The 115,343-nt window shown below is 28.7% G+C and carries 96 protein-coding genes, 1 tRNA gene, 1 other RNA gene, 1 riboswitch and 1 other annotated feature (1 of these 100 running past the window's edge); of the genes, 19 read left to right on the top strand and 79 right to left on the bottom strand.

Annotation, left to right across the window (positions count from 1 at the left end; genetic code table 11):
- The 33 genes from spoIVA to yfmF form a co-directional block, all read right to left on the bottom strand.
- A protein-coding gene (spoIVA, locus tag Q3223_RS10170) for a stage IV sporulation protein A (RefSeq protein ID WP_054271204.1) crosses the window boundary here: on the bottom strand, positions 1–503 show its 5' end (the start). Its footprint begins 973 nt before the window's first position; the window shows 503 of its 1,476 coding nt (coding positions 1–503); its start codon is at positions 501–503; its stop codon lies off the left edge, out of view.
- A gap of 318 nt (positions 504–821) precedes the next feature.
- Positions 822–1,841, bottom strand: coding sequence for an NAD(P)H-dependent glycerol-3-phosphate dehydrogenase (locus Q3223_RS10165; protein ID WP_243192726.1), 1,020 nt, complete (start codon positions 1,839–1,841; stop codon positions 822–824).
- A 30-nt stretch (positions 1,842–1,871) separates the two neighbouring features.
- Positions 1,872–2,486, bottom strand: coding sequence for a glycerol-3-phosphate 1-O-acyltransferase PlsY (gene plsY, locus Q3223_RS10160; RefSeq protein WP_021385546.1), 615 nt, complete (start codon positions 2,484–2,486; stop codon positions 1,872–1,874).
- Positions 2,487–2,519: 33 nt separating this feature from the next.
- Positions 2,520–3,845 carry a ribosome biogenesis GTPase Der gene (der, locus tag Q3223_RS10155; protein WP_054271206.1) on the bottom strand — a complete coding sequence of 442 codons (1,326 nt, stop codon included), beginning with the start codon at positions 3,843–3,845 and terminating at the stop codon, positions 2,520–2,522.
- A 27-nt stretch (positions 3,846–3,872) separates the two neighbouring features.
- Positions 3,873–5,201: a DUF512 domain-containing protein gene (locus Q3223_RS10150; protein WP_054271207.1), complete on the bottom strand. Its 1,329-nt coding sequence runs from the start codon at positions 5,199–5,201 to the stop codon at positions 3,873–3,875.
- Positions 5,202–5,438: 237 nt separating this feature from the next.
- Complete coding sequence (locus Q3223_RS10145) at positions 5,439–5,639, bottom strand: capping complex subunit for YIEGIA (RefSeq protein ID WP_021385530.1); 201 nt, start codon at positions 5,637–5,639, stop codon at positions 5,439–5,441.
- A gap of 1 nt (position 5,640) precedes the next feature.
- Complete coding sequence (locus Q3223_RS10140) at positions 5,641–6,573, bottom strand: YIEGIA family protein (RefSeq protein WP_054271208.1); 933 nt, start codon at positions 6,571–6,573, stop codon at positions 5,641–5,643.
- A 44-nt stretch (positions 6,574–6,617) separates the two neighbouring features.
- The gene (locus tag Q3223_RS10135; protein ID WP_054271209.1) at positions 6,618–7,550 is read right to left on the bottom strand and encodes a YIEGIA family protein; all 933 of its coding nucleotides are present in this window, start codon (positions 7,548–7,550) and stop codon (positions 6,618–6,620) included.
- Positions 7,551–7,604: 54 nt separating this feature from the next.
- The gene (locus Q3223_RS10130) at positions 7,605–8,894 is read right to left on the bottom strand and encodes an ATP-binding protein (RefSeq protein ID WP_407811928.1); all 1,290 of its coding nucleotides are present in this window, start codon (positions 8,892–8,894) and stop codon (positions 7,605–7,607) included.
- A gap of 28 nt (positions 8,895–8,922) precedes the next feature.
- Entirely contained in the window at positions 8,923–9,615 is a 693-nt protein-coding gene (locus Q3223_RS10125) for a winged helix-turn-helix domain-containing protein (protein WP_003416112.1), read from the bottom strand.
- Between the two features lie 14 nt (positions 9,616–9,629).
- Complete coding sequence (gene pgeF / locus Q3223_RS10120) at positions 9,630–10,391, bottom strand: peptidoglycan editing factor PgeF (RefSeq protein WP_079739773.1); 762 nt, start codon at positions 10,389–10,391, stop codon at positions 9,630–9,632.
- Positions 10,388–10,849: a transcriptional regulator NrdR gene (gene nrdR / locus Q3223_RS10115; RefSeq protein WP_054271212.1), complete on the bottom strand. Its 462-nt coding sequence runs from the start codon at positions 10,847–10,849 to the stop codon at positions 10,388–10,390. The genes pgeF and nrdR overlap by 4 nt, the downstream gene beginning before the upstream one ends.
- 25 nt (positions 10,850–10,874) lie before the next feature.
- Positions 10,875–11,138: a YlmC/YmxH family sporulation protein gene (locus tag Q3223_RS10110; RefSeq protein WP_054271213.1), complete on the bottom strand. Its 264-nt coding sequence runs from the start codon at positions 11,136–11,138 to the stop codon at positions 10,875–10,877.
- A gap of 104 nt (positions 11,139–11,242) precedes the next feature.
- Complete coding sequence (gene sigG, locus Q3223_RS10105; protein ID WP_054271214.1) at positions 11,243–12,016, bottom strand: RNA polymerase sporulation sigma factor SigG; 774 nt, start codon at positions 12,014–12,016, stop codon at positions 11,243–11,245.
- A gap of 91 nt (positions 12,017–12,107) precedes the next feature.
- Positions 12,108–12,830: an RNA polymerase sporulation sigma factor SigE gene (sigE, locus tag Q3223_RS10100; RefSeq protein WP_054271215.1), complete on the bottom strand. Its 723-nt coding sequence runs from the start codon at positions 12,828–12,830 to the stop codon at positions 12,108–12,110.
- A 24-nt stretch (positions 12,831–12,854) separates the two neighbouring features.
- Positions 12,855–13,700, bottom strand: coding sequence for a sigma-E processing peptidase SpoIIGA (locus Q3223_RS10095; RefSeq protein ID WP_407811927.1), 846 nt, complete (start codon positions 13,698–13,700; stop codon positions 12,855–12,857).
- Between the two features lie 318 nt (positions 13,701–14,018).
- Positions 14,019–15,293 (bottom strand): sugar ABC transporter substrate-binding protein, encoded by a 1,275-nt coding sequence (locus Q3223_RS10090; protein WP_054271216.1) that lies wholly within the window; start codon positions 15,291–15,293, stop codon positions 14,019–14,021.
- Positions 15,294–15,566: 273 nt separating this feature from the next.
- A complete protein-coding gene (ftsZ, locus tag Q3223_RS10085) occupies positions 15,567–16,724 on the bottom strand; it encodes a cell division protein FtsZ (RefSeq protein WP_054271217.1) in 1,158 nt (385 codons plus the stop codon).
- A 188-nt stretch (positions 16,725–16,912) separates the two neighbouring features.
- Complete coding sequence (locus Q3223_RS10080) at positions 16,913–17,266, bottom strand: small basic family protein (protein ID WP_054271218.1); 354 nt, start codon at positions 17,264–17,266, stop codon at positions 16,913–16,915.
- Between the two features lie 98 nt (positions 17,267–17,364).
- Positions 17,365–18,039 carry a DUF881 domain-containing protein gene (locus tag Q3223_RS10075; RefSeq protein WP_407811926.1) on the bottom strand — a complete coding sequence of 225 codons (675 nt, stop codon included), beginning with the start codon at positions 18,037–18,039 and terminating at the stop codon, positions 17,365–17,367.
- A gap of 4 nt (positions 18,040–18,043) precedes the next feature.
- Complete coding sequence (locus tag Q3223_RS10070; protein WP_054271220.1) at positions 18,044–18,742, bottom strand: DUF881 domain-containing protein; 699 nt, start codon at positions 18,740–18,742, stop codon at positions 18,044–18,046.
- 22 nt (positions 18,743–18,764) lie between these two features.
- On the bottom strand, positions 18,765–19,505 hold the full coding sequence (locus Q3223_RS10065; RefSeq protein WP_054271221.1) for a cell division protein FtsQ/DivIB: 741 nt from the start codon (positions 19,503–19,505) through the stop codon (positions 18,765–18,767).
- A 269-nt stretch (positions 19,506–19,774) separates the two neighbouring features.
- Positions 19,775–21,001: an undecaprenyldiphospho-muramoylpentapeptide beta-N-acetylglucosaminyltransferase gene (gene murG, locus Q3223_RS10060; RefSeq protein ID WP_054271222.1), complete on the bottom strand. Its 1,227-nt coding sequence runs from the start codon at positions 20,999–21,001 to the stop codon at positions 19,775–19,777.
- Between the two features lie 17 nt (positions 21,002–21,018).
- Positions 21,019–22,149 (bottom strand): stage V sporulation protein E, encoded by a 1,131-nt coding sequence (gene spoVE / locus Q3223_RS10055; RefSeq protein WP_021385452.1) that lies wholly within the window; start codon positions 22,147–22,149, stop codon positions 21,019–21,021.
- A gap of 51 nt (positions 22,150–22,200) precedes the next feature.
- The gene (gene murD / locus Q3223_RS10050) at positions 22,201–23,556 is read right to left on the bottom strand and encodes a UDP-N-acetylmuramoyl-L-alanine--D-glutamate ligase (RefSeq protein WP_074178509.1); all 1,356 of its coding nucleotides are present in this window, start codon (positions 23,554–23,556) and stop codon (positions 22,201–22,203) included.
- Positions 23,557–23,576: 20 nt separating this feature from the next.
- Positions 23,577–24,542 (bottom strand): phospho-N-acetylmuramoyl-pentapeptide-transferase, encoded by a 966-nt coding sequence (gene mraY, locus Q3223_RS10045; protein WP_021385460.1) that lies wholly within the window; start codon positions 24,540–24,542, stop codon positions 23,577–23,579.
- 43 nt (positions 24,543–24,585) lie between these two features.
- Positions 24,586–25,959, bottom strand: coding sequence for a UDP-N-acetylmuramoyl-tripeptide--D-alanyl-D-alanine ligase (gene murF, locus Q3223_RS10040; protein WP_054271224.1), 1,374 nt, complete (start codon positions 25,957–25,959; stop codon positions 24,586–24,588).
- A gap of 167 nt (positions 25,960–26,126) precedes the next feature.
- On the bottom strand, positions 26,127–28,106 hold the full coding sequence (locus Q3223_RS10035) for a stage V sporulation protein D (RefSeq protein WP_054277280.1): 1,980 nt from the start codon (positions 28,104–28,106) through the stop codon (positions 26,127–26,129).
- A gap of 11 nt (positions 28,107–28,117) precedes the next feature.
- Positions 28,118–28,465, bottom strand: a complete 348-nt coding sequence (locus tag Q3223_RS10030; RefSeq protein ID WP_054271226.1) for a hypothetical protein — start codon at positions 28,463–28,465, stop codon at positions 28,118–28,120.
- A gap of 478 nt (positions 28,466–28,943) precedes the next feature.
- On the bottom strand, positions 28,944–29,879 hold the full coding sequence (rsmH, locus tag Q3223_RS10025) for a 16S rRNA (cytosine(1402)-N(4))-methyltransferase RsmH (protein WP_223152786.1): 936 nt from the start codon (positions 29,877–29,879) through the stop codon (positions 28,944–28,946).
- Between the two features lie 32 nt (positions 29,880–29,911).
- Positions 29,912–30,655, bottom strand: a complete 744-nt coding sequence (gene lgt, locus Q3223_RS10020; protein WP_219673175.1) for a prolipoprotein diacylglyceryl transferase — start codon at positions 30,653–30,655, stop codon at positions 29,912–29,914.
- A 369-nt stretch (positions 30,656–31,024) separates the two neighbouring features.
- Positions 31,025–32,311, bottom strand: coding sequence for an EF-P 5-aminopentanol modification-associated protein YfmH (yfmH, locus tag Q3223_RS10015; protein ID WP_407811925.1), 1,287 nt, complete (start codon positions 32,309–32,311; stop codon positions 31,025–31,027).
- A gap of 14 nt (positions 32,312–32,325) precedes the next feature.
- Positions 32,326–33,591 carry an EF-P 5-aminopentanol modification-associated protein YfmF gene (gene yfmF / locus Q3223_RS10010; protein ID WP_054271230.1) on the bottom strand — a complete coding sequence of 422 codons (1,266 nt, stop codon included), beginning with the start codon at positions 33,589–33,591 and terminating at the stop codon, positions 32,326–32,328.
- A 315-nt stretch (positions 33,592–33,906) separates the two neighbouring features.
- On the opposite strand from yfmF, the gene ychF reads away from it, so the two are divergent.
- Positions 33,907–35,004, top strand: coding sequence for a redox-regulated ATPase YchF (gene ychF, locus Q3223_RS10005; RefSeq protein WP_054271231.1), 1,098 nt, complete (start codon positions 33,907–33,909; stop codon positions 35,002–35,004).
- A 270-nt stretch (positions 35,005–35,274) separates the two neighbouring features.
- Here the strand turns inward: ychF and Q3223_RS10000 are convergent, their stop codons facing one another.
- From Q3223_RS10000 to Q3223_RS09990, 3 genes are all read right to left on the bottom strand, one after another.
- Complete coding sequence (locus Q3223_RS10000; RefSeq protein WP_407811924.1) at positions 35,275–36,312, bottom strand: N-acetyltransferase family protein; 1,038 nt, start codon at positions 36,310–36,312, stop codon at positions 35,275–35,277.
- A gap of 224 nt (positions 36,313–36,536) precedes the next feature.
- Complete coding sequence (locus Q3223_RS09995; RefSeq protein WP_167639630.1) at positions 36,537–38,816, bottom strand: EAL domain-containing protein; 2,280 nt, start codon at positions 38,814–38,816, stop codon at positions 36,537–36,539.
- Positions 38,817–39,090: 274 nt separating this feature from the next.
- Complete coding sequence (locus tag Q3223_RS09990) at positions 39,091–40,545, bottom strand: UDP-N-acetylmuramoyl-L-alanyl-D-glutamate--2,6-diaminopimelate ligase (RefSeq protein ID WP_407811923.1); 1,455 nt, start codon at positions 40,543–40,545, stop codon at positions 39,091–39,093.
- A gap of 163 nt (positions 40,546–40,708) precedes the next feature.
- Here Q3223_RS09990 and Q3223_RS09985 point away from each other — a divergent pair, with 163 nt between their 5' ends.
- On the top strand, positions 40,709–41,578 hold the full coding sequence (locus Q3223_RS09985; protein WP_407811922.1) for an AraC family transcriptional regulator: 870 nt from the start codon (positions 40,709–40,711) through the stop codon (positions 41,576–41,578).
- 109 nt (positions 41,579–41,687) lie between these two features.
- On the opposite strand, the gene ptsG is transcribed toward Q3223_RS09985, so the two are convergent.
- From ptsG to Q3223_RS09960, 5 genes are all read right to left on the bottom strand, one after another.
- Entirely contained in the window at positions 41,688–43,766 is a 2,079-nt protein-coding gene (gene ptsG, locus Q3223_RS09980) for a glucose-specific PTS transporter subunit IIBC (protein WP_407811920.1), read from the bottom strand.
- A 281-nt stretch (positions 43,767–44,047) separates the two neighbouring features.
- Positions 44,048–44,890: a BglG family transcription antiterminator LicT gene (gene licT, locus Q3223_RS09975; protein WP_054271235.1), complete on the bottom strand. Its 843-nt coding sequence runs from the start codon at positions 44,888–44,890 to the stop codon at positions 44,048–44,050.
- Positions 44,891–45,154: 264 nt separating this feature from the next.
- Positions 45,155–47,197, bottom strand: coding sequence for a cation:proton antiporter (locus Q3223_RS09970; protein ID WP_407811919.1), 2,043 nt, complete (start codon positions 47,195–47,197; stop codon positions 45,155–45,157).
- 147 nt (positions 47,198–47,344) lie between these two features.
- Positions 47,345–48,316, bottom strand: coding sequence for a dipeptide ABC transporter ATP-binding protein (locus Q3223_RS09965; RefSeq protein WP_167639633.1), 972 nt, complete (start codon positions 48,314–48,316; stop codon positions 47,345–47,347).
- On the bottom strand, positions 48,317–49,294 hold the full coding sequence (locus Q3223_RS09960; RefSeq protein ID WP_407811918.1) for an ABC transporter ATP-binding protein: 978 nt from the start codon (positions 49,292–49,294) through the stop codon (positions 48,317–48,319).
- A 218-nt stretch (positions 49,295–49,512) separates the two neighbouring features.
- On the opposite strand from Q3223_RS09960, the gene Q3223_RS09955 reads away from it, so the two are divergent.
- From Q3223_RS09955 to Q3223_RS09945, 3 genes are all read left to right on the top strand, one after another.
- Positions 49,513–51,081 (top strand): ABC transporter substrate-binding protein, encoded by a 1,569-nt coding sequence (locus Q3223_RS09955; protein ID WP_074178518.1) that lies wholly within the window; start codon positions 49,513–49,515, stop codon positions 51,079–51,081.
- 134 nt (positions 51,082–51,215) lie between these two features.
- A complete protein-coding gene (locus Q3223_RS09950) occupies positions 51,216–52,175 on the top strand; it encodes an ABC transporter permease (protein ID WP_407811917.1) in 960 nt (319 codons plus the stop codon).
- A 2-nt stretch (positions 52,176–52,177) separates the two neighbouring features.
- Entirely contained in the window at positions 52,178–52,990 is an 813-nt protein-coding gene (locus Q3223_RS09945; RefSeq protein ID WP_054277290.1) for an ABC transporter permease, read from the top strand.
- A gap of 206 nt (positions 52,991–53,196) precedes the next feature.
- Here the strand turns inward: Q3223_RS09945 and Q3223_RS09940 are convergent, their stop codons facing one another.
- Positions 53,197–54,111: a LysR substrate-binding domain-containing protein gene (locus tag Q3223_RS09940; RefSeq protein WP_407811916.1), complete on the bottom strand. Its 915-nt coding sequence runs from the start codon at positions 54,109–54,111 to the stop codon at positions 53,197–53,199.
- Between the two features lie 233 nt (positions 54,112–54,344).
- Between Q3223_RS09940 and Q3223_RS09935 the strand changes: the two genes are divergently transcribed.
- The 6 genes from Q3223_RS09935 (at position 54,345) to Q3223_RS09910 (ending at position 59,509) form a co-directional block, all read left to right on the top strand.
- Positions 54,345–54,647 carry a hypothetical protein gene (locus Q3223_RS09935; protein ID WP_079770234.1) on the top strand — a complete coding sequence of 101 codons (303 nt, stop codon included), beginning with the start codon at positions 54,345–54,347 and terminating at the stop codon, positions 54,645–54,647.
- 8 nt (positions 54,648–54,655) lie between these two features.
- A complete protein-coding gene (locus Q3223_RS09930) occupies positions 54,656–55,312 on the top strand; it encodes a CoA transferase subunit A (RefSeq protein ID WP_054271243.1) in 657 nt (218 codons plus the stop codon).
- Positions 55,312–55,977 carry a 3-oxoacid CoA-transferase subunit B gene (locus Q3223_RS09925; RefSeq protein WP_407811915.1) on the top strand — a complete coding sequence of 222 codons (666 nt, stop codon included), beginning with the start codon at positions 55,312–55,314 and terminating at the stop codon, positions 55,975–55,977. Before Q3223_RS09930 ends, Q3223_RS09925 begins: the two co-directional genes overlap by 1 nt.
- Positions 55,978–56,065: 88 nt before the next feature.
- A complete protein-coding gene (locus tag Q3223_RS09920; protein WP_074178521.1) occupies positions 56,066–56,842 on the top strand; it encodes a 3-hydroxybutyrate dehydrogenase in 777 nt (258 codons plus the stop codon).
- 63 nt (positions 56,843–56,905) lie between these two features.
- Positions 56,906–58,240 (top strand): GntP family permease, encoded by a 1,335-nt coding sequence (locus Q3223_RS09915; protein WP_407811914.1) that lies wholly within the window; start codon positions 56,906–56,908, stop codon positions 58,238–58,240.
- A gap of 408 nt (positions 58,241–58,648) precedes the next feature.
- Positions 58,649–59,509, top strand: a complete 861-nt coding sequence (locus Q3223_RS09910) for a CAP domain-containing protein (RefSeq protein ID WP_407811913.1) — start codon at positions 58,649–58,651, stop codon at positions 59,507–59,509.
- 243 nt (positions 59,510–59,752) lie between these two features.
- On the opposite strand, the gene Q3223_RS09905 is transcribed toward Q3223_RS09910, so the two are convergent.
- Entirely contained in the window at positions 59,753–59,851 is a 99-nt protein-coding gene (locus Q3223_RS09905; RefSeq protein ID WP_407811968.1) for a hypothetical protein, read from the bottom strand.
- A gap of 144 nt (positions 59,852–59,995) precedes the next feature.
- Here Q3223_RS09905 and Q3223_RS09900 point away from each other — a divergent pair, with 144 nt between their 5' ends.
- Positions 59,996–60,271: a methyltransferase family protein gene (locus Q3223_RS09900; RefSeq protein WP_407811912.1), complete on the top strand. Its 276-nt coding sequence runs from the start codon at positions 59,996–59,998 to the stop codon at positions 60,269–60,271.
- A gap of 177 nt (positions 60,272–60,448) precedes the next feature.
- Here the strand turns inward: Q3223_RS09900 and nifJ are convergent, their stop codons facing one another.
- The 5 genes from nifJ to Q3223_RS09875 all read right to left on the bottom strand — a co-directional run bounded on the left by nifJ (position 60,449) and on the right by Q3223_RS09875 (position 68,031).
- Positions 60,449–63,988 (bottom strand): pyruvate:ferredoxin (flavodoxin) oxidoreductase, encoded by a 3,540-nt coding sequence (nifJ, locus tag Q3223_RS09895; protein WP_231300960.1) that lies wholly within the window; start codon positions 63,986–63,988, stop codon positions 60,449–60,451.
- A gap of 517 nt (positions 63,989–64,505) precedes the next feature.
- On the bottom strand, positions 64,506–65,075 hold the full coding sequence (gene pduL / locus Q3223_RS09890; protein WP_021385571.1) for a phosphate propanoyltransferase: 570 nt from the start codon (positions 65,073–65,075) through the stop codon (positions 64,506–64,508).
- Positions 65,076–65,147: 72 nt separating this feature from the next.
- The gene (locus Q3223_RS09885) at positions 65,148–65,756 is read right to left on the bottom strand and encodes a flavodoxin family protein (protein ID WP_054271250.1); all 609 of its coding nucleotides are present in this window, start codon (positions 65,754–65,756) and stop codon (positions 65,148–65,150) included.
- 7 nt (positions 65,757–65,763) lie between these two features.
- Positions 65,764–67,527, bottom strand: a complete 1,764-nt coding sequence (locus Q3223_RS09880) for a GAF domain-containing SpoIIE family protein phosphatase (RefSeq protein WP_054271251.1) — start codon at positions 67,525–67,527, stop codon at positions 65,764–65,766.
- A gap of 42 nt (positions 67,528–67,569) precedes the next feature.
- Complete coding sequence (locus tag Q3223_RS09875; protein ID WP_054271252.1) at positions 67,570–68,031, bottom strand: hypothetical protein; 462 nt, start codon at positions 68,029–68,031, stop codon at positions 67,570–67,572.
- Between the two features lie 191 nt (positions 68,032–68,222).
- Between Q3223_RS09875 and Q3223_RS09870 the strand changes: the two genes are divergently transcribed.
- Positions 68,223–68,684, top strand: coding sequence for a hypothetical protein (locus Q3223_RS09870; RefSeq protein WP_054271253.1), 462 nt, complete (start codon positions 68,223–68,225; stop codon positions 68,682–68,684).
- 92 nt (positions 68,685–68,776) lie between these two features.
- Here the strand turns inward: Q3223_RS09870 and Q3223_RS09865 are convergent, their stop codons facing one another.
- From Q3223_RS09865 to hpt, 5 genes are all read right to left on the bottom strand, one after another.
- Entirely contained in the window at positions 68,777–68,947 is a 171-nt protein-coding gene (locus Q3223_RS09865) for a hypothetical protein (protein WP_003416012.1), read from the bottom strand.
- 189 nt (positions 68,948–69,136) lie between these two features.
- Positions 69,137–69,358, bottom strand: coding sequence for an alpha/beta-type small acid-soluble spore protein (locus Q3223_RS09860; protein WP_003416009.1), 222 nt, complete (start codon positions 69,356–69,358; stop codon positions 69,137–69,139).
- Positions 69,359–69,441: 83 nt separating this feature from the next.
- Positions 69,442–70,668: an NAD(P)/FAD-dependent oxidoreductase gene (locus tag Q3223_RS09855; protein WP_074178528.1), complete on the bottom strand. Its 1,227-nt coding sequence runs from the start codon at positions 70,666–70,668 to the stop codon at positions 69,442–69,444.
- A gap of 59 nt (positions 70,669–70,727) precedes the next feature.
- The gene (locus tag Q3223_RS09850; protein WP_054271255.1) at positions 70,728–71,660 is read right to left on the bottom strand and encodes a phosphatase PAP2 family protein; all 933 of its coding nucleotides are present in this window, start codon (positions 71,658–71,660) and stop codon (positions 70,728–70,730) included.
- Positions 71,661–71,749: 89 nt separating this feature from the next.
- Positions 71,750–72,277 carry a hypoxanthine phosphoribosyltransferase gene (gene hpt, locus Q3223_RS09845; RefSeq protein WP_044213776.1) on the bottom strand — a complete coding sequence of 176 codons (528 nt, stop codon included), beginning with the start codon at positions 72,275–72,277 and terminating at the stop codon, positions 71,750–71,752.
- Between the two features lie 228 nt (positions 72,278–72,505).
- Here hpt and Q3223_RS09840 point away from each other — a divergent pair, with 228 nt between their 5' ends.
- Positions 72,506–73,582 carry a histidinol-phosphate transaminase gene (locus Q3223_RS09840; protein WP_074178529.1) on the top strand — a complete coding sequence of 359 codons (1,077 nt, stop codon included), beginning with the start codon at positions 72,506–72,508 and terminating at the stop codon, positions 73,580–73,582.
- 84 nt (positions 73,583–73,666) lie between these two features.
- Here Q3223_RS09840 and Q3223_RS09835 read toward each other — a convergent pair whose 3' ends face one another.
- The 7 genes from Q3223_RS09835 to Q3223_RS09805 form a co-directional block, all read right to left on the bottom strand.
- Positions 73,667–74,875: a dicarboxylate/amino acid:cation symporter gene (locus Q3223_RS09835; RefSeq protein ID WP_407811911.1), complete on the bottom strand. Its 1,209-nt coding sequence runs from the start codon at positions 74,873–74,875 to the stop codon at positions 73,667–73,669.
- Between the two features lie 160 nt (positions 74,876–75,035).
- The gene (locus tag Q3223_RS09830; protein ID WP_074178531.1) at positions 75,036–75,425 is read right to left on the bottom strand and encodes a YkvA family protein; all 390 of its coding nucleotides are present in this window, start codon (positions 75,423–75,425) and stop codon (positions 75,036–75,038) included.
- 103 nt (positions 75,426–75,528) lie between these two features.
- On the bottom strand, positions 75,529–76,530 hold the full coding sequence (asnA, locus tag Q3223_RS09825) for an aspartate--ammonia ligase (RefSeq protein ID WP_054271259.1): 1,002 nt from the start codon (positions 76,528–76,530) through the stop codon (positions 75,529–75,531).
- Between the two features lie 58 nt (positions 76,531–76,588).
- Positions 76,589–76,844 (bottom strand) — a binding site (T-box leader).
- Between the two features lie 131 nt (positions 76,845–76,975).
- Positions 76,976–78,166, bottom strand: a complete 1,191-nt coding sequence (locus tag Q3223_RS09820; protein WP_074178532.1) for a MalY/PatB family protein — start codon at positions 78,164–78,166, stop codon at positions 76,976–76,978.
- A gap of 269 nt (positions 78,167–78,435) precedes the next feature.
- Positions 78,436–79,563, bottom strand: coding sequence for a M20 peptidase aminoacylase family protein (locus Q3223_RS09815; RefSeq protein WP_074178533.1), 1,128 nt, complete (start codon positions 79,561–79,563; stop codon positions 78,436–78,438).
- A gap of 62 nt (positions 79,564–79,625) precedes the next feature.
- Positions 79,626–80,111 (bottom strand): YjiG family protein, encoded by a 486-nt coding sequence (locus Q3223_RS09810; RefSeq protein ID WP_407811910.1) that lies wholly within the window; start codon positions 80,109–80,111, stop codon positions 79,626–79,628.
- A gap of 1 nt (position 80,112) precedes the next feature.
- On the bottom strand, positions 80,113–80,781 hold the full coding sequence (locus tag Q3223_RS09805) for a nucleoside recognition domain-containing protein (RefSeq protein WP_054271263.1): 669 nt from the start codon (positions 80,779–80,781) through the stop codon (positions 80,113–80,115).
- Positions 80,782–81,165: 384 nt separating this feature from the next.
- Here Q3223_RS09805 and Q3223_RS09800 point away from each other — a divergent pair, with 384 nt between their 5' ends.
- On the top strand, positions 81,166–83,190 hold the full coding sequence (locus Q3223_RS09800; RefSeq protein WP_074178534.1) for a sigma-54-dependent Fis family transcriptional regulator: 2,025 nt from the start codon (positions 81,166–81,168) through the stop codon (positions 83,188–83,190).
- Positions 83,191–83,341: 151 nt separating this feature from the next.
- Here Q3223_RS09800 and Q3223_RS09795 read toward each other — a convergent pair whose 3' ends face one another.
- From Q3223_RS09795 to Q3223_RS09785, 3 genes are all read right to left on the bottom strand, one after another.
- Positions 83,342–84,529: a DUF3798 domain-containing protein gene (locus tag Q3223_RS09795; protein WP_223152770.1), complete on the bottom strand. Its 1,188-nt coding sequence runs from the start codon at positions 84,527–84,529 to the stop codon at positions 83,342–83,344.
- Between the two features lie 202 nt (positions 84,530–84,731).
- Positions 84,732–86,003 (bottom strand): branched-chain amino acid transport system II carrier protein, encoded by a 1,272-nt coding sequence (brnQ, locus tag Q3223_RS09790; protein WP_054271293.1) that lies wholly within the window; start codon positions 86,001–86,003, stop codon positions 84,732–84,734.
- 140 nt (positions 86,004–86,143) lie between these two features.
- Positions 86,144–86,797, bottom strand: a complete 654-nt coding sequence (locus Q3223_RS09785) for a pentapeptide repeat-containing protein (RefSeq protein WP_223152769.1) — start codon at positions 86,795–86,797, stop codon at positions 86,144–86,146.
- 328 nt (positions 86,798–87,125) lie between these two features.
- Positions 87,126–87,227, top strand: a riboswitch (purine riboswitch).
- 72 nt (positions 87,228–87,299) lie between these two features.
- On the opposite strand from Q3223_RS09785, the gene Q3223_RS09780 reads away from it, so the two are divergent.
- On the top strand, positions 87,300–88,643 hold the full coding sequence (locus tag Q3223_RS09780; protein WP_054277311.1) for an NCS2 family permease: 1,344 nt from the start codon (positions 87,300–87,302) through the stop codon (positions 88,641–88,643).
- Between the two features lie 156 nt (positions 88,644–88,799).
- Entirely contained in the window at positions 88,800–90,164 is a 1,365-nt protein-coding gene (locus Q3223_RS09775; RefSeq protein WP_054271268.1) for an amidohydrolase, read from the top strand.
- A gap of 139 nt (positions 90,165–90,303) precedes the next feature.
- On the opposite strand, the gene Q3223_RS09770 is transcribed toward Q3223_RS09775, so the two are convergent.
- From Q3223_RS09770 to Q3223_RS09740, 7 genes are all read right to left on the bottom strand, one after another.
- Positions 90,304–93,648: a diguanylate cyclase domain-containing protein gene (locus Q3223_RS09770; protein ID WP_407811909.1), complete on the bottom strand. Its 3,345-nt coding sequence runs from the start codon at positions 93,646–93,648 to the stop codon at positions 90,304–90,306.
- Positions 93,649–93,884: 236 nt separating this feature from the next.
- Positions 93,885–95,750 (bottom strand): HIRAN domain-containing protein, encoded by a 1,866-nt coding sequence (locus Q3223_RS09765; protein WP_407811908.1) that lies wholly within the window; start codon positions 95,748–95,750, stop codon positions 93,885–93,887.
- Positions 95,751–95,964: 214 nt separating this feature from the next.
- Complete coding sequence (locus tag Q3223_RS09760) at positions 95,965–96,747, bottom strand: shikimate kinase (RefSeq protein WP_407811907.1); 783 nt, start codon at positions 96,745–96,747, stop codon at positions 95,965–95,967.
- Positions 96,748–96,810: 63 nt separating this feature from the next.
- Entirely contained in the window at positions 96,811–98,028 is a 1,218-nt protein-coding gene (locus Q3223_RS09755) for an MFS transporter (RefSeq protein WP_284182264.1), read from the bottom strand.
- Positions 98,029–98,167: 139 nt separating this feature from the next.
- The gene (gene aroE / locus Q3223_RS09750) at positions 98,168–99,031 is read right to left on the bottom strand and encodes a shikimate dehydrogenase (RefSeq protein ID WP_407811906.1); all 864 of its coding nucleotides are present in this window, start codon (positions 99,029–99,031) and stop codon (positions 98,168–98,170) included.
- Between the two features lie 81 nt (positions 99,032–99,112).
- On the bottom strand, positions 99,113–101,035 hold the full coding sequence (locus Q3223_RS09745; RefSeq protein ID WP_407811905.1) for an FAD-dependent oxidoreductase: 1,923 nt from the start codon (positions 101,033–101,035) through the stop codon (positions 99,113–99,115).
- 76 nt (positions 101,036–101,111) lie between these two features.
- Complete coding sequence (locus tag Q3223_RS09740; RefSeq protein WP_054271275.1) at positions 101,112–101,960, bottom strand: sugar phosphate isomerase/epimerase; 849 nt, start codon at positions 101,958–101,960, stop codon at positions 101,112–101,114.
- Positions 101,961–102,372: 412 nt separating this feature from the next.
- On the opposite strand from Q3223_RS09740, the gene Q3223_RS09735 reads away from it, so the two are divergent.
- Positions 102,373–103,254 carry a LysR family transcriptional regulator gene (locus Q3223_RS09735; protein ID WP_407811904.1) on the top strand — a complete coding sequence of 294 codons (882 nt, stop codon included), beginning with the start codon at positions 102,373–102,375 and terminating at the stop codon, positions 103,252–103,254.
- A gap of 208 nt (positions 103,255–103,462) precedes the next feature.
- Here Q3223_RS09735 and Q3223_RS09730 read toward each other — a convergent pair whose 3' ends face one another.
- The 8 genes from Q3223_RS09730 to rnpB all read right to left on the bottom strand — a co-directional run bounded on the left by Q3223_RS09730 (position 103,463) and on the right by rnpB (position 114,246).
- Positions 103,463–104,326 (bottom strand): DUF3800 domain-containing protein, encoded by an 864-nt coding sequence (locus Q3223_RS09730; RefSeq protein ID WP_065388415.1) that lies wholly within the window; start codon positions 104,324–104,326, stop codon positions 103,463–103,465.
- Positions 104,327–104,482: 156 nt separating this feature from the next.
- The gene (locus Q3223_RS09725) at positions 104,483–106,417 is read right to left on the bottom strand and encodes a cell wall-binding repeat-containing protein (protein ID WP_074178544.1); all 1,935 of its coding nucleotides are present in this window, start codon (positions 106,415–106,417) and stop codon (positions 104,483–104,485) included.
- Positions 106,418–106,526: 109 nt separating this feature from the next.
- A complete protein-coding gene (galE, locus tag Q3223_RS09720) occupies positions 106,527–107,540 on the bottom strand; it encodes a UDP-glucose 4-epimerase GalE (RefSeq protein ID WP_054271277.1) in 1,014 nt (337 codons plus the stop codon).
- A 23-nt stretch (positions 107,541–107,563) separates the two neighbouring features.
- Complete coding sequence (gene galU / locus Q3223_RS09715; protein ID WP_054271278.1) at positions 107,564–108,439, bottom strand: UTP--glucose-1-phosphate uridylyltransferase GalU; 876 nt, start codon at positions 108,437–108,439, stop codon at positions 107,564–107,566.
- A gap of 192 nt (positions 108,440–108,631) precedes the next feature.
- Entirely contained in the window at positions 108,632–108,952 is a 321-nt protein-coding gene (locus Q3223_RS09710) for a hypothetical protein (protein WP_054271279.1), read from the bottom strand.
- The gene (locus Q3223_RS09705) at positions 108,942–110,933 is read right to left on the bottom strand and encodes a hypothetical protein (protein ID WP_407811903.1); all 1,992 of its coding nucleotides are present in this window, start codon (positions 110,931–110,933) and stop codon (positions 108,942–108,944) included. Before Q3223_RS09705 ends, Q3223_RS09710 begins: the two co-directional genes overlap by 11 nt.
- Before the next feature lie 123 nt (positions 110,934–111,056).
- On the bottom strand, positions 111,057–113,633 hold the full coding sequence (locus tag Q3223_RS09700; protein ID WP_407811902.1) for an SPOR domain-containing protein: 2,577 nt from the start codon (positions 113,631–113,633) through the stop codon (positions 111,057–111,059).
- 276 nt (positions 113,634–113,909) lie between these two features.
- An RNA gene (rnpB, locus tag Q3223_RS09695) (RNase P RNA component class A) lies at positions 113,910–114,246 on the bottom strand.
- 130 nt (positions 114,247–114,376) lie between these two features.
- Here rnpB and srtB point away from each other — a divergent pair.
- Complete coding sequence (gene srtB / locus Q3223_RS09690; RefSeq protein WP_054271282.1) at positions 114,377–115,060, top strand: class B sortase; 684 nt, start codon at positions 114,377–114,379, stop codon at positions 115,058–115,060.
- Positions 115,061–115,213: 153 nt separating this feature from the next.
- Here the strand turns inward: srtB and Q3223_RS09685 are convergent.
- Positions 115,214–115,288: transfer RNA gene (locus Q3223_RS09685), tRNA-Thr, on the bottom strand.
- Between the last annotated feature and the right edge of the window lie 55 nt (positions 115,289–115,343).

Genomic DNA, 115,343 nt, shown 5'->3' with positions numbered 1-115,343 from the left:
TCTGGCTCTACATAACTTTTTCTGTCAATACCAGTAACTGAACCATCTGTCAACACAACTACTCCTATTGTAGAATGGTCTTTTATAACTTTTTTAGTTCCTATTTCTGCTGCCTTTTCAAATGTCATAGCTTCTTGTGACCAAGGAGTTGATACCAATCTTTGTTTTCCACCTTCCTCATGCCCTAAAGCTCCTTCAACTATGTATCCAACACAATCTACCATTCTTACTTTCAGAGATACTGTGTCTTTTATTTTAATTTCTACGCCATCTGCTGGTACAAATTTTGGTTCTACTGTCATTATAGTTTTACCTGAGCCACTTTGAGGTATCTCATCTCTTGTTCTATCCTTCTTAAACTCATTGTCTATGTTTGGTATAACCAACTTTTCCATAAATTTTCTTATAAAAGTTGATTTTCCTGTTCTTACAGGACCCACTACTCCAATATATATATCCCCCTGAGTCCTTTTGGATATATCTTCGTATATGTTATTATTCATATTATTCCTCCTATACATCTAATCTTATTAAATTATATTTAGAGTTAGGGGTTAATATTCTTAAAATAGAAAAATAAAGACTAGCAATATTAATTTCCCCTACATACAGAAACTGGTAAACTTTAAGGTGAATTAAATTTATTAAAATCCATTATATTAAAAAGATATAATGACAATCATGATAACTATAAATTGCATATAAAATAATTTATTATACTGTATATACATAGACTATGCTATATAAAATTAAAATAGCCCTCTTTATATTAAAGAGGGCTAAAACAAATTTATTATTTTTTTATTTTGTATTACAATGACTTATATCTCATCACCTAAAACGACTTCTTCCATTTCATGCTTTTTACTTCTCATCATTAGTTCTATTCCAACTTCCTTAGGATCTGAACCTTTGTTTATTACAGAATATATAGCATTAGTTATTGGCATGTCTATATTCAATTTTTCAGCTACATCGTGTGCTACTTCAGTGGCAGTTATACCTTCTACAACCATCTTTACTTCTTTTAAAGTATTTTCTAGGCTCATACCTTGACCTATAAGTATACCAGCTCTTCTATTTCTACTATGCATACTTGTACAAGTAACAATTAAATCTCCTATACCTGAAAGACCTGCAAATGTAGACACATTAGCTCCCATAGCAATTCCAAGTCTACTCATTTCACTAATACCTCTTGTCATAAGAGCAGCTTTTGCATTATCACCATATCCTAATCCATCACATATTCCAGCTCCAAAAGCTATAATATTTTTTAATGCTCCTCCAAGTTCTACTCCAACTATATCTGGATTTGTATAAACTCTAAGCTTAGGGCTCATAAATAAATCTTGTATCATCTGTGCTATTTTTAAATCTTCAGAAGCTACTACTACTGTAGTAGGGATTTCTCTTGCTACTTCTTCAGCATGAGATGGTCCAGATAGTATTACATATGGATTTTGTGGTAATTCTTCTTCACAGACTTGAGATAATCTAAGTCCAGTACCTTTTTCAAGACCTTTTGCCACATTAACAATAACTTGTCCCTCTTTCATAAATGGTTTTATTTTTTGGCAAGTACTCCTTACAGCCTGTGATGGAACTGCTAAAATTATCACTTTACAATCTTTTATAGTTTTGTCTATGTCAGTACTTATAGTTATATTATTTGGAAATAATACTCCTGGTAAATAGTCTGTATTTTCTTTAGTCCTATTTATTTTTTTAGCTTGTTCCTCTTTTCGAGTCCACATACTCACATCGTTACCTTTTTTTGCAAGACCTAAAGCTAATGCACTTCCCCAACTTCCAGTACCTAATACACATACTTTCTCCATGTTTAACACCACCTGAGTATAATATATTTACTATTCTTTCTTTTGACCAATCTTTCTCTCTGTCCCATTTAATAATCGCTTTATATTTGCTCTATGATTATATATTACTGATGCAGTTAAAAACAAAGCTACTATTAAACCAGCTTTATTTTTTACTATAATCATAAATATTGGTGAACATCCGATTCCTACGACAGAACCTAATGAAACATACTTTGTTATAACTACCACCAATATAAATACTGCTAGACACATTAGTGTTATTACTGGATTTACAGCAAGCATTGCCCCTAACGAAGTTGCAACACCTTTACCTCCTCTAAACCCTAAAACTGCTGGCCAATTATGACCTGCTACAACACATATAACTGCCAGATATCCAGCTAAAAGAGTATCTATACCAACTAATCTTGCTGCAAGCTCTGATATTAACACAGCCATTACACCTTTAAGAACATCTCCTAAAAATGTCATTGCTCCTGCTCTTTTTCCAAGTGTTCTAAGTACATTTGTTGAACCTGCATTACCTGAACCTTGAGTCCTTATATCAACTCCAGCAATTCGCTTTGCAACTATGTATGAAGTCGATATATTGCCTAAAAGATATGCAACAACAGCGATAATTATATAACTAAATATCTCCACTGAAATTCCCCCTTTTAGTTATATTTTAAATATTTATTTCTTATTTTTTTGTCTATACTCAAATTTTATGGAAGTTCCTTCAAATCCAAAGTTTTCTCTTATCTTATTTTCAAGATACCTTTGATATGAAAAATGAGTTAAGTCCTTATCATTTATAAACAATGTAATCTTAGGAGGTCTAATGTCTGTTTGAGTTCCATAGTAAATTTTTAACCTTCTACCTTTATCAGACGGTGGTTGATTTAACATTACTGCTTCTCCAATTACCTCATTTAATGCTGAAGTCGATATTCGCTTAGAATGTTCATTTGATACATACTCAACTGTATCCAATATCTTATTCATTCTCTGATTAGTCTTTGCAGAAACAAACACAATTGGAGCATACATCATAAATGGGAATTTTTCTTTTATATCTTTTGTGTAATTACTCATAGTCTTATTATCTTTCTCTATTAAATCCCATTTATTGATTACAAATATACATCCTTTACCTTCATCATGTGCTATACCAGCAACTTTTGTATCTTGTTCTGTTACACCTTCTAAGGCATCTATTACAATTAATACTACATCTGCTCTATCTACAGCACTCATGGCTCTTATTACACTGTATTTTTCTATTGTCTCATATATTTTACTTTTTCTTCTAAGCCCTGCTGTATCTATCAAAAGGAATTTCTGTCCATTCTTCTCAAAATAAGTATCAATTGCATCTCTAGTAGTACCTGCAATCGGACTTACAATTACTCTTTCTTCTCCAAGTATTTTGTTAAGTATAGAACTTTTACCTGCATTTGGTTTACCTGTTATAGCTACTCTTATTATATCTTCTTCATACTCTGTATCTAATCCTGCTGGAAAATTTTCAACTATCTCATCTAATAAATCTCCAAATCCCATACTATTAGCTCCTGAAACTGCAAAAGGAGTTCCAAATCCTAATTCATAAAAATCGTATATATTGTCAAATTGACTCTGACTATCAATCTTATTAACTACTAATATTACTGGTTTTTTTGTCTTTCTAAGTAACTGTGCAATTTCCTTATCAGCTGCTGTTATTCCAGCCTTACCATCAACTATAAAAAGTATTACATGTGACATGTCCATTGCAAGCATAGCTTGACTTCTCATTTGAGATAATATTATGTCTTCGCTATCAGGTTCAATTCCTCCTGTATCTACTAATGTAAAATACTTATCTAACCACTCTACTTCAGCAAATATTCTATCCCTTGTAACTCCAGGTGTATTTTCAACTATCGATATCCTTTTTCCTGCAAATTTATTAAATATTGTAGACTTACCAACGTTTGGTCTCCCAACTACAGCTACAACTGGCCTACTTATACTCATGTTGTTTCTCCTTCCATCTTTTGTTTTCTATTTTAAAATTTTATCCACAAAGTCTTTTCCTTCATTCAAACATGGGATAATTTTTATTTTCATAAGTTCTTCTAATTGATTTAATTCAATATTATCTAAGAAAATTTCTTCATCTGCTTTTAGCATACTTCTTGTTATATAAAGAGCTTCTCCTAATTCTTTATTTTCAAGTTGCTCTCTTAAATCTTTAGCTGTTAAAAGACCTGATACAGTTATTGTCTCTCCAAAAAATTTATTTTTTATCTCATACACATCTACCTGAAGATTTTTAAACTTGTCCATCATAGCATTTGCCATACTCTGTATGAATTCATATGCAGAATGACCAGTAGCTATTGAAACTCTTTTCTCTTTTTTAAGAATTTTTTCTGGTAATGTATTTAAATATTCTTCGATTTCTGATTTTAACTTACGTATCATTCCTACACCATCTTCAAACTGTAAAAAACCTTCATATTCTTCATATGTAGGTAACTCTCTATTAGATAATATATAAAATTCATCTGATAAAAAGGCAAATCGAGTCCCTATTTCATTAAGATATTTTTTTTGCATATTGTGTATCTGTTCTATCGTCCTACTTGCACCTTCACTATCAAATATGTCTAGGTTTGCTAAATTTTCTCTGTGTTTTGTAATTCCAACTGGTACTATAGCAACACTATTTACGTATGGATAAAGTTGAGCTAATTCTCTTATTGTTCTCTCTAATTCTTTTCCATCATTTATACCTGGACATAAAACAATTTGACAGTTCATTTCTATATGAGCATCTGCCAATCTCTTCATTATACCATATAATTTTCCTGCAAATTTATTACTTATCATTTTTTGTCTTAATTCTGGGTTAGTCGTATGCACAGATATATTTATAGGACTTATTCTATATTTAATGATATTATTTATATCTTCTTCACTCATATTTGTAAGTGTAACAAAATTCCCTTGCAAAAAAGATAGTCTCGAATCATCATCTTTAAAATAAAGAGTTTCTCTCATTCCTTCTGGCAACTGGTCTATAAAACAAAACATACATTTATTTCTACAACTTTTAGCTTGGTCAATTATTGGATTTGTAAATTCAACACCCAAATCTTCGTCATAGTCTTTTTCTATCTCGTATATGTAGACTTCGCCATCTTTTTTTTGTATTTCTACTTCTAGATATTCATCACTTAGTAAGAATCTATACTCTATTATATCATGTATTGGCTGTTCATTCACAGATATAAGTAAATCTCCTATTTCTATACCCATTTCTTCTGCAATACTATCTTTGTAAACCTTACTTATAATGTTATTTATTTTTTTTACATTTACTTCCAATTTTTTCACCACTCTTTTGTATTCATCAAAGCTTATTATAATATATTTTCATATACGGTTTGTAAGTTTATTATATTTTATAATAGCATTTTTAAGCATTTCATGTCATAATAACACATTTTAATTCTAATAGTCAATATAAGTAACTAGCTATAAAAAAGATTAAAACAAATAATATTCAAATTTAAGTATTTTAAAAATTTGAATACTATTTGTTGTTAGAAATATTTTATAACCTTAATGTTTTACTATGATTAACGTTCCATTTGTCATATCATGAACCATTCCACCTACACACTTAGACATCAACATTGCCTTATTTTGTAAGTCTTTCTCATCGTTTGCATAAAATATTGGGCAACCTCCACCATTTTTCATATTCTTATCTAAAGTAACTATAGCTAGGGTATATTCGTTTAAACCTATATCCATTCCCATCTTATGCACTTCCTTTCTTTCCTATTTTATAATTTTTTAGGGATAAGTTTTTACCTTTAGAACTTGAAAGTATTGGACATGACTTTACAGCTTCCATTACTTTTTCTACATTCTTATCTATTGGTAAATAAGCAATCATTATACTTTCATCATCCTTATTTCTTCTAGGTAATGGTACAAATGAAGGTTCTCCATAATCTCCATATAAACCTAACCTTGAATATATATTGTATACTATTGCTTGTCTTTGACCTGAATCAAATAATATTCCAGCATTAGCATAATCTTTATTTTTAGGAATTATTTGTATTCCTACACCTCTATTAATATATACTTCTCTATCACTTTTTAGACCTATATTTGTTATCCCTTTTAAATCTCCTACCTTCAATATCGACTCATTCACAAAACTAATCTCAGCAGGCATTACATCAGCTATATCTCCAATACTTTTTCTAGTAAGGAGTTTTTTTAGTATAAAGGCTAATACTAATCCACAAACCGAACTTATTATCAAACTTACGCCTTCACTTATCTTTGTTTCTGCAAGTATTACATAATACAATCCTATTGTTAAAAAGGATGTAACTATACACATATAATTTCTTACTTCATAAGTTCTAGCTATCTCTTCTATAAATGCAGCGCCTCTCTTTACAAGTTGAACTTCCTCTAAGTTTTGTAATGTATTCCTTCTATTAGCTCTTACTTGTCTAAATTGTTCTGCTGCTAGAGATAAAAATGTTATAGATGTATAAGAACGATTTATAAGAGCTGGAACTAATAACGCTCCTAATGAAGAAGCGACAAATGCTAATATAAGCTGAGATAGCAAAACATTTGGTTGTGTTGGGTACTGTTTTTGGTCTAAATTTAACATTATAATTCTGGATGTCATACCAATAATAACAGCAACAAAAAATACTCTATCCATTAAATCACTCCTAAAATATTTATTCTAAAATTTTACATGTAAATCTACAAAGTCTTCCTAGAAAAATCACTCTGTTTCCCTTTTGATGTTTCTATAATAGGTGTACTCTTTACTACATCTATCATGACATCTATATCTTTGAGTATTGGCATATATGGTATAACCACAGTACTTTTTTCTAGATTAGTCTTAGATATAGCCACAATATCAACCTCATCTACATCTTTATCTATACCCATATGAATAAATAGATTATGTATTATAGCTTGTCTTTGCCCTACATCATTTACTATTCCAAATGCACCTAAGTCTCTTGGTATAACCTCTATAGCTAGGCATTCATTTTTATATTTTTCTCTTGTACTTTCTAGACCTATATTAGTTATTATTACTCCATTTACTGTTAAAATAGGCCCTTCAAAGCTTATTTTTGCAGGAACTATATCTGCTATGTCTGCTATGCTATTCCTTCTTAAAAACCTTCTAAAAATTAAACCAACAAGAGCTCCTGATACAATAGCTAATACTGTACAATAAAAAAAGCTAAGGTCATACTTTCTTGCAAAAACAATGTAAACTATAGAAGATACTAATGCAGAAAAGAGACTTATATAACTTCTAGATTCATAGGTAGAGGCTATTTCTTCAACATAAGCATCTCCTTTTGGAACTAATTCTTCATTATCAATATTCTTTAATGTTATTCTTTCTTGTTCTGCAAGTCCTTGAAATTGTTGTATTGCTACTGCAAAAAAAGTCAATGCTGAAAACTCTTTATCTATAAGTGCAGGCAATGCTATCGCACCTAATGAAGCTGAAAGCCCTGATATTATTATCTGTTCTAAATAATCTTGTGGTCTTGATGGGTACTGTTTGTCTGTAACTCTTAAAACTAATCCTCTACATAATACTCCTACAACTAATGCAACTATAAAAGAGTGTCTAAATAAATTTGCATTCAATAAACTTTCTTCCATTTTCTCAGCTCCTTCTCTTATATAGTTTGTGCAAAAAACAAAAAAAATTTCCTTCTATTTAAGGAAATTTTTTTGTAGTATTGTAACAATAAATTCACTACCAATACCAAGCTCACTTTTGACTTTTATACATCCATTTAGCGATTTAACTATATGCTTAGTTATAGCCAATCCTAAACCCGTTCCTCCTACGTCCCTACTTCTTGCTTTATCTACTCTATAGAATCGCTCAAAGATACGTTCTACATCTTCTTTTGGTATACCTACACCATTATCTATAACCTTAATTACTATTTTTTCTTCATCTTTTAAAACTACAACTTGTACAATCCCATTATCATGAGTGTATTTTATAGCATTGTCAACTAAGTTTAAAAATACTTGTTTTATATAATCTCTATTAGATAATATGCTTATTGATTTGTCATCACATTTATATAAGACTTCTATATTTTTTTCTCTAGCTGAATGTTGTGTTATTTCATATACTTCTTTAAACACATCATATACTACAACATTTTCCATAAGAAGGGTATCTTTATTTTCTACGAATGATAATAATAATATATCATCAATCAATCTTTTTAATCTATCTGATTCACTTTCTATTATTTCCAAGAATCTATTTCTAGTATTTACATCTATGTTTTCATTTGACTTTAGTGTTTCAACAAACCCACTTATAGATGTTAGAGGTGTTTTAAGTTCATGACTTACATTTGCGACAAAATCACTTCTCATATTTTCAAGCTTAACTTTTTTAGTAATATCTTCTATGTTTACTATAGAACCTATTATTACATTATTAGTGTTTTGAAGATACACTGGGTCTACTTTTATTTTATATACTATATCGTCTTTAGTCGTAATATTTGCAGTTTCATTATCTTTAGAACCAATAAATCTAAGTATTTGCTTTAATATTTCTTCTTCTTTTATTACAACATTAATATTGTGTCCTTCTACCAATTGATTTGGTTCGCTTTTTATCATTTCTTTTGCTTCATCATTTATAAGAAGTATATTTCCATTTACATCTATAGCTAAAATTCCATGCGATATACTCTTTAATATAGACCTTAACTGTAGATGTTTATACTGTACTTCTTCTAATGTTTTATCCATATTTTTTATCATATGATTAAAATTTCTAGCTAATTCTCCAAGCTCTCCTTTAGCTGATATGTTAAGTCTAGCATGGTATTCATTATTACTTACTTTTTTTGAGACATATATAAATTCTTTTAAATATTTTCTTAATGTTATTGTATATCTTACAGATAATATCACAATAGCTATTGATAACATAACAATAAAAAAATATATGCTATTTAATTCTTCCACAAGATAACACTCCTAAAATATAACCTTTTTAATCTATTTTATATCCAACACCTCTTATAGTCTCTATATATTTTTCTGACTTATCTTCATCTTCTATTTTTTTTCTTAAATATCTTATATGGACATCTACTGTTCTAGTTTCTCCATAGTATTCATACCCCCATATTTTATCTAAAAGATAATTTCTTGAAAGTACTTTACCTTTATTTTGAATTAATAATTTTAACAATTCAAATTCTTTAAGTGTTAACTCTATCTTTTCAGAACCTTTAGTGACCTCATGCTTTGATAAATCTAATTTTAAATTACCTGTAGTAAGTATATTATTTTCTTCACCTAAGCTAGTCAAGTTATACCTTCTTAACACAGAACTAATTCTAGCTAACAACTCCTTTATACTAAATGGCTTAGTTATATAGTCATCAGCACCTATTTCAAGTCCTTCGACCTTGTCATTTTCCATATTTTTAGCAGTAAGCATTATAACAGGAATATTTTTTAAATCTTTATCACTTCTTATTTTTCTCAAAACTTCTATTCCACTTATATTTGGTAGCATCCAATCTAAAAGTATTAAATCTGGTTTAATTTCCTTAGCTTTTATAAATCCATCAAACCCATCATATGAATAACTAACTTCGTAATTTGACACCTCCAAATTGAATTTTAATAGCTCAACTATATGCATTTCATCGTCTATAACAAGCACTTTAGTATTCATTAAAAAGCTCCTCTCTATTTTATCTGTAGTACCGTTCCTATTCGTTCTGATGCCTTATTATGTTTTCTATAAGAGTGGAATTCATCTGCTCTACAACTAGTGCATAAATTTAAATTTATTATATTCTCCTTTTTCACTCCACTACATCTCAGCATATATTCATTAATTTTCCATAAATCTAAATAGTAACTTCCTTCTTTTATTATATAGAACTTTTCATCATTATTTGTAAGAATTGTGTTAAATTTTTCTACCAAATCCTCAGATACTTCATAACAACAAGGTCCAATTGATGGACCAATTATACAAACTAAATCTTCAGGAACGGTTTTATAACATTCAGACATTAATTTAATTGTTTTATGACCTATATTACTAAAAGTACCTCTCCAACCTGCATGAGCCAGTCCTATGGCTTTATTTTTAGCATCTATGATTGATATAGGTACACAATCTGCTGTAAATAATAAAAGAGGTACTCTCTCTAAGTTTGTTATAAGTGCATCTCCATCTATTCTCTTTCCTATAGTATCTTTATTTACTATGTTAACTATATCTGAATGTATTTGAGAATTACTAGTTAGGTTTTCAAATTTTAAATCACATTCTTTACATACTTTTAACATATCTTCTTTACTTTTTGCATCTATATTCTTACATGTTATAACTAGATTTATAGAATTTAACTTTTCGTCAAGTTCTTTACAGTTACCATTTAAATCAACATACTCTTTAATATCTTGTACATTTTTTATATTTATATAATCTTTCATCATTTGTCTCCTTTTTCTATTAGTATACTTTTAAGCTCATTTACAAAAGTATTTATATCTTTAAATTGTCTATAAACAGAAGCAAATCTTACATAAGCTACTTCATCTAAGTCTTTCAATTTGTCCATTACCATCTCACCAATTCTTTTGGTTTCAATTTCTTCTATAAAACATTTATTTATTTCATTTTCAATATGTACAACTACACTCTCAATATCTTCTATCGATACAGGTCTTTTTTCACATGCTTTTAATAACCCGTACTTTATCTTTTCTCTATCAAAATACTCTCTACTATTATCCTTTTTAATAACCATTAAAGGAGTTGTTTCTATTTTCTCATAAGTAGTGAATCTTTTTTTACACGATTCACATTCACGTCTTCTTCTGATAGATTTTAAATCTGTATGTCTAGAATCTATTACCTTTGATTCTTTATAATTACAATAAGGACATTGCATATATATTCCTCCTTTGTTTTAACTACTATATCTCAAATTCATCTAAGCTTAACTCTGAACCTATATTTACTATTATTGTATCACAACCTATTTTAAGTATATCATTCCAAAATATAACTTCTTCATCCCCTCCTCTTGAAAAAAAATTTCTACTTCCATCTCCAAAGATGGTAAATGAGACTACCTTTCCCTCATGAATATCCATATCTATGTCTATTATGAATCCCATCCTTTTTCCATTTTTTACATTTATAATTTCTTTTTCCATTATATCAGAAACTCTAATCATATTATACTCACCCTTTCTTTAAAAATAAATATGTATTGGAGTAAAAAAAAATGACCTATATAGGTCATTTAAATTTAAAATAATGTTTACAGTCCAGGGATTACTTATACATACTTTCTCATATTTTTTAAAGCATTTTTTTCAATTCTTGATACTTGTGCTTGAGATATACCGATTTCATCAGCAACTTCTATCTGTGTTCTTCCTTTATAAAACCTTAAATCTAATACCAACTTCTCTCTACTATTTAATTTTTTAATAGCTTCTTTAAGTGATATTTCTTGCAACCAATTTTCATCAGTATCTTTTTTGTCTTGAACTTGGTCCATAACAAATATTGCATCTCCATTATCTTGATATACTGGGTCAAATAGAGATATAGGGTCTTGTATGGCATCTAGTGCCATTACAACTGACTCAACTTCTAATTCTAATTCTTTTGCTATTTCTGATACTGTAGGTTCTTTAGAATTTGTTCTAATTAATCTTTCTCTAACTTGTAGTGCCTTATATGCTATATCTTTTAATGACCTACTCACTCTAATTGGGTTATTGTCTCTTAGATATCTTCTAATTTCTCCTATAATCATAGGAACAGCATAAGTTGAAAACCTTACATTTTGACTTAAATCAAAGTTATCTATAGCTTTTATAAGACCGATACAACCTATTTGAAATAAATCGTCTATGTTTTCTCCTCTGTTGTTAAACTTTTTTATTACACTCAAGACTAATCTTAAATTCCCTCTTACAAATTGTTGTCTAGCTTCTTCGTCACCACTTTTTATTTTTAATAAAAGTTCCTTCATTTGCTTATTTTTAAGAACTGGAAGTTCCGATGTATTAACACCACATATTTCAACCTTATTAATTTGCATACATTTTCAGTCCTCTCTCAAAAGTATTCATCTATTGAAATTATTTACATTTCCAATTTTTTTATACTTTTTAAGAAGAATTAATTTAGCATTATACAAATTTTTTCATTTCTTTCTGTAACCTTGAAATTATTTTCTTTTCAAGTCTAGATATGTAAGACTGAGATATTCCAAGCATTCCAGCAACTTCTTTTTGTGTTTTTTCGATACCTTTATCTATAAGACCAAATCTTAATTCCATAATTTGCTTTTCTCTGTCACTTAATCTGTCAAGTGCCATAACTAATAAATCTCTATCTATTTCTTCTTCGATTATTTTGTATATTTCATCATTTTCTGTACCCAAAACATCAGATAACAAGAGTTCATTTCCATCCAAATCTATATTTAAAGGTTCGTCAAATGACACCTCTGTTTTCTTTTTATTATTTTTTCTTAAGTACATTAATATTTCATTTTCTATACATCTTGAAGCATAAGTTGCCAATTTTATATTTTTGTTTAGTTTAAAAGTATTCACTGCTTTTATCAAACCTATAGTTCCTATAGAAATCAAGTCTTCCACATCTATACCTGTATTTTCAAATTTTCTCGATATGTAGACCACTAATCTTAGATTTCTTTCTATCAAAATTGATTTTACACTTTCATCTGTTTCTAGTTTTTGTAAAACTTCCATTTCTTCTTCTGGTTTTAATGGAGGAGGAAGTATATTCGCTCCTCCCATATAATATATTCCTTTTGGCTTTATTATTTTTAATTTAATACCTAACATAGTAATAAAGCTTATAATTCTTTCTTTCAATCGTAACATTCCTTGTCCCCCTTAAATTTTCACCTAAAATCCAGGCAATATATTTGGATTCATTATTGCTCCATATTCTCTATCATTAAAATTTGAGATACCAAGTATTATATTTCCTATCTTCTGCTCATCTACTTCTACATAATCAGCTTTTAAACCTATTATGATGCTTGTCTTATTACTTCCAGCATGCTTATAAGGTATTATCCTAACCCTGCCTGAAGTTTTATCATCTAGACTCCCTATAATCTCTTGTGCTTTCTTCATATCTATATCTTCATAGTCAATATTTAATAGATTTTCTGGAATAAACCCTTCTAACACACTTGACTTAACTATTATTACATCACTTTGACTTATTGGGTCTTTTAATAAATTCCCACTATCCACTAAGGCTTTACAACAAAATTTTTTTTCTAACAAGTTTATATTTATAGTCTTTGTAAGTTCCTTGATGTATTTAAGCATTTTCAAGTCTTTATAAATATACTTTAATAGTTCACAACTTACATAAGTACATGCAATTAAGAAAGATATTTTTAAATGACTTATTCCTGTAAAATAAATTATAAAATAAGTGCTTCCAGAAATAAAAATGTTTACTAGATAAAAAACTAATGCTACATGAATATAATCTTTTTTACTCTTACTTCTAAATGAAATTAAAGTTATTATACTCATAATTATTATTTTGAATGGTACTGTGAATAATATGTTCATTGATGGATACAAATAAGCAACAGAATAGGCACCTCCTAAACTAGCCCCCAATAACTTATTTTTTTTAGGATTGTATTTTTTAGTGAGAATAGAAGTACAACTTATAATAATATAATTTATTACTAGGTTTTCTATAACATAGTACTCAATATACACCATGTATCCCCCCTTAAAACCTTTAAACATATTATAAGATAGTATGTACAAAATTTTATGTCACTTTTGATGGTCGAATCCAAAACAAATTCTATTTAAAAGTAACAATGATATATGTCTTATACTTTATGTCGCCAAAAGATATTTTTTTAGTATCAAACAAATAAGCTTTTTTGTAGAATCTAATATATCTAGGTAGAAGTTATTAGTTCTTTTTGGGGTATATTTTTATAAAAAAAGACTATGTAATTTAATAATATATCAAGTAAATTTTTTACTTGTATAAAATCAAATTACATAGTCTATAAATTCAAATTTATATTATTGTGCTAATAATCCGTTTGCATATTTTGCAGAATCATCTAGTGCTTGTTCTGGAGTTATATCTCCAGCTATCATCATTTGAAGTTGTTTCCATAAGTATTCATATATCTCTACTCCATGAGGCCCAACAGTCAATGGTCTATACATATCTTTATCTTTTGTTACCATTTCTTCAAATCTTGGGTCTCCTTGATATTTTTCACCTTTTGCAACTGGAGCTCTTGGTATTTCTTTATGGAATGCTTCCATTGATTCTTTGCTTAACATATACTCAAGAAGTTTAAATCCAAGTTCTTTATTTTTACATGCTGACATTAATGTTAAATCATCCACTGAAGCAAAACTACCAACTGTCTTGTCTTCTAATGAAGTTACATATCCCCAGTTTAAATCTGGAAACGATTTATCAAAAGTACTTGTAGCAGCAGAAGATAACATTATAGTAAATGCAGCTTTTCCTGGTCCAAATACACTTTCAACCATTTCATTACTATCTTTTGATAAAGCATTGTCTGGTATATATTTTTTCATATCATTTATAAAGTTTGCAGCTTTTAAACCTTCTGCATTATTAAATTTAACTGATTTTAAATCATCATTATATATATCTCCACCAGCTTGCCATAAATAAGGATACCAGTTCCAGTTTAAGCTTCCAAATACTTTAGAACCCCAACCTTGTGCAAGACCCCACTGGTCGATTTTTCCATCTCCATCAGTATCTTTTGTTGCTTTTTCACATATTCTTTTAAAATCTTCCCATGTTTTTGGAGGTTTCTCTCCTAATTTTTCTAGTATATCTTTATTATAGTATAGTACTCCTGGATTAGCAGCTTCTATAGGTAATCCATAAATACCACCCATCATTTTTGCATTATCCAAGTATAGGTAATTATCTGAAGTTCCTGATTTTTCTAGATAAGGTGTCAAATCTTCAACTGCACCCATTTCTATAAATTGAGGAAACATCTCTGCATACATGTATCCTATGTCTGGTCCTTCACCTGCACTTATTGCAGTTGCATATTTTTCTGCATAGTTATCCCATGGAACTATTTGGAATTCAATTTCACAATTATTTTCCTTTTCAAATTTCTCTAATATTGGTTTCCATGCATCTGCATCATGGTCTGTCAATGGTGCAGACCACACAACTAATTTTTCTTTACCATCTTTACCCTTAGAATCTTCTTTTTTTGAACACCCAGCAAGAATTGATACTGATAGAACACTTACCATCACTAAAGAAAGAATTTTTTTTAGCTTAATCATGCTTAATCCCCTTTCAGACTTTAATTTGTCTTTTTCCTCAAATATTTACAATTTAATTCAGATTTAATATTAACAAATAAGACTACCCTTGTCTAATCATAAAAAACTATACTAACTCTTACAACTATCATTTTTTTCTATATGTGTTGTTTTTATTCATTTATTAAAAAACTTCTTTTACATTTCAAAATATTGAAATGTATTTTTATGCTTTAGGAGATTAAATTAGGCAAAATAAAAAGAAGTCTACTGACTTCTTTATAAATTTCCATATTATCTTCTTCTTCTTAGGAATGTAGGTATTTCCATGCTCTCATCATCGTCTTCTTCAATTATACTTGCTTTTTTAGGAGCTTCTATTTTTTCTTCAACAATTACTTCTTCTTCAATTTCTTTTACAGCTTGTTTTACTGTTGTGTTCAATGAAGAACGTATGCTTGACTTAGGTTTAGTGTCTAAGTCTAATACACCACTTTGTAATCCTTCAAATCCTGTTGCGATTACTGTAATCATTATTTCATCACCTAAATCTTCTTTTATAGAAGCACCAAATATAACATTCGCCTCTGGGTCACAGGATTCCATAACTAAAGTAGATGCTTCATTAACTTCAAATAATCCTAAGTTAGGTCCACCAGTAACATTAAGAAGAACTCCCTTAGCTCCTTGTATTGATGTTTCTAGAAGTGGAGATTGAATAGCTTGTCTAGCAGCATCTATTGCTCTAGTCTCACCACTAGCACTACCTATACCCATATGAGCAAGACCTTTATCTTTCATTATAGTAGTAACGTCTGCGAAGTCTAAGTTTATTAAACCTTCAACTGCTATAAGGTCAGAAATTGATTGTATACCTTGTTTTAATACATCATCTGCAACTGCAAAAGCATCTAGCATTGAAGTATTTTTTTGTACTATCTGTAAAAGTCTATCATTTGGTATTGTTATAAGAGTATCAACTTTTGACTTAAGTTCTGCTATTCCACCTTCAGCATTCTTCATTCTTATCTTACCTTCAAATGCAAAAGGTTTTGTAACTACACCTACTGTAAGTATACCCATTTCTTTTGCTAAGCCTGCAACTACTGGAGCAGCTCCTGTACCAGTACCACCGCCCATTCCAGCTGTAACAAAGACCATGTCGGCTCCTTGAAGCAATTTTACTATTTCGTCTTTACTCTCCTCAGCAGCCCTTTTTCCTACTTCTGGATTTGCTCCTGCACCAAGTCCTCTAGTTAATTTTTCTCCTATTTGAACTTTATATTCAGCTTTTGATGTATATAAAGCTTGTTTATCTGTATTTACTGATATAAATTCAACGCCTTTTAATTGCGCTTCTACCATTCTATTGACAGCATTGTTTCCACCGCCACCTACACCTATTACTTTAATTTGTGCACATTCTTCTAATTCTACGTCAAAGTTTAGCATCATAAACCCCCTTCTCTCATGATTCAAAGTTATCGTATGTATTAATTATATCATTTTCTTCTTTTATTTTGTTAACCTTTAAGTAACATATTCCACAAAAACGTAAATTTTCCTTTTTAATTTTCTTACTTATATTGTCAAATATTACTCTTGAGTATAAAATAATTTACATATATATCAAATGCTCTTTAATTTCTACGTTTTTTATTCATAATATCGCTAACAACATAACGTCTAATTATGGATAAATTATTAAATAATCTCATACCAAAAACCAATACAGCAACATAATAAAGAGAAACACCTAATTTTTCTCCTATATAAGTCAATAATATAGCTAATATAGCATTCCCTATGAAACCAGTAACAAAAATTACATTGTCATAGTTATCTTCAAAACTGGATTTTATCGCTCCAAAAATAGAATCCATTATTGCAAGAATAGCTACTGACATATATATGGAATAATCCATAGAATATGTAAATGGAATGTAGTAACCTACTACTACACCAAATGCTAATCCTCCTAAAACCCATATCATAAATCCTCACCTCTTTATTTTACTTTGAAACGCAAGTATATTACAATCCTTTTTATTAAATTTTCTTATTTTTTCTTTATTTTTTTATATTTTTCGCTTTATTTTGCGAATAAATCCACTTTATTACCATTATTTTCCAGTATTTTTATGTTGATTCCATATATCTCTTTAAGAGATTTAGCATATGATTCTGGAGAATTTATAGCAGCACTCAATAAATCTATATCTCCTATAGCTTTTATTATAAATGGTTGTCCATATGTAGTATCATTTACTGTAATAGTGGCTCCTGAACATTTTATCTTACTAGTTGATAGTACTCTTTCTCCATTTATAGAAATTGCTTTCGCACCAGCTTTTTTTAAATCATTTAAAACTCTTAAAATATCAATATCATGTATAATCAAGTCATTTGGATTCTGCCCATCTTTTAACTCTCTATCACTATCTTTCATAGTGACAGTTATACCTGGCCCTGTAACAGTTGAATAACCACTTAATTCTTTAACTTCCTCAAGCTCTCTTTTCATAAGTGTTTGGATAGATTCATTTCCATTCTCTTTTGCTTCCTTATATTCATTTAAAGTTTTTTTGTTACTTTTAAGTACTTCTTTTAAATGTTTTATTTCTTTCTTCGTATTTTCTATCTCACTTTCAATATTTTCAGTCTGACTCAATGTTATATACACTTTATTTGGGTCTAGTGACTTTATATAAGTTGATATGAAAATGCCTAATATGAACGCTCCTAATATAATCATTTTCTTTTTCATACTATTATTTCCTCTCCACTTTGTTTATATCACCATGGCCATCTATTTCTACATTTTCTTCCTTACTTACTTTTACCTTAGCATTATAATACGTTTCTATTTCCCAGACAATACCATATTTTATATTAAGTGCAGAAGCTAATGTATCAGAATCACCAATTGCCTTTATTATAATTGGTTCTTTTATGACAGTGTCATTCATGTAAAGCTTATCCTCTTTTAAATACATGTATGTATTAGAAACTATTCTCTGTCCGTTTATAGATATAGCACTTGCTTGTGCTGAATTTAATTTATTTATCATTGATAGTAATAAATCATAATTATATAATATACTATCGTTTTTATCAGAACTTCCTAAGTCTTTTGCAGAATTTATCTCAACTTTTATACCTTTTCCTTCAACATCTGTATATCCAGCCAAGGTCTCATATTTTTCTATTTCTGACTTAAGTATATCTTGCTCTCCTTCGTCATTTTTACCTCTATAAGTCTCTATATCTTTCTTCACACTATTAATTTCTGACTGTAAATCCTCTTTTTCTTTTTTTAGAGATTTGAGTTCTTCTGTAAGTTGTTCTCCTCTTTTAAAAGTTGTCATACCTCTATTTTCTATATTAATAATTTTAAGTTGTAAACTAACAAGAACACCCAATACAATACTTCCTATGACTATGCTTTTATTTATAAATCTTCTTTTCAATATATCACTTCCTTACAATTGTCTATCCTTCAGGACTATACACAGCTAATTTTCCATAATTGAGATTTATAGTCCCTCCTTTTGTATTTTTATTTTGCAGGTCAATCAGAATTTTACTTACCCTAGATATATTATAATCTAAGTTATCATCATTAGAAAGTAAGATTTTTATATTACTTCTTGTAAGCATATCTACATTGCTTTCTTTTCTTAAGTTTACATAATTTATTTTTCTATAAAGTCCTTCTTCTTTTAAAGAATTTAAAGTTTTAAATACGTTCTCTTTAGTTTTATAATTTTTAAATTTTATTGTTTTATCATCATCAACACTATAATCAACATCTACTATTAAATCTTTTTTACTTTCATTAGAACCCCTAAGTTCCTCTAACAAGTTACCTTTCTTATCTATATAACAATAATTGTCTACATTCTTTAATACTGCAAATATTTCTTTTTCTTTTAAACTTATAATTATTTTATTTGGAAATTTTCTTTTTATTTCTACATTTTCTATATATGGATTTTTCATAAGTTCATTTTTCATATCTTTAAAATTATATGCAAAGATGTTTTCATGTGTATTTATATTTAGTTCTTTCATTATATTTGATTTAGTCACTCTCTTATTTCCTATTACATCTATTTTCTTTACATCAAATAAATCACTTTTTACAATCATACATATCCCAAAAGATAGCATAAGTATAAATACTAAAACTATCATGACATTATTCGTATTTAACTTCCTTTTCTTTTTCAAATATAATCAACCCCTTTGGTTAATAAATACACCTTTAGAGCTTATTTTTCCTACAAGAAAATTATAATATTTAAAGTCAAATTTTTTCATTTTATTACAAAACATCTAAATAAAATATAAATAAATATAAATAAATCAATACTTCATCAAAATAAATACAAAATACTATATACATTTCATACCTTTAAATTTATGTGCATACAAATAAACCCCTAATTTATAATAATTTAGAAAATCTAATATATTATAAATTAGGGGTAAATATTGATTTACCTTTTCTTTATTCCTATCACTTTAGCCTGACCTTCTATACTTGGAGTTGCTTCTTTTTTTATTTCTTTTACTTCTTCAGCAACTTTTTCTTTTTTTGTTTTTTTAGATGAGGACTTTTGTGTTGAATTATATACTTTTATTATCTCATCGTATATAAGGTCTATGGCTTCTGGTTTCCCTATAGTTTTGCTTGCATTTGCCATATCAACTAAAAGTTCTCTATCTCCTAAAAGTTTAAATACTGCTGTATTTAAGCTCTCTGGAGTTAGATTTTTTTCTAAAATTGCAATTCCTGCACCTTGCTTTTCTATACTTTTAGCATTATACTCTTGATGATTTTCAGCAGTATATGCTTTAGGTATTATTATAGATGGCTTTCCAAGAGCAGTTATTTCAGCTAATGAAATTGCTCCTGCACTACCTATAACTAAATCGCTTGCTGCAAGTGCATTTGCCATATCTTCTAAGTAAGGTACAACCTTTTGGTATGGCTTAAGATTTACATCACTGATACTTTCCATAAACTCATCATAATAGCTTTTCCCTGTTGCAAATATAAAAGCTATATCTTCATTCACCATGTTCTTTATCACAAGTCTCATTGCATCATTTATTTTTCTTGAGCCTCCACTACCACCATAGCAAAGAACCATTCTTTTTTCTTCACTTATTGCAAGGTTCTTTCTTGCAATATTTTTTCTTGATAATAAAATTTCTTTTCTAACTGGATTTCCTGTAAAAACTAATTTATCTTCTGCTGTCTCTGGAAATCTTTTATGTGAATCTTCAAAACTTGTAAGTACCTTTGTAACTGTTTTAGATAGAATCTTATTAGTTACACCAGGAAAAGAATTTTGCTCATGTATTATGGCTGGTATTTTCCCCATAGATGCATTAAATAAAACAGGTCCACTAACATATCCACCAGTTCCTATAACTACATCTGGTTTAAATTTCTTAACAATCTTTCTTGATTGTTCTAAACCTTTAAAAAGCTTAAAAACTCTTTTTACATTATCGAAGTCTATTTTTCGCTTAAATCCTTGTACTGTTACAGTCTTTAATTCAAATCCATACTTAGGAACTATTTCTGATTCTATTCCTTTTTCCGTCCCAACAAAAATTATCTCAGCGTCTGGATGCTCATCTCTTATTTTGTTAGCAATAGCTATAGCTGGATACACATGCCCTCCAGTTCCACCGCCTGATAATAAAACTTTCATCAAATCATCATCTCCTGTTAATTAATTTTGACATGCTTTGAGATGTTTAACACTATACCTATAGCTCCCATAAAGATGGTGAGCGAGGTTCCCCCATAACTTATAAATGGTAGTGCTACACCTGTAGCTGGCATTGATGATGTTGCAACTGCTATATTTAAAGCTGCTTGTATTCCAATTTGTGCCCCTATACCTATGACAACCATACAAGCAAATACATTAGAAGTCTTCAAAGCTATTCTTACACATCTGTAGACTAAGGCTACAAATAGCATAATAACTATTATACAACCAATCAATCCTAACTCTTCTCCTATTATAGCAAATATAAAGTCATTTTGTGGCTCTGGTATATAAAAATACTTTTGTTTACTCTTTCCTAAGCCTAGACCAAACAATCCACCTGAACCAAGTGCATATAAACCTTGTATTACCTGATACCCCTTACCAAGAGGGTCTTGGAAAGGATCTAAAAACGATGTAACACGGCTAAGCCTATAAGGTTCAGCAATTACTAATGCAGCAAATAAAGCAGCCCCACTTCCAATCATAGCAAATACAATTTTCATATCCATCCCAGCAACAAATATCATTACAAATGTAACTAGAATTACAGTACCTGCTGTTGATAGATTTGGCTGAAGTATTATCAACGCAAAAAATATCCCTGGAACTACGAGAAGTGGTACAACACCTTTTGTCAAAGATTTTATCTTATCATAATTTTTCTCAATTAATTTTGCAGTTAATATTATTGTAGCAAACTTAGCTATTTCTGCAGGCTGAAATGTTAAAGCACCTATTCCTAGCCATCTTTTTGCTCCGTTTGCTTCTATCCCTAAAGGGGTTAGAACTAACAATAATAATACTACTGCTATAGCTCCAATTGCTGTAGCATTTTTCTTCCAAAAACTATAATCTATCCTTGATGTAATAATCATAACTATAAACCCAAGTATAGCATATATTACATTCTTTTTTAGAAAATAGTACGCATCATTGTGTTTAAATGAAGATTGTATAAAACTTGCACTAAACACCATAACTATTCCTACAAATACTAAAAGCATAGTAGTATAAAATACTACTCCATCAAATTCAGTCTTCATCCTTATGTCAATTTGTTTTTTCAAATTTTCTTTAGGCATCCAACTAATATACCTCCATTCTTCCATTTAAGTAAGTTTAGAGGTAAGAGATTATTTTAAATTGTTTACATTATCTTTGAAGTCTTTTCCTCTTACTTCAAAACTTTCATACATATCCCAACTTGCACAAGCTGGTGAAAGAAGCACTATATCTCCACTTTTTGAAATCTCATGAGAAGTCTTAACTGCTTCTTCCATATCTTTTACTATATGTATGTCATTAAATCCTTTATTTTTGGCACAATTTTCTATCTTTGATGCAGTTTCTCCTAACAAGACTACTGATTTAACATATGACTTTGCAGTTTCAAAAAGTTCATCAAAATTACTGCCTTTATCCATTCCTCCTGCTATAAGTATTATAGGTCTATTGTAAGACTGAACAGCTTTTATAGTAGAGTCTGGATTAGTTCCTTTTGAATCATTTACATATATTACATTGTTTAAGTTTCTTACAAATTCCTGTCTGTGTTCAACTCCTTTAAATGTCATCAATACATCCTTTATGACTTCTAAGTCAACATTACAGACATACGCTATTGCTATAGCTGCCATACAGTTTTCTAAGTTATGACCTCCAGGTAAACTTACATCATCTTTATTTAGAAACTTGATTTTATCATCTATATCTATTATTATGTCATTATTTTCTAAATATACTCCTCCATTTACTTTTTGAGTTCTCGAAAAGTAAATTACTTTAGCATTACATTTGTCAGCCAGACCTTTTACTATCTCATCATCATAATTTAATATGCAAAAATCCTCAGCAGTTTGATTCATAAATATATTTGCTTTTGCTTCTATATATTTTTCCATAGTGTGATGTCTGTTTAAATGGTCTTCTGTAATATTTAATATAGCACTTACTTTAGGTCTAAATTCATCTATGCTCTCAAGTTGAAAACTGCTTAGTTCAGTTACAAGCACAGACTCTTCATTTGAAGTTTCTATAGTATCTATTACAGGATTTCCTATATTACCAACTACATATGTATCTCTTTTTGCTCTCGAAAAAATTTCTCCTACCAGGCTAGTTGTAGTTGTCTTACCATTTGTACCTGTAATCCCTATAAAAGTTGGATTATTTGATAATTTAAAAGCTAATTCTACTTCACCAATTATATACTTGCCTGAATTTTTTAATTTCAAGATAAATGGAAGGTCTAGTGGTACTCCTGGAGATACTACTACCATATCTATGTTATCTACATCCTCTGGATGATGTCCTAATATGTATTCTATGTCATTTATAGATTTCAATTCATCAAGTATGTTTTTCAATTTATTTTCATCTTTAATATCATTCACTATTATACTTGCACCTAATTTATCTAAATGTTTAATTGTAGATATGCCAGTTTTCGCAAGTCCTACTAATAAAACTTTTTTTCCTTTTAAGTTCATTTTTAATTCCCCCTAGACCTCTAAAATACTGCTATTATACTTATCCAAGCTAAAACAACTGTGATAATCCAAAAAACGAATACAACCCTTGTCTCTGGCCAACCACATTGTTCAAAATGATGGTGTATTGGAGCCATCTTAAAGAATCTCTTTCTTGTCGCTTTAAAATATCCAACTTGAATTAAAACTGATAGAGCTTCTGCAAAGTAAATTCCTCCAATTATAGGTATTATAAGCACTGAATTTGTTAGAACTGAAAATGCTACAACTGCACCACCTAGTGCCATTGAACCCGTATCTCCCATAAATACCCTCGCTGGATATGAATTAAATCCTAAAAAGCCTAAACATGCTCCAACAGTTGCTGCTGCTAAAACTGCAACTTCTGTGTTTCCAGCAATAGAACTTGCAAATAGCATAAAAAATACAGAAACTATTAAAGTTACTCCTGATGCCAATCCATCTAATCCATCAGTTAAATTCACAGCATTTACTATTGCTACGATTATAAACATCATTATTGGTATATATAATATTCCAACATTTATTACAAAATCTGTAAATGGTATCATAAGTTGTGAAGCACTTGATGATGATGTATACTGATAAAAAGCAACATAAAAAGATAATGCAACTTGAAGGATTATTTTTTGATATGCTTTTAATCCAAGTGATCTTTTTAACTTTATTTTTATAAAGTCGTCTAAAAAACCAATAAAACCAAAACCTGCAATACATATAAGACCTACTGCCATATCATGACTAACTTTTACTCTTGTAAGTCCAGTTATTAGAATTGCCACTATCATTATAATTCCACCCATAGTAGGTGTTCCATTTTTTGCTAGATGTGTTTGAGGTCCATCATCTCTAACCGTCTGACCAAATTTAAATTTTCTAAGCATTGGTATAAATATTGGTCCTATTATAATTACTATTAAAAACGCAATCAATGCGGTGTACGTAAGCTCTGTTATTCCTAACATCGTAAAACTCCTCTCCCTTGTCAATCAACTCATTAGTTTAAGCTTATTTATTTAGATATTCGACTATTTTTTCTAATCTCATGCCTCTTGAGCCTTTTACTAAAATAGTGTCTCCTGTTTTTACTAATTCATCTAACTTGTTAAGTACTTCTTCTCTATTCTCAAAGTGATATATATTGGCTGTATCAAATCCTAATTGTTTTGCCTCTTCTCCAATAAACACTGAATTTTCACCTATAGTTATTATAACATCAGTATTATTCATAGATGATTTTCCTACTAATCTATGACCATACTCTGAAATTTCACCCATTTCTAATATATCTCCAAGTATTGCTACCCTTCTACCTTTATATCTTCCAAGTATCTTTAAAGCAGCATCCATAGAATCTGGACTAGCATTATATGAATCATTAATTATTGTTAATTTTTCATTCTTTATTATGTCTAGTCTCATTTTTGTCCCTTTAAAATTTTTTAAACCTTTTTTTATATAATCTAAAGAAATATTTAGACACATTCCAACCAATATTGCAGACATAGCATTATATATATTATGTTCTCCTATTGTTGGTATAAATATTTCCTCTTTTTTTCCATCTATAACGCATATAAATGTAAGACTATCTTCTTCCATAGTATAACTTTCACAATAAATATCATTGTTTTTGTTGAATCCAAATGTTTTTAGTTTATACACATGTTCTTTTTCTCTTAATGTAGATAAAAACTTATCATCTCCATTTACAATTAAAGTATTTGTTTCATCAAAATTAGAAGTGATTTCCATCTTTGCTTTTAAAATACCTTCTTGTGAACCTAGTTTTTCTACATGTGATAATCCTATGTTTGATATTACTGCAATTTTGGGATTTACTATATCTACTAAATATTTTATTTCATTAAATCCAGACATTCCCATCTCTATTACAGCACACTCATGTTCTTTATTTAGATTAAATAAAGTCAATGGAACTCCAAAATGATTATTTAAGTTCTTTTCATTTTTTAATATGTTTAGTTTTGCGGATATAGCAGAATATATCATATCTCTAGTCGTAGTTTTTCCTACACTACCTGTAACACCTATAAATGGAATATTAAATTTTTCTTTATAATATCTTGAGATATCTCCTAGAGCTAAAGATGTATCTTTTACCTCTATTAAATTTATATCCGAACTTTCTAATTTTATTCCATTACTTTCACTTTTTATAAAAGTTTTGCATCCACTATCATATGCAGACTTCATAAATGTATGCCCATCTAAATTTTCTCCAACTATGGCTACAAATGCATTTTGGGCATTTGCTTCCCTGCTATCTATAACTATATCACTTACACAGTCATTATAATCTCCATATATTAACTTCCCATTAGTTGCAAGTACTAACTCTTTTATTGTTAAGCACTCCATTATCAAACTCCTCCTTTAAAACCTTTAGTTATATTGTCTTAGCAACAAAAGGCAATGTATACCGTTATATATACATTGCCTACGATAACTCTTAACTTTATAATTATATACTATATTTCTGTTTTTTTGAAGATGTTTATGGGTATATGTTAATTATCTGTTACTTTTTACTTCTCAAAATATAGTGTTATACTTGAATCCTCATTAACTTTTACTCCAGGTTTTGGGAATATATCTTTTACCTTTGTATTCTCTGGAAGCTCTATATCTGTATCTAAATCTGGTTTTAACTTAGCATCTTCTAAAGCCTTCACAGCATCACCAATTTTTAGATTTCTTACATCTGGCACTTGAACCTGTTTCTTTTCATATTCAGCTTTCTCTTCTTCTTTATATACAGGTTTAACTCCTAAATATTTTAATGAATCGTTCATTATTTCTTTTACTATTGGCCCTGCTGTAGTACTACCAAATGCACTCACTCCTGTTGGCTCATCAACAATAGCAAGAACTACAATTTGTGGGTCATCACAAGGTGCTATTCCAACAAATGAACATATATATTTTCCCTGTGCATACTTACCATCTATAACTTTTTGAGCTGTACCAGTTTTTCCACCAAGTCTGTATCCTGGTATATACGCTATCTTTCCTCCACCTTCACTTACAACTGACTCTGCAATTTCTAACATTTTCTTAGATGTCTCTTTAGATATAACACTTCTTACTTTTTTTGGCTTTACTGTTTCAGTTATATTACCTTTATTATCAGTATAAGATTTTACAACTCTTGGTTGCATTAAATCTCCACCATTTGCTATTGATGATATAGCTGTTATAAGTTGTATTGGTGTCACTGATATAGATTGACCAAACGATATTGTAGCCAATTCAACTGGACCTACATTTTTCTCATTATACAGTATTCCTTTAGCTTCTCCTGGTAAATCGATACCAGTCTTATCCATAAGACCAAAAGATTCTATATAATCATACATTTTTCCAACACCCAATCTACTTCCTAACTCAACAAATACAGGGTTACAAGAGTTTTGTACTGCTTGTTTAAACTCCTGTGTTCCATGAGGTCTATAGTGTCTCCAACATTTAATCTTTCTTCCTCCAACAGTTACACTACCTGTACATGTGAATTTTTCACCATCTTTAATCACTCCTTCTTCAAGTGCACTAGAAGATGTGATAAGTTTAAATGTAGAACCTGGCTCATATGTATCACTTACTGCTGGATTTCTCCACATTTGATAATAACCTTTTATTTTCTCTTTATCATTATATTTTTCAAGTTCTTCTTGATAATATGGATATATTGGTGTTCTCGAATCATTAGGGTCGTAGTCTGGTTTTGATGCTAAAGCAAGTATGTCACCAGTTTTAGGATTCATAGCTATTGCAGTAACCTTTTTTGCATTATTTATCTCATAAGCTTTTTGTACTGCTTTTTCAGTATAGTGTTGAATTACCTCGTCTATAGATAAAACAAGTCCATTCCCTTGAACAGGTTCATAATACTTTTCCATTCCTTGTGGTATTTCTCTTCCTGAAGCATCAGTACTCACTATCAATTTCCCAGGCTTTCCTTTTAATTTTTTATCATATTGCATCTCTATACCAGATATACCTGTTGCATCTGAAGAAGTATGTCCTAGTACATATGGTGCAAAGTTTCCATATGGATAATATCTTTGATTATCTTCTGCTACCCATATTCCACCCAGTTTAGCATCTCTTATTTGGCTTGCCTTATCATCATCTATCCATCTTTTGACTTTTACAAGAGCCATATTTTTTTTGCTTATTAAAGCGTAAATGTCTTTATAATCTTCATCTAAAATGTCAGCTACCTTTTGTGCTGCTTCCTTTTTATCCTCTACTTCTACAGGTTTGCACCAGACAGTATACTTAGTTACACTTACTGCTAACTCTTTCATATTTCTATCATATATAGTTCCTCTTTTAGGTTCTATTGGTATATCTCTTGTTTGTTGTTCTAATGCTTTTGTACTTAACCAGTTACCTTTCATAAGTTGTAGGTATCCAGTCCTAATAACAAGGCAAAAAAACAATGCACATGCTAGAATAAGAACGAGTACCAGTCTTTTTTTACTTATCCTCTTTACTTTTCTCAAATCTATTCCCCCTAGTTATCCACATCTATATACTTTATTTGTCCATCTTTTGGATAGTCCATATTGAGCAATTCTTTTGCCTTTAGCTCAATTTCTTTTATCGATGTTTTTTCAGTTTCTTTTGCCTTTAGTTCTTCTAGTACTATCTCTTTTTTTCTTAAATCTTTTTGTAAATAATAAATGTCATACTTCATTTCTGAGATTTTTGAATAACCACATAGATTCAATATTATTACTGTAAAGGTTGCAATCAATAAAATACATTTAGCCCCTATTTTTTTATTATTTCTCTTTTTATAATTATTCTTTTTCTTATTTTTATATTCATTTAGATTATGTATTTTATAATTTTTTTTCAAATTATCACCCCGATAATATAGATTTTAAATTTTCCTCTATACTATATTTGTTATTAATCATATCTCTTCCTCTAAAATTCCATCGCTAAATTAATACACTAATACACAATCTAATTGTACTTTTTTCTATACACAACAAAATAACCTATAAATTCACTTATACTCTTATATTGAATCTATAGGTTATTTACTAATTTTTATTTATTTTTATTACTTATACTATATTCAGATAATCTTTTCCATAAGTACAATATGTAACTAGTTTATCTATTTTTTATTAATAATCTCTTCATTATATTATATATCTCCATATTTTTATATCTCAATCTTAATCACTTATATCAATAACAGAAATATGCCTTATAATATCAATTGTTTCACAATTACCTTCTAATACTACACAATTTATCATACTTTTTAATTGCTTATAATAGCTCTTCTTTACATAAACTTACTTTTTAATCCTAAATTGTATAAGTTATATTTTTTCTGCTACTCTTAACTTAGCACTTCTTGAACGTGGATTTACTTCTATTTCTTCATCACTAGGTAATATTGGTTTTCTAGTTATTATTTTTACCTCAGATTCTTTGTCACACTGACATATAGGTAAATGTTGTGGACATATACAATCTGATGCTAGATATTTAAATGCATTCTTTACTATTCTATCTTCTAATGAATGAAATGTTATTATACATATTCTTCCACCTTCATTCATTATAGAAGAAGCATCATTTATCATCTTCGTAATTACTCCAAGTTCATTATTTACTTCTATTCGTATAGCCTGAAAAGTTCTTTTAGCTGGATGAGGTCCATCTATTCTAGCTTTTTTAGGAATAGCTTTTTTAATTACGTCTACCAATTCACCTGTAGTTTCTATTGATTTATTTGTTCTTTCTTCAACTATAAATTTAGCTATACGTTTAGCCCAGTTGTCTTCTCCATAATCTTTTATTATCTTAGCAAGTTCATCTTCTGTATAAGTATTTACAACATCATATGCAGAAAACTCACATCTAACATCCATCCTCATATCAAGTGGTGCATCTTGCATATAAGAAAAACCTCTGTCTGCTTCATCAAGTTGATGAGATGATACTCCTAAATCTGCCAACACGCCATCAATCTTGTAAACTCCTATTTTTTCTAATTCCTCTTTTATATTTTCAAAGTTGCTATGAACAAACTTTACTCTATCTTTATATTCGCTCAATCTCTCTCTTGCTGTGTTTATAGCATTTTTATCTTGGTCAAAGCCTATAAATAATCCCTTATCTGATAGTTTTTTTACTATCTCTCTAGAATGACCTGCTCCTCCCATAGTACAATCTACATACACTCCATCTGGCTTTATCTTTAAATTTTCTATACACTCATTTAAAAGAACTGATACATGATGAAATTCCATAGTTACCTCCCTTAAATTCACTATTTAAACTATTATTCACTAATATTTTTTTTATTTTTATTTGATAAATAAATATGTGCAATTATACCACCAATCACTCCAACTAGGCTTATAACTTGTGCCATTCTAAGTGGTCCTAACATTAAGCTATCGGTTCTTAATCCCTCTATAAAAAACCTTCCTATTGAGTATAAAGTTATATAATTAACTATAACTTGACCTTCATACTTTTTATTTTTTCTAAACAGCAATAAAACTATAAATATACCAAAATCCCATATAGATTCATATAGAAAAGTTGGATGTACCTTTACTCCATCTACCATTATTCCCCAAGGTAAATTAGTAACACCTCCATGTGCTTCTCCATTAATAAAATTTCCCCATCTCCCTATAGCTTGTGCTAAAGGCATTCCAAGTATAACTGTATCAGCCATTTTTAAGAAGTTAATGTTTTTAACTTTAGTGTATATATATCCAGCTAATATTCCACCAATTAAACCTCCATGTATAGCAAGTCCACCACCTCTAAAATTAAAGACTTGAGATATATTTTGAGCATAATAACTCCAATTAAATACTACATAATAGATTCTTGCACAGATTAGTCCTGCTGGAATTGCTATTATAGCTATATTTAATACATCATCTTCTTTAATTCCTACTCTTTTTGACTCTTTTATTGCAATTAAAGTTCCTAGAATCATTCCACATGCCATAAGTATTCCATACCACATTATGTCTATTCCAAATAGTGTAAATGCCACTCTATCCATAACTCCACCTCTTCGTATTAATTAAAAATATTTCCAAAGCAATATACTTATCTTTACAATTAATTGTAATTATACTAAATTATGATAACATATTAATGTTAATTCTACAAAAAATATTAAAACTAATTCTACAAATACTCATAATATATTACATATATTATACCAATATGATTACTATAAAATTCTTTAAAATCAAAGAGATTGGCACATTTATGCACCAACCTCTTATACATTTTTATATACTATTCTTAAATTTTTCAACTTAATTTACATAAATATATTTTATAAATTTATTTCTTATTTAAACAAGATAAGTATTCAAACTCACAATTTAATATTTATCTAGTTATTCTTATTATAAGTAAATCTTTATTTAGGTTCTACAATAGAAATAACACAATACTCTTCTTTAAAGTGTTCTTTTAATCTTTCTTCTACTTCATCAAAAGTAATGTCTTTAACAACATCTAAATAATCTAATATATTTATATCCTTAAATACATAAGATATAAAACTGTTTGCTATAAAATTTATTGAATCAAAGTACTTAATAAATGAACCAATCTTCTTCTTTTTAGTTCTTTCAAATTCTTCTTTAGATAAACCTTCTTTTTTTGAGTTTTCTATATACTCAATAATTATATCTTTTACTTTTTTAGGTTCCTTAGAATCTCCAGCTATTATACTAAAAGCATAATCTACTTGAGATGAAAATCCCGCTCCAAAATTTTCATTTATTAATCCTTGCATATACAAATCTTCATAAAGTTTACTTCCTTTTTTAAATAACATACCTACAAGTATGTCAGTTACAATCTCTTTACGTAGAAGTTCTTTTCCTTTTAAACCAACATTATTATCCTTAAAACCTATATTAAACATAGGCATAGATATAGGGAATTTTTCTATGACTTCTTTTTCTTTTACACTTTTAGGTTCTTCTGGATAAAATCTCTCTATACTCTTAGAAAGTTTATCTACATCATAGTTATTTGCTTTTTTAGTTACATCTACAACTTTTTCTACATCCAAATCACCAACAACGAATAAAGCCATATTTCCTGGATTATAGAAAGTATTGTAACATTTATACAGTTCTTCTTTAGTTATCTTATATATACTATCTACTGTACCTGCTATATCAATTCTAGCAGGATAATTTACATACATTGCCTTCAAGCAATTAAAGTATACATTCCAATCAGGGTCATCATTGTACATTTTTATTTCTTGGGCTATTATACCTTTTTCTTTTTCAACATTTTCATCTGTAAAATAAGGTGTTTGGACATAGTCAATTAAATGTTCTAAACTCTCATAAAAATTTTCAGTAGCAGAAAATAAGTATGCTGTCATTGTGAAATTAGTAAATGCATTTGCACTTACTCCTAATTTAGAAAATTTATCAAATGCATCTCCTCCATCAGGTTGTTCAAACATCTTATGCTCTAAAAAGTGTGCTATACCTTCATTTACTCTAATTTTTTTATCTTCTCCAATTGGTATAAATTCCAAATCATTTGAACCATAATTAGTAGCCAAAATAGCATATTTTTTAGTAAAGCCTCTTTTAGGCATAAAGTATACATCTAGTCCATTTTGCAATTTTTCATAATAAACTTCTTCTCTCAATATATCATTAACTATTTTTTCCATAGACATTTCCTCCATTAATTTCTTAAAAAGTATACAGTATCAAGCTCTATACCTTTTATAGCTTCGACTATATCCTTTTTAGTAACTTTTTCTATACTAGATATTATGTCTTCTACTTCAGAATTTGTCTTTGACATAGACTGAGAAAAAGCAAAATCAGACATCCCACCTATATTATCTGTTATAGATTTCATAGAGTTAACTAAAGCAAGTTTGCTATTTTCTAATTCTTCATCAGATATATCTCCTGCTTTTATACTTTCTACTTGTTCTTTTATCAACTTCACAGCTTTATCATAATCTTTAGTTTCTATACCAGAAGATATGAACATAATACTTTTATACTTTTCTATCGAAGAAAATACATAATAACATAAGCTTTCTTTTTCTCTTACATTCACAAATAATTTAGAATGAGGTCCGCCACCTAATACATTGCTTCCAACAACAAGAGCATAATATTTATCTGTATCTGCATAATCAACATTTGCTCTGTAACCCATAACAAGTTTACCTTGAGTTATTTCCATTTGTTCATCTACAATTTTTACTTCATCTACATTTTTTATAAAATCAGCTCTTGGTATATCTATAATATCTTCTCTTTCAAATTTTAGATTCTTACTTATTATATCTACAACCTTATCTTCATCAAAATCACCTTCTACAACTATATCTATTGGTGATGTTTTAAGTATATTTTTATAATGTTCATATAAATCTTTTGAAGTTATACTATCTATTTCATCTTCATAACCAAATTCACTTATACTGTATCTTTCACCTTTACACATAGCTTCAATACATTTATCTTGTGCATACTCTTTTTTATCATTTATTACTGATTGTATTTTTTCTCTTAAATTTTCTTTTTCAATATTTAAATATTCTTCTTTAAATCCACCATCTACAACAAGAGTGTTATTTATCACTTCATTAAAAAATTCCACCACTTCTTCAAATATACTCTCATCTAAATATTTTTCACTTATATTAATTATTTTGAAACTCAATACTTGTCTCTCTCCACGCTTTACAGCATCAGCTCCCATAGATGAACCATATAAATCATCTAGCTTATTAGATATTGCTCTTGCACTAGGATATTTTTCACTTCCACTTGCTATTATTGCTGGAATTAGAGCATTTTTTGTAGTTTCTTTTTCATCAAGGATTCTTTGAACATACAAACTTATAAGATTTGATTTAAACTTCTCTGTTTTTATCAAAGTAAGATTAATATTATTACCTAAATTTATTATTTTCTTAGTATTAACCATATGTACCTCCTATTTTTATTTAAACATCAATTTTTAAATTGAAATTTATTTATTTTCTAATTATATATACTAACATATAACAACCTTCTATTTAATTATATCCTTTTTATTATTTTCTAAAAGCAATATTTTTATTTAAATTAAATTCAAATATTATTTAAATCAATCTGCTTTAAAGTCTAGTTTACAAGCTTAATATATATGATGTATAATCAATATGTATGTCTATAATTAAAACAATTTTGCAATCCTATAGATTGATTGTTTAAAGTTATATAAAGAATATAAAAAAGAATAAGAGAGAGGACGATTAATATGAAATTAGGTATAGTTGGTTTACCGAATGTAGGTAAAAGCACACTATTTAACGCAATAACTCAAGCAGGTGCAGAATCTGCAAATTACCCTTTTTGTACGATAGACCCAAATGTTGGAGTTGTATCTGTTCCAGATGAAAGATTGAACAAACTACAAGAATTATATAATTCTGAAAAAATAGTCCCTACTGCTATAGAATTTTGTGATATAGCTGGTTTAGTTAGAGGTGCTTCTAAGGGAGAAGGTTTAGGAAATAAATTTTTATCACATATAAGAGAAGTTGATGCAATAGTCCATGTTGTTAGATGCTTTGAAGATGAAAATGTTATACATGTAGATGGTTCTGTAGACCCACTTCGTGATATAGAGACTATAAACTTAGAATTAATTTTCTCTGATATAGAAATTCTTGAAAGAAGAATCCATAAAACTCAAAAGGCTGCTAAAGCTGATAAGACTTTAGGCTCTGAACTTGATTTACTAAAATCAATCATGTCTACTTTAGAGGAAAGTAAGTGTGTAAGAACTATGCAATTTACAGAAGATGAACAGGTATTCGTAAATTCATTAGATTTACTTACATCTAAACCTGTAATATACGCTTCAAATGTATCAGAAGATGATTTGGCTGATAATGGGGAAAATAATAAGTATGTTCAACAAGTTAAAGCATTTGCCGAAACAGAAGATGCTGAAGTTGTTGTTGTATGTGCACAAATAGAAGCAGAAATTTCTGAACTTGATTCTCCTGAAGAAAAGAAAGAATTTTTAGAGACATTAGGTCTTGAACAATCAGGACTTGATAAACTTATAAAATCTTCTTATGCTTTACTTGGTTTAATTTCATTCTTAACTGCTGGTCCAAAAGAAGTTAGAGCATGGACTATAAAGGTTGGAAGTAAGGCACCTCAAGCAGGAGGAAAAATACATTCTGATATAGAAAGAGGATTTATAAGAGCTGAAACAATAGCTTTTAATGATTTAGTTGAGCATGGTACTATGGCTGCTGCTAAGGAAAAAGGATTAGTTAAATTAGAAGGTAAGGAATACATAGTTAAAGATGGAGATGTTATATTATTTAGATTTAATGTTTAAAATTATTAACTTTGTAGACTTTGGCTATTGTAAGTACTATGATTAGGATATTATAGTTATAATAATGAAATTTTTTATTATCTTATAATAATTATATAGATTCTTTGCAAAAAAGAGAGTTATTCCAAATGATTTCTAATAATCACAATGAAAAACTCTCTTTTTTGTATGATAAAATCTAATCTATTACATATAACAATTAAATTTATAAGTTACTTTTTGTTTTTTAATAAGACTTTAGCCTCAAATCTTGGTTATAAAATTATATTTCTAAAATAGATTTAATACACCTATAGAAATTACTACTGTTGATACTGAAAGTATTTTACTATAATCCCAAATACGCCTTCCACCAAAACATTCAAATGGATAAAAAGGTATACTATGTAAAATCAACAAAGTCTTTCCAAGTGAAACTATGTATTCACTAAATTCTGATTTTCCTACAACTGCTATCCATAAAACAAAACACAATAATCCTAACCATTCAAATAATCCTTCAATAGCCATGTTGCGTCTAAACCTAGCAGTTGATTTGTAGTCTTTTGGATAAAATCTACCTATCATTGGCCATATACCACCTAATACTGTCACCAATAATGATATAAACAATCCACCTCGTGTAACAGTAAATATCCATTTCTCGGGTAAAATTAAGGTTGCAAACATTCCACTAATTAAGGAAATAATCAACAAAGAAAAAAATGCACCTACCATGACGCTACAATCAATTAAATTATTATCAAACAATAAAATAGGAAACAATATCAATAAGTTCAAAATTATGTAAGTTCCTAATTGTCGAATTGATGAATTGCTTTTTTGTGCTGAAGTACTCCATAGATGAAACCCAGAGGCAATAAAAAGCGTGCTGTGTATCCATAATTGTACAGTCCCAATTAGCCCATAATTTTGTAACATCTGTGTAAAACTCATAATATTATATCCATTATTTTCAAAAAGCTTCCATGATGCAACATTATCATCTTTTACAGTGGCAGTTACTGTTTTGCAACCCTGCTCTTTTAAAAACATAGTTACCTTTTTATAAAGCTTACTTCCTATTCCTTTACCCTCATAACCTTTTTTTACATAGGCTGTTTCTAAGTAACCAATCTTTTGACTATTTTTTGCATGAAAAATTCTATAAGAAGCCATCCCAACAATATGTCCATCCACTATAGCAAGAAAAGCATCTTTTGGTTTCTTGAATGCCAAGCCTTCAACCAATCCAAAACTTGATTTACCAAGTTCCCACACAAACCTTCTTTCATCAGCTTCCATTTCTCTAATTATTATATTCTCCAAATTTATCCTCCCAATTTTTCAAATAATGTTTAATATACTTAACTGCATAAACCATACTATCAAACTGTTTATATCAGAATATTTCATATATTTCTTTTAAAATATCATCTAATTCCTATAACAATTTAGATTCTTGTAATAGTGTATTTTTATATAAAAAAAGTGAGCATTGATTAAACAAGGTTCACTTTTTATAAATTTTTATGTTATGTTTTATAATTTATTTAATTTGTTTCTTTTCCTTTTACAATATATCTATCTAAGATTAGTTTTTCATATTTTTCGATTGGCATTGGTCTAGCAAATAAAAAGCCTTGAGCCATATCACAACCTATAACTCTTAAAAATTCAGCTTGCTCCAATGTCTCGACTCCTTCTGAAACAACTTTTATATCAAGCTGCTTTGCCATTTGAACAATACTTGAAACTACAATTTGACTTTTTTTCATATCTCCTACTGTTATAAAAAATTCCCTATCCAATTTTAATACATCAATTGGCATATCTTTAAGCATATTCAAGGAAGAATAACCTGAACCGAAATCATCCATAGAAATTTTGAATCCAACAGACTTTAAATCCTGCATTATTTTAAACAATATTTTTGTATTATCAAAAATTGCACTTTCTGTCAGCTCAATTTCAATTAAATCTGGTTCAATCCCATATTCTTTTGTTATATTTTCAAGCTCAAATATAAAATCTGGGTTCTCAAGATGCACCCTTGATAAATTTATTGATATAGGAAATGTAGGAAAGCTTTCATTTTCCCAACGTTTAAAATTTTTACAAACTTGAGTAAATACAAACATATCTAATTCTGTTATGAAACCATTCTTCTCAAAAATAGGAATAAACACACCTGGACTTATTAATCCTTTTTTAGGATGCTGCCAACGTACAAGAGCTTCAGCACCTACAATTTTAGCAGTTGATAATTCAATTTTAGGTTGTAAATAAACTTTAAATTGTTCATTTTTTAAAGCATCATGCATTTCTTGTTCAATATCACGTTCTTCTATGAGAGTCTCTTTTAAGTTTTCAGCATAAATTTCATAAACTTTTAAATATTTTCTTTTTACTGTCGTTTTTGCAATCATAGCTTTATCAAGACAGGTAGAAATATTTGTTTCTCCCTCTTCAACAAAGTATACTCCTATCGATGGAATCAAATTTAACTCTACTCCTATGCTAGTTTTTATCATTGACATTTTTTTACGTATAAGTTCACATATTTCAATAACTGATTCTCTATTATTTTTCTTTTCAAATATTATGGCAAAATTATCATTTGAAATTCTTGAAAATACGGATTGCTCTTTAAACATACTCTTAATTATCTCTGCTATTTCTTTTAATACTCTATCTCCTTCTTCATATCCAAACCTATCATTTACTAGCTTAAACTTATCCACATCAAAATAAATTAAAACTAGGTTCTTCTTCTCATGAGATGATAAAAATTTGCCACCCTCAAGATTAAATTTATTTGAATTTCCGATACCTGTAACGTTGTCCTTAAAAGCAAAATCTTCTAATTTTTCCTTACTCTTTTTTTGTATAAACAATATGTAAATTGTTAATGCAGTAAATATTATAATCAAAACTACACATGCTGATAATGTAAGCTTTATAATAGCATATGACTTCTCAGATACAGCAGTTTTAGGTACTTCAGAAAAAAGATACCAATCATTGATTCTTATTGGTGCATAACTTAAATAATATCCCCTTCCAGACATGTTATAACTCAATGAACCAGACTTAAAATTTTTTATGTTTGACTTCATGTTATTAAGAGTAGACTTTGATGAAGCATCACTTTTACCAATATAAGTAAATAAATTTTCCTTATTAGTGTTGGCATTTTTACTACTTGGATTTAAAACAATATCTCCATTACTCTTAGCTATATAAGAATAACCTCTTCCATTAAAGGTTTGCACAGAAAGAATCTTTTCATACAACTTGGTGTTATGTGTGGCAAATATGACCCCTTTAACCTCATTACCTTTATAAATTGGTACAGAATATACATTAATGTCGCTATTAACATTTTCATTATCTTTTATTACATCTTTTAATTTGCCTGTTATAGCCACTTCTCCCTGCATTGATTTCAAGAAATAATCCCTTTTCGAGAAATCTTCTATATGCCCATCTGTAGTATATGCTGTGCCATTTGGTAAAATAACCCCCATTCTTTTGAATGAGCTATTGACAGCTTCTCTTTTAAGTATAGAAAGGATATTATCTACTTCATAAGACCCTTCTCCTTCAACAAATATTGAAATTGATTGTAATAACTTTATGTCTCCATTAATTTGTTTTCTCAACACATTGACGCTTTGATTTGCTATTTCTGAAAGATATTGATTCGTTTCTTCACCTAATGTCTTATTCAACTTTGAACCATAAATCAAACAGGAAATTGTAATTACTAAGATACTTATTATGGCAATTATGGACAAACCATGCCTATTATTTTTTGCATCACTTAACATTATGCTTCCTGCCTTTCTAGAATCTCTATATATAATTATTATTTTATGTCAATTACTGTAAGCATTTTATAATGATACTTATTTTTCCATATTTACTGTAATTATACAAAATTATAAACTTTATTACAATAATAAATTAATTAATGTAGATATTAGAACTCCTATTATTGTATTACTTATTTTACAATAATTTCCATATACAAAATAAAAATGTAATATCAAAATAGATTTTGATATTACATTTTTAGATGTCTTGTTTTATTAGATTCTCATATTACATTTTACTTAAACATTCATTTGCAACTTCTTTATCATCAAAATGATGCTTAACTTTACCTATAATTTGATAAGTCTCATGTCCCTTACCTGTTATGATAACAACATCATTTTTCTTTGCCATACTTATAGCCTCTGCTATAGCTTGTTTTCTATCCGAAACAACATGATAATTTTCTTTTTTCTTATCAATTCCTTCAAGTATATCTTTTATTATTGCTTCTGGTTCTTCAGTTCTTGGATTATCAGAAGTTATAATACATAAATCAGAATACTTTTGTCCAATAGCTCCCATTAAAGGTCTCTTTTCAGTATCTCTATCTCCACCACATCCAAACACAGAAATTATTTTTCCTTCTGCAAATTGTTGAGTTGTTTTCAATACATTTTCAAGTGCATCAGGGGTATGAGCATAATCTACAATTACACTGATTCCCTTATCATTTGGAACTGTTTCAAACCTTCCTGATACTCCATTAGAAAGTCTAAGACCTTCTTTATACACTGGCTTAGGTATGCCAAGTACATAGCAAGCAGCTATAACTGCCAATGTATTATATACTGTAAACATCCCTGGAACAGGTATAAATATAACTTCTTCATAAGAAGGTGTTATCAACCTATAAGATACTCCATCCGAATCTGATTTTATATCTCTAGCCATAAAATCAGCTTTAGTATCAACACCATAAGTGTAACAAGGTACATTTAAATCTTTTATATTTTCATATATCTTTTTTCCACCTTCATCATCTATATTTATTATATTTGCCATAGTAGTCTTAAAAAACAACTTTTCTTTGGCTTTTCTATAGTCCTCTAAGTCTTTATGAAAGTCTAAATGGTCTGGTGTTAAATTTGTAAATATGCCCACCTTGAAGTCTGTCTCATCAACTCTATTTAATGCCAATGAGTGTGATGAAACTTCCATCGCACAGTAATCACATCCATTATCTAACATATTATTAAAATGATATTGTAAATCTATACTTTCTGGAGTCGTTGAACTAGAAACAATGTCTTTTTCACCATCAAAAATTTTTATAGTTCCTATAAGACCAACTTTATTTTTATTTAAAGTTAATATCTCATTTAATATAGTAGTTATACTAGTTTTTCCATTAGTACCTGTAACTCCTATAACATTAAATTTCTGAGATGGATGATTGAAAAAATTGTCAGCTATCTTTGCCATATCTTTTCTTGTATCTTTTACCTTTATAAATGTATATCCTTTTATTTCTACATCTTCTTCAACAATAAAGGCTTTTGCTCCCTTTTCTATAGCATCTTTTATATACTTATGACCATCTGACACAAATCCTTTTATGCATACAAATAATGTACCTTCTGTAACCTTTCTTGAATCATATTGTACATTATTAATATCTATATTTAATTCACCTTTGACATTGACTATATCCAAACCTTGTATAATATCATTTAATTTCATAAATGCTTTCCTCCCTTTAAACTCTTTCTGCTAAAATTACACTACATATAATATTATATTAAGAATTTTTTACTATGTGAATGGTTAAAAATGCTTGAAATATTGCAAAAAATGCTCTATAATTTTTTATAATATAACTCAAGAAAGGTCTCATATAAAAGCTATGGATAAAAAAATTGGGTACTTAAATGATAATTTTAAAATATTTAATATTAGAGACAAAAAAGATATAAAATTTGAATACCATAATCATGATTTTAATAAGATAATTATATTTATAGATGGAAATGTCACTTATTTTGTTGAAGGAATTCCCTATAAACTAAAACCTTGGGATATACTTTTTATCAGTAATAATGAAATCCATAAACCAGTTATAGATTCAGATGTATTTTATGAGAGAATTGCAATATGGATTAGTCCAGAATTTATGAAAAAAAATAGTAATATTACTAGTGACTTAGAAAAATGTTTTAAAATAGCCACAGAAAATAAATGTAATAGATTACGTTTAAATATACATGATATTCAATCCATTAAGACTTTTATTGAACAAATAAGTATTTCTGAATCTAACAATGAATTTGGAAATGAACTATTGAGAAATACATTGTTTATACAACTTATGATATTCTTAAATAGAATTTTCTTAAAAAGTGAAAATACAGAATCAACAGAAGATGTTTTTTATGATGAAACTATAAAAAAAATATTAAACTATATAAATTCAAATATAGATAATAAGCTTTCCATAGATAGCATATCATCTGAATTTTTTATAAGTAAATATTATCTTATGAGAAAGTTTAAGTCTTATACTGGGACATCCATACACAATTATATAGTCCAGAAAAGATTAATTTTGGCAAAATCATTAATAATTAATGGTAATCTTATGAGCGAAGTTTGTAGTAAATGTGGATTCAACGATTATTCTAGTTTTGTAAGAGCATTTAAAAAGTACTATGGGGTATCTCCTAAAAATTATATAAACAATAAAAGTCCTTTAGATATTACTCTTTTAGATGAGTAAATTATTTGTTATAAATGTTGTCTCAATAAACACATGAGATATTAGTCTATTCATCTTACTAATATCTCATGGTTGCTAATATTTTAAAATAAATTAAAATATTATATATCTATCCAATCTTTTCAACATTATCTCTTACTATGCTTACACGATTCTTCTCTTTTGCTATGATTCTTCCTTTTTTAATGCTTAATTTCTGATTTTGCTCTAAATTAGTAAATACTACAGGGCTTATTACTGATAGACCGTTTTTCTCAATATACTCTAAGTCCATTTTCACTAACTTATCCCCTGCTTTGACTTCATCTCCTACATTCACAAATACTTCAAATCCATTACCTTCTAAGTTTACAGTTTCTATTCCTAAATGTATAAGTATTTCTACTCCACTTTTCTTAGATTTTATTATTATCGCATGCTTAGTTGGAAATACAACTCCAATAGTTCCATCAACTGGTGAATATATTAATCCATCATCAGATTTAATTGCAAATCCATCGCCCATCAATCTGCTTGAAAATACAGAGTCTGGCACATCTTCTATGTCTAGTAACTCTCCATTTGTAAGGGCATAAACCTCTTCTTCTAATAAAGAATCTCCCATGTTGACGATTTCTGTATTGTTTTTTTCTACTTTATTTTTATATGTATCTTTAATATTCTTGTCTTCAACTTTTATTTTTCCTTCTATTATATCCTTTATGTCAGACTTTATTGCATCTGATTTAGGTCCAAATATAGCTTGAATATTATTTCCAATAACCATAACACCTGCTGCTCCAAGTGATTTTAGCTTTTCTTTATCTACTTTATCTATATCATTTACAACTAATCTAAGTCTTGTTATACAAGCATCTAGACTCTTTAGATTTTCTTTATTCCCTAGGGCAACTAAAATCTCTGATGCTAATTCATTTTTAGACATTTCAACAGTACCTACATTGGTTTCTGACTCATCTTCTCTTCCTGGTGTCTTTAAATTGAACTTTCTTATCATAAATCTAAATACACTATAGTATAATACTGCAAACCCAAGACCTACTAAAATAGCTAAATACCATGGAGTTCTATTAGGAAGTACACCAAATAACAAGAAATCTATTAGTCCTCCTGAAAATGTAAAACCAATTTTAACTCCCAATAATTGCATCACTGCATATGATAAACCTGAAAATAAACAGTGTATTGCAAATAATGCTGGTGCTACAAATAAAAATGCAAACTCTATTGGTTCAGTTATTCCTGTTAAAAAAGAAGTCAATGCTGCTGATGCCATTATACCTGCTACAAATTTTTTCTTTTCAGGCTTTGCTTCATGTACCATAGCAAGCGCTGCTGCTGGAAGACCAAACATCATAAAAGGAAATGCTCCTGTCATAAAAGTACCTGATGTGAAGGTTACTCCATCTTTAAGTTGGGCAAAGAATATCTTTTGGTCACCCATTACAAGTTCACCAGCTTTATTTATGTATTCTCCAAATTGATACCAAAATGGATTATGAAAAACGTGATGTAAACCAAAAGGTATTAATAGTCTTTCTAAAGAACCTTCCATAAACGCTGCTAGTGTTTGATTTGTCTCTATGACATTTTTTGAGAAACTAAGCAATCCCTCTTGTATTGGAGGCCAAACAAAAGACAATATGATTCCTATTGCTATGGCTGCCAATGAAGTAACAATTGGAACAAATCTTTTACCTGCAAAAAAACCTAAATATTGAGGTAACTCAATTTTATAGAACTTCTTATAAAGATAAGCAGCCACTATCCCTATTATGATACCACCAAATACACCTGTTTGAATCGTTGGTATTCCAACAATACTTGCATACATAGAATTATCTATCATACCTTCTGTAACACCTGCCATAACCCCCATAGATGTATTGAGAATAAAAAAACCTACTATGGATGCCAATGCTGCAACACCTTCTCCTTCAGTCAAACCTACAGCCACACCAACTGCAAATATAAGTGGTAAGTTATTAAATATAATTTGACCTGAACTTTCCATTATACTTATTATAAGTTGAAATGTAGGATTAGCTAAAGCTGGAAAATGAGCTAATAATGCATCTCCTGCTAAAGCATTGCTTATACCAAGTAATATACCTGCTGCTGGAAGTAATGCAACTGGTAGCATTAAAGATTTCCCTACTTTCTGTAAAATACCAAATATTTTTTTCATATACTCTTCTCTCCTTATTATTTTATATTTTTTAAATAAAAAAGACTTAAGTTTATAAAAAATTACATTAGTACTCCTAATTCCAAAATCCAACTTACGCTAATATAAATAAATCTATATTAACCTAATTTCAGAATTAAAAATAAACTATTATAATTTTTTTATAAACCTAAGTCTTGCCTGCATCATCAGTAACAATCTTAATGTTTTAAAATTATTATTTTGTATTAACTTTTAAATAATATATTTAACCTATATACTTTGTATCGAGTTCCCTTTTATTATGAGTTTAATACAGATATAACTCTTTTGATATGTAATGTTAAATACAGTAATTCATCTTGACTTACATAGTAATCGTAATTCTTCTCTACATGAGTTTTTATTTTATATGCGCAGTTATAATCTTTTTCATACTTTACTTTTATTATATCTATAATTTCATTATTTGCATCATTTATTTCTTCTCTTTTTACCAAGCGATTTGCAAAGAACTTCAGATGAGTAAGAAGCCTATCATAATTTATATCATCTTCTCTAAATTCAACTCTATAGTAGTATCTTATAATATTGAGTATGTCTTTTACTATTTTAGTAATTAATAGAGATTCCTTTGAACTTCCTTTATAATTTGAATTTACTATATGCATGGCTATAAAACCAGCTTCATCAAGTGGAAATTGTACATTAAATTCTTTATTTATATAATCTACAGCCCATTTACCAATCTCATATTCTTTTTTATGTATTCTTTTTATTTCATGTAGTAAATCATTCTTTATAGTTATATTTTCATTATACCTTTTAATAGCAAATGCAATATGGTCAGTAAGCGCTACATAAATATATTCATAAAGTTCAGTATTCAAGATTCCCTCTGCATAAGCAATTATATCTGTGCTAATTTCAAAAAATTTTTCATCAACCTGGCTTGCCAGTTTTCCAATTTTATCTACAAAACTTTCATCCTGTATAACAAAGGTTCTTTCAATTTTACTTTTGTCTACTTCTTGACCTTTCTTTTTCTGAAATCCAATCCCACATCCTGTTAATATCAATTCTTTTTTTATATTTTCATCTAGAACCAATACAACATTATTATTATAAATTTGTTGAATAATCATAATCAATATATCTCCCAAAATACAAATTCACTTATTCATAAAAAAACACCTAAATTAAGATACAATTCACCTGTATATCTTAACTTAGGTATTGCCTGCTTTCCAGTAACAATCCAATTTGTTAATGCTAATAAATATTGTATTCAATTTATGGTTTTATTCTATTATAAATAAATATATCTGTCAAGCAAATTATTGAAAACTATTTCCTATTTTTTAACATTAATTTTAATATCAAAGAACACACACTATATTGCATTGTTTTTATGATTCTATCATCATCATCTCATCATAAAGAATATTCTCCAATAACTCCTTAGCAACTTCTCTTGATATTTGTTTAGTTTCAACTAATTGTTGAACACTATCTCTTTCACTTTGGATTGCCATTAACCTGTAGTATTCTACTTTTGCTTCAAACTTATCATCATTTTGAATCTTTCTAGTCAGCCAATTCAGGTAACGATTATAAAATCTGATTACTATTATGGACTCATGTCTGTTGTTTTCATCAGTATTTCCATTTATAAAAGATATAGCAGTTTTAGTAGAAAGTGCATATGCATGGTGAAATTCTTTAATTATTTCTTTATTTTCGGATATTATTTTTGTAATTTTTTCTTTTACTTCTAGTTTTACTTTTCTATCTATAATCCACATACTTATTTTTAGCCTTGCAATCTTAAATATAGACTTCTGAATAGATTTTCTTGATTTTGTAATATAAAACCTATACAATTTAAAAGCTCTATCAGAAATTTTTCCAACTTCTAATAGGTTTTGAACAGCCAACAAACCTTGATGGTCTGCTTGTGCAATCATAATACTTATAAGTTTGTTATCTGGAGTATTTAATATTCCCTTTTCAGAGTCTACCAACTGTTCATTTAAATCATGTATAACTGGTTGTACTTCTTGTGCATTTTCATTACTAAGTTTTAAAATAGCTTCTTTCAAAATTAATTGATATGCCTCTTTATCAGATAGTAAATGTTCTGATTCTTGTATATTATTTTTTAATAATCTTGGCAATAAAATTGTAGCCAATATTAAACTTATAAGAATAACTTCTGATGATATAAATAAAACAGTATCTCTCATCGGAAATATATCTTTATTAGCTAAATAAAATGGTATGGATAATGCAGTTGCTAGTGTAAAGGTACCATGAACACCACAAGTAGCAACTATTAATGAGTATTTACATCTAGAAATACTGTCTTTTACAACTTCTTCATTCTTAAAACCTAAAAATCCTATAAAGAAATTATTTAATGGATTCTTTTTAGTTTTTATAAAAGAATCATGCCATAAATATACACATATAAATCTTATTACAAATAAAATAAATACAATTAAAACAGCAATAAAAGTCAATTTCAATGCCATATTTTCATTTTTAGTGCTAAGACCTATATATATGCTTGGTAATAAAAAACCAAGCAATGTAAATACAAATCCATTCAATACATACTCTAAAACATACCATGTATTGTCTGATATTATTCTTAGTTTAGTAGTTGTATTTTGTAAATGCTCTTTTTCAATTCCATGGGCTATCCCTGCCATTACAACAGCTAGAATTCCAGATACCCCTACTTCTTCTGCCACAAAATACACAAAAAGTGGAGTCATTATTTGTATAACTATTACCATTGGAATTTCTTCCAGATTCCACTTATGTAAACTAAGTCTTATTTTTATAATTATATATCCTAAAAGGCATCCTAATATTATTCCTCCAAAAGCAGTAATTATAAATTGAATCCCTGCTTCTTTTATTGAAAATGCTCCTGTAACTGTTGCAAGCACTGCAACTTTAAATGCTACTACTCCAGCAGCATCATTTAATAGAGATTCACCTTCAAGTATACTCATCATATTTTTAGGGAAATCTAATCCTTGTGTGATTGATTTTACTGCCACTAAATCAGTTGGAGATATTACTGCTGCTAGAGCAAATGAAACTGACAGAGGCATCTCAGGAATAAGAAAATGTATAAAGATTCCACCTGCAAATACTGTTGTCAAAACTAGACCAAATGCAAGAAGTAAAATAGGCTTTCTAAGTTCTAACAGCTCTTTTCTCGATACATTTTGACCTTCACTAAATAATAATGGAGCTATTATACATATTACAAATATTTCTGGGTTAAATGAAAATGAAAATTTAAATGGCAAAATAGACAATATAACTCCTAATACAATTTGATATATTGCAAGAGGAATACTGTTCCACTTTTTACTAAGTACAGTTGAAATTGTTGTGCAAACCAATAACCCTAACAATGTTACTAAAATTGACACGTCTACCCCTCTTTTCAATAATTACATTATAGATTAAACTTATATATCAACTAACTTAATATTAATATCATATAATTTTAGCATCAAAAAATTTTCAATTTATCCTATTATTCTTATTATATATCTCAGATTTAATTTTGAAAACATCTATACTAGATGACATGCGACAAAATGATTCTTTGATATTTCTTTTAAAACTGGAACTTCTATTTTACATACTTCTTTACAATAAGGGCATCTTGTATGAAACTTACATCCACTTGGTGGATTTGTTGGAGAAGGTATATCCCCTTTTAATATAATTCTATTTTTCTTAATTGTAGGGTCTTGTATTGGTACTGCACTCATAAGTGCTTTTGTGTATGGATGTTGAGAATGCAAGTAAAGTTCTTCTTTCGTTGCAATCTCTATTATAGAACCTAGATACATGACACATACTCTATGTGCAATATGATTTACTACACTTAAATCATGAGATATAAACAAATATGAAAGTTTATATTTATCTTGTAAATCCATAAGTAAATTTATAATTTGAGATTGAATAGAAACATCTAATGCAGAAACAGGTTCATCACAAACTATAAATTCTGGATTTAATGCTAATGCCCTTGCTATACCGATTCTCTGTCTTTGACCTCCAGAAAACTCGCCTGGTTTCCTGTTTAAATGATACTTAGAAAGACCACAATTCTCTACAACATTTAATATATTATCTTTTATTTCATTTTTTGGTACTAAATTATGTTCTATAACTGCCTCAGATATTATTTGCTCTACATTTAATCTTGGGTTTAATGAGCTATATGGGTCTTGAAATATCATTTGCATTTTTGGTCTTAATCTTCTAAGTTCTTCCTTCTCTAACTTATATATATCTATACCATTAAATTCAACTTTTCCTTCAGTTTTTTCAATTAATCTAAGAATTGTTCTTCCAGCAGTTGATTTTCCACATCCTGATTCTCCAACTATAGCCAAAGTTTCTCCCTTTTTCAAATCAAAAGAGACTCCATCAACTGCCTTTACATATTTGACCTCCTTATTAAACAATCCAGATTTAACTTCAAAGTACTTTTTAAGCCCTTCTACTTTTAATAAACTTTCTTCTTTTTTCATTTATATCTCCTCCTGTTTATATAACCAACATGCAATACTATGACCACTATTCAATTCTATTAAAGGAGGTATCTGAGTCCTACACTTATCACATACTTTTTCACATCTATCACTAAAGTAACATGAATCTGGTATTCCAATTGGGTTTGGTACTTGTCCTGGAATTGAATACAATCTTTTTTCTTTGTTTTCTCCAAGAATAGGCTTTGACTTTAAAAGTCCAATAGTGTAAGGGTGTTTTGGATTTTTAAATAATTCAACAACATCTGCTACTTCTATAACTTTGCCCGCATACATTACTATTACTTTATCACACATTTCTGCAACTACCCCCAAATCATGGGTAATCATCATTATAGATGTGTTTAATTTTTCTTTTATATTTTTCATTATATCTAGAACTTGAGCTTGAATAGTAACATCTAAAGCTGTTGTTGGTTCATCAGCTATAAGTAATTTTGGATTACAGGATAAAGCCATAGCTATCATTATTCTTTGTCTCATACCACCAGATAACTCGTGTGGATATGAATTATATATTTCTTCAGCTCTTGGTATTTCTACTAGCTTTATCATATCTATTACCTTTTTTTTAGCCTCTTCTTTTGATAAATCTTGATGCAATATAATTCCTTCAATAATTTGATTTCCCACAGTAAATGCTGGATTTAAAGATGTCATTGGCTCTTGAAAAATCATCGATATCTCATTGCCTCTTATTCCCATAAGTTCATTTTCATTCATCTTTAAAATGTCTTTACCTTGAAATATTATTTCTCCACCTTCTATTTTTGATGTTGGAAGTAGCTTCATCAAAGACATAGCTGTTACAGATTTACCACATCCTGATTCTCCAACTATTCCAATAGTTTCACCTTCATTTATATTAAAACTTACTCCATTTACACTCTTTACAATGCCTTTATCTGTATGAAAATAGACCTTTAAGTCTCTAACCTCAATTAGTGTTTTATTCATTATTTTCTCCTCTCAGTGAAATTGCTTAAAATAACATACACTTTTTGATTGTATTTTATAAAATTTTAAATTACAACATTTTATTACATTTTATTCTTTTTTTCTATCAATTAAAACAGTATGATAGTTAATTTCTATATGTGTTGATTTAATAATGATTCTTATTATAAAATGAAAAATATGCGTCAAATATTATTTTATGGAGGTTTTATAAGAATATGAAATTTAAAAAATTGGCATCATTAATCTTAGTTTCGGCATTAATGTTTACATTCACAGCTTGTAGTTCTAATGATAAAGACAAGTCTAGTGGAGGAGGAGAAAGTAAATCTGGTGGAACTGTTGTAATCCCTATGGCAAGTGACCCTGACATAATCAATGGAGCTTTTGCAAATGTTAAAGAAGATTCTCTTGCGTCAAATATAGTTTATGCTCCTCTTTATACTTATGAAAAAGGAAATTTAGTAAATTATCTAGCAGAAAAAGTAGATTTTAAAGATAGTAAAGAATTAACTATAAAATTAAAATCTGATTTAAAATGGCATGATGGGAAACCAATAACTGCTGAAGATGTCTTATTCACATTTAATACAGTTTTAGATGAAAAACAAAATTCACCATCAAGACAATACTTATTGATAGGCGAAAAACCAGTTAAAGTAGAGAAAGTTGATGATTTAACTGTTAAGATTACCTTGCCAACTGCAAGTGAATCTTTCTTGTATGGTATATCTAAAATAGCTCCAATACCTAAACACATCTTTGAAGGAGAATCAAATATAGCTAAGTCAGAAAAAAACAATAATCCAGTTGGTTCTGGGGCATTCAAGTTTAAAGAATGGAAAAAAGGTGAAAGCATAGTATTTGAAAAAAATGCAGATTATTTCGGTGGAGAACCTAAAGCAGACTCTATAGCATTAAAAATAATACCTAATGAAGCATCTCAAGAAGCAGCTTTAAATAATGGTGAAATTTCACTTATGAAGACATCTGCTGAAGGATATGAAAAAGCAAAATCAAATTCAAACTTACAGACTTACACTTACAGTGAAGAAAGATTAAATTATATTGTATTTAACCAAAATATAGCAAATATGGCTAATAAAGAAGTAAGACAAGCATTATCATATGCTTTGAATAGAAATGAAATGATAGAATCAGCATATGGAAAAGAGGGTTCTGTACCTGCTAAATCTATATTAGTTCCAGAAGCAGACTTCTACACTGAAGAAGGTGTTGAAGAATATAAGCAAGATACAAATAAAGCTAAAGACCTATTAGCTAAGAGTGGTGTTAAAATTGATAAATTAAAAATAGGTTATAACACAGGCAGATTTGGACATAAAAACTATGCTTTAGTAGCTCAACAAGAGTTGAAAAAAATTGGTATAGAAGCTGAAATAGTTCCTTATGAAAGTAAAGCTTTCTTCAATATATTATTTAGCAATGGTACTGAATGTGATATGTATGTAAATGGATATGCTTGGGGATTAGAGCCAAATCCATATAGAGGTATGTTTGAAACTGGTCAATATTGTAACCAAACTAAATATTCTAATACTGAAATAGATGCTTTATGGGAAAAAGGATTTACTGAATTAGACAAAGAAAAACGTAAAGAAATATACAAACAAATACAACAGGATATATCTAAAGATGCACCTATTTATACTATAGATTATGAACAGAATTTAATGGCAGCTCAAAAAAGTTTAAAAGGAATAGAAGATGCTAAACCATCTCCTGCAATATTATTTGAAGACTGGTCTAAACTATATGTAGAATAATTTATGTAAAATTTTATATTATTAATTAAAAAGGGAGATGTCTAAAAATAATATGGCAACTTTGAACTTAGTGTCCATTGCATTGTTTTATTATTCTAAAACGAGACATCTCCTTTAATTAGGAGAATTCATTTATGTTGAAATTAATATTAAATAGAGTAAAAGTTTTAATACCTATGTTAATCTTAATATCTATATTATCATTTGGGCTTTTAGAATTAGCTCCTGGTGACCCAGCAGATGCTTATATAAATCCTTTAATGTCTGCACAAGATATTGAAAATATAAGAGTTAACATGGGACTTGATAAACCAGTATACATAAGATACTTAAGTTGGTTAAAAAACACTTTAAGTGGAAATCTAGGTATTTCTTATATAAACCATATGCCTGTTACAGAACAAATTATGGAAAAGATGGGAAATACATTTATTCTTATGGGAACTTCTTTAATATTTTCAATATTAGTAGCTATACCTCTCGGAATATTTTTAGCTGTAAATAAAAATTCAATAACTAGTAAAATATCATCTATTTTTAATTATATAGGTGTTTCTATTCCTTCATTTTGGATAGGCATGATACTCATCTCAATTTTTTCAGTTAAGTTTAATATTTTTCCATCAGGAGGTATGCATACTATTGGAAATGATAGTTTTGGAGATTTAGTAAAACATTTAATTCTACCTGTAATAACTTTAGGTTTATATAATACAGCTATTTTCACAAATTATGTAGAAGCTAGTGTAAGTGAACAATTAAAAAAACAGTATGTTGTTACAGCAAGAGCAAAAGGATTATCAGAAAAAATCATACTCTTCAAACATGTCTTGAAAAATTCACTGACATCATTAGTTACAATTCTTGGTATGAGTATACAAAAATTAGTTACTGGTGCATTTGTTACAGAAGTAGTTTTCTCTTGGCCAGGTATGGGTAGATTAATGATTGATTCAATTTTTTCAAGAGATTATACCATAATTATGGCAATAACTATGTTATCAGCACTCTTTTTAATTTTAGGAAATTTAGTAGCTGATATATTATATCTATTAATTGACCCTAAAATTAAATCTAGTAAAGGAGACTTCTGATTATGTTTACAAATATTCTAAAAGAATTAAAAAAAGACAAATCCTTTGCTTTTGCATGCATTACTCTTAGTATAATAATCATATTAATCATAGCTTCTTTTATATTAAATATAGACTCTAATGCAATTGACACTACTTCCAAACTTCAAGAACCTAGTTTAAAGCATATTTTTGGTACAGATGAACTTGGGAGGGATTATTTCTCTAGAGCTCTTTATGGTGGAAGAATTTCACTTAGTGTTGGTATTTTATCCATGGTTATTTCTATAGTATTTGGTACTGCTGTAGGTGTTATTAGTGGATATATTGGAGGTAAGTTGGACCAATTCTTAATGAGAATAGTAGATATGCTTATGAGTATCCCTAGCTTCTTAGTTTTGATTGTGTTAAATACTTATTTGACACCTAAAGTCTCCACTATTATACTAATTATTGGATTTTTAAGTTGGATGGAAGTCTCAAGAATCGTCCGTGGAGAAACATTAAAAATAAAGGAAAATGAATACTGTATAGCTGCTAAAGCTACAGGTATTAAAACTAGAAATATACTATTAAGACACATAGTTTTAAACTTAAAAGAAACTATTGTAGTTGCAGGCTCATTAAATATTGCTAATGCTATCTTAACTGAATCCGCTCTTAGTTTTTTAGGCCTTGGAATACAATTACCTCTTGCATCGTGGGGTAATATGCTTCAAGATGCTCAAAGACATATTTTTGATAAGTTATATTTAGCTGTATTTCCAGGTCTACTTATATTTTTAACAGTTATGAGCTTGACTATAATAAGTAAAAAGTTTTCTAGTAATACTTAATAACTTTTATATAGAAAAATAAAAACAATGACTATCTACAGATACTCACTGTTTTTATTTTTTATTTTTAGAAAATATATTTTGTATATTATAATTTTCAATACTAATTTATTCTGATATGTAAAACCTATTATTGCCTATTAAATATATAAAAAACTAATAGTTTATTGTAATTTTTTAAAATTTGTTTGCTTTTTATTGTTATTTTAATAACACTCTCGCGAATTTTTTTTACTAAAAAAATCTATAATAAATTTAAATACATGTTCATCTACATGACTATAACGTTCTTTCTTAGGTCTGCATAATACAACTTTCCATGTAATAGGATGATTAAATGGTATTTCTATAATTTTACTATTCTCAAAGAAATTGTGGACTGGTGACGGTAGAATGGTTATAAAATCAGAGTTTGTAGTTGATAACAATAGAAAATCCCATGAACCAGACATGATATATCTTTTTAACTTAACATTTTCATCAGTAAATTTTTGCATTAGCTTATGATGTATCATAAAAGCAGGATTAAATATTGCAAGTAACTGCTCATTCAAATCGTTCCAGTCTATCTTATTTTTTTTAGCAAGTGGATGATTTACATTTAAAAAAGCTGTCAGCTCATCTTCTTGAAGTACATGTTCAGTCACTACACTTTTATCGATTTTATGTGGATGTAATAATACCGCATAATCTAATTCTTGTAATATAAGCATTCTACTTAAATCATATGCTCCCTTCTCTACTATATCAAATTCTATATCTGGATTGTTTGCAACTAACTGTGCAACTACATCTGAAAAGGCTATTCCAAGTATAAGTGGTGGTATTCCTATTCTAACTTTACCTTTAAATTGAACTGAATCTTCCCTTAAATCTTCCATCATGTTTTTGTATTCATTTATAATATGTTCTGCATTTACATAAAATCTCTCTCCTGCTGGTGTTAAGCCATTTAACCTGCCTTTGTACCTCTCAAATAAGTATACATCTTCACTCTCTTCAAAATTTTTTATGATTTGACTTAACGCTGGTTGAGATATGTGAAGTGTCTTAGATGCTATTGATAGATTAAAACCAGATTTTACTATCTCAACAAAATATTTTAACTGTTTTATATCCATTTTAAACCCCCTTTCTTAAAAATATAGTTTAGATTATATTTTTTCTTATAGTAATATTCTATAGGAAAATCAACATAATTTCATTAATATTTTAACAAAATATTTTTCTAAACATGGCAGAAATTTCTGTCCTATAAATTTTTCTTATACACTATATAAAAAATTAGACTTAGACAAAACGCTTTTTTCGCCGTAATCTATAATTAGAGACAGGAAAACATAAAGCATTAGGGATAAAAATAATTGAAATACTTAAAAGCAAGCTTGTATTAAAAGTACTTTATTATAATTTTTTTATTCAGAAAATTTTTAATTATCATTCAAGAAAGATAGCTATTCGACATGAACTTCAAATAGATTCATCAAAATTAAATGTTAATAGTGGTGCAATAGCATTAGGACATCCAATAGAGTCAAATGTCGCTAGAATACTCGTTACGCTACTTTATGAAATACAAAAACGTAAAACTGAGACTAGTCTTGCAACACTTTGTATCAGTGGTGGCCAAGGAATATCAATGGTAGTTTCACGATAGGAGGAAATATGAATAAAATAGTTAACATCAATGAAGCTCTATCTCATGTAAAAGATGGAGATACAATAATGGTAGGTGGATTCATGGCTAATGGTTCACCAGAAAATTTGATTGATTATTTGTGTAATAAAAATATAAAAGATTTAACACTAATTTGTAATGATACTGGCTTTATTGACAAAGGTGTTGGAAAAATGGTTGTGAATAAGCAATTCAAAAAGATAATTGCTTCTCATATAGGATTAAATAAAGAAACTGGTAGACAAATGAATAATAATGAAACAGATGTCGAATTGGTTCCTCAAGGAACTCTTGCTGAACAAATACGTGCAGCTGGTTATGGTTTGGGAGGTATATTAACACCTACTGGGATTGGTACTCTTGTTGAAGAAGGAAAACAAAAAATTGTCATAGATGATAAAGAATACCTTCTTGAAAAACCAATCCATGCAGATATTGCTCTTCTCTTTGCATCAAAGGCTGATAAAGCAGGTAATCTAGTTTATAAAGGTTCTATGAACAATTTTAATAATTTAATGGCTTCGGCTGCCAAGATTACAATAGTTGAAGTAGATGAAATCGTTGAAATTGGTGATATTAACCCAAATGAAGTTACTACACCAGGTATTTTTGTGAATTACATCATTGAAGGAGGTAATTTATAATGGATAAATTAGAAATGCAAGAATATATTGCAAATAGAGTTTCTAAAGAATTAAAAGATGGAACTGTTGTAAACCTTGGTATAGGCCTACCAACTAAAGTAGCAAATTATATTCCAGATGATGCAAACGTTATCTTGCAATCTGAGAATGGTTTTCTAGGTTTAGGAGTAGCTGAAGATGGAAATCTAAGTGATGAAACCATTGTAAATGCTGGAGGTCAACCAGTTACGATACTTCCTGGAGGGTGTTTCTTTGATAGCGCTACCTCTTTTGGAATAATCAGAGGTGGTCATGTAGATATAACAGTTCTTGGTGCACTTCAAGTTGATAAATGTGGCAACATAGCAAACTATATGATTCCAGGCAAGATGGTTCCAGGTATGGGTGGAGCTATGGATTTAGTAACTGGTGCTAAGAAAGTCATTGTAGCAATGGAACATACTTCAAAAGGTTCTGCAAAAATATTAAATAATTGTACTCTTCCACTTACTGCAACTAATGCTGTAGATTTGATAGTTACCGAAATGGGCGTTATGGAAGTAACACCAGATGGAATTTTACTTAAAGAAATAAACCCTGCTTTCACTTTGGATGATGTTATTTCTGCTACTGAAGCACCTTTAATATTATCAGACTCATTAAATGGAAACATATCAGCTGTTTAAAGTGATTAAAAATACAAATGTATTAGATGTAAATTTATATTATTCAAAATATTAATATGAAAATAAAATAAAATTGGAGGAAATGAAAATGGTTAAAGACAAAGTTGTATTCGTAACAGGAGCTGCAAGTGGAATAGGTAAACAAATTGCTGAATCATTCTTAAAAAATGGTGCTAAAGTAATGTTCTCTGACATAAATCAAGAAGCTTTAGACAAAGTTACAACAGAGCTAAAAAAAGAAGGCTATGATTGCATGAATGTAAAGTGTGATGTAACTAAAGAAGAAGAAATTAACCATGCTATAGACAAAACTGTTGAAAAGTACGGTAAATTAGATATATTAATAAACAATGCTGGACTTCAACATGTTTCTATGATAGAAGATTTCCCAACTGATAAATTTGAATTTATGATAAAAATAATGCTAACAGCACCTTTTATAGCTACTAAAAAAGTATTCCCTATAATGAAAAAACAAGGATTTGGTCGTATAATAAATATGGCTTCAATCAATGGTGTAATAGGATTTGCTGGTAAGGCTGCTTATAACTCAGCAAAACATGGACTTATAGGATTAACAAAGGTTGCTGCCCTTGAAGCTGCTGATTCTGGTATAACAGTTAATGCTTTATGCCCTGGATATGTAGATACTCCACTTGTTAGAGGTCAGTTTAATGACCTTTCAAAAACTCGTAACATCCCATTAGAAAATGTATTAGAAGAAGTTTTATATCCACTTGTGCCACAAAAACGTCTATTAGATGTTCAAGAAATTGCAGATTATGCTATGTTCTTAGCAAGTGATAAAGCTAAAGGAATTACAGGACAAGCGTGCATACTAGATGGAGGATATACTGCACAGTAGTTATTTTATATTTAGGGCTTGAAGAAACTGTTCTTCAAGTCCCTCTAATAAGGAGGAATGTTTATGAGTATTATAGCACCAATTGGTATAATTATTGGTATAATAGCTATTATATATTTTTCAGTTAAAGAAATTCATATAACTATAGCTGCTCCAATAGCAACCTTAATAGTTGTTCTCTTAAATAAAATGGATGTTGTAACATCAATGCTAGGCGCTGGCAAAAATAATTACATGGGAGCACTTGGCAATTATATAATGAGCTATTTTGCAATATTTTTATTAGGCTCAATACTTGCTAAATTTATGGAGGAAAGTGGAGCCACTGTATCTATAGCAGATTTTATCTTAAACAAGTTTGGCTCTAAATATCCTTATAGAGTTTTAGTTGCGATATTTATAGTAAGCTTTATATTGACATATGGTGGTATAAGCCTGTTTGTAGTTATGTTTGCAGTCATTCCACTTGCAAGAACTCTATTTAAAAAACTTGATATTTCTTGGAATCTTATTCAAATTCCTCTTTGGCTTGGAATTGCTACAATTACAATGACTATGATTCCTGGGACACCAGCCATTCAAAATGTTATTCCTATTCAATATCTAAATACTTCTCTTACTGCAGCTATTATACCAAGTATTGCAGGCAGTATAGGTTGTGCTGTGTTTGGTCTTATCTACATGAAATATGCTCTGAATAAAAGTATTAAAAAGGGTGAAACGTATGCAACTTATACTTCAGAATCAGAAGAAGAATCTCTAGATAGAGAATTACCAGGATTTTTTGCAAGCATCTTTCCTCTATTAGCACTTGTAATTATAGCAATAGTAGGAAGTACTTTTGGTTCAGAATTTCTGAAAAAAAATGTAATTTACATAGCTTTAATAGTTGCAATCCTTTTATCTGCATTTTTATTCCGTAAATTTTTATCATCCAAAATACAGACATTGAGTATAGGAGCTAGTGGTTCTATTGGACCTATATTTGCAACATCTTCTGCTGTTGCATTTGGAGCAGTAATAATGACTGCACCAGGTTTTAATGTATTCAGCAAACTTATTATGTCAATACCAGGTAGCCCACTTATAAGTCTTACTGTATTAACTTCAACAATGTCAGCAATAACAGGTTCATCTTCTGGTGCATTAGGAATAGTAATGCCAAACTTCGCAAATTATTATTTAAGCACTGGTCTGAATCCAGAATTAATTCATCGTGTTGCTACAATAGCTTCAAATATACTTACTATAGTTCCACAAAGTGGTGTTTTTCTTACATTCTTAAGTTTATCTAAGTTAACACATAAAACCGGATTTAAAGAAACTTTCATTGTAGTTGCAGTTGGTTCATTAATAGCAGAAATTATCGTAATTACGTTAGGATTACTGATGTATTAAACTAAAGTATATTATAATTTACCATATAAAAAGTCATCTATTGGAACAGATGACTTTCTTATTTTTCAAAGATTTCAATAATGAAAATTTACCATTTGCACTAAAATGTATATTAAATAAATTTCAATAGCTATATAAATTTTTTTTTCGTAACCATAAATTTACATCATAAAATCATTATAAAAATATATTTTTCTCAAAGCTAGTGATTTCATACTATGTAGCTTTATGAGACAAATTATTAAACTTTCTTAAATATACCTGTTTATTCCATGTATACTCTTTTTACATATCTTTACAGTGAAAAAATGCTTATTCTTATGTTAGTATAAATGCACGGGTACCCCCTACACTAAAGGTTACAAATTAGTAACATTTTTAGAATTTTTAGATTGAGAGGTGTTTATAATGAAAAAAAATATACCAACAAAATTAAAAACTATGTTAGCATTGGGAGTGTTAACCTTAGCTACAGCATCTAGTGCTGTTACTGCAAGTGCTTCATCGCTTGAAAACAATGTAAATCTAAGTAACAAAAGTTTAGTATACAGTAATACTAAATACAAATTTTCAGCAAAACCAAATTGTTCTGTAAAACCAGAGCTTAAACCTGATAAAGATAATTCTTGTAAAGATAAGAACCATAATGACAAGAATTGCAATAACACTAATAAACCTGAGGACAATAATAATTCAGGCTCTACTAATAAACCTGAAAACAATAATAACTCAGGCTCTACTAATAAACCTGAAGACAATAATAACTCAGAATCTAACAAACCTGAAGATAATAATTCAGGCTCTACTAATAAACCTGAGGATAACAACAACTCAGAATCTAATAAGCCTGAAGATAATAATAATTCAGGTTCTACAAATGGAAATTTTTCAGCTTACCAAAAAGAAGTCGTTGATTTAGTAAATATAGAAAGATCTAAAGCTGGATTAAATCCTCTTACTCTTGATTCTTCTGTATCAAATGTTGCTACTAAGAAGTCTCAAGATATGATTGATAACAATTATTTTTCACACAATTCTCCAACTTATGGTTCTCCATTCGATATGTTGAAAAAGTTTGGGATAAGCTATAAAACAGCTGGTGAAAATATAGCTATGGGTCAAAAAACTCCAAAAGAAGTTGTAAATGCGTGGATGAATTCTGAAGGTCACAGAAAAAATATACTAAATCCAAATTTTAGTAAAATAGGTGTTGGAGTAGCTCAAAAAAGTGGTGGTTCACTTTATTGGACACAAATCTTTGTAGGATAAAATACTCTTTTCCCATATATCAAAAGAGTATCTCTAAATGATTAAATAAAATCACAAATGAGATACTCTTTTGTATCTATATTCAAAACTATTAAATACAAATAAATACAGTATAAACATCATTTACTAATATGTACTTCAAAAATCATTCGTAAAAAAATCAAAACTCCCTTTAGGTGCCATTAAAATTCTTTCTAAAATTAAACTTAATGCTTTTAATTTACAATTTCTTTCTTCTTTATCTCAAGTAAAAATACCTGGGTCAAGTAAAAACGTGAAAACAGATAAAACTATTTCTGAAACTTCTAAAGTATATTCACACTTGAATATACCTTCTTCAATTCCTTCTTATCCACATACTCATTCCCTTCATATTGTATTATAACATAGGCTCAAAAAGTGACCACTGGTCGAAAACATGATACAATAAAGAAAATCTGACCATCGGTCGAAAAATATTTGGGATATGAGAATTGAAAAGGAATATTGGTCACAACAGGAATTTATGTACATATAAGACATCCACAATATACAGGATTTTTACTAATAACACTTGGTATGATATTTGAATGGGCGACTATTCCCCTTTTAATCATGTGGCCTATATTAGTAGTTGTATATTATAGATTAGCAAAGAAAGAAGAAAATGAAATGATAAATGAATTTGGAGATAATTATATTACTTACCGTAAAAAAACTGGAATGTTTCTTCCTAAAATATCACTTAAAAAAGATATTCAAAATACAGAAACAAAATTTTAATATTTTATAGAAAAAGGAGGTGTCTCAAATGAACTTTTTAGTTCATGAGGCACTCTTTTTTGTATGAAATCAAATATATTTTTATCATTTCAACAATAAAAAAGAGGCTTATCTCTATTTTGAGACAGCCTCTTTTTATCAAATCTATATTTTACATAAGCTTATAACATTTTAATATTATTCAGCTAATTTTTTATATCCTTCATATCTTTCTTTAGCATCAGCTTCAGCTTTAGTAAATAATCCTTCAGCTTGCTCTGGGAATTGCTTAGCTATAGCAGAGTATCTTACTTGTGCAAGTATGAAATCTCTGAAGCTTGCAGTTGGTTCTTTAGAGTCTAAAGTGAATGGGTTTTTACCTTCAGCTTTTACTTCTGGATTGAATCTGTATAAATGCCAGTATCCGCAAGCAACAGCTTGTGCTTCATTAGCTACAGTTCTTCCCATACCTTCTTTTAATCCGTGGTTTATACATGGAGCATAAGCTATTATTAAAGATGGTCCATCATGTTTTTCAGCTTCTAGAACAGCTTTGATAAATTGGTTTTTATCAGCACCCATAGCAACTTGAGCTACATATACGTTTCCGTAAGTCATAGCCATCATTCCTAAATCTTTCTTTCTAGATTGCTTACCTGCTGCAGCAAACTTAGCCATAGCAGCAGCTGGAGTAGCTTTAGAAGCTTGACCTCCTGTATTTGAATATACTTCTGTATCAAATACAAGTACATTTACATTTTCACCAGATGCAAGAACATGGTCTAATCCACCGTAACCGATGTCATATGCCCAACCATCTCCACCTAGTATCCATTGAGATCTCTTAACTAGATAATCTTTTCTATCTTCTATAGCTTTTACTAATTCTTTAGCTTTTGCATCTGTACAATCACAAGATGGTTTTGCTAATAATTCAACAACTTTAGCACTTGCTACTTTAGAAGCTTCTCCATCATTTCTAGAATCTAACCATTCTGTAAATACTGCTTTAGCATCTTCACAGATATCCATAGAAACTAATTCTGTCATAGCATCTACTATTTTTGCTCTTATTTGTTTAACAGCTGTGTACATACCAAATCCGTATTCAGCATTGTCTTCAAATAAAGAGTTTGCCCAAGATGGACCTTTACCTTCATGGTTACAAGTATAAGGAGTTGATGGTGCAGAAGCTCCCCATATAGAAGAACATCCAGTAGCATTAGCTATCATCATTCTATCTCCATATAATTGTGTAACTAACTTGATGTATGCAGTTTCTCCACATCCAGCACATGCTCCTGAGAATTCCATTAATGGTTGTCTAAATTGACTTCCTTTAACAGTATTTGCAGGCATAACATCTACTTTTGGAGCCACTTCATCAGGATTTACTGCAAATGCCCAATTATCTAACTCTGTATCAAGTTGAGTATCTATTGGCTTCATAACTAAAGCTTTTTCTTTAGCTGGACATATGTCAGCACAGTTTCCACATCCTGTACAGTCAAGTGGACTAACTTGAATTCTATATTTTAATCCTTCTAATCCTTTACCTAATGCTTTTTTAGTTTCAAATCCTTTTGGAGCATTAGCTAATTCTTCTTCAGTAACTAATACTGGTCTTATACATGCATGAGGACATATAAAAGAACATTGGTTACATTGGATACAGTTATCTGTTATCCATTCAGGAACATCAACAGCTATACCACGTTTTTCGTAAGCTGAAGTACCACAAGGGAATGTTCCATCTTCTATACCATTGAATGTACTTACTGGTAAGTTATTTCCTTCTTGTGCAGTCATTGGTCTTAATATATTTCTTATAAATTCTGGCTCTTTTACTTCTTCTTTATCTGCATCAACAGCATTTGTCCAAGCAGCTGGAACTTCAACTTTAACTAAAGCATTTATTCCTGCATCAACAGCAGCATAGTTCATGTTAACTATTTTTTCACCTTTTTTACCATAAGCTTTAACTATAGAATCTTTTAAGTATTTAACAGCATCTTCTTCTGGTATTATTTCAGCTAATTTAAAGAATGCAGATTGCATTATCATGTTTATTCTATTTCCAAGACCTATTTCTTGTCCTAGTTTAACAGCATTAACTGTATAGAATTTTATATCATTTTTAGCTATATATTGTTTCATATGAGCTGGTAAGTTTTCTTCAATTCCAGCTTGGTCCCATATAGTGTTAAGTACAAATGTACCACCTTTTTTAAGACCTTTTAATAAATCATATTGATAAACATATGATTGTTTATGACAGGCAATATAGTCAGCTTCATCTATTAAATAAGTTGCTCTTATTGGAGTATCACCAAATCTTAAGTGAGACATAGTTATACCACCAGATTTTTTAGAGTCATAATCAAAGTAAGCTTGAGCATATTTTTCAGTGTGGTCACCGATTATTTTTATAGCTTGTTTATTAGCTCCAACAGTACCATCAGAACCTAATCCCCAGAACTTACATCTTATAGTTCCTTTAGAAGCTATTTTAATTGGCTCAGCAGGAGCTAAAGAAGTATTAGTTACATCATCAACTATACCTACTGTAAATCCATTCTTAGGTTGTTCTGAAACTAAGTTATCAAAAACAGTTTTTATATCTGAAGGAGTAGTGTCTTTTGAACCTAATCCATATCTTCCACCTATTATCATAGGAGCATTTTCTTTTCCATAGAATACATCACGTACATCTAAGTATAATGGTTCACCAGTTGCACCTGGCTCTTTAGTTCTATCAAGTACACATATTCTTTCAACAGTAGATGGCATAGCATCTAAGAAATGTTTCATTGAGAATGGTCTATATAAATGAACTTTAACTAAACCGTATTTTTCTCCTTTAGCATTTAAGTAATCTATAGTTTCTTCTATTGTCTCTGTTACAGAACCCATAGCTATTAATACATACTTAGCATCTTCTGCTCCATAATAATCAAATAAACTATGTTTTCTACCTGTTAAATTACTCATTTTTTCCATGTATTTTTCAACTATACCTACTATATTTTGATAGTATTTGTTAGAAGCTTCTCTAGTTTGGAAATATATATCTGGATTTTGAGCAGTACCACGAGTAACTGGATGATTTGGAGATAATGCATTATCTCTAAATGCTTGAACTGCTTCAAAATTTAATAAACTTGCGTAATCTTCGTTTTCTAATAATTCAACTTTTTGGATTTCATGTGAAGTTCTGAATCCATCAAAGAAATGTATAAATGGTAATCTACCTTCTATTGCAGCTAAATGTGCAACTGGTGCTATATCAGCTACTTCTTGAACTGAACCAGAAGCTAATAATACACATCCAGTTTGTCTAGCAGCCATAACGTCTTGATGATCCCCAAATATTGATAAAGCTTGAGATGCTAAAGCACGAGCACTTACATGGAATACTCCTGGTAATAACTCACCTGCAACTTTATACATGTTTGGTATCATTAATAATAAACCTTGAGATGCTGTAAAAGTAGAAGTTAAAGCTCCTCCTTGTAAAGAACCATGGAATGCTCCTGCTGCTCCTGCTTCTGACTGCATTTCAACAACATTAACTTCTTGTCCAAATACATTTTTTCTTCCTTGTGATGCCCACTCATCAACTACTTCAGCCATAGTTGAAGATGGTGTGATTGGATATATAGCTGCTACATCTGTAAACGCATAGGCAACGTGAGCTGCAGCTGTATTTCCATCAAGTGTTTTCATAAACTTAGCCATAATATGTATCCTCCTTGATAGCTACAATTGTACTTGTTTATAACAAGTCTATTTTTTATATTTACATATAATTTACACAACAAAAATATAAACACACATATAGTCGCGCAAATACTCTATCTTCTAATATAATACTACAGATTAGATAAAATTCCTTTGAAAATTGTAAATTAATTACATATTTAAGTAGATTTTTTTTTAAATTAAATATGTTAAGTTTTTTTCATAATTTTGTATACAATATATAATAAATTAAGTTAGATTTTTCAAACTTTTTCATCTATTTGTATATATTAGTACAAAGTCAAAATATTTATCTTTGTTATATGTAAATTTTTATATATATAATTTTACCATATTACATCATATTTTTGTAAGTTTTTATTATATTTTTCATAATACCCCTTTATTTTATAAATTAATCTAATAGATTAAACTTATCAGATAGAAATTTATTACATTTAAAAAAATATGCTAGCAAATAGAACATCCACTAGCATAAACTTCATTTATAATATTAGTCAACTATTAATTCTACTAACTCTCCATTTTTAACACCAGCTGCATTTCCTTCTTCCATATCAACATGCATTTCTAGATTGAAGCTATCACTAGCTCTTACTAATACATTTTCAAATACTAATGCTCTTGGTCCAGAAGTTTTAACTTTTACTATTTGCTTATCAGCTACACCAAATTTAGCAGCGTCTTCATTGCTCATATGTATATGTCTAGAAGCAACTATAACTCCTTCTTTCATTTCTACTTCTCCAGCAGGTCCTACTAATTTAACACCTGGAGTTCCAGCTATATCACCAGATTCTTTTATTGGTGCTTTTACTCCTAATGGGAAACCATCTGCTAAAGATATTTCAACTTGAGTATGAGCTCTAGCTGGTCCTAATACTCTAACTCCTTTTAAAGTTCCTTTTGGGCCTACTAAATCTACTTTTTCTTCACAGGCATATTGTCCTGGTTGAGATAATGGTTTAAATTTAGTTAATTCATGACCTGCCCCAAATAATACGTCTATATCAGCTTGACTTAAATGAACATGTTTATTAGATAATGCTATTGGTAATTTCATTGAAATTCCCTCCTTTTAATTATTTTAAATTATTGCAATACAATTATACATAATATTACCTACAAAATCAAATTATATTAAATCAATATATATCTTTAAATTTTTATATATTATATCTTTAAATTCTTGATTATCCATATAGGGTATATTGTCTGTATTATTTAAATATATATTGTGTAAAAGTTTAGTATTTATACTCTTAAAGAAAAAATCCATGACAATCTGTCCACCTTTAAATTGTGAATCATAGGATTTACTACCTCCTACTGCAATATACATACCAACACGCTTCTTATTCCTATCAATTGAAGGCTTCTTTAACACATATTTACTTGCATATATAGCTTGAGTTCTATCAACAACAGTTTTTAATTTAGCTGAGATTGAATCAAAATGCACAGGGCTTATGACTATAGTTCCTTTTGACTCATCAAACATTTTATATAATGGTTTCATGTCATCATTAAACTTACAAAAACCTGTTTTTTCACAAAATCCACATGCTGTACAATATTCAATATCCATATCATATATATTAAATATTCTGCTACTCAATCCACTCTCTTCTAACTTAACCTTCACTTCATTTGCTATAAAACTGCAATTTTTATTATTTCTTGGGCTTCCATTTATTATAATAATCTCTGGACTTTTAAGTTCTTTTTTATCATTTAAATCCATAATCAATCTACCTATCCTTTAACATAACTATTAAAATATCATCATCATAATTATCTTTTGATGAGAAATTCTTTAAATCTAATTTTAAATTTTCTACTATTAACTGCTGATTTAATCTAAAGTTTTCTTTTAGAAAGTTTTCTAATCTATTTATACCATATTCTTCTTTTGACGTATTTTTTATCTCTAAAATTCCGTCAGTATACATACATACCATTGCATAATTTTCCATTGAAAGAGTATTATTTTCATAGGTAGCATCTTCCATTATTCCAATAGGTATCCCCTTTTTACAATTCAAATTATTTTCTATTGTCCCATTCTTCTTCACGAATACAGGGCTATAATGACCAGCGTTAGATATTGTAATAATATTTTCTTTAGTATCTATAATGCCTATCAAACACGTTGTAAATACACCCATTTTATCAAACTCATCATATAACATGCTATTTAAATGTGTCATTATTTCTCTTGGTGTATTATATTGATTACATAAGACTTTAAAAGCACCTTTTATCATCGCAACAACATAATTTGATACCATTCCATGTCCCATTACATCAGCAACAATATAGACTATATGTTCATCATCTACTTTTGTGGCATAATAAAAATCTCCTCCTACTACTCTCGCTGGTTTATGATAAAAATACAGTTCTTTATCTTCATTACAATCCATTTTTCCTTTGTCCATAATAAGTTGTTGCTGTTTATTTAATATATTCAACTCATTTTCAAGAACCTTATGTTTCACTTCTTTTTCATTATGCTCATATAACTGCATCCCAACAGAAACTTGTTTGGATAATATACTAAGAATATTTAAATCATCACTAGTATAGTTTTTGCTATTTGCACAAACTATACATCCTATAGTCTCATTCTTATCCTGAAGTTTATAATATATATAACTTTCCAAGTTTATTCCTTTTTTTGAACATGGTTTTAAGTTATTTAGATATCCTCCTAATGACTCTTTCTTCAAAAATGTGTCAAGCATAGGGTATAAATTAGTTTTCTTTTTTTGCTCAGTATTATAACAGCTAAATATTTTATCCTTATTATCATGGCCAGTTATAATTATTAAAGCTTCTTTACTATTAGTAATGTTGCAAGCTTGTTTACTTAAATTTTCTAAAAATCCATCTATACTCTTATTAAGGTATAATTTTTTAGTGGCTTCATTTATAGCACTTATCGAACCTCTTAACTTGTCAATTAAAATTTGTACATTATTATTTTTATTAGTTATTTCTATTGATAAACTCAGAAGTGATGCAACAGAAGATATAAAGTCTATATCTTGTTCTGTTAAATAATCCTCCTCTTTTAAAAAACAAGTCATAAATCCAACAACTAAATTGTTTATTATAAAAGGAAAAACTATTCTCCCAATATAACCTTCAGATTTTGCTAAATCTCGTTCACCTTCAGCTCTAGAATCTTCAAATACATTTTTTACATATATTATCTTCTTTTCATTTACAGCTTCATGTATATATTCTGGATATGTGTCAAAATCAATTTTTGCACCTTTAAGACTATTAATTGGAAAAATTTGAGGTACATATTCTAAGGTTTGTGAACATACTAAGTAGGCATGTTTAGAATCATTTTTATAGAATAGATTTACACATGCCTTTGTAGGGTGAACAACCTCTAACATCTTTTCTATTATGTCATCTTTTATATTAAAAAAATCCGTAGATTCCGTCACCATAGCGGATATCTCCACTAAATTCTTCATTTTATAACTGCCATTAGTCATACTCAATTTCTCCCCCTATATATTAAACTATTTATTAGTATTTTAACATACATTCTTCATAGTAAAAACAAAAACAACGACAAAACTAGCAACTAATATCCAGTTAAATCCTGTCAATAATCCTATAAGAAGCAATGTAATTAATGCATTTAGACCTGTTCTTCCTTTTTCATCCATAAAAGTAATTTTAGATATGTCTATATTGTTCTTTACATTATTTATATGCTCTTTTACTTGTTCTTCCATATTTCTTTTATATAAAATATAAACTACACCTACTAAAAATACACCCATGCCCAAAATCAAGTTTAAATTAAAAGCTACCATAAGTAATATTGAACCAAAAACTAACTTTAAAAGTTTAAAAAATACACTGTCTATTTTTAAAGTTATATTTCTGATTTCTTTACATTCATCTCTTAAAGAATATCCACTTGAATCTAAATTATTAATCTTTGTTTTTACAATTTCAGAATAAAAAAGCTTTATTATCCCATTTAACATTTTCATCACTCCTAAATATTTTACATATATTTGTAAGTTTTACAATTATAATATTTTTTATACTTGGTAATAATAAAAAATAACAAATATTTTATAATTTAGTATTTATTGTAAATAAGTTAGTTAAACTTTATAGACTAAGTATAGATTTCTAAAAATAAATATTTTTACAATTAAAAGGAAGTGGTTGTGTGCAAATAGAACAACTTGATTTAGAAACAAGAAATAAAATATACTGCTACACTAAAAAAATACTTAGAAAATACCAAAAAGGTATAACATCTGGTAAATTAACGGCAGATAAATTTGCAGATAATATATTATCTCAAGGTTTCATTAGTAGTATACTTGATGAAAAAATAATTAAGGAATACGACTTTAAGTTATCTTATATAGACTATATAGAAACTTTGATAAAAATACAAAATGAAAATTTATCTAACTCTAGAAAAAAATCTACTAAGACTGTAAAGTGTTTCAATATCTCTCAAATAATCCAATTAAAAAACTTACTAAATGATACAGGTTATAATTTATTGATTCCATATAAATACTTAACTCCTAAGGATATAGAAGGAATCGTTACTCTAATTAATACTGGGTCTATTGAGCTTGGAAATGAGAGAATCTATAATTATATATCAAAAGTATGATAATATAAAGCTATTATAAAAAGGCAATTTATTTAATAAGAATTATTTTAATATTAAATAAATTGCCTTTTTAATTTTTTAATTAAAGATTATTATCCAAGAGCTTTTTCTAATTTAGATAAATGTTGTATTGGATAATATTTTAATAGCTCTTTAAATTGTTCTACTGATAAACCTTCTGTTGTTGTGTATATTCTTATTTTTTCATCTAAATCACTATTAATAAATTTGTTTTTTAAATCCTCAAAATTTACACTACTCATTTTACATCACTCCTTATGTAACATATTCGTTTGTATTATTTTATCCAAATTCATAAAATTTATTACATAAAAATGCACCTGTGTAAAATTTAATAAAAAAAAGCTATCTCAATTTAGAAATTACTTTCTATATTTGAGATAGCTTTAGCTAAACTAATAGCCTAATAGTTATAAATAATTATTTATTAACTATCTGTTGCTTTTTCCAGCCATTTGTTGTTCAGCCATTTCAACTAATTTTTTAGTCATGTATCCACCTACATAACCATTTTCTCTTGCAGTAAGGTTTCCTTTATCAACTTGTTGATAATTACTCATACCAAGTTCGTTAGCTATTTCTAATTTCATTTGGTTTAAAGCCTCTTTTGCTCCTGGTACTACTGTTCTGTTGTTGTTATTGTTACTTGCCATGTTGATTACCTTCCTTCTGTTTAATTTATTTTGTGTTGCTGATAATATTATGTGATTTTAAACATTTTTAATTCAGGTAATTTTTAGCAATTAAAACCTGCCAAATATCCAGTAGAAAAAGCTATTTGTAAATTGAATCCTCCTGTATATGCATCTATATCTATTATCTCTCCAGCAAAAAATAGACCTTCTATTAGTTTTGACTCCATTGTACTCGCATTTATCTCATTTACTTTTACACCACCAGAAGTTATTATAGCTTCATCAATAGGTCTGTATCTTTTTACAGTAAACTTTAAATTCTTTAGTAAATGCACTAAGTGTTTTCTCTGTTCTCTAGAAATTTGGTGAACAACTGTATCTGGATTAATCTCACTCAAATCTATTATTATAGGTATAAGTTTTTTTGGAAGTAAATCATCCAATGCTTTTTCAAATTTTTTATTTGTATACTTTGCAAAATCTTTTTGAACTCTTTTATCCAACTTTTCTTCATCTAGTGCTGGTTTTAAATCTAAGAATATAGTGTAATTTTCTTTAGTTGTATCTTTCATTCTACAACTTGCAGACTTAATTATAGGTCCATCTAAGCCAAACTTAGTAAATTCAAGTTCTCCAAAATCACTGTAAACTTTCTTTTGTTTGCTATTAAATACTTTTATCTCAACATTTCTTAATGATAACTTTTCCAAATCTTTTATAAAGCCTTCTTGCACTTCAATACCAATTAAAGATGGTTTTGTATCTACAATGGTGTGACCTTGTGAAGCAGCAAATTTATATCCATCACCAGTAGAACCAGTAAGTGGATAACTTAATCCTCCAGTTGCTACTATAACCGAGTCACACTTAATTTCTTTTTTATTGGATAAAACTACTTTTTCAATTTTATTATTTTTAGATATTATTTTTTCCACTTTCGAATTTAATAATATATCTACTTTTTTGTTTTTGAGTTGTTTTTCAAGAGCCTTTACAACATCAAATGCTTTATCACTTTCTGGGAATACTCTTTTTCCTCTTTCTGTTTTAGTTTTTACACCAAGGTTATTAAACATGCTTATTACATCATCATTTGTAAAAGTATAAAAAGCACTATATAAAAATTTTCCATTTGTAGGAACATTTTCTATTAATTCTTCTATATCACAAGCATTAGTTATATTACATCTACCTTTTCCTGTTATTGCAAGTTTTTTACCTAATTTATGATTTTTCTCAATCAATGTTACATCAAATCCTCTTTCACATGCAGTTGATGCTGCTATCATCCCTGCTGGTCCGCCACCTATTACTACTACCTTCTTCAAATAATCACTCTTTTCTTCCCTTAATTTTTTAAGTTAAACTATTAATAAAGTAGTTTAGCTTAATTTAGCTTCAAAAGTTTAAATAATGCAGGAGCTCCTGCCACACCATAAAAAACAACTACAGTATTCTTAATAAAGTTCATAAAAATTATACTCATATTAGAATCACTTAGATTTAAAGTAACAATTAACATTGAAATAAATACTTTAATCCCCATATATAACATGCCTATTGTTACTATCCCAACCAAAAACCTACATATTCTTGAAAATATTATATTTTTACTATTTTTATTTTTACTACTAAAATTAATTTTTTTGTTATTATTGTCTGTATTAAATCTAACAAATTTATCTTCAACTATATATCCAAATATAAACCCTACTATGATACCAAATTTTTCAAAATAGTCAGGGCTATTTAAAAATATAGCTATTATAACAAATGGTATAAGTAAAACCACAAGAAAAATATAATTTTTACTATCGTCAATATAGTCAAATATTTTTACAAATATAACTGTAAAAAATATACCTAAGGTCCACCCAGCTATTACATCTATAGGCCAATGAACTGCCAAATATAGTCTAGATAAACCAACACCTAATACCATTAATGCACCTATTAAATGAATGTATCTCTTTTTAAATATAGTCATAATACTAACCCAAAATGTAGTTGCAGTTTGAGTATGAGCACTTGGAAAAGAGTAACCACCAGCAGTAGAAACTCTCAGTGACTCAAGACCTTTTATTCCTATTGGTCTAGGAGCTTTTACAAATTCTTTGATTCCTAAATTCACAACAAAATTTCCAATTATAGCAAACAATATTTTCTGCCCACATTTTTTATTTATACACCAGTAAATGATTGTTGTAATTAATATTAATAGTGGTGCTTCTGTACTTATTGTGAATACAAGAAATATAAAGTTCAAAATTGGATTTCTTAAATTTTGGAAAAATAATAATATACTTAATTGAATATCCATATAGAGGTCTCCTTTACTAATATTTTATATACTTAATTAAAAAGCACTAAATCCCTTAGAGATTAGTGCTTTTAATTCACATTTAAGTCTTATTCTACATCCTCAACTATACCTATATAAGGTAAATTTCTATACTTCTCAGCATAATCTATTCCATATCCAACAATAAATTTATCTTCAATAACAAATCCCACATAGTCTACAGGTATATTAGCTTTTCTTCTTTGAGGTTTATCAAGTAAAGTACATAGCTTTAGGCATTTTGGGCTTCTAGTCTTCAAAGCTGCGACTAGGTTACTTAATGTCAATCCAGAGTCTATTATATCCTCCACAATTAATACATTTTTTCCTTCAATGTCTACATCTAAATCTTTTAATATTTTAACTGTTCCAGAAGATTCTGTTGAACTACCATAGCTTGTAACGCTCATAAAATCTATATTTACATCTAAGTCTATACATCTTATTAAATCTGAAACAAATACACTAGCTCCTTTAAGGATACCTACTACTAGTAAATCTTCACCTTTAAAATCTTCTTCTATTTTTTTTCCTAATTCATAAACTTTTTCTTTTATTTGTTCTTCTGTCAACATTTTTCCTGTAATTTTGTACATCTTGTACCCTCCCGCTTTCCATCTATTAACCTATATATTATAGCATACCAAAATATCAATTAAAATATTTTTCATCATTTTTAAACGTAAAGTAACAGCTTATCCATACTTTTTTGCTTTTTATCTTAAAAATTTGGAATAAACATTCCTTTGTATTATAATCTATATGTACATGTATTAATCAGTTATTTTTATCAATTATATAATTTTATTTTTGGAGGTACTTTTATGAGCACAAATCATGGAGCTAATTTATATAGTTTATCTAGTAAGTATGGCTTTTCAAAAGAAGAATTTATGGATTTTAGTTCAAATATAAATCCTTTTGGTACATCAAGTTTAGCCAAACAATACATTGTAAACAATATAGATATGGTATCTATGTATCCTGACCCTGATTACATAGACTTAAAAACTTCTATATCAAGTTACTGCAAATGTTCTATAGATAATATAGTCCTTGGCAGTGGAGCTACAGAATTAATCTCATCATTCATACATACAATCAACCCTAAACAAGCTCTTTTACTTTCCCCTGCATATTCAGAGTATGAAAAAGAGCTATCTAAAGTTAATTGTTCTATAGATAAATACTTCGCCAAAGAAGAAGATAATTTTAACATAAATTTAGAAAATCTTATAGAAACTATTAACGCTAAAAATTATGATTTGGTTATCATCTGCAACCCTAGCAATCCTACTGGATTTGCATTTACTAAAATACAAGTAAGAGAAATTTTAAAAAACACAGACTCTTTTTTAATGATTGATGAGACTTATATAGAATTTACTGATACAGACATATATTCTTGTACTCAGTTAGTTGATGATTATTTTAATTTATTTGTTATAAGGGGCACATCAAAGTTTTTTTCAACACCTGGTATAAGACTTGGATACGGTCTTATATCTGACATTAAGGTTAAAAATGAAATAAATAAAAACCTAGATTTATGGAATATAAATATAATCGCTTCAAAAATGGGAGAAATCATGTTTAGTGATTTGAATTTTATATCAAGTACTATTTCTTTAATGAATACTGAAAGAGATTATTTACTTAAGGAACTTAAAAACATAAAGAACTTAAACGTATATGATACTAAAGGTAATTTTATATTATGTAAAATTAAAACAAAGGAATTTACTGCTAAAGCTCTTCGTGATAAACTAATTCCACAAAAAATAATAATAAGAGATTGTTATTCATTTGATGGGCTAGATGAATATTTCTTCAGGGTATGTATACTAAAACCTAATGAAAATAAATTATTAATATCATCTCTTAAAGCAATTTTTGAATAGAAAAATCACTTTATTGTGTAACTTTATAAGTATAAAAAATGAGTTATCTCTATTTGAGATAACTCATTTTTGTTTATTAACAAACTAAGCACTTTGTTCTTCTTTGTTTCCTTTTTTACTCATTCCATCATTTATTTTATCTACAACTGCTGCTATTGCATTATCTCCTGATACATTACATGCTGTACCAAAACTGTCTTGAGTTAAGTATAAAGCTATCATTAAACTTGCAAGACCTCCATCTGATGGTATTCCAACCATTGGTAAGAAAGGAAGTGCACTCATTATAGCCCCACCTGGTGCCCCTGGTGCTGCAACCATTGCTATACCTAACATTGCAATATAAGGGAATAATACACCTATTCCATGTGGCATACCATTCATCATTAAAACTGCTGTTGTAAACCCTGTTATTGATATCATACTACCGGATAAATGTATTGTTGCACAAAGAGGCACAACAAATTCTCTGATTTGCTTACTTACTCCATTTTTTTCTGCACAACCAACATTAACTGGTATAGTTGCTGCTGAAGATTGAGTACCTATAGCTGTTAAATATCCAGGTACTTGATTTTTTAACATTCTTACTGGATTTTTCCCTGAAAATGCTCCTGCTGCTGTAAATTGGCATGCCATATATACAAAATGTAAAGGTATTACCACTAAATAAACTTTCCAGAATACCCCTAATATTGTCCATACTTCCCCTGCTATAGTTATATTCGCAAAAGTTCCTGCTATGTATAAAGGTAATAAAGGTATAATTACTGTTGACAACGTTTTCGTTACAATTTCTTGGAACTCTTGGAAGAATTTAAATAAAACTTCTCCTTTTCCATGATTTCTTAAAGCTGATATTCCAAGCCCCATTACAAATGCAAACACAATTGCTGCTGTTACATCTACCATAGGCTCCAATGGAATTGTGAAGATTGGAGCTAACATTCCTGCCTCTGGGTCTCCAATTTGACTTGCTACGCTTGCATCAATAAAATTTGGGAAAATTAGCATAGATACTGCAAATGATAATAATCCCGCTATTAGAGTAGAGCCATACGCTATTGCTGTAGTTATTCCTAATAATTTTCCTGCACCTGTTGCTAAATCTGCTATACCTGCTGTTACAAACCCTATAATTATAAATGGTATTACAAACTTTAAGAATGCTGAGAATAATGTACTAACTGTTACTAGTATTTGTACTATTATTTCTGGTGCATAACTTCCGATTAAAATACCGACTATGATACCGATGATTAGCTTGGGCACTAAACCTATTTTCTTCTTCATAATATTTTACCCTCCATAATTTTTTAAATTAAGCATTCTTGTACATTGAATACTTAGTTAAATATTGGATATCCACTTATTATGATAATAGAGTTTTACCTCTCCGTCAACAATTTAGCCATTTTTTATTAATAAAAAAAAGAATAACATATATAAATTGTTATTCTTCTTCATCTTTTATAGAAAATTCTACATTTTCAATTATATTTGAATGTTTATCTTCTTTTGTTATATTTCTATATCTATTAATTTCTTCATTCACAATACCTATGCTCCAAATTAATACTATAATATCATCTATAAATCCAAATGCTCCAGTAAGCATCTCAGGAATTATATCAACTCCAGATACAAAGTAAGATATAGTAAAAATTAAAACGGAAACTACTTTTACTTTATAGACTATATTGATTCTTTTATCCGTCATAAAATCAGGTAGTTTAAGTAAATCAAATATAAAAAGCAAACCAAATTTAGCCTTTTTAAATCTCACTAAAATTTTTTTAAAAAAATCTAAAATTATATTAACCATTCTTTTTAGAAATTCCATATTTATCACCTCTTATAATTATAGGTTATTCTACATTATAACCGATATAATTAATTTGATGAGTATATTATATATAAATTTTATCAACTAGTATATATTCAAATTATAACAATTCAATTCCTGCACTACTACAATTTTTAATCATATCTTGTGGCCATACTCCAACCTGTACTTCTCCTATATGAGCCTTTTGTAAGAAATACATACATATTCTTGACTGACCAATACCTCCACCAATTGTATATGGAAGTTCACCATTTAAAAGCATCTTATGATAATCAAACTCTTTTCTATCTTCACATCCAGCAAGTTTAAGTTGTCTATCAAGAGATTCTTCATCAACTCTAATTCCCATTGAAGATAGCTCTAATGCAGAATCTAAAACAGGGTTATAAAATAGTATATCTCCATTTAATTCCCAATCATCATAATCAGGGCTTCTTCCATCATGTTTTTCTCCTGATGTTAGCGTCTTTCCTATTTGAGTTATAAATACAGCTTTCTTATCTTTTACAATTTTATCTTCTCTTTCCTTTGGAGATAATTCTGGATACATATCTTCTAACTCTTGTGATGTTATAAAAGTTATTTCTTCTGGTAAGATTTCTTTTATTCCTTCATACATGCTACATACAAATATCTCTGTATCCTTAAATACTCCATATAGTCTTTTTACAACATCTTTTAAAGTATTTTCATTTCTACTACTTTTATCTATTACCAATTCCCAATCCCATTGGTCTACATAAAGAGAATGTATGTTATCTAACTCTTCATTTTTTCTTATCGCATTCATATCTGTATATAAACCACTGCCAACTTCAAAACCATATTTTTTAAGGGCTAATCTCTTCCATTTTGCAAGTGATTGAACAATTTCTGCATTTTTATTCATAAATGGTATATCAAAACTTACAGCCTTTTCTCCATTTAAATTATCATTTGCACCAGTTTCAGGCAATACAAATAATGGAGAAGAAACTCTTATTAGATTTAGTTCATTGCTCAATCTCATTTCAAAAAAATCTTTTAATTTTTTTATAGCTACTTGTGTATCAATTACATTCAAACTACTGTTATAATCCTTTGGTATTATTGTACTCATATTATTCACTCCCTATATTTATATATTTTTCCATTAAAAAAACCTTTCATCCCTATATAAAAGGGACGAAAGGTTATCTTTCCGCGGTACCACCCTGATTAGTTTAAAATAAATTTAAACCCAGCTCATAATGTACAGATATTACTCGATACATCCCAATATGATAACGGTTTGGTTCCGACTAAGCCTACTATTTTAAAATTTCGGTTAGCAACTCCAGGATGTTCTTCATTATAGACTTCATATTGGTCTCACACCATCACCAACTCGCTTTAACTACATTCTATAACTACTCTTCCTTTCAAAGTCTTTAAGAATTTAATCTAATAAAATTTAACTCTCTTATGTTTTCTATTTATTCATAATAGTATGATAAGTGATTAGTTAAAATTTGTCAAGTTTAATATTTTTTATTTCTATGCATCCTATAAATTTTTACCTATACTTATAAATTTTCAAATGTAGCCTTTAATCTATCCATACATTCTTTTAATAAAGACTGTGGGCATGCTACATTTATTCTTTCAAATCCTATTCCTTGTTTTCCAAATATATAGCCTTCATCAAATAATACATTAGCTTTCTTAAACATTAAATCTTCAAGTTCTATTTCATTTAATCCATAGGCAGTAAAATCTAACCATGCTAAATACGTTCCTTCTGGATAAACAAGTTTTACTTTTGGTAAATTTTCTTTTAAGTATTCATCAATAAATCTTATATTATTATCTAAATATTCATTCAATTCATTAACCCAATCTTCACTTTCATTATATGCTGCTATAGTAGCTACAATAGCAAAAGGATTTGGTGAAGTTCCAACTCCAACAGCTGTGACCTCTTCTTGATATTTCTTTTTTAAATCATTGTTATTCACTATTATATTAGATAATTGCATTCCAGCTAGATTAAACGTTTTACTTGGTGCTATACATGTAACTATTTTATCTTTGTACTCTGGGCATAATGATTGTAAAGGAGTATGTTTAAATCCTTTTCTAATTAAATCAGAATGTATTTCATCAGCTATTATCCATAAGTCATATTTTTTACATATTTCTACAACTTTTTTTAATTCATCTTCTCTCCATACTCTACCAACTGGATTGTGAGGGCTACAAAGTATAAGTACTTTATTATTGCTACACTTAGCCTTTTCTTCTAAATCAGCATAATCCATTCTATATGTGCCATTCTCATATATCAGAGGATTGTTTACAACTTCTCTATTATTACTTTTTATCTTTGCTTCAAATGGGTAATACACTGGTTTTTGAACTATTACACCTTCATTAGAATCAGTTAATATTCTTACTAAAATAGCAACAGCTGGTACAACTCCTGGACTAAATACAATATTTTCTCTATTTATTTCCCAGTTAAATCTTCTTTTGTACCAGCTACAAACTGCATTAAAGTATTCTTCACTATCATTAGAACTATATCCAAATATTTTATGGTCAACTTTTTTATGTAATGCTTCTATTATTGGCTCTGCACATTCAAAATCCATATCTGCAATCCAAAAAGGTAAACCATCTTTTTGTGCTTTTGGTGAACAATTAGTTCTAAAATCCCATTTTACACAATCTGTCCCTACTCTATCTATTACTTGGTCAAAATTATATTTACTCATTTTACCCCTCCTAAAAATACAAATTTTATAATTATTTAGTATATAACTGGATGTAATTTGGTGTTATTTTACAATTCTACATATTATAATAGTAACACTTTTTTGTCCAATAGATTTAAAATATACTTGTTTTTATGGTTATAGTTTTTTTCAATGTTGTAAAAATAGTTTCAATATATCAAAACAAGATTGCTTATATTAATTATATTTCAACTGACATAAGCAATCTTTTCTATAACTTCTAAATTTGTAAATGTAGAATCATTAGTTTAGATATTACCCAATCTCTTTTCAACTAATCTACACCATATATCAACTCCATATTCCAAAGCCTTTGTATCAAATGTCACATTTGGATTGTGAAATCCTGGTGTAGCATCAGCTCCCAATCCAATATATGTAGTTTTACATTTTAGTTTTTGTGTGTAGTAGTGAAAATCCTCTCCACCAGAATTCTTAAATGTACCTATAGACGCATCTTCTCCCAATATATCTTTTATAGTTTCTTCAGCCAATTTCACAAGCCCTTCATCAAACTCTGCTGCTGGCACTCCATCCTTTGAAAGTAACATAGCCTCTGCATTTATAGAATTTGCAGCAGTTTTTACAGCATGTATTGCTTTTTCTTTTAATTCTTCTATTATCTCATTACTTTCTGCTCTTATATCTAAAGCCATAAATGCTTCATCTGGTATATTATTATATGTTTCTCCTTTAACTGATATATTTGTCACTTTTATGGAGTTTGGTACAGCTGGATTTACTCTTATTGCATTTATTGCACTCACTGCCAAACAAACAGCATCTACTGCATTTACTCCTAAGTGTGGTTTAGACCCATGACAAGTAACACCTTTAATCGTAAACTCCATTATGCAACTAGCACAATGATACATTGCAGGTATTGCCTTTCCAAGTCTACAATCTTGACCAGGTCTTAAATGCATACCTACCATTTCTTCCACATCATCCAATAAGCCAGAATCGATTACTCTTAATGCACCATATAGTTTTTCTTCTCCTGGTTGAAAAAGTATTTTTAAAGTACCTCTCTTTACTAGATTTCTTTCTCTTATTAGTTTTGCAGCTGTTAAAAGCATGGAAGTGTGACCATCATGTCCACAAGCATGTATCATTTTCTTTTCTCCATCTATTATAAATTCCAACGCATCCATGTCTGCCCTTATAGCAAATACTGGTCCTTCTTTTTTAGAATCTATAGTTACTATAATACCAGTTCCTGCAATGCCTTTATTAATATCTTCAAAACCCATTTTTTCAAGTTCCTTTAAAACAAACTCAGATGTCTTATATTCTTCAAACCCTTTTTCTGGTATAGTATGTAAATAATCATACACCCTATGTACGTACTCAATATAATCTTTATTAGTTTCCATAGTATAAAACTCCTCCTTAAAATGTAAACCTTATATTTATATAAAACTTTTATTATACTTACCTATACTACGAAATAATTCATTATAAGCATTGCAATACAACCATTTAAAGTTGCTATCACAAACATATGTGTATAATATTTTGTCTTTAATTCAGCAGTTCCTAAAAGTCTACCCATAAATTGTATCTGAGCACCTGAAAGCAATAACATTGGTAAAAGAATTGCAACATGTGCTTGGCTTATCTGACCTGCTGTAAATAGACCTGCTATTACTCCAGATGCTCCTCCCATTGATATAAATATTGTCATTATTGCAGTTGCTGCAACACCTGAAAGTCCAAATATGCTCATTACAGGTGTAAATATTGTTCCTATCACATCCAAAAGACCTGTTAAATTAAATATAGAAATTATAGCAAAACCAAAGATAACATTTGGAGCCATTGAATTTGTGCTTATTTGAAATCCATTTCTAGCTCCTCCAATAAATGCGTCTATCACATTCCCTTTTTTAGCCCTTACTTCTTTTTTTGCTACTTCACTCATATTAAGCTTCCCCCTTGTCAAATTTATTTAAATATAGTCTAAGTAAGTTTGCTCCAACAAATTTCATAATTAATATTAAAGCAAGTGGTATAAAGATTGGAACATCTCCGATAAATGGAAACAATGCTGCTCCAGAAGCAAAGAAGTTTGTGATTGCAGATGCACCTGAAAATTGAAATGCACAAAATACAGCCTTTTGTTTCTCGTCTATATATCCATCATCTTTAAGTTCTTTAGTCATAGATGCAGCTGCATCAGTAGATTGTAAACTAGCTATCAAAGTCAATCCTGCAAATCCAGGTAATCCTAATAACGGTTTTAATAGCGGACTAAGAAGCTTCTGAGCTGCCTTCATCCCATCTAAATGGTCTATAACTCTAACTATTCCAAGTGCAAACATAACAGATGGTATTAGTGTCAATGCATATAGCCATCCATCTCTAGGACCAGTACCTCCATCACCTCTAAAATTTGCAGCTAATGTACCCACACCATCATTAACAGTTCCTAATGTTCCAAAAGAACCCAGTACATTATTAAAATCCAATACTTTTAATGGCCCTGACGCATCCTTAAATATTCCTGAAAAGAATAATGCACCCAAAATTAATGCTACATACCCATACCATTTTACTTCTACTTTTTCTGTTGCTGATTCCAATTTGCTCATTTAAATTCTCCCTCCTGTTTAATTAAAATTTATTAGTATATCTCTTTAATAAGCAAAATTTGTGCCAATAATTTAATGATAAGGGTTTTATATCCATTTTTTTATTGTAAATTTATTCCATATAATAAATTGCTTATAATTACTAACTTCTAAAGTATTTAAATACATTATTTTTTTATTACTTATCAAAATACACTTCTTAATATAAAAATATGCTTTAGTTATTTATCAAAAAATATTTATAAATAGGTTTTTACAGGATAAAAACCTATAAAAACCTTTTTTAAATCGAATTTCTAAATTTATCATATTATTTGATGTATAATATAACTTACCTTGTACTTAAAAAAATAAAATAAATATTACTTTGTTAGGAGAAATAGCATGGATAAAAAGAAATTAATCCTTATAACATACGATAAATTGAATAGTAATCATTACAAAGAAGAGTTAATAAACTTTTTTGGAGATGAGATAATCATAGAAACACAAAATATACTCGATGGCATAAAAGAAAATTTAGAAGGAGATGTTGTACTTTCTTTATCACCTTTAACTAGTAATTTTTTAATAAAACATTTTAAAGAAGATATTGAAATTATTCATGGAACAAAAGCACTTTCAAAACTTGGTTATGAAAAAATGATGCAACTACCTCCTGGTACAAAATCATTACTTATGACCACTAATAAAACATCAGCGTTTGAAATGGCTACCTACCTATATAAAATTGGGATAAATCATATAGATTTTGTACCAACCTATCCAGATTGTGATGAAATATATGATTTGGATACAGCTATAACACCAGGGCAAATTAGATTTATACCAAAATACATAAAAAACATAGTTGACTTAGGATGGAGAAAAATTTCATTAGATACATATATGTCATTACTAGTGGTATTAAAATTAAAAAATGAAAAATTTATAGAAAAATTATATAAATTATCTAAGGAAACACTCAGTCATGACTTTTTAAATACATCATTGGATAATATATCTAAACTAAAAACAATACTTTACATGACTATTGATGAAATAGGAGATGGTTTAATATTTTTTAATACCTTCAATAAAGTTACTTTTGTAAATAAATCTTTACTTAGTATGCTTGAACTAGATGAAAAACTTATAAAATCTCCATCTTTAATGGATTATCTACCAAAGAGTTTTTTACATAAAATTACGAAAAATTTAAATATAGACAATATGATTATATACATCGATGAAATAGATAAAAAATTCATACTTTCTAAAAAACCATTTTATCTTTATAAAAATATAGAAGGTTGTTTAATTACATTAAAAGATGTAAATAACATCGAGATATTAGAACAAAAAATAAGAAGTGATTCTGTTAAAAGAGGTTATGTAGCTAAATATAAATTTAATAATATTATTGGAAATAGCTCTGTTATAAAAGATTGTATTGAAAAAGCAAAAAAAATGGCTCTTACAGATAATCCTATATTAATAACAGGTGAGACAGGTACAGGTAAAGAGGCCTTCATTCAATCAATACACAATCATTCAAATAGAAAAAATAAACCTTTTGTAGCTATAAATTGTGCTTCATTACCAAGTGAACTACTTGAAAGTGAACTATTTGGATATGAAGATGGTTCTTTTACTGGTGCTAAAAAAGGCGGAAAAAAAGGATTATTTGAATTAGCTCATACTGGAACTATATTTTTAGATGAAATAGGAGATATGCCACACAACTTACAAGTTAAACTTCTGAGAGTTTTACAAGAAAAAGAAATTAGAAAAATTGGTGGTACAAGCATCATTCCAATTGATGTAAGAATATTAGCTGCCACAAATAAAGACTTAGAAAAATTAATTATAGAAAATAAATTTAGGATGGACTTATTTTATAGAATAAGTATGTTTACTTTAGACTTACCTCCTCTTAGAAATAGATTAGAAGATATTCCACTTCTTTTAGAGTCATTTTTAAAAGAGCTTCCCTATAAAAATGTTAAACTAGATAAATATCTTTTAGAGACTCTAAATTCCTACACTTGGATGGGTAATATTAGAGAATTGAGAAACTGTATTGAATATATGGCTTACATGGGTTCTAATTATCTTACAATAAATGATTTACCTCAAAATATATCTTCAAAATTAAATAATCATCCTGTATCAAATAATGTCTCTATATTTCATGATTTAAGTCAATATGACAAAAACATATGTATTTCTATTTTAAAGTCATTATATATAAAACCTATGGGTAGAACAAAACTAATGAAATTTATGGAATATAATGTCACAGAATATGAAGTAAGAAGTATGCTAGAATATTTAACTCTCAATGGATACTTATTTTCTGGCAAAGGAAGAAAAGGTTCCACTTTAACTGAGAAAGGCACAAAAATAATAGAAAATAATATAATTTAAATCTATAGTAATTCATATTTACTTTATCATGTTTTATATAATCCTAAGATTTTATTTTTATATAAAGTTTTATATAAAATAATAAAACTTATTTATTATCAGAAAAAGCTATGAAATTAGTATTTTATTACTAATAACATAGCTTTTAATATTAATAGATTAATTGATTTAAGACTACTAATTGATAATTATAAAGTACCTCTGTTAAAGGTGTAAATTCTGAACCAATACCAAATTTTAATTCTACAAATCCCTCTAAATAATCTTGAGCACTTACATCTTCTTGTGTTAAGTCTCCCTTTACCATTTCAGTAGCAAGATGTATTGCTAATGCTGGTATAAAAGCATCCATTGGCATAGGATATCCTCCAAGCCTATTTGACATACCAGCAGCCTTAGCTTTTTCACTTATCATATCATTTATTTTATTATAATTTTGAGCATCTTTTTTAGATATCTTTAGTCCCATAACCTCAGGATATGTTTGTGTTGGTGATGGATTACTTTGTTCTGCAACTATATACTTTAACTCTAAAGCCTTAGTTAATATAACTTCGTCCATAATCTCATTTACACCAAATACATTTATATCTTTTCCATATTTTTTAACTTGTTTTTCAATGTCTTCATTTAAAAACTGCTTAACCTTATTTTTATCTTCTTCATTATTGATATTTGGTGTATCCACTTGTACAAATTGTAGTCCTATATTTTTACAAGTCTCTTTAATCTTCTCTAGTCTTTTGGCTATATTAGCATCTTTTAAATCATCTTTAGAAGCGTAATGAATAAAAGCCTTTGCTCCCATTTCTTTTGAATGTTCTGCTAATAACTTTCCTCTTTCCTCTATATTAGCCCCTAAATTCACATCAACATACTGACTTAATTGATTCTTGTCATCTCCCATAGGTGCAGAAATAGTTATTATTTCTGAACGCTTTTCCTTTACCTTTTGTAAAGCTGGTAAAAGACCTGCTTGATTTGTAGATACTACAATTGCCTGAATTTCTTTATCATCAGCCAATTTTACTATTTGATTTATAGCGTTATCTATATTAGAAGTAAAGTTTTCTGGTAATACAACATGCTTTATAGTTTGCTTAACTTTAGCTTTACCATCTTTGTCTTTATCAATTTTATTCTCTTCTTCATACTCTTTTGCCAAGCTTTCTACTATATTATACTGTACTTTGTTCTCAGATAATGGTTGAGTTACTACTGCAACTTTAAAGTCATCTATAATTTCCTTTTTATCTTGCTTGCCTGCAATCAAACTACAGCCTGTAAGTCCAATAATTAAACATATGGATAGCATAAATGCTGTTATTTTTCTAAGCATTAGTTAAAACCTCCTAAATTTGTACTTTATTATCACTATTACTAATTTTATCATACTTCAAAGAAAAATTATATTATAAAAAATTATATACACATTATTGTACTTCAATCTAAAAAGTACTATGGGTAGATTAGGTTTTGATTAAACCTACCCATAGTACTAAAAAAATTATATATTATAAAATTAAATTAATTACAAATTATTATGCTACTTGTTTGTTGCTTTTTATGAAGTTACCAACTATTCCACCCAATATAGCTGGTATTACCCAGTTAAAGCCCAAACCTGCAAGTGGTAAGCTTTGTATAAATGGAACAGCTCCTGTCATTCCATTTACAGCAGATAATACACTAACCACTAATGTAACGTATGCTGCACCTTTAAATGCATTATCATTTTTTATATTTTTACCAGCCAACTCCATGATAACTATTACTAATAAAACAGGATATATAGTTTGTAGGATTGGAACTGATATAGCTATTATAGAGTCAACACCTAAATTTGATATAAGCATACTAGCCACACATATGCCTATAACTAGTTGTTTGTAAGTTGCCTTACTTATTCCTTCAAAATAAGTTGATATTGATGCTGTTAAACCTGTAGAAGTAGTAAGACAGGCAAGTGCTACAATTATACCTAAAATTATCTTTCCTACCTGACCATACAATAGTATACTAGTTATTTCAACTAATAAAGATGCCTGAGGTACACTAGTATCATATATTGTTGAAACTGTTGCACCTAAATAAGTAAGACCACCATATACTAATGCTAAAAATACACAAGCTACAAAACCAGCTTTAATAGTCATTCCAATTTGGTCCTTATCTGATGTATATCCTTTACCCACTATAGACATTAACATTATAGTTGCCATAGAAGCTGCACCTAGAGCATCCATTGTCTGGTAACCTTGTGATATACCTTCACCAAATAGATTTCTATCTATCATATGTTCTGGACTCATAGGTCCTGCTGGTGAAATTATACCTTTTACTATTAAAACAAATAATACTAATAATAACGCTGGAGTTAAATACTTACCTATTATGTCTATAACCTTAGAAGACCTAATTGTAAATGCTAAAGTTAATCCAAAGAAAATCACTGAAAATATCGCTTTAGCTGCTGGTCCATGGTCTCCAAATATAGGTATAATACCCATCTCATATGTTGTTGCACAAGTTCTTGGTATAACAAGAAGTGCTAAACATGCTAGAGCTGCTACACTCATTACTCTTGCTAATCCTTTACCAGCTCTCCTAAGTACATCATCCATGCTTCCCTTACATCTTGCTGTTGCTATAATAACAAGCATTGCTATACCAGCATCTGCAACAACAAAGCCAATAAGAGGAATTAACCAGTCTTTGCCGGATTCCATTCCTAAAAATGGAGGGAACATAAGATTTCCTGCGCCAAAGAACATAGAAAATAAAGCAAAACCAACCACAAAAATATCTCTCATCTGCTTACTCACACCAAACTACCCCCTTTGAAAATATTTTGAATATTAAGATAATCTTACTTTATTTTCAGAAAAATGTCAATCTGGTAAAAATTCACACATTGTTAACGTTTTCCCAATTTATTTTATGAATATTTTTTTCATTTTATTATAATTCCCATCAATTTTGTTAAATCAATTGCTTGTGATACATCAAAAATAGCTCCTCTAATATCGTTTATTCCAACCTCAATTCCTTCAATATTATTAGTAGTAAAATCTACACCAGAAAGTTTACTTCCATTAAAATTGGCTTTTTTAAGATTTGTATACTCGAATACCAGATTATCACTTTTTACTTCTTGAAATACAGAATTCTCAAAATTTGAATCCAAAATAGAAACCACCTTAAATTTAGAGAATGAAAAGTTAGAATACTTACCTAAAACATCTTTGAACAGAACGTTTTTAAGTATACAATCATCAAATCTAACTCCTATCAATTTGCTGTCTTTAAATTCAACTCTATATATACTTCCTTCATCAAAAAATGTATTTGATAAATTACAGTTTTCAAATACTACATCCAGCAAATCAATCTTTTTTAGATTACAATTCTCAAAAGATACATTTCTAAATATACAAGACTCAAAACTAACTCTTATAGCATTTAAATCACTTATAATTTCATTTTCTATAATTTTATTAAATATTTTTTCATCATTAAGTATATCATCAAGCATATTTTCAAGATTTTCAATAGATTCTAATTCCTCTGTAAATTTAGGCTTTTGTACTTTAATAACTTTAGTCATTTTCCCCTCCACTATAAATTATATTCTTTTTATCACCATTTTATTTAATATATTAACTTAATATATATATTTGATATATTAAAAAGTTTTTACGAAATATTCTTGTATTCAGTACATTTATAATTATATCACAAACTTATCTATAATAAACTTCCATTAATAGTATAAGGCATATGAACATGGCTCATATTATGTCCATACATATTTTATTATTAAAAAGAATAATTTCTAATAATAAATAACCTTAATTTTTTATAAAATCGACAAAAAAACGAATAATTTTATTAAATTTATTGTAAATAATACAATATTACGATATAATACAACAGAAAAACAAATAGAAAATGTTCATATAATATTAGTAATATGGTCTAATAGTTTCTACAAACTCACCTTAAATGAGTTTTCTATGAATAGAATGTCAACTTTGAATATATATTCTATTCTATCTATATGAATATATATTTTTTTGTTTATATCTTAAAGTTTTTTGGAGGTAAAAATGGTACCAAATACTAACAATGTACAACCAGATGGAAATAATTCATCATTGAGCTTTTTAGACAAAATGTTTAAATTTAGCGAACGTGGCTCTAACCTTAAAACAGAAGTGATAGGTGGAGTTACTACATTCTTAACAATGGCATATATAGTTTTTGTAAATCCAGCAATATTATCTGAAGCTGGTATGGATAAAGCCGCACTTATAACTGTTACTATATTAGCTACAGCCATTGGTACACTAATATTTGCACTTTTAGGAAATGCGCCATTCGCTCTAGCACCTGGTATGGGATTAAATGCATTTTTCACATACTCTTTGGTTATAGGAGCAGGAATCCCGTGGCAAACAGGTCTTGGAGTAGTCTTTTTATCTGGCTGTGTATTCTTTACACTCGCAGTAACGGGTCTTCGAAAGACCATTGCAGACGCTATTCCTAGAGAATTAGCAGTAGCTTCTTCAGCAGGTATAGGTCTTTTCCTTGCTTTTGTTGGTTTAAAAAACATGGGTGTTATAATAGCAAACCCAGATACTATAGTTTCACTTGCCGATTTTACACCAACAGTTTTAATAGCTCTTTTTGCTCTTATATTAATGGCAATATTAGAATATAAGAAGGTTAAAGGTGGGATATTAATAAGTATAGTTGTTGCAACAATAATATCTATTATATTTGGATTTGTAGAATTACCAACAGCAATAATTTCAAAACCACCTAGTATAGCACCAATTGCTTTTAAATTAGATATTATAGGAGCATTGAAATTCTCATTAATTGGACCTATATTCTCTTTCATGTTTATAGATATGTTTGATTCATTAGCATTTCTTATTACTTGTTGTAAACAAATGGGTCTTGAAGATGAGAATGGTGAAATAAAAGATTTAGGAAAAATGTTATATGCAGATGTTTCTTCTACTTTAATAGGTTCATTCTTAGGAACTAGTACAGTTACAACATTTGGAGAATCTGCTTCTGGTATAGCAGCAGGTGCAAGAACTGGACTTGCTTCTGTAGTAACAGCAGCTTTATTCTTAGCCACACTTATATTTACACCATTACTTGGTATAGTTCCTACTTACGCCGCAGCACCTGCACTTGTTATGGTTGGTGTGTTCATGTTCGAAAGTATAAAGCAAATTGATTTTGCTGATAGCAAAATAGCAGTACCTGCTTTTGTTACAGTTTTATTGATGCCTCTAACTTATAGTATAAGTATTGGTTTATGCTTTGGATTTATTTCATACATAATAATGCATGTTGTAGCTAAAGAAACTAATAAAATCAGTATTACACTTTGGGTTATAGGTTTACTTGCAGTTGTAAATTTAGTTCTAAGTTAATATTTTAAAATATATAAAATAAAATCTTATTTATTTTTAATTTATGAATAGCAAAATCAATTTTACATATAAAAGTGATTTTGCTATTAACTTTGTATAGAAAATTTATTATCATAATATGTGGATACAAAAATATATAAAAAAGGAAGGATACTTATGTCACAATTACTTATAAAAAATGCATATCTAATTACTATGAATGCGGATAGAGAAGTATACGAGAATGGAAGTATACTTATTGAAAACAACATTATAAAAAATGTTGGCAAATTTGATAGCAATATTGCTGATAAAGATGCTGAGATATACGACGCTAAAGGAAAAATATTAATGCCAGGATTAGTAAATACACACGTTCATTTATCTCAACAATTAGAACGTGGTCTTGCAGACGATGTTGTACTTTTAACTTGGCTTAGAGAAAGAATCTGGCCATTTGAAAGTAGCTTTAATTATGAAGATTCATTAATCTCATCCACTGCATGTTGTATTGAGTTGATAAAATCTGGTGTTACTACATTTTTGGAATCTGGTGGTCAATATGTAGATGCTATGGTTGAAGCTGTTGACAAAACTGGGCTTAGAGCATGTCTAGCTAAATCAGTTATGGATACAGGAGATGGACTTCCTGAAGCATGGCAAAAAACTACAGATGAAGAAATCAATACTCAATTAGACCTATTCCATAAATTTAATAATACATCTAATGAAAGAATCAAAATATGGTTTGCATTAAGAACTATTTTTAATACAACAGACGAATTACTTATTAAGACTAAACAACTAGCTGACAAGTATGATACAGGTATACATATGCATATTGCTGAAATAGCTGATGAGATTTCATTTGTAAAACAGAAGAATGGAGTTGGAACAGTTGAGTATCTTGATAAATTAGGTATATTAGGTCCAAATCTTTTAGCTGCTCACACAGTTTGGCTTACTCATAAAGAAATTGATTTATTTAGATTACACGATGTAAAAGTTTCTCATAATCCAGCTGCAGCTATGAAAGTAGTTCTAGGATTTGCATCAATTCCTGAAATGTTAGAAAAAGGAATACCAGTTTCAATTGGTACTGATGGAGCACCTTCAAATAATAGAATGGACCTTATGAGGGATATGTACTTAACTTCATTAATACATAAAGGTAGAACTTTAAATCCAACAGTCATTCCTGCTGAAGAAGTATTAGAAATGGCTACTATAAATGGAGCAAAATGTGCTCTATTGGAAAAAGAAATTGGTAGCCTTGAAGTAGGAAAAAAAGCAGATATGATTATTCTAAATCCAGATACAATTCATTCTTTACCAATGCATAATCCAATTGGAAATATAGTTTATTCTATGACTAGCGAAAATGTAGATTCTACAATTTGTGATGGTAAATGGCTAATGAAAGAAAGAAACGTATTGGTTGTAAATGAGTCTGAATTGTTAAATAAGGTTAAAGAACAAGCTTCTAAAATAAAAGAAAAAGCAGAAGTTAAAATTCCTTCTAAATTTAAAATTATAAAATAATACAAATTTCAATTGTTTTGTAAATATGAATATATAACTTTGATTATACATCATATATACAAAACAATTGTTTTTTATCTGCTTCAAAAATAATTTAGCTATATATTTTTCTTACATAGCAACAAGAAAAGATTATATATTAAACCTTATATTCATTGACTTTATACTTAGTTATATCATTACAACACATTAGACAAGCTCCTTTTTCTTCATTCCATTCTATATATGAAGCATTTGCACTACTCCAGACATTAAGATTATCATTATACATATCAATTGTACAGGACCTTTTTTCTTCATTAAGTCCATTCATTGGACAAATATCACATGGCTCATCTCTCCCCCAAAATGCCTTGTAACACAATTGATTTATCTTTGCATTTGGGGCAATACTCAATGTCTTTTGATTTATGAATAATAGTTCATAAGTATTTTTATTTATTACATAAGTCCATGAATTCAAATTGTCCATAATTACCTTTGTAGTCTCATAAGATTTTATTAATTTATCTTGCTTATGTTTGTTAATCAAAAATACACTTAATATTTCTGATATAAAGGTCAAGGATTCTATTTCGTCCTTTGTCCAAAATCTATTTCCATTACAGTCATCAAACCCTACATATCCACTGAATTCTCCTTCATCTAAGATTGCACACTGCAACATAGAAACAATCCCTTGTGCTTCCAATATTTCATATAATCCACCATTAAGTGTAGATATATCTTTACAATAAAAAATTCCTCTCTCATTAAAATATTGCTTATAATCTCCAATTAGACTATATGACACTTCTTTGAGATTCTCTATTTCTGGTTCAATACCATCATTACACCATTCAAATGTATTGCTACAATAAGTATTGTCATCCGAATTTTCAAACACATATGCACGACTTACATTATATGACCTACCAACCAGCTCCAAGATAAAATTTACTGCAGTATCAACATCTTTGGATTCATATAAAATTCTAAATATATACTCAGAAAGATTTTGTTTAGATGTAGATTTTGTTTTATATGCCTCATCAATATCTTCTTCTCCACCTAATACAGAAGTAAAGTTTTTAGTTCTTATTATTTCACTATCCATAGTTTGACTATTACTTTCACATATCCAATAGCAATCCTTACCTTTGTCTTTTGCTACATATAATGAATTGTCTGCACTTCTAAAAAGTTCATTAAAATTTTTACCATGCTGAGGATAAATAGCAATCCCTATACTTCCAGAAATTTTATAATCTTTATTTTTACCTGTAAATGAACGTCTAAATAAACTCATTAATTCATCTGCTTTTTGCTTTAGTATTTCTTCTGAATTCAAGTTTTTTAGAAGAATTAAAAATTCATCTCCTCCTATACGTCCGATAATATCACTGTCTCTAAAAATATTTACAAATTTAGATGCTATATCATTTAAAACTGCATCTCCAAATAAATGCCCTAGATTATCATTAATCCCCTTGAAGTCATCAATGTCTATTATAAACAATGCACTACGACATTCCTTACCTTCATTTTCTAAATAAGTTCTAACTAAATCTTCTGTTGTAATTTTATTATATAATCCTGTAAGTAAATCTCTCTGTGCTTTATTTTTAAATTCATCGTTTTTCCTTTTTTCTTTATCTATATCTGCAACAACACCTATAACACGTGTACATTGATTATACTTATCAATAATACTAGATAATCTAACTTTACACCAAATATATTCATTTTTTCCTTTTCTAAATCTAAGTTCTGTTTCATTATATGAATTGTCACCATCCATAGCTCTAGTAAAAAGTTCTATACACTTTTCTATATCATCTTTGTATATCATTTCCTTTTCTAGCATATTCTCAATTAGATTATTTCTTACTGGTTTATATCCAAATTTCTTTTCCCATTTGTCAGAAATATTCACTGTATCTGTATTTAAGTTCCACTCAAAGACAATGTTATTCTCTTGGTCCATAACAATTCTATAACACTCTTCACTTACATCTAATCGTTCTTGTGCCGACTTACTTGATGTAATATCAATCACAACACAATATACCCACGAATGTTCATGCTTATCTTTTACTATTTGTCCTTTATCTAATAACCAGCGTATCTCTCCATCTGAATGAACTACTCTATACTCAACTTCAAGTATATTACCACTTTTTAGTTGCCTTTCTAATTTATCTTTCACTATTTCACGGTCATCTTCATATATTACATTTAACAACTTGTTATCAAAAAATAATTCAAGCTCTTCTTTTGTATATCCTAATAGGTTTTGATATCCTTCATTAACAAAATTAAATATGTAGTTTCCATCACAACTGTATTTATATACTCCTCCAGGAATATTTGCAGTAAGCACCTTTAAATCATCATTTATTCTTTTTAGTTCTTCAGAATTATTGACCATAGTATCAATCAGACTATTGAAAGCAGTAGTAATTTTAGCATACTCGTTATTCGTATCAAGATTAAATCTTATACTCATATCTCCATCTTTTATTTTTTCTATCCCCTCAAGTAATTTACCCATAGGATTTAAAAAGTGTTTTTTTACATATACAGAAATTATACATATAAAAAATATAATTAAAATCATAAAAAGTAATACAGCAATTATTGCCTTGTCAATTGGCTTCATTATCTCTGATGCCTCTACAGTACTTAATATAAACCATCCATCTGATACCTCAGAATAATATCCAATATTTTTGATATGGTCTTCAGAGTAACTTATAAATCCATCTGGATTATTTTTAAAATTTTTAGAATCCCATTCTTTAAAAAAATTTTCATCATCTATTATATTTTCATATTTATATTTACCATCATTAGCCACTACATTTCCTATAGAGTCGATTACAATCATTTTACCAGTATTAAAAGAAGGTATATCATTTATTATATTTTTAATATAGTCTGTATCTACAATAAAGGATACAAAACCTTGATATTCATTATTAATCCAAATGGGATACCCTATTACAAAGTTTCTTTTACTTATATAAAAACTCTTCTTATTATTTATGTTAGAAATCTTTAAACTATCTTGTGGCAAACCTTTAAATTCTGAACCTGACATTAGTGCTTTTTTATTAATAATATTTTCATCACTGGATGCTACTACTACATCATTTTTATCAATAAGTGACATTCTAAGCAAAAATTTTTCTTTATTATTAATATCTTTTAGTATACTATTTATATTTGCTTGTTTTACTCCATCAACTATAATTTTCTTATTTTCATTGGATAAATACTCTTGAATTTCAGCAATTTGAGAAGTCGTTTTTAATGTAATTCCTTTCTGACTAAAAAAACTCTTTAAACGTTTTGATTGTATTATTGTAGCTGTTTTAATGTTATTTTTCATCAATTCATTAGAATTTTTAGTAAACTTGTGTATACAAATTCCAGCAATAATTATTGATGGAATTATTGAAACCAATATAAGAATAATAAATATTTTTTTTTGTATCTTCATAAGTTCTCCCCCTATTTTTAATAAACAATATAAATATAAAATTCTTTAAATATTTACTATTCATTTATTTTACTTATAAAACTTATGTATTTATTCCCCCAGATTAAAACCATATTTACAGATTGCAAATTAAAATTATTTATATATTCATTGTATTTTAAATTTTTCTATATTTCAACTAGATAATATCAAATGTTACTGTTTATAATATAATTCTTAAGCAATATATAAGATTATTAGTTTATAACTTTTACTTTTCTCTTATCTAATACCATTTTCAGAGAATTTTCAACTGTTTCAATTACATCCTTATAACTTAAATACACATTTGCATAGATATAATCTTCATATAAATTGTATTCAGTTACTCTACAATACAATAACTTGCCTCCATCTATTAAGTTACTTAAAATATAATTATCTTTTCTTGGAACATAGCCTATTACATACCCAGTTTCCCCAACTATTTTAATAGCATTTTCATCATACAAATTATCTTTCTCTCTATTTAGATAATATATCTTACTCTTTTCTAATTCTTTTTCAAGACATTCTCTATTTCTAAACCTTGAACCAGCAACGGCTACTGAAGTTAAGTATATATCCTTGCCATGTTCATCCACTTTTATTTTTTCAATATTTACAAATTCTTTCTTTAAATTATTGCTTTCATATAATAATCTTCTAAGTTCATCCTTCAGTCTTATATTTCTTTCTTTTTCGTAAGCTTCTTTAACTATTTTCAACTCTTCAAGAGATAATTTTTCTCTGTATCTTTTTAAAATATTTATAGATTCTTTTCTTACTTCATTTATATTTCCAAATATACCTTTTAAAGATATATTTTTCCCTTGTGGATATAGTGAATTACTACCTTTAATTACAATAAAAAATAACATATCATCATAATATTCTTGTGTTAATCTATCTTTTTCTATATCTTCCATTTTCCCAGTTAAATCATCTAGGTTAAATTTCTTTTCAAAAAAGTTTAATAATTTTAATTTAGAACTCGTCTCTCCTTTTTTAGATATATACCAATATACTTCAAAATCTCTAATATCTCTATCCAAATACGGCAACAAATCATCAAAGGATAGATTTACAGCATAAATTTCTGACATTTTTATCATATCTTCTGTTTTTCCATTTGCATTTTTTAATGCTTCAAAATATATGCCCTTCCACTTTTTACTAAGTAAGACAGCATTCATTTCTTTCTCGAATTCGACTTTATCACATTCTATATTTTCATCTTTCAAGACATTTATAGCTATTAAAAAAATTGAATATAAACTTTTAAAGGTAGTTCCATACGTCACTACAATTGGTAAAAATTGATTTACTAATATGACTTTATTTCCTATGTATTTAAACTCTACGCTTAATAGATAGTTACATATCAGATGTGCTAAGTTATTTATTTTTTCTCTATCTAAATCTCTTCTTTCAAGATATTCATATAAATCAATAATAGAAACAATATAATTAATCAATAATCGTTCATATTTTGTATCTTTGTAACCTTCCTCAATCAAATAGGAATTTATTTTAGAATCCAAAATCTCCATGTTAACAATAGCAAATACTTTTATTGAGCCTGTAGCTTTTTTAGATAAATTAAATAAATATGTATTGTAAAATTCTAGTTTCTTAATAGTATTACTCAAATAAAATACATATTCTCCAGATTTAGAGAATGTATCTACAACTTCTCTTATATTTTCCACTTCTAAATATTTCTCACTTAAAACTAATCCAAGTTTTACATACTCAGCCTTTTCACTTTTATATATTAATTCTTTAGTTAGCTTACATAACCATTTCTTATCAATCAGCATTTCTTTTACCAAAGTGTTTATCTTTTTTATAAAAATTTCAAAATAGCAAATTAGAGGTTTAAAATTATTATTCTCCAATAAATAGATTTCATTAGATTCACTTTTATACATACTTAAAATTCCATCTGCTAGATTGTTTGCAAGCTCTACTTGTTCTCTTAAAGGTATATTTTCATATATACATAAGTAATTCATTTCAAAGGATTCTTTGTATCCATCATAACCCTCAACTTCTTGCAATTGTTTAAAAATACTGCCCATTAAATTATCCTCCTTTACATGATGTAATTTATATTGATTATACTACTTATTTCAACAAGTTTACATTTCTACACAAAAAAATATTACTAGAATTTGAAATTCTAGTAATATTAGTAAGATTTATTATGTAAATACCTTATATTCTAGCAGTAAATAATACTCTTATTTGTTTAAATGATAATTTTTTTAATATAAGCCTATTATAATGTTAAATTTATCTATCAAATTCAGTTAACTTTACAATCATCTCTTCACAAATCTCTTTTATTATCTTATTATCTGTATTGATAATAATATCTGCAGATGCCATATATTTTGATTCTCGTTTTTTCATTAGGTCAGATATAAATTCTACATTCATATTATTATTAAGTATCGGTCTTTCATCACTATGTTTAACACGTTGAAGAATAGTTTCTGGGCTTGCTGTCAATAAGACAACCCTTCCATTTTTTTTCATATATTCTACATTTTTATCTCGGAGTACAATCCCTCCTCCACAGGAAACAACAAGACCTTTCTTTTGTTGCAAATTTATTAGAGTTTGGCTTTCAAGATTTCTAAAATACTCCTCCCCTAGCTTCTCAAATATTTCAGAAATACTCATACCTTGTTGCTCTACTATATATAAATCGGTTTCTACTCTTTCCATCTCTAATAAATGACTCAAGTATGATGATATAGTGCTCTTACCTACACCCATAAATCCAACAAGCATTATATTATAAGAAAATAAATTTTTAGCCTGTATCCTCTTACTTGTTTTAACCATATATCTAAAAACATCTATAATTTCATTTTCAAATTTATTACCCTTTAACTTATTAATTAATGCCATTTCTTTTTTATTTTCATACTCTGATTGTAAAATAGGAAGACCGTTTTCTTTTTTAATATCTATAATATCCTTTATACATTCCATTCTTTTCTCAAGCAAATTTATAAGCTCATCATCATATAAATTTATTTTTTCTCTTATCTTTTCTATATTTTCCATAGTGACACCTCAGCTTTCAAACTGGACAAAATTAAAAATCCTTACAGTTATATTATACTAATATTAAACATCATAATCATACACTTTTTCTTTTCCATATCTCATATTTACAAATAAGGCAAGTAAAATTCCAACAAAAGTTATAGCCACATTAAATAATACAACATATTTTGGTCCATTTACTCCACCTGATTTTGTAATAATACCTGCTATGTTTAATATAACATAGTTTGCTATACTCGATGCAATCATAACTATAGACGTTATTTTTCCTTTATTAGTTGGAAACATTTCATTTGCTGTTGATGTGGTTAATTGAAGAACACCACCTGCTGCTGAATAACCAATTACAAATCCTCCTAGCATACAAATAGTTGGAGTTTGAACAAAATATACTACTAATAACATAAATAAAGCTATTATAGGATATATAACTAGTATTCTTATTGGCTTAATATATTTTTTAATAAGTACAGAAGTTATTAATACTGCACATATTACTCCCATTGAGTAGAAAGACTGAATTTTTGTAGGGTCAGCCATGCCATATAATTTTCCCAATTCCTGATTGCAATTTAACCATAGTACAAATGTTGATGTACATGTAAAACCAATGCAAACAAGAGCTATACTTGTTGGTGTAAATTTCATCTTTTCTGATTTAACTGTTTTTCCTTTATTATCAGTAACATTATTAGCTGGTGGAAATGGTAATATCGCTATCAAAATTGCATCTATAACAATAAGAATCGCTGTCACTATAAAAATAACTTTAAATGATATTGAATTTGCTGCGACAAATCCAATTATAAAAGGAAGTAAAAATTGTGCTAAAGCTATTGTAAATTTAGTAAACATATTAGCTATTGTTCCCAAACTAGCAAATATCTCCATACAAGAAGGAGTTACACAAGTATCTAAAAATGAATTTGCTGCTCCCCCAATTATTGCAAATACATATGCTACATAAAAATTTGGTGAAAATACAATTCCAACAAAGAAAATTGCATGTAGAAAATTTCCTATAAGTCCACTTACTTTTCTTCCATACTTATCTGAAATAGGCCCTGCAAATGGATATGATATAAGTCTACCCAATCCTAATGCGGCAATAACAGCTAAAACAATACTTACATCTAATGTACCATCTGATAATGTTTTAGCCCCCCACATTGATGAAAATTCTGGTTTATATTGTCCTAAAATTGAAATTCCGATACCAAGTAAAAAATATGAAAAATACAATGCTATGGCAGTAGGATAATACTTTTTATTGTTCATAGTTCTTCTCCTATTCTTGTTAATTTATTAACATTTTTGTGTACAATAAACTCATCACCATAATGGGTTTAAAGTATAGTCAAACCTTTAAACCTGACTAGACTGTGATATATAACCCACTATGACAATTTGTAAATTACTATTTAAAACACAATTCCTTAATCTCTTCTACAGGCATTTCTAATCCAGTGTATAGATTAAAGGCTTCTGCTCCTTGATATAATAACATTCCTAATCCGCCAATAGCTTTACATCCATTAGCTTCTGCATCTTCAATCATTTTTGTTTTCTTTGGATTATAAACAACATCTGTTACTACCAATTCTTTTCTTAAAACACTAACATCTTTTATATTAGTTTCATTATCATAAGGTTTCATACCAATAAGAGTTGCATTTGTCAATATATCACTTGATTCTATCTCTTCATAAAGCTTTTCTATATCATCTAAGTCATATAGGTTAACAACACATTCTGGTACTTCTTTTTTTATATTCTCAACTGTTTTTTCTCCTCTTTTATAAAAATCATCCTTAGCATTGAAAATAGATATTTCTCTTGCACCATCTAATGCACATTGTACCTGTATAGCAGTTGCTGCACCACCAGCACCCATAATTGTAATCTTTTTATCTTTAACTTCTACTCCATTTTCTTTTAAATTACGAACATAACCTACCCCATCTGTTATATGACCAACTAACTTTCCATCTTCATTTACAATTGTATTACATGCTCCAATTATACGAGCTGCTGGAGAAAGTTCGTCCATATATTCTGTAACAGCAGATTTACATGGCATAGTTACATTAGCACCCTTTATATTAAAAGTTTTTATTGCCGAAAGTGCATCTTTTACCTTATCTACTGTAATATCAAAAGCTAAATATCTATAATCTAAATCTAATTTTTCAAAACTATAGTTATACATCACTGGTGATTTAGAATGACCAACTGGTGTACCTATTAATGCAAACAATCCTGTTCTACCTGAAATTTCCATAACTATCTTTTCCTCCCAATATTATCATTTTCTTTGCAAATAATCTATTCAACTATTTGCAAAGAAAAATTTATTTATTATTTATATATTTAATGCTACCTCAAATGCTTCTTTTGTTGCATCTAATGCTCTACGTGCTTTTACTGCATCTCCAACAACATGAGTTTCTTTTACAAATTGTTTTACAACCTCGCTTAATGGGTCATAATTACGAGAACCCATAGCAAGTACTACTGAGTCAAATCCTTTTAAATCATGTTCTGTACTATCTGCAAGTAAATAATCAACACCATCATCATAGAATTTAGCGACTTTTGCTCCAGTAACAGTATGTATATTATAATTTTCAAAATCATTCATAAGGAACTTGCGGTGCTCTGAAATTACATCTGCACCAACTTCTTCTCTAAGCTCAATGACAGTAACCTCATGCTCTTGTTCTCCAAGGAAAGCTGCTACTTCGCAACCAACCATTCCTCCACCGACAACAAGTACTTTTTTCCCACAAGTTTTCTTACCATCAAGAAGATCTACAGCATGTATTAATCCTGAGTCATTAATTCCTGGTATAGGAAGTACAAGTGGAGTTGCTCCAGTAGCTATAATAACTGCATCAGGTGATTTTTCTTTTATAAGTTCTACTGTAGCTTCTGTGTTAGTACATATTTTTACACCATATTGATTACATTTTGAAATGTAACTTCTAACTAAATTAGTGATATCTCCCTTACCTGGAGGATATGCAGCTAAACGCATTTGACCACCAAGCATTTCAGATTTTTCAACCAAAGTTACATTATGTCCTCTTTTAGCACATATCCATGCTGCAAGCATACCTCCAACGCCTCCACCAACAACAAGTACTTCTTTACTAATCTCAGCTGGTTTAAGTTCTGCTTCATGACCTAATATAGGATTTGCAAGACAGGCTATAGGTTTCCCTTGGAACATATTTGGTACACATCCTTGCAAGCATGCTATACATGGTATCATTTCATCTAGCTTTCCATTTTTAGCCTTATTAGGCATTCCTGGGTCAGCTAAACTTTGTCTACCAAATGCTACTAAATCACATCTACCTTGTCTAACCATTAATTCAGCAAATTGTGGTTCTGTATAACGTCCAACTGTTATTACAGGTATACTAACAGCTTTTTTTATTTCTGTGACTAATTCTGCACTGAATCCAGCATGTAAAACTGTAGGAGCCCACATATATTCATCATGTATATGTATACTACGAGATACATGAAGTCCATCTACTCCACAATCTTCTAGATATGCTGCTATTACTGAACTGTCATGTACATCAATTCCACCTAAGATATCATCTGTACTATTTATACGGCATAATATTGCTAGAGAATCTCCTACCTTTTTACGTATATTTTCAATAATAAGACGAGCTAATCTCATTCTATTTTCAAAACATCCCCCAAACTCATCTACACGCTTATTTGTTCTTGGTGATATAAAGCTACTAACTAAATATCCATGAGCGCAGTGAACCTCAACAGCATCTGCACCAGCTTTTTGTGCACGTAATGCAGCATTTCCATAAGATTCTATAAGTTCATATATTTCTTCAGTCGTTATTGCTAATGGTGTATTACGACCATTCGATGCAGGTATTGCAGATGCAGCTTTTAATGGATGACCTGCTATTTTTTCATTTCCCTCAGAACCAGCATGTTGTAATTGTATAGATACCTTTGAACCTGCATTATGGCAAGCATCTATTACATTTTTAAAACTATCTATTGTACTATCATCATATAAGCAAGGTTTACGAGGACCTCCTTTTGCTTTTTTGTCTACAACACTGGATTCTATTGTTATCAATCCAAAACCACCTAAAGCACGTTCAAGATAATAAGCCTTAGAGATTTCACTTAAAGTCCCATCTGTATTTGCAAAATTATTTCCCATTGGAGGAACTACAAAACGATTTGGAACTGTCATCGAACCAATTTTTATAGGTGTAAACATAGAACTAATCTTCATAAGGTTTTCCTTCCTTTCAAGTTTCAATTTAAAATTTTCATATTATAATACTTGTATATTTTTCTATTGTATAGATTTATTTTGGAGATACTTCAGGCCATGCTTTATCTAAAACGTTCTTAGTTGCATTAAACACAGTTTCAGCAGCAGTTGATAATCCCTTAGATATTAAAGAATCAGATATTACTTCTGCCCCTATAACTCTTGGTGATATATTGTGTTCTTTTATTATTTTTACAAATTCTTCTGTGTTTCCATATCCCTCACCTGGAGCCAAACGGTCATGTAGTGATTCATCTCTAAGTTTTTCATAAGGAGTTTCTAAAACATCACATACTTGAATTGATACTATCTTGTCTGCTGGAACAGGTGCAAGGTCTTTTGCTGTCTGTTTTGCTCTAGCCCAGTGCCAAGTATCTAATATAAGCATTGCATTTTCACGATTACATCCCTTAACAACACGCCATGCAGTAGCTAAGTCTGGTACACCACTATATGGCATAAACTCAAGACCTATAATAAGCTCTCCTGCTCTATCACATAATTCTCCTAGTGCTTTTATAATTTGTTCTTCTGGTATCATTTCTAATAAACCACAATTTATATGTTTAACATTAAATAAACGAGCCATATGATAAACATTTTGTTCTTTTTCTCTTTGAGCCTCTGTTCTATCTTCTTCTGTTCCCCATTGAGTTATATATTCTACTTCTGTAACCTTCATATTATATTCATCAAGAATCGCAAGCATTTCTTCATCTGTAACGCCAGCGTGTTTTGCATCTACATAATTTTCAGCTCGTAATCCAATACCATCAAAACCAGCTTCTTTCGCAATACGTACTCTATCACGGAATGAAACTTCTGTACCTAATGTATAAGAACTAATTGTAATTGGAATATTAAGATTTTTTTGATTATTCATGAGTTAAATTTGCCCCCTTTATTTTCTTTAAAAACAATAGTATTTTTGATTTTATATTTTTAATTATCCTACTAGTAGTATTATTTAACTTTAAAAACAAAAGTGTTTTTTGATTTATCTTTATCTAGATTTTATAGATTTATTGTACCATGAGACTTTATTAATAACAAATTGATAATTTCCTATCAATTCATAGATTTTGTTTATAGATTTTATTTACAGGATAATTATTTTACTTTTCTAGCGCATGATATAAATATCTTTATCATATATTTCAGACAAAAAACGATAAATTTCTTTAAAAGCTTTTATTCTTACTACATAATCATATATAATAAAAATGTGAAAATATCTTAAATGTCAACTTCTCCAAATATATAAATAAAAATACTCAGGAAAGGATGAACAAAAATTGAATTTATACCACCTACGCTATTTTGTTACACTGGCATATTTAGAACATTATACAAAAGCAGCAGAAAATTTATCTATAACACAACCAAGCTTAAGTCATGCTATATCTTTGCTAGAAAGTGAACTTGGAGTGGCTCTATTTGAAAAGGAAGGTAGAAATATAGTCCTTACTAAATATGGAAAAATATTTTTAAAAGATGTGGAAAAATCATTAGAAATTTTAGATTCAAGTGTAAAATCATTAAAAATAACTGGTACTGGTGAAGGGCAAATCGACTTAGCCTTCCTTAGAACACTTGGTACTGACTTTATCCCTGATATAGTACATAAGTTTTTAAAATCTAATCCTGATAAATCAATAGATTTTAAATTCCATACTGGTGTAACTACAGACATTATTCAAGGTCTTAAAGAAAGAAAATATGATATTGCATTTTGTTCTAAACTTGAAAAAGAAAAGGGAATTGAATTTATACCTGTTGCTAAACAAGATTTAGTATTAATTGTACCATATAGCCACCCATTAGCTGCAAAGGATACTATAGACTTAAAAGAAACCATACCTTATCCTCAAATAGTATTTAATCAGAGAAGTGGGCTTAGATATATAATTGATGATATGTTTAAAAAAATAAATCAACAACCTAACATAGTCTATGAAGTGGAAGAAGACCAAGTCATTGCTGGATTAGTTGCAAAAAATTTTGGAATTGCAGTAGTCCCAAATATGAATATGCTCAGCTTTACAAAAGTGAAAGTAATTCAGATTGTTCATCCAAGTTGGGAAAGAAATTTCTATTTAGCGGTTATAAAAGATAGATATTTACCTCCTGCAATTAAAAACTTTAAAAATTTTGTCATTAAAAACGCTCAGCTATAATTTATTGATAAAGGGGTTATTTTCAAATATCCTCTTTTATTATTTTTATAAAATAAAAAAATCTATACTTTTAAAAGTATAGATTCCTAACTGACAGTCGGCATCCGAGTCTCAGTAATTATCGTTATACAACAGCAACTGAGTTCCAGTTCCTGAATAACTAAGTTATTTACATTATAACAGACTTTGTAATACTTGTCAACACTGTCTATCTCATTTTTTCAAGCCATGGTCCAACAGGCTCTATAATGGGAACCTCTTTGAATCCCCAATTTCTTATGTCATTCACACTAGTCGGAGTATATATCTTATTTCTTATAGATTTAAATATTTTATTTTTTTCTCCATATTGCATACACTTTGGATTAGCTTCTATTAATCCTCTTCTTGCTCTACTAAGAGGATTACATAAAATATCTGCTATCTCCAAACCTTCTCTATAATCTACATCTTCCTTTTTAGCAATTATAAACCCTTTAACCTTATCTCTTAATTCTTCATCTATGTCTAAATATATTGTTCCATTATTAAAAACATCGAAAAATGCCTTTTGTACTTTTAAATTTGATACATCATCCCTTGATTCGATAACTATTCTTGCAGATTCCACAGTTTCATTATTTACAAAAGAATAAAAGTTCTGAAGTACATGTATAAAAGCCACTACATAAGGTTCTTTTGAAGGCGCATAATATTTTTTTAATCTAGCTTTATCTACTGTTACTGATATTATAGTACACTCTAATCTAGATAGAAATAAGGGCAACTCATCATAAAAAAACTTAATCTGTGAATCATCAAACTTCTCAAAAGCTCTTGATTTTCTCGATATATCCGTCAAATGTATTCCTATATTACTAGTCCCAAAGCACTGTTCTTTAAATACATCCATTTCCTTCCTTAAGGAACAGACATAATCTCCTTGACTCACTGCATATTTATATTCAAAAATTACTCCTGTTAATGTAAATGGGTCTTCATGATTTATATCTGCCCTTCCACTTTCATCGATAAACATTATATATTTTTTCTTTGTAATCTCACTCACCCTCTTAACATATGATGATAGCATCTATATCCATTTTATATGAGTTTTAAAAATATTCCAAGATTTTTATATAACTTAAATTTAAATTTAAACTAAAAAATTGAGATGTAAAAACAATCAACGCTTTTGGCGATTGGATTTCACATCTCAATTATAGTTATTTCTCAATGTATAGTTCTATTATTTTCCAATAATATCCATTAATTTATCCATTACTATATAAGATACTCCTCCTCCAATTTGATAAGGAGTTTCAACTTTTTTATTTGCAAATACTCTTTGTTGTTCTGATGATAATCCTGAATTATCCATTAAAACTATTGGTGAATGTAGTTTTACAGCTAATGGTCCAGCTGATAAAGCATCAACTAAAGTATCTGATTTACTAACTAATATAGCCTGTAAATCAACATCTCCATAGAATTTCTCTATTACTTTCGCATTAGTATCTACTCTGCTATTTCCATATATTCTATTTCCTGAAACATCTTCAGTAGTTATCTCGTTCATTTTTGCTATTGTTGAATCATTAATTGCACTTGGTCCACCTATAAAGTATGCATTTTCTAATTTTCTTTCTGTTAGCCATGCATAAGATTCTTCAGTTATTCCATCTTTTTTAACTAATATTATAGGTTGCTTTTCTTCTCCAGCTTTAGAAGCTATAGATAGCGCGTCTGCTTCTCCACTTCCAGAAACCATATAAGCTGTTTTTATTTCTTCCCTACTTCCAAGTTCTGTAGCTATTTTTGTAGCAGTCTGGTATCTATCTTGACCTGCTATTCTCTTTGTTTCTGTATTAAAAGTAGTTTTTATTTCTTGTTCTAATTTAGAGCTTATTGCATTTTCTCCACCTATCAATATTACTGTTTTAGGTGCTAATAACTTCATTTGTTCAATAGTCTCAGATGGTAATTTATCTGTATTAGTAAGAAGTATTGTTGAGTTATAACTACTTGCCAAAGGAGTAGCTGTTATACCATCAGCTATTGCATTACCATTTACTAATACAACAGTATCTGAACTCTCAGCATTCCAATTTCCAACTGAACTTATCTTCTTAGCTGTATCAAATCTATTTGCTCCTATAACTGTGTCCCATGTAGGATTTATAGTTCCATCTTCATTGAAAGTATAATCTTTTCCATCTATTTTTTGAGTGCCAGTTAGCATTTTACCATCTTTATCTAAATAGTAAGATTTTCCTTCTATTTGTTGCCATCCTGTCTGCATTACTCCTGTTTTGTCAAAGTAATATTTGTTACCATCTATTTCTTGCCATCCTATAACTGCTAATCCATCAGCATCTAGGTAGTATTTCTTTCCATCTTTTTCTTGCCATCCCGTTTGCATTACTCCATCTGCATTAAAGTAATAAGTCTTTCCATCAATTACTTTCCATCCAGATACTCTTACTCCATCAGTTCCCAAGTAATATTTTTTGTTGTTAATTGTTTTCCATCCTGTTTGCATTACTCCTGAAGCATCAAAATAATACATTTTTCCATTTATTTTTAACCAACTATTTTTTTGGTATGTTCCATCAGATTTTACATAATACTTCTTACCATTCTCTGTTTTCCATCCTGTTTGGTTTAAATTTATCTTATATTTTGCTGCTATTTTTATATAACTATCATTACTATAATCTATAATTACATCTGAACCCACTGGAACTTGGTCAAATAACCATCTAACTTCTTTATTATGCATTCTTATACATCCACCAGAAATATGCTTTCCTATAGAACTCTCATCATTATTTCCATGTATTCCATATGTATCTCCATAAGTTCCTTTTAACGCTAGTCCCATCCATCTATCTCCTAATGGATTTCTTGGACTTCCTCCAGGTATATTACCTTTATAATATGGTCTATTTTTTATCTTATTAACTACTTTTGTCTTCCCTGTTGGTGTCTCTGAACCTTTTTTCCCTGTTGCAATTTTAAACTCTTTTACAAGTTTACTATTTACAAAGTATCCTAGAGTATTTTTTCTTGAGTTTACTATAATTACATGCTTACTAGCTGCACTTGATTCTGGTACACCACATGCAAATACTAAAACTAAAGTCAGTGCTAGTACTAAATACTTTTTTAGACTTTTTTTCACTATAACTTCCCCCTCTTTTAGAAACATTACTACATGTGTCTAATTATAACATAAAATTACCAATCCCTTATATTTACAAATTTGTTACATTTATACATTTAATAATATTCTATTCCTCATATCCATTTGGATTCATGCTTTGCCATCTCCACGAATCTTGACACATTTCTTCAAGTTCATATTTAGCTTTCCATCCAAGCTCTTTTTCTGCCTTAGAAGAATCTGCATAACACATAGCTACATCTCCAGCTCTTCTTCCTACAATCTTGTATGGTATTTCTTTTCCACTTGCTTTAGAAAATGCTTTGACTAAATCGAGAACACTATAGCCCTTCCCAGTTCCTAAATTATAAACAACAAGACCTGGATTTTCTTCTAATTTTTGTAATGCTTTTACATGACCAGCAGCTAAGTCTAATACATGTATATAATCTCTAACCCCTGTCCCATCATGTGTTGGATAATCATTCCCATACACACTTAATTCTTTTAATTTACCTACTGCTATTTTTGTTATATAAGGCATTAAATTACTTGGAACTCCATTTGGCTCTTCACCTATTCTACCACTCTTATGAGCACCTACTGGATTAAAGTATCTTAGAAGTGCTATATCTAATGAATCGTCTGCCTTCGATATATCTACTAACATCTGCTCTATCATAAGCTTAGTTCTTCCATATGGATTAGTTACAGAAAGTGGGAAATCCTCTAATATAGGACAAGTATGTGGGTCTCCATATACAGTGGCTGAAGAACTAAATACAAATTTTTTAACATCATATTCTCTCATTAATTCAAATAGATTTAAAGTACTTATTAGATTATTGCTATAATATTCAATTGGTTTTTCTACTGATTCACCAACAGCCTTTAAAGCTGCAAAATGTATAATTGACTCAATATTATTTTCTTTAAATACAACATGCATTTCATTTTTATTTCTGATATCAATATTATAAAATTTTATTGGTTTTCCAGATAACTCTTTAATTCTATCAACGACTATTGAATTGCTATTGCTTAAGTTATCAACTATAACAACTTCATAACCTGATTCTAAAAGTTCTATTGCTGTGTGGCTTCCTATATATCCTGCTCCCCCAGCTACTAAAACTGCCATAGTAATTACCTCTTTTCTAATATTTATTTTTCACTTACTTTTTTTCTCATATAATCCATTAAATCATCTTTTAGATTTTCTCTTTTTAATGCAAAGTCTATTGTCGCCTCTAAAAAACCAATCTTATCTCCTACATCATATCTTTTTCCTTCAAAGTTATATGCGTAAATAGCCTCTTGCTTCCCTAGAGTCTGAAGCGCATCTGTCAGTTGTATTTCTCCACCCTTACCAGGTGCTTGCTTCTCTAATATATCAAAGATTGCAGGCGTTATTATATATCTTCCAAGTATAGCTATATCTGATGGTGCTTCTTCAATTGCAGGTTTTTCAACCATATCCTTAACTTTGTATACTCTCTCTTCTATATGTTTCACATCTAATATACCATATTTATTAGTATCTTCTTTAGCTATCTTTTGTACACCTAGAACAGTTGTTTTATACTCATTATAAGTATCTATTAATTGTTTTAGGCAAGGAACTTTTGAGTCTACTATATCATCACCTAATAATACAGCAAATGGTTCATCACCTATAAAGCTTTTTGCACAGTAGATTGCATGTCCAAGACCTTTTGGCTCTTTTTGTCTTATATAATGAATATTTACCATATTTGATATATCTCTTACCATTTCTAACATCTCAGTCTTACCTTTTTGTTCTAATTCTAACTCTAATTCAACTGATTTATCAAAATGGTCTTCTATAGATTTTTTATTTCTACCTGTTATTATAAGAATTTCTTCAATCCCTGATTCTATAGCTTCTTCTATTATATACTGTAAAGTTGGCTTATCTACTATAGGAAGCATTTCTTTGGGCTGTGATTTTGTTGCTGGTAAAAACCTAGTCCCTAGCCCTGCTGCTGGTATTATCGCTTTTTTAACTGTCATCTGCATTTTTTCACCCTTCTTCGTAAATTTTCTCTTGTACCAAATTAATATACCATATTTATACTTTTTCTTCAAATTCTATATTATCCCAATAATTAATATCTTAAGACCATATAAGGTAGATGAAATTTCATCTACCTTTAATTTTATGGGCTAATATATTATTGTTTATATTTTTATTTAAAACTTATATAGGCACTAAATTTCATCTAAGATACCTTTAATATCACTATCTATATCATCATCCAAATAAGAATCTAAATCTTCTAAATCAACTTCTAGTTCTTGATATGTCATATCAACACTTACATCTTCATCTATATCCATTTCAGATATCAATTCTCCTAAAATACTATTTCCATCAGTATCTAAATCTCCATCTATATCTTCACCTATATAATTTTCATTTAAAATTTCGTCTAAATCAATCTCATAATAAACTTCATTATTTTTTTCATCTCCTGAGTTTAATCCTAAAAACTCATAGTTAAAATTCCAAACATTGTATTTACTTGACATACTTTATTCCTCCTGTGAAAAACATATTTTCATCTAGTTTATTTGCTCCATAATCAACAGAATTATATATTTTTTCAATTATGTCTTTTCTTCTTTCATTTGTTCCATTATTTAATGTCAATTGTCTAAATACATATGTATTTGTTATTCTTTCGAATAATATTTCTTTTATACTATCATCATTGATATTTTTGTAGCTTTTCCATAAAACTTCAAATAACTTAAACATTTCCCTACTAGTTTCATCCACATAATAAGGATACATATTTTCCACCAAATGATTTAATCTGGATATAGCTTGTTTTAAAAATACATCAAGACTTGCACTTTCACTTTCTTTTAGCATTCTATAATTATATTTCTTCTTATCTTCTCCTGATATTACAAATATAATGTTGTCTAAGCTTTTCTCAACTTCATCTAAATAACTACTGATGTTGTATGATAAATCAAATAATAAATTTTTAATCTGCTTAAATACCTGCATATCAAGCTTAACATTATATTTTTCAAATAACTCTATTTCTTGATTTTCTAACATCCTTGGCATATAAGCTGATAATAAGTCTAAATTGTTTCTTTGTTCTTGTACTTGCTTATAAAGTTCATTTATAACATCTATTCTTATTTCATCATTTAATTCTTTTTTGAGAACTTTATCAAACTCATACTTCATATAATAAATATTTCCAAAGAAATTAAATATTATCATATCATTCATAGCTTTAGACCAGTTTTTATATAACACTTCAATGGAAGTATCTTTAAGTAGAGGTTGTTTTGCGTATATAAATACATCTTGCATAAGTTTTTGAACCATATTTTTACTTAGATTCAAAGTTAGTTTTTGATTATTAAATTTTATTTCTGTTTCTACAAAATTAGAATTTTCACTTTCAAGCTCTTTATTAATTACAATATCTTTTACATCACTATTTTTTATAGATATAATTTCTTTTTGAAAAGACTTTAGAATAGTCAGGCTATCGAAATCTTCTTGAATAAAAAATGGAGCATGTTTTAATGTATATCCTACTATTTCATTTTCTATATCATTTAAATCATCTATTTCCATAAGTTCTTTATTTTTATCATTTATGTGTAAGTTGAAGACATTCTTATTGTCGTATAATATAATATCTTCTCCAAAATTCAACTTTGAACAGTTATCTCTTGCTGACTTTACAATAGTCTTTTTAGACTTCTTATTTATAAAAATTAATTGTTCTTGATATTTTACTAAAAGCATATTTGTGTTTTTGTAATCAAATCCATCTATATTTCCTGATATCTTACAAAATACTATATCACAATCTTTAGGTAGGTTTCCTATTTTTTTATTATCTCTAACCTTTTCATTTAAATCAGATGGAACTATATTCTCTATATTGTTATTGAATATAGATACAGACCTTACTATAAGCCCTTCTCTTTCCATATGAAAATAGCCTTTTAAAGATACCTTTTTATCTTCTAAAATATATCTTTCTATATCATCAAAGTTTATTTCAAATCTATTTTTGCCACTAATAAATATGAACTTCTCATTATCCTTATTTATTCCACCCATATAAAACTTATTGTCATCTAAACTTAATATAGTCATATTATCCTTTAGATAAAATATAAATTCTCTTTGATTCTTACAAATTAAATCGTATTCATCCACAGTTATTTTCATAGTCAGATTTGCTGTAACATTCTTACTTGAATTTTCACTTTTTATATAAAAAGGTAAGTTATTTCCATAAACAATTATGTTAGAACCTTCTAAAACTGCTTCTAATTTTTCTTTATTATCTGAAAAACTATATATGTATTTTACTCCTGTATCATCATTAACTTCATCTGCTTTGCTAATTATTATATTACCTAAATTTGTTATATGAAGTTTTTTATATTCTTTTGAGTATCTACTGATACCATTAAGCTCAAAGCCATCTGAAAGCTCATATATGATTTTTTCTCCTAATTTCAACATACCTTCACCACCTAAACAAAATTATAAGTATTCTCTAAAGGTGAACAAAATGCCTCAAAATAAATAATATCCTTTAATACTCTTTATTTTGAGACATAATTTCTCCTTATTTTTTATAATATCCTAAGCACCTTCAACTATTTCTTCATAAAGTTTATCTAAATGTTTAACATATTCACGATATCCAGATTTATTTCTTAACTCACTTCTTAAATCTTCATATTTTTGTCTAAGTTCTTCAGCACTCAATGAAGGAGCTGATTCTTTCAAATCTTCTAATTTATAATCATAATACTTATCATACATCGCTATATATGTATCAATAGATTTCTTAGCTAACTCATTACATTTTTCTTGTGCTTCTCCATATTGAGAATAATCACCTATTTTTATTTTATAATATCCATTTTCTTGAATTATTGTTGAAGAGATACCTTTAGCTTCATATTCTTTTGCTGTTTCTTTTGCTGTTTTCTCAACTTTAAGTGAACCAGCATAAACAGTATAATACACACCTTTACCATCTTTATATGCTTCCATTTCTGCTGCTTTCTTTTCAGCTTTTGCCTTCTCTTCTGCTTCTTTCTCAGCCTTTGCTTTTTCTTCTGCTTCCTTTTTCTCTTGCTCAGCTTTTGCTTTTTTCTCTTCCTCTGTTAGTTTGTTGTTAGCCTGTTGCTGAGTTGATGTTTTTGGAGTAACAGCTTTCTCATTTTTCTTGTTATTACCTACTGTTATAAAGTAACCTACACCAACAATCGCTACTATAACTACTGCTATAATAGTTTCTTTCACTCTGCTCTTCTTAGAACCTACTTCTTCTTCATCTACAAAATCATCTTTATTTGATTCATGATTTTTAATTTCTACCTTATTATCTTTAGATTTATTATTAGAGGAATGTTTTGATTTTTTATTACCTCTTTCTTTCTTATTAATAGGTATTATTACTGACTTTTCACTCTCTGACTTTTCATTTTCTAATTTTTCTTCTTTTACTATTTTCTCTTCTGAGTCTTTACTTTCTTTTTCAAGTTTAGATTCACCAATTAAAGATACTTTTTCATCTAAGTCATTATCTATCGGTTTTTCTATTTTTACACTACGTTCTTCTTCTAGTTCTTGTTTTACTTCTTCTAATTCTTCTTGCTTCACTTCTTCTGATTCTTCTTGCTTCATTTCTTTTGACTCTTCTTGATTATTTTCAATAGGTTTATCTAAAATTACATCAGAAGAAATGTTATCTAAATTATTTTCTTCCTGCTCAACTTCTTGTTCGATTTTTTCTTCTTTATTTTCTTTTTTCATGAATCCAAATAATTTAGATTTCTTTTTGCTCTTTTTATTTGCTGATTCAGTTATATCTTCTTTATCAATATTATCTTCTTTATCTGCATTTTCTTTTTCTTCTACAACATCAATTATATTTTCATCACGATTATCTACTTCTTCTTTAGTCTCATCTTTAACATCATCTTCTATAGAAATACTACTTCTAAAACAAATATCTTTATCTGCATTTTTTATCATATAAATATATTCTTCAATGTCGATATCTTTATTTTTTCTAGTCCTTTTTGATGCAATCTCATGATTTTCTAATTCATTGTAGCTGTCTTTTATTAGATTATGGGCTTCATTCCATACATCGTCACTAATTTCTGTTTTATTTTTAATTACATAGTCTACAAATTGCTTAAAATTCTCAGCACCAAATTCTCCAATTATAGTTAATCTCATTGCACCTTCTATAAGGTCTCTATTTCTTCTCTTTAAAAATTCTAACGCAATTGTTGCACAAGCAAAATCTTTAATAGTATCTTTACCAAAGCCATATCCTTCAACAGAATGAAGCTCTTCTAAACCACACAACTTCTTATATTCATTGTTTATAGTTTGAGATATACTCTCATTATTTAAACTATTTAACTTATCCATAAACTTTAAGTTTATATCATTTGTATTTGATTCCTGTTCTACACTTGATTTTTTAACTTCATTTAATAATGTATCATTTTCTGAATTATCTTTACCTAATTGTAAATCTTCAATTTCTGTTGCTTTTATTTCCACTCTATCTTGTCCACTATTTTCTTGCTCATTCTTAGATACTACATCTTTATTACTAGCTAATATCTTATTTACACAGAATATAATCTCTCTTTTTAATTCTCTTTTGGCATCAGCTTGATTTTTAAGAAATAAACTTCCACATTCTTTCTTTTCTAAACTTATCTTCCTAAGTGATATGTTAAGAAGGTCTTTATATAAGTTTAAAACCTTATAATCCTTTTCTAAACGTCTTCTTCTCTCTGATAGTTCCATTTTATCATATGCTAAAAAACTATTTAAATCATTGGCTTTTAGAGAGTCTAAACCTTCTTTCATCGCCTTATTTACATACTTTCTACATTTAGCTGTAGTTAATTCTAAATCCTTTTCTAATTCATCTATCTCAGGTATGTACTTATCTACTATCCATTTTCCAATAAGTGGTTCTGTATTTCTTGCTAATGTCTTATAAAACAATATATTAAATTTTAAAAGCTCAGCATATTTTGCTTCATTAAATTCTACTTTTTCAAATTTCTTTTCCAAAACACCATCTAATTTTTCATTTATCTTAGACTCTTGTTTTAAAAAACTTGCTGTGACATTTAAAACAGTGTTTCTTATTATATTATTTTCACTCAAAACCTTCACTCCTTAAATCAATTATTTTATTGTAATATTCACATTGTACAAAGTCGCTAATTTGATTATGATATTTAAATAATTATCTATTAAATTTGCTACATCTTATATCATATCATATTATTTACATCATTTTACTTTTTCTTTTTACATCTATCTTATATTATACCATTTTTAATATCTGTACTAACTTATATTACAATATTCCTCAAAATTTTAAAAGTAGATTAGACAAATTTACAAATAAAAAAACATCAGTTTAAACTGATGTTTTGACTATCAAAAGAATTAAGCAAGTCTATAAGCGGAGTTCTGTATTAGATAATCATCTTTCTAGGCTTATTGTCACCAATAAGCTCAAGCGACCTACCTACCGGAGAGTACGAGCAGCACTCTTCATTCCTATCTTGGTCTTGCTCCAGGTGGGGTTTACATAGCCAACTAGTCTCCTAGCTGCTGGTGAGCTCTTACCTCGCCTTTCCATCCTTACCACATAAAAGTGGCGGTTTATTTCTGTTGCACTATCCTTAGGATCGCTCCCACTAGGCGTTACCTAGCACCCTGCTCTATGGAGCTCCGACTTTCCTCATGTAAGACTACATGCGATTATCTGGCTTACTTAATATTCATTTTACTTAGTTATGTTAACATAAATTTTTCAATATGTCAAAGACATATTATACTAAAAATTTAAATTTCTTCAAAAATAGTGTAATATAAGTATATAAACTATTTTGACTTGAGGTGAAATATTGAAAAAATCATATAAAATAATAATTAACATCATACTAATATTAGTAATAATTTACAGCGGATTTAATATATACTCAAAACTTACCAAATATAATCATGACACTAAAATATCCTCTGAACTTCAAAAAAAAGAAGATAAAAAAGAGGATTTATCAAAAATAAACAGTGATTTTAAGTTTTGGCTTTCTGTTAAGAATACAAATATAAATTATCCAGTTGTACAATCTAAAGATAATTCTTATTATCTAGATAAAGATTTTTATAAAAAAGATTCTATTTCAGGTACATTATTTATGGATTATAGAAATAAATCTCTTGAGGACCAAAATGTCATAATATATGGACATAATATGAAAAATAAAACTATGTTTAATAATCTAAATAATTTTAAAGATGAAACATTTTTTAAAGAAAATAATCAAATAAAAATTATCATTAATGGAAAAGAATTTTTATATGATGTCTTTTCTGCTTACATTGTAGAATCAGATTATGACTATTTAAAAACAAGTTTTAACAGTGAATCAGATTACCAAAATTACATAAAAGATATTACTTCTAAATCATTGCATAAATCACCTATTAAAGTTAATGTTAATGATAAAATAGTCACACTTTCTACTTGTACTTACGAATTTGACGATGCTAGAATGGTGATTCATGGTAAATTAGTTTCAAATTAGAGATATTTCAAAACTTCTAGACACAGTCTAAAATACTTATTTTAGACTGTGTTATTTTCTATGTAAATAACTCATAAATTACTAAAAATATGTACTATAAAATAATATATATTAGACAATAAAAAAAGACTATGCCAAAAACATAGTCTTTACTGGAGCTGGTGATAGGAATCGAACCTACAACCTGCTGATTACAAGTCAGCTGCTCTACCGTTGAGCCACACCAGCAAACTTATTTTTTTAAATTAACACTCTAAAAACTACACATATATTTTACTGAATG

Origin of the sequence: Clostridioides sp. GD02367 (assembly GCF_045900275.1) — a bacterium.
GTDB classification, from domain to species: Bacteria; Bacillota; Clostridia; order Peptostreptococcales; family Peptostreptococcaceae; genus Clostridioides; species Clostridioides difficile_A.
The sequence above is the reverse complement of the archived record's forward strand: the minus strand, read 5'-3'. Positions and strand labels throughout refer to the sequence as shown.

Bases quoted from the DNA above. Each gene is read 5' to 3' on its own strand.
- mraY (WP_021385460.1), bottom strand. From the start codon at position 24,542: ATGTTAGGAATAACAGAGCTTACGTACACCGCATTGATTGCGTTTTTA.
- pgeF (WP_079739773.1), bottom strand. From the start codon at position 10,391: ATGATGAAAGATTATATAAATATAAAAAATGTACAAGATATTAAAGAG.
- Q3223_RS09705 (WP_407811903.1), bottom strand. From the start codon at position 110,933: ATGTTGAAATTAGGAGAAAAAATCATATATGAGCTTTCAGATGGCTTT.
- Q3223_RS09985 (WP_407811922.1), top strand. From the start codon at position 40,709: ATGGATAAAAAAATTGGGTACTTAAATGATAATTTTAAAATATTTAAT.
- Q3223_RS09930 (WP_054271243.1), top strand. From the start codon at position 54,656: ATGAATAAAATAGTTAACATCAATGAAGCTCTATCTCATGTAAAAGAT.
- murF (WP_054271224.1), bottom strand. From the start codon at position 25,959: ATGGAGTGCTTAACAATAAAAGAGTTAGTACTTGCAACTAATGGGAAG.
- Q3223_RS09800 (WP_074178534.1), top strand. From the start codon at position 81,166: ATGGATAAAAAGAAATTAATCCTTATAACATACGATAAATTGAATAGT.
- Q3223_RS09940 (WP_407811916.1), bottom strand. From the start codon at position 54,111: ATGGATATAAAACAGTTAAAATATTTTGTTGAGATAGTAAAATCTGGT.
- Q3223_RS09780 (WP_054277311.1), top strand. From the start codon at position 87,300: ATGGTACCAAATACTAACAATGTACAACCAGATGGAAATAATTCATCA.
- Q3223_RS09760 (WP_407811907.1), bottom strand. From the start codon at position 96,747: ATGGAAAATATAGAAAAGATAAGAGAAAAAATAAATTTATATGATGAT.
- Q3223_RS09830 (WP_074178531.1), bottom strand. From the start codon at position 75,425: ATGGAATTTCTAAAAAGAATGGTTAATATAATTTTAGATTTTTTTAAA.
- Q3223_RS09955 (WP_074178518.1), top strand. From the start codon at position 49,513: ATGAAATTTAAAAAATTGGCATCATTAATCTTAGTTTCGGCATTAATG.
- Q3223_RS09730 (WP_065388415.1), bottom strand. From the start codon at position 104,326: ATGCTATCATCATATGTTAAGAGGGTGAGTGAGATTACAAAGAAAAAA.
- aroE (WP_407811906.1), bottom strand. From the start codon at position 99,031: ATGGAAATTTCAGGTAGAACAGGATTGTTTGCATTAATAGGTACACCA.
- Q3223_RS10090 (WP_054271216.1), bottom strand. From the start codon at position 15,293: ATGATTAAGCTAAAAAAAATTCTTTCTTTAGTGATGGTAAGTGTTCTA.
- Q3223_RS09925 (WP_407811915.1), top strand. From the start codon at position 55,312: ATGGATAAATTAGAAATGCAAGAATATATTGCAAATAGAGTTTCTAAA.
- Q3223_RS09995 (WP_167639630.1), bottom strand. From the start codon at position 38,816: ATGTTAAGTGATGCAAAAAATAATAGGCATGGTTTGTCCATAATTGCC.
- Q3223_RS09860 (WP_003416009.1), bottom strand. From the start codon at position 69,358: ATGGCAAGTAACAATAACAACAACAGAACAGTAGTACCAGGAGCAAAA.
- licT (WP_054271235.1), bottom strand. From the start codon at position 44,890: ATGATTATTCAACAAATTTATAATAATAATGTTGTATTGGTTCTAGAT.
- Q3223_RS09950 (WP_407811917.1), top strand. From the start codon at position 51,216: ATGTTGAAATTAATATTAAATAGAGTAAAAGTTTTAATACCTATGTTA.
- sigE (WP_054271215.1), bottom strand. From the start codon at position 12,830: ATGTTACGATTGAAAGAAAGAATTATAAGCTTTATTACTATGTTAGGT.
- Q3223_RS09965 (WP_167639633.1), bottom strand. From the start codon at position 48,316: ATGAAAAAAGAAGAAAGTTTATTAAAAGTAGAAGGGCTTAAAAAGTAC.
- murG (WP_054271222.1), bottom strand. From the start codon at position 21,001: ATGAAAGTTTTATTATCAGGCGGTGGAACTGGAGGGCATGTGTATCCA.
- Q3223_RS10140 (WP_054271208.1), bottom strand. From the start codon at position 6,573: ATGGATAGAGTATTTTTTGTTGCTGTTATTATTGGTATGACATCCAGA.
- galU (WP_054271278.1), bottom strand. From the start codon at position 108,439: ATGCAGATGACAGTTAAAAAAGCGATAATACCAGCAGCAGGGCTAGGG.
- Q3223_RS10075 (WP_407811926.1), bottom strand. From the start codon at position 18,039: ATGAAAAAGAAAATGATTATATTAGGAGCGTTCATATTAGGCATTTTC.
- Q3223_RS09815 (WP_074178533.1), bottom strand. From the start codon at position 79,563: ATGGAAACTAATAAAGATTATATTGAGTACGTACATAGGGTGTATGAT.
- Q3223_RS09880 (WP_054271251.1), bottom strand. From the start codon at position 67,527: ATGACTAATGGCAGTTATAAAATGAAGAATTTAGTGGAGATATCCGCT.
- murD (WP_074178509.1), bottom strand. From the start codon at position 23,556: ATGAACTTAAAAGGAAAAAAAGTTTTATTAGTAGGACTTGCGAAAACT.
- Q3223_RS10165 (WP_243192726.1), bottom strand. From the start codon at position 1,841: ATGGAGAAAGTATGTGTATTAGGTACTGGAAGTTGGGGAAGTGCATTA.
- yfmH (WP_407811925.1), bottom strand. From the start codon at position 32,311: ATGGAAAAAATAGTTAATGATATATTGAGAGAAGAAGTTTATTATGAA.
- Q3223_RS10145 (WP_021385530.1), bottom strand. From the start codon at position 5,639: ATGGGAATGGATATAGGTTTAAACGAATATACCCTAGCTATAGTTACT.
- galE (WP_054271277.1), bottom strand. From the start codon at position 107,540: ATGGCAGTTTTAGTAGCTGGGGGAGCAGGATATATAGGAAGCCACACA.
- spoVE (WP_021385452.1), bottom strand. From the start codon at position 22,149: ATGCCTAAAGAAAATTTGAAAAAACAAATTGACATAAGGATGAAGACT.
- pduL (WP_021385571.1), bottom strand. From the start codon at position 65,075: ATGAAATTACCAATAGCATTATCTAATAAACATGTTCATTTAAGTCAA.
- Q3223_RS09835 (WP_407811911.1), bottom strand. From the start codon at position 74,875: ATGAAGAAGAAAATAGGTTTAGTGCCCAAGCTAATCATCGGTATCATA.
- Q3223_RS09910 (WP_407811913.1), top strand. From the start codon at position 58,649: ATGAAAAAAAATATACCAACAAAATTAAAAACTATGTTAGCATTGGGA.
- Q3223_RS09885 (WP_054271250.1), bottom strand. From the start codon at position 65,756: ATGGATTTAAATGATAAAAAAGAACTTAAAAGTCCAGAGATTATTATA.
- sigG (WP_054271214.1), bottom strand. From the start codon at position 12,016: ATGCAAATTAATAAGGTTGAAATATGTGGTGTTAATACATCGGAACTT.
- der (WP_054271206.1), bottom strand. From the start codon at position 3,845: ATGAGTATAAGTAGGCCAGTTGTAGCTGTAGTTGGGAGACCAAACGTT.
- Q3223_RS10125 (WP_003416112.1), bottom strand. From the start codon at position 9,615: ATGAATACTAAAGTGCTTGTTATAGACGATGAAATGCATATAGTTGAG.
- Q3223_RS09765 (WP_407811908.1), bottom strand. From the start codon at position 95,750: ATGGGCAGTATTTTTAAACAATTGCAAGAAGTTGAGGGTTATGATGGA.
- Q3223_RS09960 (WP_407811918.1), bottom strand. From the start codon at position 49,294: ATGAATAAAACACTAATTGAGGTTAGAGACTTAAAGGTCTATTTTCAT.
- Q3223_RS09865 (WP_003416012.1), bottom strand. From the start codon at position 68,947: ATGAGTAGTGTAAATTTTGAGGATTTAAAAAACAAATTTATTAATAGT.
- ptsG (WP_407811920.1), bottom strand. From the start codon at position 43,766: ATGAAAAAAATATTTGGTATTTTACAGAAAGTAGGGAAATCTTTAATG.
- ychF (WP_054271231.1), top strand. From the start codon at position 33,907: ATGAAATTAGGTATAGTTGGTTTACCGAATGTAGGTAAAAGCACACTA.
- nrdR (WP_054271212.1), bottom strand. From the start codon at position 10,849: ATGCAATGTCCTTATTGTAATTATAAAGAATCAAAGGTAATAGATTCT.
- Q3223_RS10110 (WP_054271213.1), bottom strand. From the start codon at position 11,138: ATGATTAGAGTTTCTGATATAATGGAAAAAGAAATTATAAATGTAAAA.
- Q3223_RS09840 (WP_074178529.1), top strand. From the start codon at position 72,506: ATGAGCACAAATCATGGAGCTAATTTATATAGTTTATCTAGTAAGTAT.
- Q3223_RS09775 (WP_054271268.1), top strand. From the start codon at position 88,800: ATGTCACAATTACTTATAAAAAATGCATATCTAATTACTATGAATGCG.
- lgt (WP_219673175.1), bottom strand. From the start codon at position 30,655: ATGGATAGAGTGGCATTTACACTATTTGGAATAGACATAATGTGGTAT.
- Q3223_RS09755 (WP_284182264.1), bottom strand. From the start codon at position 98,028: ATGAACAATAAAAAGTATTATCCTACTGCCATAGCATTGTATTTTTCA.
- Q3223_RS09850 (WP_054271255.1), bottom strand. From the start codon at position 71,660: ATGGATATTCAATTAAGTATATTATTATTTTTCCAAAATTTAAGAAAT.
- Q3223_RS10095 (WP_407811927.1), bottom strand. From the start codon at position 13,700: ATGGTGTATATTGAGTACTATGTTATAGAAAACCTAGTAATAAATTAT.
- Q3223_RS09710 (WP_054271279.1), bottom strand. From the start codon at position 108,952: ATGTCAAGTAAATACAATGTTTGGAATTTTAACTATGAGTTTTTAGGA.
- Q3223_RS09945 (WP_054277290.1), top strand. From the start codon at position 52,178: ATGTTTACAAATATTCTAAAAGAATTAAAAAAAGACAAATCCTTTGCT.
- ftsZ (WP_054271217.1), bottom strand. From the start codon at position 16,724: ATGCTAAACTTTGACGTAGAATTAGAAGAATGTGCACAAATTAAAGTA.
- Q3223_RS09740 (WP_054271275.1), bottom strand. From the start codon at position 101,960: ATGAATAATCAAAAAAATCTTAATATTCCAATTACAATTAGTTCTTAT.
- Q3223_RS09820 (WP_074178532.1), bottom strand. From the start codon at position 78,166: ATGAGTAAATATAATTTTGACCAAGTAATAGATAGAGTAGGGACAGAT.
- hpt (WP_044213776.1), bottom strand. From the start codon at position 72,277: ATGTACAAAATTACAGGAAAAATGTTGACAGAAGAACAAATAAAAGAA.
- Q3223_RS09785 (WP_223152769.1), bottom strand. From the start codon at position 86,797: ATGACTAAAGTTATTAAAGTACAAAAGCCTAAATTTACAGAGGAATTA.
- Q3223_RS09805 (WP_054271263.1), bottom strand. From the start codon at position 80,781: ATGAGCAAATTGGAATCAGCAACAGAAAAAGTAGAAGTAAAATGGTAT.
- Q3223_RS09810 (WP_407811910.1), bottom strand. From the start codon at position 80,111: ATGAGTGAAGTAGCAAAAAAAGAAGTAAGGGCTAAAAAAGGGAATGTG.
- Q3223_RS09990 (WP_407811923.1), bottom strand. From the start codon at position 40,545: ATGAAATTAAATGATATTATACAAGGTTTGGATATAGTCAATGTCAAA.
- Q3223_RS09915 (WP_407811914.1), top strand. From the start codon at position 56,906: ATGAGTATTATAGCACCAATTGGTATAATTATTGGTATAATAGCTATT.
- Q3223_RS09745 (WP_407811905.1), bottom strand. From the start codon at position 101,035: ATGAAGATTAGTTCTATGTTTACACCTATAAAAATTGGTTCGATGACA.
- brnQ (WP_054271293.1), bottom strand. From the start codon at position 86,003: ATGAGAGATATTTTTGTGGTTGGTTTTGCTTTATTTTCTATGTTCTTT.
- nifJ (WP_231300960.1), bottom strand. From the start codon at position 63,988: ATGGCTAAGTTTATGAAAACACTTGATGGAAATACAGCTGCAGCTCAC.
- Q3223_RS09875 (WP_054271252.1), bottom strand. From the start codon at position 68,031: ATGTTAAATGGGATAATAAAGCTTTTTTATTCTGAAATTGTAAAAACA.
- yfmF (WP_054271230.1), bottom strand. From the start codon at position 33,591: ATGGTTAATACTAAGAAAATAATAAATTTAGGTAATAATATTAATCTT.
- Q3223_RS09795 (WP_223152770.1), bottom strand. From the start codon at position 84,529: ATGCTTAGAAAAATAACAGCATTTATGCTATCCATATGTTTAATTATT.
- asnA (WP_054271259.1), bottom strand. From the start codon at position 76,530: ATGAGTACAATAATACCAAAGGATTATAACAGTAGTTTGAATGTAATT.
- rsmH (WP_223152786.1), bottom strand. From the start codon at position 29,879: ATGGAATTTCATCATGTATCAGTTCTTTTAAATGAGTGTATAGAAAAT.
- Q3223_RS09920 (WP_074178521.1), top strand. From the start codon at position 56,066: ATGGTTAAAGACAAAGTTGTATTCGTAACAGGAGCTGCAAGTGGAATA.
- Q3223_RS10080 (WP_054271218.1), bottom strand. From the start codon at position 17,266: ATGATATGGGTTTTAGGAGGATTAGCATTTGGTGTAGTAGTAGGTTAC.
- Q3223_RS10135 (WP_054271209.1), bottom strand. From the start codon at position 7,550: ATGGAAGAAAGTTTATTGAATGCAAATTTATTTAGACACTCTTTTATA.
- Q3223_RS09770 (WP_407811909.1), bottom strand. From the start codon at position 93,648: ATGAAGATACAAAAAAAAATATTTATTATTCTTATATTGGTTTCAATA.